The sequence below is a fragment of the Paenibacillus sp. FSL F4-0100 genome (genome assembly GCF_037993005.1).
Taxonomy (GTDB): Bacteria; Bacillota; Bacilli; order Paenibacillales; family Paenibacillaceae; genus Paenibacillus_AQ.
The window spans coordinates 4,778,396-4,893,738 of record NZ_CP150303.1; the positions used below are offsets into that span (position 1 = coordinate 4,778,396).

97 protein-coding genes, 1 pseudogene and 2 riboswitches (2 of these 100 running past the window's edge) are annotated in these 115,343 nt (G+C 48.7%); of the genes and pseudogenes, 19 read left to right on the forward strand and 79 right to left on the reverse strand.

Going from position 1 to position 115,343, the window contains the following annotated elements; genetic code table 11:
• The 3 genes in view from MHH48_RS21460 to fabD are tightly spaced (at most 20 nt apart) and all read right to left on the reverse strand, a layout consistent with a single transcriptional unit that may run on beyond the window.
• Positions 1 to 8,825, reverse strand: partial view of an SDR family NAD(P)-dependent oxidoreductase gene (locus tag MHH48_RS21460; protein ID WP_076321932.1) — the 5' portion only. Its footprint begins 1,507 nt before the window's first position; 8,825 of the gene's 10,332 nt are visible here — the first part of the coding sequence; its start codon is at positions 8,823 to 8,825; its stop codon lies beyond the left edge, outside the window.
• Positions 8,826 to 8,840: 15 nt separating this feature from the next.
• Positions 8,841 to 18,554 carry an SDR family NAD(P)-dependent oxidoreductase gene (locus MHH48_RS21465; protein ID WP_076321933.1) on the reverse strand — a complete coding sequence of 3,238 codons (9,714 nt, stop codon included), beginning with the start codon at positions 18,552 to 18,554 and terminating at the stop codon, positions 8,841 to 8,843.
• 20 nt (positions 18,555 to 18,574) lie between these two features.
• Positions 18,575 to 20,956, reverse strand: coding sequence for an ACP S-malonyltransferase (gene fabD, locus MHH48_RS21470; RefSeq protein ID WP_076321934.1), 2,382 nt, complete (start codon positions 20,954 to 20,956; stop codon positions 18,575 to 18,577).
• Between the two features lie 466 nt (positions 20,957 to 21,422).
• Between fabD and loaP the strand changes: the two genes are divergently transcribed.
• The gene (gene loaP, locus MHH48_RS21475) at positions 21,423 to 21,998 is read left to right on the forward strand and encodes an antiterminator LoaP (RefSeq protein ID WP_076321935.1); all 576 of its coding nucleotides are present in this window, start codon (positions 21,423 to 21,425) and stop codon (positions 21,996 to 21,998) included.
• Positions 21,999 to 22,074: 76 nt separating this feature from the next.
• Here the strand turns inward: loaP and MHH48_RS21480 are convergent, their stop codons facing one another.
• From MHH48_RS21480 to MHH48_RS21490, 3 genes are all read right to left on the reverse strand, one after another.
• Positions 22,075 to 22,977 (reverse strand): DMT family transporter, encoded by a 903-nt coding sequence (locus MHH48_RS21480; protein WP_083659625.1) that lies wholly within the window; start codon positions 22,975 to 22,977, stop codon positions 22,075 to 22,077.
• A gap of 169 nt (positions 22,978 to 23,146) precedes the next feature.
• Positions 23,147 to 24,895 carry a sigma-70 family RNA polymerase sigma factor gene (locus MHH48_RS21485; protein ID WP_076321936.1) on the reverse strand — a complete coding sequence of 583 codons (1,749 nt, stop codon included), beginning with the start codon at positions 24,893 to 24,895 and terminating at the stop codon, positions 23,147 to 23,149.
• Positions 24,896 to 25,066: 171 nt separating this feature from the next.
• Positions 25,067 to 26,113: an NtaA/DmoA family FMN-dependent monooxygenase gene (locus MHH48_RS21490; RefSeq protein ID WP_256720479.1), complete on the reverse strand. Its 1,047-nt coding sequence runs from the start codon at positions 26,111 to 26,113 to the stop codon at positions 25,067 to 25,069.
• A gap of 15 nt (positions 26,114 to 26,128) precedes the next feature.
• Here MHH48_RS21490 and MHH48_RS21495 point away from each other — a divergent pair.
• Positions 26,129 to 26,305, forward strand: a pseudogene (locus MHH48_RS21495) (ABC transporter permease subunit); the annotation flags it as partial.
• On the opposite strand, the gene MHH48_RS21500 reads toward MHH48_RS21495, so the two are convergent.
• The 4 genes from MHH48_RS21500 to MHH48_RS21515 all read right to left on the reverse strand — a co-directional run bounded on the left by MHH48_RS21500 (position 26,252) and on the right by MHH48_RS21515 (position 29,353).
• The gene (locus MHH48_RS21500; protein ID WP_076321937.1) at positions 26,252 to 26,593 is read right to left on the reverse strand and encodes a hypothetical protein; all 342 of its coding nucleotides are present in this window, start codon (positions 26,591 to 26,593) and stop codon (positions 26,252 to 26,254) included. The pseudogene MHH48_RS21495 and the gene MHH48_RS21500 sit on opposite strands and share 54 nt — an antisense overlap.
• The gene (locus MHH48_RS21505) at positions 26,590 to 27,450 is read right to left on the reverse strand and encodes an ABC transporter permease (protein ID WP_076321938.1); all 861 of its coding nucleotides are present in this window, start codon (positions 27,448 to 27,450) and stop codon (positions 26,590 to 26,592) included. Before MHH48_RS21505 ends, MHH48_RS21500 begins: the two co-directional genes overlap by 4 nt.
• Before the next feature lie 37 nt (positions 27,451 to 27,487).
• Complete coding sequence (locus MHH48_RS21510; protein WP_076322188.1) at positions 27,488 to 28,507, reverse strand: aliphatic sulfonate ABC transporter substrate-binding protein; 1,020 nt, start codon at positions 28,505 to 28,507, stop codon at positions 27,488 to 27,490.
• Between the two features lie 69 nt (positions 28,508 to 28,576).
• On the reverse strand, positions 28,577 to 29,353 hold the full coding sequence (locus MHH48_RS21515; RefSeq protein ID WP_076321939.1) for an ABC transporter ATP-binding protein: 777 nt from the start codon (positions 29,351 to 29,353) through the stop codon (positions 28,577 to 28,579).
• Positions 29,354 to 29,844: 491 nt separating this feature from the next.
• Between MHH48_RS21515 and MHH48_RS21520 the strand changes: the two genes are divergently transcribed.
• Positions 29,845 to 30,417 (forward strand): thymidine kinase, encoded by a 573-nt coding sequence (locus tag MHH48_RS21520; protein WP_076321940.1) that lies wholly within the window; start codon positions 29,845 to 29,847, stop codon positions 30,415 to 30,417.
• A gap of 50 nt (positions 30,418 to 30,467) precedes the next feature.
• Positions 30,468 to 30,680: a hypothetical protein gene (locus MHH48_RS21525; RefSeq protein WP_071220380.1), complete on the forward strand. Its 213-nt coding sequence runs from the start codon at positions 30,468 to 30,470 to the stop codon at positions 30,678 to 30,680.
• 199 nt (positions 30,681 to 30,879) lie between these two features.
• On the opposite strand, the gene MHH48_RS21530 is transcribed toward MHH48_RS21525, so the two are convergent.
• Together MHH48_RS21530 and MHH48_RS21535 are read right to left on the reverse strand one after the other, a co-directional pair.
• Complete coding sequence (locus tag MHH48_RS21530; RefSeq protein ID WP_076321941.1) at positions 30,880 to 31,746, reverse strand: YitT family protein; 867 nt, start codon at positions 31,744 to 31,746, stop codon at positions 30,880 to 30,882.
• A gap of 108 nt (positions 31,747 to 31,854) precedes the next feature.
• The gene (locus tag MHH48_RS21535) at positions 31,855 to 32,463 is read right to left on the reverse strand and encodes a TetR/AcrR family transcriptional regulator (protein ID WP_076322189.1); all 609 of its coding nucleotides are present in this window, start codon (positions 32,461 to 32,463) and stop codon (positions 31,855 to 31,857) included.
• A gap of 192 nt (positions 32,464 to 32,655) precedes the next feature.
• On the opposite strand from MHH48_RS21535, the gene MHH48_RS21540 reads away from it, so the two are divergent.
• The 3 genes from MHH48_RS21540 (at position 32,656) to MHH48_RS21550 (ending at position 34,335) form a co-directional block, all read left to right on the forward strand.
• On the forward strand, positions 32,656 to 32,982 hold the full coding sequence (locus tag MHH48_RS21540; RefSeq protein ID WP_340386984.1) for a hypothetical protein: 327 nt from the start codon (positions 32,656 to 32,658) through the stop codon (positions 32,980 to 32,982).
• Positions 32,966 to 33,493 (forward strand): CPBP family intramembrane glutamic endopeptidase, encoded by a 528-nt coding sequence (locus MHH48_RS21545; protein WP_076321943.1) that lies wholly within the window; start codon positions 32,966 to 32,968, stop codon positions 33,491 to 33,493. Before MHH48_RS21540 ends, MHH48_RS21545 begins: the two co-directional genes overlap by 17 nt.
• 188 nt (positions 33,494 to 33,681) lie before the next feature.
• Positions 33,682 to 34,335 carry a TVP38/TMEM64 family protein gene (locus tag MHH48_RS21550; protein ID WP_076321944.1) on the forward strand — a complete coding sequence of 218 codons (654 nt, stop codon included), beginning with the start codon at positions 33,682 to 33,684 and terminating at the stop codon, positions 34,333 to 34,335.
• A gap of 87 nt (positions 34,336 to 34,422) precedes the next feature.
• On the opposite strand, the gene MHH48_RS21555 is transcribed toward MHH48_RS21550, so the two are convergent.
• The 7 genes from MHH48_RS21555 to MHH48_RS21585 all read right to left on the reverse strand — a co-directional run bounded on the left by MHH48_RS21555 (position 34,423) and on the right by MHH48_RS21585 (position 41,333).
• Positions 34,423 to 35,304 carry a GNAT family N-acetyltransferase gene (locus tag MHH48_RS21555; protein WP_076321945.1) on the reverse strand — a complete coding sequence of 294 codons (882 nt, stop codon included), beginning with the start codon at positions 35,302 to 35,304 and terminating at the stop codon, positions 34,423 to 34,425.
• A gap of 201 nt (positions 35,305 to 35,505) precedes the next feature.
• Positions 35,506 to 35,901, reverse strand: a complete 396-nt coding sequence (gene mnhG, locus MHH48_RS21560; protein WP_076321946.1) for a monovalent cation/H(+) antiporter subunit G — start codon at positions 35,899 to 35,901, stop codon at positions 35,506 to 35,508.
• Positions 35,885 to 36,178 carry a Na(+)/H(+) antiporter subunit F1 gene (locus MHH48_RS21565; protein ID WP_076321947.1) on the reverse strand — a complete coding sequence of 98 codons (294 nt, stop codon included), beginning with the start codon at positions 36,176 to 36,178 and terminating at the stop codon, positions 35,885 to 35,887. Before MHH48_RS21565 ends, mnhG begins: the two co-directional genes overlap by 17 nt.
• Positions 36,175 to 36,654, reverse strand: coding sequence for a Na+/H+ antiporter subunit E (locus MHH48_RS21570; protein WP_076321948.1), 480 nt, complete (start codon positions 36,652 to 36,654; stop codon positions 36,175 to 36,177). Before MHH48_RS21570 ends, MHH48_RS21565 begins: the two co-directional genes overlap by 4 nt.
• A 5-nt stretch (positions 36,655 to 36,659) precedes the next feature.
• Entirely contained in the window at positions 36,660 to 38,141 is a 1,482-nt protein-coding gene (locus MHH48_RS21575) for a Na+/H+ antiporter subunit D (protein WP_076321949.1), read from the reverse strand.
• The gene (locus MHH48_RS21580; protein WP_071220369.1) at positions 38,134 to 38,472 is read right to left on the reverse strand and encodes a Na(+)/H(+) antiporter subunit C; all 339 of its coding nucleotides are present in this window, start codon (positions 38,470 to 38,472) and stop codon (positions 38,134 to 38,136) included. Before MHH48_RS21580 ends, MHH48_RS21575 begins: the two co-directional genes overlap by 8 nt.
• 2 nt (positions 38,473 to 38,474) lie before the next feature.
• Positions 38,475 to 41,333, reverse strand: a complete 2,859-nt coding sequence (locus MHH48_RS21585) for a Na+/H+ antiporter subunit A (RefSeq protein WP_076321950.1) — start codon at positions 41,331 to 41,333, stop codon at positions 38,475 to 38,477.
• A gap of 242 nt (positions 41,334 to 41,575) precedes the next feature.
• On the opposite strand from MHH48_RS21585, the gene MHH48_RS21590 reads away from it, so the two are divergent.
• Positions 41,576 to 41,785 (forward strand): hypothetical protein, encoded by a 210-nt coding sequence (locus MHH48_RS21590; RefSeq protein WP_076321951.1) that lies wholly within the window; start codon positions 41,576 to 41,578, stop codon positions 41,783 to 41,785.
• Positions 41,786 to 41,803: 18 nt separating this feature from the next.
• Here MHH48_RS21590 and MHH48_RS21595 read toward each other — a convergent pair whose 3' ends face one another.
• From MHH48_RS21595 to MHH48_RS21605, 3 genes are all read right to left on the reverse strand, one after another.
• Positions 41,804 to 42,430, reverse strand: a complete 627-nt coding sequence (locus MHH48_RS21595) for a DedA family protein (protein WP_076321952.1) — start codon at positions 42,428 to 42,430, stop codon at positions 41,804 to 41,806.
• 121 nt (positions 42,431 to 42,551) lie between these two features.
• A complete protein-coding gene (locus tag MHH48_RS21600) occupies positions 42,552 to 42,827 on the reverse strand; it encodes a hypothetical protein (protein WP_076321953.1) in 276 nt (91 codons plus the stop codon).
• Between the two features lie 28 nt (positions 42,828 to 42,855).
• Positions 42,856 to 43,059: a hypothetical protein gene (locus tag MHH48_RS21605; protein WP_076321954.1), complete on the reverse strand. Its 204-nt coding sequence runs from the start codon at positions 43,057 to 43,059 to the stop codon at positions 42,856 to 42,858.
• Between the two features lie 223 nt (positions 43,060 to 43,282).
• On the opposite strand from MHH48_RS21605, the gene MHH48_RS21610 reads away from it, so the two are divergent.
• Complete coding sequence (locus MHH48_RS21610) at positions 43,283 to 44,326, forward strand: hypothetical protein (protein WP_076321955.1); 1,044 nt, start codon at positions 43,283 to 43,285, stop codon at positions 44,324 to 44,326.
• Between the two features lie 100 nt (positions 44,327 to 44,426).
• On the opposite strand, the gene MHH48_RS21615 is transcribed toward MHH48_RS21610, so the two are convergent.
• The 15 genes from MHH48_RS21615 to MHH48_RS21685 all read right to left on the reverse strand — a co-directional run bounded on the left by MHH48_RS21615 (position 44,427) and on the right by MHH48_RS21685 (position 58,610).
• A complete protein-coding gene (locus MHH48_RS21615; protein WP_076321956.1) occupies positions 44,427 to 45,284 on the reverse strand; it encodes a M23 family metallopeptidase in 858 nt (285 codons plus the stop codon).
• A 247-nt stretch (positions 45,285 to 45,531) separates the two neighbouring features.
• On the reverse strand, positions 45,532 to 46,011 hold the full coding sequence (locus MHH48_RS21620; protein WP_256720480.1) for a hypothetical protein: 480 nt from the start codon (positions 46,009 to 46,011) through the stop codon (positions 45,532 to 45,534).
• Positions 46,012 to 46,231: 220 nt separating this feature from the next.
• Positions 46,232 to 47,248, reverse strand: a complete 1,017-nt coding sequence (locus MHH48_RS21625) for a hypothetical protein (RefSeq protein WP_076321958.1) — start codon at positions 47,246 to 47,248, stop codon at positions 46,232 to 46,234.
• Complete coding sequence (locus MHH48_RS21630) at positions 47,235 to 47,597, reverse strand: PadR family transcriptional regulator (protein ID WP_076321959.1); 363 nt, start codon at positions 47,595 to 47,597, stop codon at positions 47,235 to 47,237. Before MHH48_RS21630 ends, MHH48_RS21625 begins: the two co-directional genes overlap by 14 nt.
• Positions 47,598 to 47,896: 299 nt before the next feature.
• Positions 47,897 to 48,934, reverse strand: coding sequence for an NADH:flavin oxidoreductase/NADH oxidase (locus tag MHH48_RS21635; protein WP_076321960.1), 1,038 nt, complete (start codon positions 48,932 to 48,934; stop codon positions 47,897 to 47,899).
• Between the two features lie 105 nt (positions 48,935 to 49,039).
• Positions 49,040 to 49,474 carry a MarR family transcriptional regulator gene (locus MHH48_RS21640; protein ID WP_076321961.1) on the reverse strand — a complete coding sequence of 145 codons (435 nt, stop codon included), beginning with the start codon at positions 49,472 to 49,474 and terminating at the stop codon, positions 49,040 to 49,042.
• Between the two features lie 208 nt (positions 49,475 to 49,682).
• Positions 49,683 to 50,483, reverse strand: a complete 801-nt coding sequence (locus MHH48_RS21645) for a Cof-type HAD-IIB family hydrolase (RefSeq protein WP_076321962.1) — start codon at positions 50,481 to 50,483, stop codon at positions 49,683 to 49,685.
• A gap of 174 nt (positions 50,484 to 50,657) precedes the next feature.
• Entirely contained in the window at positions 50,658 to 52,079 is a 1,422-nt protein-coding gene (locus tag MHH48_RS21650; RefSeq protein ID WP_076321963.1) for a sucrose-specific PTS transporter subunit IIBC, read from the reverse strand.
• Positions 52,076 to 53,581, reverse strand: coding sequence for a sucrose-6-phosphate hydrolase (locus tag MHH48_RS21655; RefSeq protein WP_076321964.1), 1,506 nt, complete (start codon positions 53,579 to 53,581; stop codon positions 52,076 to 52,078). Before MHH48_RS21655 ends, MHH48_RS21650 begins: the two co-directional genes overlap by 4 nt.
• Positions 53,582 to 53,759: 178 nt before the next feature.
• The gene (locus MHH48_RS21660) at positions 53,760 to 54,752 is read right to left on the reverse strand and encodes a LacI family DNA-binding transcriptional regulator (RefSeq protein WP_076321965.1); all 993 of its coding nucleotides are present in this window, start codon (positions 54,750 to 54,752) and stop codon (positions 53,760 to 53,762) included.
• Positions 54,753 to 55,048: 296 nt separating this feature from the next.
• Entirely contained in the window at positions 55,049 to 55,897 is an 849-nt protein-coding gene (locus MHH48_RS21665; RefSeq protein WP_076321966.1) for a tetrahydrofolate dehydrogenase/cyclohydrolase catalytic domain-containing protein, read from the reverse strand.
• A gap of 66 nt (positions 55,898 to 55,963) precedes the next feature.
• Positions 55,964 to 56,043, reverse strand: a riboswitch (ZMP/ZTP riboswitch).
• Between the two features lie 108 nt (positions 56,044 to 56,151).
• Positions 56,152 to 56,403: a YolD-like family protein gene (locus MHH48_RS21670; protein ID WP_076321967.1), complete on the reverse strand. Its 252-nt coding sequence runs from the start codon at positions 56,401 to 56,403 to the stop codon at positions 56,152 to 56,154.
• A complete protein-coding gene (locus MHH48_RS21675; protein WP_144023435.1) occupies positions 56,369 to 56,728 on the reverse strand; it encodes a hypothetical protein in 360 nt (119 codons plus the stop codon). The genes MHH48_RS21670 and MHH48_RS21675 overlap by 35 nt, the downstream gene beginning before the upstream one ends.
• A 149-nt stretch (positions 56,729 to 56,877) precedes the next feature.
• Positions 56,878 to 58,086 carry a GTP-binding protein gene (locus MHH48_RS21680; RefSeq protein WP_076321968.1) on the reverse strand — a complete coding sequence of 403 codons (1,209 nt, stop codon included), beginning with the start codon at positions 58,084 to 58,086 and terminating at the stop codon, positions 56,878 to 56,880.
• Between the two features lie 233 nt (positions 58,087 to 58,319).
• Complete coding sequence (locus MHH48_RS21685; protein ID WP_144023436.1) at positions 58,320 to 58,610, reverse strand: hypothetical protein; 291 nt, start codon at positions 58,608 to 58,610, stop codon at positions 58,320 to 58,322.
• A 247-nt stretch (positions 58,611 to 58,857) separates the two neighbouring features.
• On the opposite strand from MHH48_RS21685, the gene MHH48_RS21690 reads away from it, so the two are divergent.
• Genes MHH48_RS21690 through MHH48_RS21700 form a run of 3 tightly spaced genes read left to right on the forward strand, consistent with a single transcriptional unit; the run spans position 58,858 to position 60,077 of the window.
• On the forward strand, positions 58,858 to 59,196 hold the full coding sequence (locus MHH48_RS21690; protein ID WP_076321970.1) for a DUF1801 domain-containing protein: 339 nt from the start codon (positions 58,858 to 58,860) through the stop codon (positions 59,194 to 59,196).
• 23 nt (positions 59,197 to 59,219) lie between these two features.
• Positions 59,220 to 59,537, forward strand: coding sequence for a metalloregulator ArsR/SmtB family transcription factor (locus tag MHH48_RS21695; protein WP_076321971.1), 318 nt, complete (start codon positions 59,220 to 59,222; stop codon positions 59,535 to 59,537).
• Between the two features lie 33 nt (positions 59,538 to 59,570).
• Positions 59,571 to 60,077, forward strand: coding sequence for an SRPBCC domain-containing protein (locus MHH48_RS21700; RefSeq protein ID WP_076321972.1), 507 nt, complete (start codon positions 59,571 to 59,573; stop codon positions 60,075 to 60,077).
• Positions 60,078 to 60,372: 295 nt separating this feature from the next.
• Here MHH48_RS21700 and MHH48_RS21705 read toward each other — a convergent pair whose 3' ends face one another.
• The 3 genes from MHH48_RS21705 to hxlA form a co-directional block, all read right to left on the reverse strand.
• Positions 60,373 to 60,792, reverse strand: a complete 420-nt coding sequence (locus MHH48_RS21705) for a helix-turn-helix domain-containing protein (protein WP_076321973.1) — start codon at positions 60,790 to 60,792, stop codon at positions 60,373 to 60,375.
• Positions 60,793 to 60,872: 80 nt separating this feature from the next.
• Positions 60,873 to 61,436, reverse strand: coding sequence for a 6-phospho-3-hexuloisomerase (hxlB, locus tag MHH48_RS21710; RefSeq protein ID WP_076321974.1), 564 nt, complete (start codon positions 61,434 to 61,436; stop codon positions 60,873 to 60,875).
• 6 nt (positions 61,437 to 61,442) lie between these two features.
• Complete coding sequence (gene hxlA, locus MHH48_RS21715) at positions 61,443 to 62,075, reverse strand: 3-hexulose-6-phosphate synthase (RefSeq protein ID WP_076321975.1); 633 nt, start codon at positions 62,073 to 62,075, stop codon at positions 61,443 to 61,445.
• Positions 62,076 to 62,469: 394 nt separating this feature from the next.
• Here hxlA and MHH48_RS21720 point away from each other — a divergent pair, with 394 nt between their 5' ends.
• Positions 62,470 to 63,015 (forward strand): AAA family ATPase, encoded by a 546-nt coding sequence (locus MHH48_RS21720; RefSeq protein ID WP_076321976.1) that lies wholly within the window; start codon positions 62,470 to 62,472, stop codon positions 63,013 to 63,015.
• Positions 63,016 to 63,238: 223 nt separating this feature from the next.
• Here the strand turns inward: MHH48_RS21720 and MHH48_RS21725 are convergent, their stop codons facing one another.
• The 11 genes from MHH48_RS21725 to MHH48_RS21775 form a co-directional block, all read right to left on the reverse strand.
• Entirely contained in the window at positions 63,239 to 64,267 is a 1,029-nt protein-coding gene (locus MHH48_RS21725) for an ABC transporter substrate-binding protein (protein ID WP_076322190.1), read from the reverse strand.
• Between the two features lie 108 nt (positions 64,268 to 64,375).
• Positions 64,376 to 65,344, reverse strand: coding sequence for an ABC transporter permease (locus tag MHH48_RS21730; RefSeq protein WP_076321977.1), 969 nt, complete (start codon positions 65,342 to 65,344; stop codon positions 64,376 to 64,378).
• A gap of 34 nt (positions 65,345 to 65,378) precedes the next feature.
• Positions 65,379 to 66,878, reverse strand: a complete 1,500-nt coding sequence (locus MHH48_RS21735) for a sugar ABC transporter ATP-binding protein (protein WP_076321978.1) — start codon at positions 66,876 to 66,878, stop codon at positions 65,379 to 65,381.
• 133 nt (positions 66,879 to 67,011) lie between these two features.
• Positions 67,012 to 67,992: a substrate-binding domain-containing protein gene (locus MHH48_RS21740; RefSeq protein ID WP_076321979.1), complete on the reverse strand. Its 981-nt coding sequence runs from the start codon at positions 67,990 to 67,992 to the stop codon at positions 67,012 to 67,014.
• On the reverse strand, positions 67,989 to 69,785 hold the full coding sequence (locus MHH48_RS21745) for a sensor histidine kinase (RefSeq protein ID WP_076321980.1): 1,797 nt from the start codon (positions 69,783 to 69,785) through the stop codon (positions 67,989 to 67,991). Before MHH48_RS21745 ends, MHH48_RS21740 begins: the two co-directional genes overlap by 4 nt.
• Positions 69,782 to 71,401 (reverse strand): response regulator transcription factor, encoded by a 1,620-nt coding sequence (locus tag MHH48_RS21750; protein ID WP_076321981.1) that lies wholly within the window; start codon positions 71,399 to 71,401, stop codon positions 69,782 to 69,784. Before MHH48_RS21750 ends, MHH48_RS21745 begins: the two co-directional genes overlap by 4 nt.
• Before the next feature lie 119 nt (positions 71,402 to 71,520).
• Entirely contained in the window at positions 71,521 to 72,063 is a 543-nt protein-coding gene (locus tag MHH48_RS21755; protein ID WP_076321982.1) for an NAD(P)H-dependent oxidoreductase, read from the reverse strand.
• Between the two features lie 103 nt (positions 72,064 to 72,166).
• Positions 72,167 to 73,879, reverse strand: coding sequence for a hypothetical protein (locus MHH48_RS21760; RefSeq protein WP_076321983.1), 1,713 nt, complete (start codon positions 73,877 to 73,879; stop codon positions 72,167 to 72,169).
• Positions 73,876 to 74,436 (reverse strand): NADPH-dependent FMN reductase, encoded by a 561-nt coding sequence (locus tag MHH48_RS21765; RefSeq protein WP_076321984.1) that lies wholly within the window; start codon positions 74,434 to 74,436, stop codon positions 73,876 to 73,878. The genes MHH48_RS21760 and MHH48_RS21765 overlap by 4 nt, the downstream gene beginning before the upstream one ends.
• A 179-nt stretch (positions 74,437 to 74,615) precedes the next feature.
• Positions 74,616 to 75,281, reverse strand: a complete 666-nt coding sequence (locus MHH48_RS21770; RefSeq protein WP_076321985.1) for a response regulator transcription factor — start codon at positions 75,279 to 75,281, stop codon at positions 74,616 to 74,618.
• Positions 75,278 to 76,975: a GAF domain-containing sensor histidine kinase gene (locus tag MHH48_RS21775; protein ID WP_076321986.1), complete on the reverse strand. Its 1,698-nt coding sequence runs from the start codon at positions 76,973 to 76,975 to the stop codon at positions 75,278 to 75,280. The genes MHH48_RS21770 and MHH48_RS21775 overlap by 4 nt, the downstream gene beginning before the upstream one ends.
• A gap of 439 nt (positions 76,976 to 77,414) precedes the next feature.
• Here MHH48_RS21775 and MHH48_RS21780 point away from each other — a divergent pair, with 439 nt between their 5' ends.
• Complete coding sequence (locus tag MHH48_RS21780; RefSeq protein WP_006211013.1) at positions 77,415 to 77,696, forward strand: CD3324 family protein; 282 nt, start codon at positions 77,415 to 77,417, stop codon at positions 77,694 to 77,696.
• Between the two features lie 143 nt (positions 77,697 to 77,839).
• Here MHH48_RS21780 and MHH48_RS21785 read toward each other — a convergent pair whose 3' ends face one another.
• The 10 genes from MHH48_RS21785 to MHH48_RS21830 all read right to left on the reverse strand — a co-directional run bounded on the left by MHH48_RS21785 (position 77,840) and on the right by MHH48_RS21830 (position 88,708).
• Positions 77,840 to 78,376, reverse strand: a complete 537-nt coding sequence (locus MHH48_RS21785) for a hypothetical protein (protein ID WP_076321987.1) — start codon at positions 78,374 to 78,376, stop codon at positions 77,840 to 77,842.
• A gap of 20 nt (positions 78,377 to 78,396) precedes the next feature.
• Positions 78,397 to 79,893: an amidase family protein gene (locus MHH48_RS21790; protein ID WP_076321988.1), complete on the reverse strand. Its 1,497-nt coding sequence runs from the start codon at positions 79,891 to 79,893 to the stop codon at positions 78,397 to 78,399.
• Positions 79,894 to 80,173: 280 nt separating this feature from the next.
• Complete coding sequence (locus tag MHH48_RS21795) at positions 80,174 to 81,952, reverse strand: ABC transporter ATP-binding protein (RefSeq protein ID WP_076322191.1); 1,779 nt, start codon at positions 81,950 to 81,952, stop codon at positions 80,174 to 80,176.
• A gap of 28 nt (positions 81,953 to 81,980) precedes the next feature.
• Entirely contained in the window at positions 81,981 to 82,571 is a 591-nt protein-coding gene (locus MHH48_RS21800) for a hypothetical protein (RefSeq protein ID WP_076321989.1), read from the reverse strand.
• Positions 82,572 to 82,576: 5 nt separating this feature from the next.
• Positions 82,577 to 83,098, reverse strand: coding sequence for a MauE/DoxX family redox-associated membrane protein (locus MHH48_RS21805; protein ID WP_256720502.1), 522 nt, complete (start codon positions 83,096 to 83,098; stop codon positions 82,577 to 82,579).
• Between the two features lie 692 nt (positions 83,099 to 83,790).
• Positions 83,791 to 84,084 carry a hypothetical protein gene (locus MHH48_RS21810; RefSeq protein ID WP_218641273.1) on the reverse strand — a complete coding sequence of 98 codons (294 nt, stop codon included), beginning with the start codon at positions 84,082 to 84,084 and terminating at the stop codon, positions 83,791 to 83,793.
• A gap of 49 nt (positions 84,085 to 84,133) precedes the next feature.
• Complete coding sequence (gene fucU / locus MHH48_RS21815) at positions 84,134 to 84,562, reverse strand: L-fucose mutarotase (RefSeq protein ID WP_076321992.1); 429 nt, start codon at positions 84,560 to 84,562, stop codon at positions 84,134 to 84,136.
• 81 nt (positions 84,563 to 84,643) lie between these two features.
• A complete protein-coding gene (locus tag MHH48_RS21820) occupies positions 84,644 to 86,155 on the reverse strand; it encodes a rhamnulokinase family protein (RefSeq protein ID WP_076321993.1) in 1,512 nt (503 codons plus the stop codon).
• A gap of 74 nt (positions 86,156 to 86,229) precedes the next feature.
• Positions 86,230 to 86,889 carry a class II aldolase/adducin family protein gene (locus tag MHH48_RS21825; protein ID WP_076321994.1) on the reverse strand — a complete coding sequence of 220 codons (660 nt, stop codon included), beginning with the start codon at positions 86,887 to 86,889 and terminating at the stop codon, positions 86,230 to 86,232.
• A gap of 25 nt (positions 86,890 to 86,914) precedes the next feature.
• A complete protein-coding gene (locus MHH48_RS21830; protein ID WP_076321995.1) occupies positions 86,915 to 88,708 on the reverse strand; it encodes an L-fucose isomerase in 1,794 nt (597 codons plus the stop codon).
• 203 nt (positions 88,709 to 88,911) lie between these two features.
• On the opposite strand from MHH48_RS21830, the gene MHH48_RS21835 reads away from it, so the two are divergent.
• Positions 88,912 to 89,769, forward strand: a complete 858-nt coding sequence (locus MHH48_RS21835) for an AraC family transcriptional regulator (RefSeq protein WP_076321996.1) — start codon at positions 88,912 to 88,914, stop codon at positions 89,767 to 89,769.
• Between the two features lie 222 nt (positions 89,770 to 89,991).
• Here MHH48_RS21835 and MHH48_RS21840 read toward each other — a convergent pair whose 3' ends face one another.
• The 3 genes from MHH48_RS21840 to MHH48_RS21850 form a co-directional block, all read right to left on the reverse strand.
• Positions 89,992 to 90,483 (reverse strand): hypothetical protein, encoded by a 492-nt coding sequence (locus MHH48_RS21840; protein ID WP_076321997.1) that lies wholly within the window; start codon positions 90,481 to 90,483, stop codon positions 89,992 to 89,994.
• 4 nt (positions 90,484 to 90,487) lie between these two features.
• A complete protein-coding gene (locus MHH48_RS21845; protein WP_256720481.1) occupies positions 90,488 to 92,830 on the reverse strand; it encodes a PrsW family glutamic-type intramembrane protease in 2,343 nt (780 codons plus the stop codon).
• Positions 92,831 to 93,258: 428 nt separating this feature from the next.
• Positions 93,259 to 93,645: a 2Fe-2S iron-sulfur cluster-binding protein gene (locus MHH48_RS21850; RefSeq protein WP_083659610.1), complete on the reverse strand. Its 387-nt coding sequence runs from the start codon at positions 93,643 to 93,645 to the stop codon at positions 93,259 to 93,261.
• 227 nt (positions 93,646 to 93,872) lie between these two features.
• Here MHH48_RS21850 and MHH48_RS21855 point away from each other — a divergent pair, with 227 nt between their 5' ends.
• Complete coding sequence (locus MHH48_RS21855; protein ID WP_076321998.1) at positions 93,873 to 95,147, forward strand: stalk domain-containing protein; 1,275 nt, start codon at positions 93,873 to 93,875, stop codon at positions 95,145 to 95,147.
• Positions 95,148 to 95,374: 227 nt separating this feature from the next.
• On the opposite strand, the gene MHH48_RS21860 is transcribed toward MHH48_RS21855, so the two are convergent.
• Positions 95,375 to 95,851 carry a C40 family peptidase gene (locus MHH48_RS21860; protein WP_076321999.1) on the reverse strand — a complete coding sequence of 159 codons (477 nt, stop codon included), beginning with the start codon at positions 95,849 to 95,851 and terminating at the stop codon, positions 95,375 to 95,377.
• A gap of 3 nt (positions 95,852 to 95,854) precedes the next feature.
• Positions 95,855 to 95,984, reverse strand: a riboswitch (cyclic di-AMP (ydaO/yuaA leader).
• A 260-nt stretch (positions 95,985 to 96,244) separates the two neighbouring features.
• Here MHH48_RS21860 and MHH48_RS21865 point away from each other — a divergent pair.
• Entirely contained in the window at positions 96,245 to 96,772 is a 528-nt protein-coding gene (locus MHH48_RS21865; RefSeq protein ID WP_076322000.1) for a hypothetical protein, read from the forward strand.
• 392 nt (positions 96,773 to 97,164) lie between these two features.
• Here MHH48_RS21865 and MHH48_RS21870 read toward each other — a convergent pair whose 3' ends face one another.
• The 11 genes from MHH48_RS21870 to MHH48_RS21920 form a co-directional block, all read right to left on the reverse strand.
• Positions 97,165 to 98,118, reverse strand: coding sequence for an ROK family protein (locus MHH48_RS21870; RefSeq protein WP_076322001.1), 954 nt, complete (start codon positions 98,116 to 98,118; stop codon positions 97,165 to 97,167).
• A gap of 35 nt (positions 98,119 to 98,153) precedes the next feature.
• Positions 98,154 to 98,840, reverse strand: coding sequence for a copper homeostasis protein CutC (locus tag MHH48_RS21875; protein WP_076322002.1), 687 nt, complete (start codon positions 98,838 to 98,840; stop codon positions 98,154 to 98,156).
• Between the two features lie 29 nt (positions 98,841 to 98,869).
• Positions 98,870 to 100,330, reverse strand: coding sequence for a leucyl aminopeptidase family protein (locus MHH48_RS21880; RefSeq protein WP_076322003.1), 1,461 nt, complete (start codon positions 100,328 to 100,330; stop codon positions 98,870 to 98,872).
• A 38-nt stretch (positions 100,331 to 100,368) separates the two neighbouring features.
• Positions 100,369 to 101,358, reverse strand: a complete 990-nt coding sequence (locus MHH48_RS21885; RefSeq protein WP_076322004.1) for a dipeptide ABC transporter ATP-binding protein — start codon at positions 101,356 to 101,358, stop codon at positions 100,369 to 100,371.
• Positions 101,355 to 102,359: an ABC transporter ATP-binding protein gene (locus MHH48_RS21890; RefSeq protein ID WP_076322005.1), complete on the reverse strand. Its 1,005-nt coding sequence runs from the start codon at positions 102,357 to 102,359 to the stop codon at positions 101,355 to 101,357. Before MHH48_RS21890 ends, MHH48_RS21885 begins: the two co-directional genes overlap by 4 nt.
• Before the next feature lie 15 nt (positions 102,360 to 102,374).
• A complete protein-coding gene (locus tag MHH48_RS21895; RefSeq protein WP_076322006.1) occupies positions 102,375 to 103,283 on the reverse strand; it encodes an ABC transporter permease subunit in 909 nt (302 codons plus the stop codon).
• Between the two features lie 12 nt (positions 103,284 to 103,295).
• On the reverse strand, positions 103,296 to 104,222 hold the full coding sequence (locus tag MHH48_RS21900; protein ID WP_076322007.1) for an ABC transporter permease subunit: 927 nt from the start codon (positions 104,220 to 104,222) through the stop codon (positions 103,296 to 103,298).
• Between the two features lie 114 nt (positions 104,223 to 104,336).
• Complete coding sequence (locus tag MHH48_RS21905; protein ID WP_076322008.1) at positions 104,337 to 105,926, reverse strand: glutathione ABC transporter substrate-binding protein; 1,590 nt, start codon at positions 105,924 to 105,926, stop codon at positions 104,337 to 104,339.
• 94 nt (positions 105,927 to 106,020) lie between these two features.
• Positions 106,021 to 107,025 (reverse strand): asparaginase, encoded by a 1,005-nt coding sequence (locus MHH48_RS21910; protein ID WP_076322009.1) that lies wholly within the window; start codon positions 107,023 to 107,025, stop codon positions 106,021 to 106,023.
• A 28-nt stretch (positions 107,026 to 107,053) separates the two neighbouring features.
• Positions 107,054 to 108,214, reverse strand: a complete 1,161-nt coding sequence (locus MHH48_RS21915) for an ROK family transcriptional regulator (protein ID WP_076322010.1) — start codon at positions 108,212 to 108,214, stop codon at positions 107,054 to 107,056.
• Positions 108,215 to 109,241: 1,027 nt separating this feature from the next.
• The gene (locus MHH48_RS21920; protein ID WP_015736133.1) at positions 109,242 to 109,478 is read right to left on the reverse strand and encodes a 4Fe-4S binding protein; all 237 of its coding nucleotides are present in this window, start codon (positions 109,476 to 109,478) and stop codon (positions 109,242 to 109,244) included.
• Between the two features lie 287 nt (positions 109,479 to 109,765).
• Here MHH48_RS21920 and MHH48_RS21925 point away from each other — a divergent pair, with 287 nt between their 5' ends.
• Positions 109,766 to 110,413 (forward strand): metalloregulator ArsR/SmtB family transcription factor, encoded by a 648-nt coding sequence (locus MHH48_RS21925; RefSeq protein WP_076322011.1) that lies wholly within the window; start codon positions 109,766 to 109,768, stop codon positions 110,411 to 110,413.
• A gap of 109 nt (positions 110,414 to 110,522) precedes the next feature.
• Here the strand turns inward: MHH48_RS21925 and MHH48_RS21930 are convergent, their stop codons facing one another.
• Together MHH48_RS21930 and MHH48_RS21935 are read right to left on the reverse strand one after the other, a co-directional pair.
• Entirely contained in the window at positions 110,523 to 111,599 is a 1,077-nt protein-coding gene (locus MHH48_RS21930; RefSeq protein ID WP_076322193.1) for a PQQ-dependent sugar dehydrogenase, read from the reverse strand.
• Positions 111,600 to 111,631: 32 nt separating this feature from the next.
• A complete protein-coding gene (locus MHH48_RS21935; RefSeq protein ID WP_076322012.1) occupies positions 111,632 to 113,140 on the reverse strand; it encodes a UDP-N-acetylmuramoyl-L-alanyl-D-glutamate--2,6-diaminopimelate ligase in 1,509 nt (502 codons plus the stop codon).
• A 1,057-nt stretch (positions 113,141 to 114,197) separates the two neighbouring features.
• Here MHH48_RS21935 and MHH48_RS21940 point away from each other — a divergent pair.
• Complete coding sequence (locus MHH48_RS21940; protein WP_076322014.1) at positions 114,198 to 115,052, forward strand: SDR family oxidoreductase; 855 nt, start codon at positions 114,198 to 114,200, stop codon at positions 115,050 to 115,052.
• A gap of 194 nt (positions 115,053 to 115,246) precedes the next feature.
• Here the strand turns inward: MHH48_RS21940 and MHH48_RS21945 are convergent, their stop codons facing one another.
• Positions 115,247 to 115,343 carry the 3' end of a lactate utilization protein gene (locus tag MHH48_RS21945; RefSeq protein WP_076322015.1) on the reverse strand. The gene runs 644 nt beyond the window's last position, so 97 of the gene's 741 nt are visible here — the last part of the coding sequence; its start codon lies beyond the right edge, outside the window; its stop codon occupies positions 115,247 to 115,249.

Consider the following 115,343-nt stretch of genomic DNA (forward strand, 5'->3'; position numbering starts at 1 on the left):
TTTGTTCCGCTGAATCCGAAGGAGCTCACGGCTGCTCGTCTTTTACCACTCCTTCCTTTCTCCCAATCCCTGAGGCTCGTATTTACATAAAAGGGGCTGTCCTTAAACTGAATATTCGAATTCCCCGTTTCAAAATTTAGCGTAGGCGGAATTTGCTTATGCTTCAAAGACAGCAAAACCTTAATGATTCCCGCGACGCCAGCCGCATGGGCCGCATGCCCGATGTTGGTCTTGATCGAGCCGATCGCGCAGTACTCTTTGTTGTCGGTATAATTTCTAAAAGCCTTCGTTAGTGCCTGATACTCAATCGGGTCTCCCAGCTTCGTGCCCGTTCCATGAGCTTCTACAACCTGTATGTCGCCGGGATCAATTTGGAAGGCATCATATACGTTTCGTTCCAGGCGTTCCTGAGAGACGGCGCTTGGCGCCGTTATGCCGTTCGTCGTTCCGTCCTGGTTCATTCCCGATCCGCGAATGACTCCATAAATATGATCTCCGTCATGTATCGCTTCCTGAAGACGCTTCAGTACTAGAACGCCCGCCCCTTCACCAGGGATAAATCCGTCAGCACGCTCGTCAAAAGTATAGCTGTGGCCCGTTGTCGAAAGCATCCCCGCTTTGTTGGTGCTCAAGTAGTACCATGGCGTAGACTGGATAAACACGCCTCCAGCCAATGCCATTTCCGTCTCGCCTGACCATAACCCCTGACATGCCATATGGACGGCGACTAATGAGCTGGAACAGGCCGTATCAATGGCGATGGCCGGTCCCTTGAGATCAAGATAATACGCAATCCGTGCCGGAATGACCGACCCGGCTATGCCCCAGAATGCTTGCGCCGGCGCATCATCTCCGAAGAGCTGTTGGTAATCGCCCGCACCTCCAAGGCAGCCGACATAAACGCCGCAATGGCGTCCCTGAATCCTGGATCCGGCATAACCTGAGTCCTCCAGTGCCTTCCAGCATTCCTCCATAAATATCCTTTGCTGAGGATCCATATAGCTGGCTTCCAGACCATTAATATTAAAAAAGAATGGGTCAAACTGATCTATATTCTCTACAAAACCTCCGCGATCGCAATACTGGGCCTCTTTCGGATAATGTGCCGAGAGATCCCAACGCGGAGACTCTCCAATAAGTTCTGCTCCGTTGGACAAGTGCGTCCATAGTTCGTTCACGTTAGCTGATTTAGCATACTTTCCGCTCATTCCAATAATGGCAATCGGTTCTTTATTCATGGGTGTCATAGGAGCGACCTCATGCTTAACGAGATCAGGTGCTTGCTTGCCTGATAAAGAAGCCTTGTCGATAAACCGGCTGGAATAAGATGGCGATGCTGCTTCAACTAGTTCAGGTATATCCAGCCGATTGTCATCAGAGACGACTGGTTTGTTTAAATTCTGCCCAAGCAGGCCAGCGACTGCATCCCTGTGATCCGATAAAATATAAGCTGTAAGCTGCTTAACTGAACTGTAATCAAACAGGCTCGTGGTATCGAGTTCGATGCGTAAGGCTTGATTAAGGACTTGTACCAGATGAACCCCGATAATGGAATCCAGACCATAGTCGGCGAAGGACTCCTCCAATTCGATTTCGTTCCTATTTACTTTTAATGCCTCGGAAAGCTTCTCAATGATGGTCTCCTTCACATGATCTTCCAGCATCTGTTCGGTCATGACCGTGCTGGCCTGTTTAGCGGCAACAATCTTAACTCGAGGCTGCTCTTCCACTGTGGCAATCGTTTCTAACCTGTCCCTCGTATCAAATGGTTTGGCATTAAACGTGCGTTTGACCTCCGCATCGGCTCTGTCTGAATGGGGCACTTGTTTCACTCGGACCACCCCGTTACTACTTGCCGCAATGATCTGCTGTCCCCATTCATGAGACTCTTTTGCCGGAAAAAAAACCGCTTCGTAGCCTTCGGACTCCAACACGTCCTTCCAGGTTTCGGGATACAGACCCGGACTACCAGGAATGCGTAAAGGTGCATCTTCATAAAGCCACCAACCTTCCAGGAGTCCAAAGGTTAAGTGCGTAAATAATCGGTTATCGCTCAGCTCATTGATTAGAATCAAACCGTTCTTTTTCAGGACGGATTTGGTATTGCCTAAAGTTTGGCGGGTATTTCGGGTCGCGTGAAGCACATTTGTTGCAATAGCTATATCGAATTCACCCAAAGGGGTGTCCGAGCCGGCAACGGGCGCATCAACATTCAATATTTTATAAGTCAAAAAGGGATTGTGCGGACCGTACTCCTTCTCAGCAAATAATAAAAACGCTTTGGAAATATCGGTGTAGCAATACTCCTCGATATAATCATTGTAAGGCTTTAATTTTTGGAAAAGCCTGCTGCTCGTTCCTCCCGTGCCGGCACCAATTTCAATGATCCGGATTTTAACGGCAGGAGATTCGTTGATCCGCTCCTCCATATAGGCCAATAAGGTATCGGCAAGAACTTCATTGAAATGATCGGCGACGGGATTATTTTTATAGATGCCCTCCACTAGGTTCATGGAGGAATTCGGAAACATAATATCGGTGGCCAGGCGTTTACCTGTCAGAATTTCAGGCAATGCAAGCATGACCTCTTCAGCTAGTGTCATCCATGCCTTTAAACTCGGATCTTCCAGCCATTCGACTTTTTTCAGTTCCCATTCCTTCCATAACAAGGCCTTATCAACGGATAACGGATCCGTTACTTTGTACATTTCACCATCCTGATAGAGGTAATGATGCTGCACAAGGACGCGCAAGCTTTCCTCAAACCACTTTTGGTACATTGGGATTATTCCAATATGGGCATTGCTCTCGGCTGACTTCGTATCCTTTTCCAATAATCCCATTGAGGATATCTCACTTAGCAGCATTCTTGATAGAAGGCTGATCATTTCCTTATTTAAACTTTGGGCCTCATTCATGTTCTGGAGCCGATCTGCTGTTCCCGAATTATAGTCCCTAATTTTGTTGATCACTGACGGTATGCTATCCGATCGGATATCGATGCGCTCTTTAGGATTCATGCCTTCCACGATAAGAGGTTTGGTCGTTGTAATCATCGCCATTTGATGAATCGGATTGGAAACCAATCGTTCCAAAGCTTTCATGCCAGCCTCAGGCTCAATGAGCCCCATCCCGATCCGGGACAGCTGCTGTACATCCTCTGAAGCAGAAGCGTCATCGCTGCTCCAATATCCCCAATTCATCACCTTCACCTTGCACGGCCATTCATGCGAAAGCCGATGTGCGAACGCATCCTTGAACGAACAGCCCGACGCGTAGTGGCTCTGTTTTGGATTTTTAATGAAAGCGATCAAGGAAGAGAAGAACATAACAAAATCCAATGGTTCCTTACGGAATACCTGGGCCATCCGTACGGTCACGTCAATCTTGGCCGATAGTCCTGATCTGAATTGATCCTCTTCCATGTCCAGGAGACTTCGATTCGACAGCACCATCGCCGAATGCACAACGCCGTTAATTCTTGAATATGTCTGCTTTATTTTTTCATAAGCTGCTCTGAGTTCTTCATAATCGGTTGCATCTGCTGAGATATAGACGGGTCTGGGTCCAAAACGAGCAATTCTATCCAAATCCGCCCGTATATGTTCATCCATCTGTCTGCGGCCGATCCACACCACATGGGCTCCATAAGCACGAACCATATACTCGCTCCATGCCTTGCCGATACCGCCAGCCCCTCCAATTACGACATATACGCCACCCTGCCTAAAGCTTGATTCCGCCGTTGCAGGATTATTCAATGGTATGAGCTGCTGTCGGTACCACTGCTGTTTCCGGTACACCCAAGGGTGTCCGCGCCGATCAGCAGGGAGAGTGAATATATCGGATACAGGCCACGGACTGCCGGCCTCCAAATCGATAATTCGGATATTCCAGCTCGGATATTCTTTTGCCATTGAACCTACCAGACCGTGAATGCCGGCATGCGAAGGATCGACCTTGCGAGATTCGTTAACCCTCTGCGTATCAAATGTGATCACTGTCCATCCCAAGGCGCGGGCAGAATAACCCAATCCAATGAACGCCTTAATCAAGCGGAACAATGGGATAACGCCATGCTCCTGTCGTTCAATCAGTTTTTCATCTTCCAGGGAAGTTGACGGACCTGCAGGAGCAACCCACACGATATGATCAACTATGCCGAAAGCTTCTAGTTTTGCAGCAATTTCTGATATCGTATCTGCTGGATTCAAATCAAAAAAATGCACCCGCGGGTACATCTGTTGAATCATGCTCCTATTCTCTTCCCCACCAACATATATCACGTGATCGGAATCATGCGCCTGCCATGTGCCATTCTCTGCCGGAACGGCCTCCCATGCTGGCACAAGATGTATATTTCCGACAGGCGTTTGTACCATTGCCTCCTGTGGAGCCGCATTAGACCGACTGCTGGCCTCAAGCTCCCCTTCCAGCACCCTTGTTGAGAATCCTTTGATACGAACACAAATATTGCCCTGATCATCACATATATCGATATCCAGCTTTGGAGTTAAACCTGTCTTTGCAGCCTTATCGTTGTTTCGTATCCATGCCCACATATTCGGCGTGCACTCCCCCCGAATATCCAGTTCCTGGAGGGCAAAAGGCATCACCGGGTTCACCGAAACCGGGGGCATGCCGCCAGAATTCATAGAATAAGCGATCGTCGCCTGTAAAGCTGAGTCCATTAGGCTTGGGTGGAGAACATACTCCTTCAAGGTATTAGAAACGGATGACGGCAAGGATAACTTAGCCAATATTTGTCCCGCACCTACATACGCTTTCTCTATTCCCCTGTGGGCCGGGCCATACTCCATCCCCGTCTCATGAAAGACCTCGTAGAATTGGGAGGATAAGAAGCACTGTTCGCCGCAATGCCTCTTCAAATCTTCAATATTCAAGACATCCTTCGTTCCAGCTGGTAGCAGCTCCGCACTGCCTTTGCTGTGTACAACAGGCTCTGCCCTTGTGCTCTCCTGAACTTGACTATATATTTCGTAAACGATCCCTCCATGCTCAGCGGGAAGCAGTCGGATATTCACTTCAGCATATTCCTCCCCAACGGAGACAGGCCGAATCCAAACCACATTTTTCAGACGGATTTCCGTATGATGCTCCGCTCGGCTGCCAAGGGATTCCATGACTGCCATACGCGCCATCTCCAGATAGGCAACACCCGGTAATATCTTCTGCTTCCCCACGACATGATCGGATAAGAAAAATTCATTTCCCCTAAAAGTGCTGCTAAATCGCTGCTCGGTAAAGTCGGACGTGTTTTTGTGCAGCAAAGGGTGTATCCCTGCTTCAGCAGTCGCAGCAACGATTGGTTTTCCGGCAGCTGGTACCCAATAACGCTCCCGTGCAAACGGGTAGGTCGGTAAACTGATCCGGGAAGGCCTGGTGCTCTCGCCGTATAATAAATTCCAATCTAACTCCATGCCCAAAGCCCACCCTTCAGCCAATTCATTCCAATTCTCCTCATCGATCCATTGGCTGACGGACTGCTTATTCCTATCACCTGCAGAGGAGGATGCAGCTGTATCCTTCATTAACTTGGCCTTGCCTCTAAAGCCGTGTTTAAGTTCTTTATTCTCCAGAAAAGCTTGAAGCCCCTGAATCAATTCGAGGATATCCTGAGCGACAAACACCACTCGTTCTTCCATGGCTTCGCGTCCGACTTGCAGTGTATAAGCCACATCTTCGATGGAGATTATCGAGCGGTTCTGTCCCCGCTTGTCCTGATCATCGGATCCGCCATCATGATCAGTTCCAACGTTAGGAGCCCCCATCACTTCTGGGTGCTCATTCAGAAGATGAGCGGTTACGGAAGCAATCGTGCTTCTCTGCCCCCATTCCTGATCATCGATCTCAACGAGGAATTCATCCTGAATTTTTCCCTTTAATAATCGAATATGAACAGGCTCGACTCCATATTCACTCCACGGAACATCTAGTTCAATGAGTTCTTCATGAACATGCATGATATCAGCTAATAATTCCTTCAGTTTACCTTGTAGACCGACTGTAAATCCCGGCTCTTTATCCTGCTGTACCGGCTCGCTCTCAGGCAATCCTAACAGATAATCGAGCATCTCTTTTGCGTAGGTTTTGAGCCTTTCTTCATTTTTAGCCGAAACAGGAACAATCACAGGTCGCTCTTGTCCATGGTTCGCCTGCGTTGTATCGCTTACTTTCGCACCTATGTATTCTTCTAGAATCATATGGGCATTTGAACCAGTGGCTCCAAAAGAACTTAACGCAGCTCTCCGCGGATAGCTAATCTTGCGCATGCCGTCCATGGTCACAGGTTGTTTCCATTCCTCCTTGGTGTGCTGCACATAGAATGGAGATTGTTCAAAATCAATATAGGGATTCAATTGCTCGGAATGCAGGGAAGGAACCAGTGTTTTGTGATAGATTTGGAGAGCTGCCTTCTGGAGGCCGATAACTCCCGCGGCCGACTCCGCATGGCCTATATTGGACTTTACTGAACCAATCGAGCAATACTGCCGCTCTCGGGTATACAACTCGAAGGCTTTCATTAACCCTTCGATCTCAATAGGATCCCCCAGCGAGGTGCCTGTACCGTGAGCTTCGACATAACCGATCATTCGCGGGTTTATGCCTGATTGTTCGAGACAATCGGCGATCACTTCCCCCTGAGCCACTGGGCCAGGCACCATAATGCCGCTCACAGTCCCTACATGGTTGATCGCGCTGCCTTTTATAACCGCATAGATTCGGTCATTGTCTTGGACTGCTTTATTTAATGGTTTTAAGAGGACCGCCGCAACGCCTTCGGCTGAAACGTAGCCGTCGCCTCCTTCGCCGAAGGTATGGCAATAACCATCACTTGAATGCATACCCCACAGCCCGTATGTCATATACTTCGACGGGTGCAGAGATAAATTCACCCCACCGGCCAATGCAACTTCGCTTTCTCCACGTTTCAAACTCTCCATCGCCAGATGAACGGCGGTGAGGGAAGATGAACATAGCGTATCCACGGTCATGCTGGGGCCATGGAAATTGCAAAAATATGAAACCCGATTGGCAATAGGGCCTGCATTCAGCGAAAGTGGAAATGCTTCCCCTTGGGAAGCAGCCTCTGCGCCCACCAGGGAATAATCCTTATGCATCACACCCGCGAAGACGCCTACCTTCCGCCTATTATTTTTACCTCGGGGCGGGACTAATGATTTAGGGGTATATCCAGCATCCTCAATGGCTTCCCAGCAAGTTTCCAGGAACAACCTTTCCTGGGGATCCATCGTTTCTGCTTCACGAGGGGATATTCTAAAAAATTTCGGATCAAAACAATCCGGATCGTCTATGAATCCTCCCCATTTGGACATCGCTTTCCCGCCAGCTGATTTAATACCATCCAACTTTTTCCATTCCCAGCGGGATTTTGGAATTTCGCTTATACAGTCCTTTCCCTCCTGCAAATTCCTCCAAAATTCGTGAAGGTTCCTAGCTTGGGGATATCGGCCGGACATACCGATAATGGCGACGTCTCCTTCCGTTGCCGGATTATTAGAAAGATTGGAACCGGAAGGCGAGCGCTTAAATGAACTCTGAAATTCCGGATCTGAAGCGGTATCAGGTACGGATATTACCGATGCAGCCTCGGATTGCTTAAATTTTGAAGCATAGTTTTCTTCGAGATAAGAAGCAAGCTCGGCAATTGTTGTGTACTCAAACAACAAAGTCGGTGGTAACGAGATATTAATGCTGGTCTCAATCGCCCTCACAATCTCTAACAATCCGGGGGAATCCAGTCCCATCTCATAGTATCCGGATTCAGGATGGATATCTTCCACCTTACAGTTAAGTGTGTCCGCCATGAGTTGCCGCAGGAACTGTTCGATCGAAATAACGGGTGCCGTTTCGTCGGCACCCGTTATTTGAACCTGCTTATTGGAGCTGACCCGAGGCGGCTTGCGCCGCTCCGTGATCTGAGATGATGAAAGGGACCCTTTCCGCTCCGGATGGATCAACCCGGCATCGCGAACCAGTTTCGTAGATAAGTTTTTCAGTTCCCCGACTTTTTTTCCATCCCCGTTAAAAAACTCCATCGTCCAAAACATCAGCTCATTCTTATGAAGAACAGACGACCTCTGCACCCTTGTAATACACCGTTCCTGGAGCGGTTCCGAAGCATTAAAAACGGCATAACTCAGAGGCAAGAACAAGCGCTGTTCCTCTTGGGCAGAAGGAGCATATATTCTTCCGCCCCCTACGCCACTGCCGTCGATCAGAGCAGGATGAAATAAGAACTCTTGCGAGCTGGCCATCGCCTCCCGACTAATAGAAAGATCCAGAATTGCTGCTGTATCCATCTCATAAATCTGGCCTTCCGCCTTCATAAATCCGGTATGCACCAAATCCTGGCTTCGGTACTCTTCATAAATGTCATGGATAGTGAGCACACGGTTTGCTGCCCCCTTCACGAAGCCTAAATCCAGCGTTTCCGAGTATGACACCTGATCTCTTGCATGCATCTCGGCTGTGGCATAAAGTGTTTGCTCTGGTTCTTCCATACCGTTACGACGATTCTGTCCCTCCAACCGAATCCTCCATCTACCAGGAGAAGCCTCATCACATTGAATGCCGAGTCTTACAGTAACATCCCGGCCGACTATGAGCGGTTTATATATACTTAAATGACGAAGCTCAAGTTTGTCGAATGCATAGTGATGTTTCTTATAAACCTGGTAGATAAGATCAATATAGGCCAGTCCAGGCAATAATTGTTGCCCGTATACCTTATGATTGCTAATAATCGGGTTCTTGGCGGACAGGTTAAACTGTTCGTACATCACGTTTGCTCCCTCCTAGTCGAAATTTTCCCAAAAAATACCCTGCGGAACGTTTGCTGCTGTTTTTCTGCCGCTTGATAAGGTTTTGGAATGAGATTGAGTCTCCCATAACTGCCGCCTATTTAATTCCGGAACCGATAAAGGCAGCCTTTTAACACGTTGAAGAGGCACCCCTGCGCCATCCTCCAGGATCACATGAGCGTTGGTTCCTCCGTCCGCAAAACAGTTAATTGCCGCCACTCTGGATGTATGCGCCCACTCGGTTTTTTCTCTACTAAAATAGAACGGAGATGATTCCATATCATAGTGAACCATCGCTTCTCCGCCTGATAAAAAAGGAACGAATTGCCCGTTATGCAGCATCAACACCACTTTAATAAAACTGGCAATGCCTTCTGCACAAAGTGGATGTCCGATATTAGGTTTCATCGATCCCAGCCCCAGTGGAACCGTGCTCGATTCCCGATAAATCGACTGAATCGCTTTAAGCTCCAGCAAATCGGTCACCGTGGTACCCGAACCATTCGTTTCAATATAACTGATCTCCTCGGGATGCCTTCCACTCTTGCGCAAGGCAGTCTGTAATACATCCCTTTGCGCTTGAATATTCGGAGTTGACGGTCCTGCCGTTCGCCCGTCGTTATTAACCGCCAAGCCCTTAATGACTGCATAGATCCGATCGCCATCGGCAATAGCTTGCTCCACCGTTTTTAACAGAACCATACCTGCGCCTTCTCCCAGCACGATACCTTCAGCCCGTTTGTCAAACATATGGAAGTCCTGTACCGGACTTAAGATCCCGCGTTGTTCAAAAATTTTGTGTGCACGGTCAGTGGTTAGCAGACTCGCGCCTCCGACAATCGCCGAATCGATATCGCCTGCTCGCAGAGCTTGTACCGCCATGTTCATCGCTACCAGCGCCGAAGAGCATGCTGTATCCACTACAACGCTTGGACCACGAAGGTCAAGGAAATGTGAAATATTGGCAGACAAATAGTTCTGCCCAATCGCCACAATAGGATTACGCGCTTGGTATAAGTAGGATTCCTCAGGTTGATGCTGCGTTCGGGCTCCAATATAGACTCCCATCGGCTTGCCCTTTAATTCTTGCCACGAATATCCAGCATGACATATCAGCTTCAGACTTTCTTCCAGCACCAACAGTGCCTGCGGATCCATGACTCTGGCATCTTCTTGCGGGATCAGGAAAAAGGACGGATCAAAGCTTGAAATTTCCTCAAGCATTCCAGCGTAATATGAGGTGGAGTGCCCCCACCGTTCATACGGAACCTGCCGAATGGCCGATATCCCTTCGGACAAAATCCTCCAATAGTCCTCAAGTGAACCGGCACCAGGGAATCGGCATGACAATCCTACCACCGCTATACCCGTGGCAGGTTTGCCTTGAAGTCCTTTTCTTGACGCTCCGCTTTCTAACGAAGCCATCGGCGCCTGAGATGACGATGGCTTCACATCAGATATAAATTCACCCATATCCATAGTCTCCAGCATTTGCGATACCTCAGTAGAATGAGCATTGACCATCCAACCGGCCAATGATTCTATGGTTGGATATTCGAATAGCAGGGTAGGCTCCAAATCTAACCCGACCAGCTGATTGATTCGGCGAAGCAATTGAGCAATCATGATTGAATCTACTCCATAATCTTGGAAAGCTGTATCGGGCTCCAATTTCGAAACAGGAATTTTCAATTCTTCGGCCAGCAGCTCCGTAAGCCATGCTTGCGTCTGATTCAACAAGCTGGGACTCCTGTTCGAATTGGATTCCGGCTTTTGCCCGCTTTGCCTCATCCTGCCTTGCAGGCTCCCCTTCTCGGCAATCTGCATAAGCATGCCGGGATCCCATAATTCAGGATTGACCACAGCCGGCAACACCACTGATTGTATTCTGTTTGAAAGAATCTGATCCAACAGCTGTAAGCCCTCTTCATCGGTTATGCTTAGCAAACCCGTCTGCTCATAAGCCCTGCTTCTCACTTCGCCCATTCCCGCCTCCTTCCAACTCGGCCATTGGATGCTGGTAATGGGCACTGTATGTTTCGCTTTCTCCGCAAAATAATCCATATAGGCATTCGCCATTCCATAATCACTCTGTCCGGAAGCTAAAGCAGGAATCGTGGACGAAACCGAAGAGAAGAGCAGAAAGAACGATAAAGATTCATTTCGGAAGCACTCGCAGAGTACACGAAGGCCTGACACTTTCGGTTCGAAGACCTGCTCGATTCCTTCAACGGATTTTCTAATAAACGCTGGATTATGGGTGTCAATCCGCCCCGCACAATGAATAACGCCTCCGATGGGCCCCATTGTCCTTTTGACCGACTCCATGCTCTGCCGAACAGCCTGCTCATCCGATAATGAGACCGACAAGATTTTCACGTCTGCTTGAAGTTCTTCCAACGCCTGAATCGCCTGAATTTTTTGTGCTACCGGCGTTTTTTGTCCCTTAAAGAGACTCCATTCTTCACGTGAAGGCAAAACCTCCCGACCGGTCAGGACCAGCTTCTTAACGCCATATTTCTGTACAAAATGCCTGGCGCATAGGTAACCGATCCCCCTTGTTCCTCCTGTAATCCAAAGCACATGGCCCTCGGGGAAAGCGAACGTTTCTTGACCTGGATGTATCTCCTGCAATTCTTCCAGCGTAGCTCGATATCGCTTACCGCTCCGGTAACAGATTTCCGTGTCCCGACTCTCGGCAGCATATTCGTTAACGATCTGTTCAGCAATGAAATGAACATCCGGCTCAGCATCCACATCTACATGACGCGAGTTCAGGCGGCTATATTCACTCTGCAGCATTCTGTACAGTCCGGCTCGTTCAGCACCTGACAAGTTAACTTCAGCATTCCGGAAAGACTCCAGGCATTTCGTTACCCCAAGAAGTGTCAGGCCGTCTGCGTCAGCATGCTCGATCCATTTCTGGAGCCAGGGAATCCATCCGGTCAGCCCCGTTGTATTCAAGCCGCAACCCACAACGTCGATACAGCCGCCATATTGCTTCCAATCCTGTTCAGTCTGATGAAATTCGCGTACCATATCCTGAATATCAATGATCCGGCATTTCTCGAAATACCTGGATACATAAATAGCTAATTCCATCGTTTCCTGCGTAGTCAATATCGCAATGGTTTGCGTTGCGGACTTGTTTCGGTCAACTGAATCATCTACGGCAGCAAGTTCCCACCTTTTATTCAAATAGCTCACTTTTCGCTCAACAGGACTTATTTGCCGATTAGGGACGACCAGTTCTCGCTTTGACTCCGGATTGCTCAACGTCTGAACGTTACTCGGTCCGGGAACCCAGTAGCGGTCTTCGGAAAACGGATAGGTGGGCAAGCTGATTCGGCGTGGCTTCATATCCCCGTAAAGCCGGTTCCACTCCACATCCAGTCCTTTAACCCAGAGACTCGCGAGCTTGTCATATTTTCTACGCTGAATCCATTTAGCAATGGCTTCCTGCAGTTCTTCGTCTCTTGTAAATACAGATAACGCTTCTTTGTTCCGTCTTACCTGACCATAATAGATACCTTCCGCATGATCGCGGCCTTCGATATATTCCTTTAGTTTGTCGGTCAGCTCTTTCATCGTGGATACAATTACAGCCAATCGTTCCTCCATGGCTTCCCGTCCTACTTGTAGAGTGTAAGCCATGTCAATAAGTCTGTATTCTTCATGCGGTTGGTCGCTGAGATCCGCGAGCAGACGCTGCGCCTGTAACCTCAGCTGTTCTTCGCTTTTGCCTGATAGCACAATGATGACCGGATTGAGACCTTCCATGATGATTGGTGAAGACTCCTCGACTCCGGGGATATACTCCTCAATGACGAGGTGGGCATTGGACCCTCCCGCACCAAAGGACGATATTCCTGCAATTCTTGGGTACTCCTTCATTACTCCATTCAACTCGAGGACAGGTCTTTTCCACTCCGCAAGCTCTTGCTGCACAACAAATGGAGTCTGGCTAAAGTCGATGTTGGGGTTCAAAACCCGCGAATGCAATGAAGGCACCAGCTGCTTGTATTTAAGCTGAAGCAGAACTTTGGTCAAGCCTGCGATTCCAGCCGCACTCTCACAATGTCCAATATTCGATTTTGCAGAACCGAGCGCACAAAACTGCTTATCCCCCGTGTATTCCTGAAAAATGTTGTGTAATCCTGTTATTTCAATCGGATCCCCAAGCGAGGTTCCCGTTCCGTGCGCCTCCATATAACTGATCGTGCGCGGCTCAATCCCCGCCTTCTTGAAAGCTCGTCCAATTACGCTGGATTGGGCTTTGGGATTCGGTACCGTGTATCCGTTGGTTTTCCCCCCGTGATTAATAGCAGTAGCCTTAATAATTCCATAAATCTGGTCCCGATCCGCAATGGCTTTGGACAGCGGTTTAAGAAGAACCGCCCCCACTCCCTCACCAGGCACGTATCCTTCTCCTCCCTCGCCAAAGCTCTCACATCTTCCTCTGCCGGAGATAAACTTCCCCTGTGACAGATACAGATATTTATTGGGATGAATCGAAACATTCACCCCGCCCGCGATCGATACCTTGCATTCTCCGCTCAGCAAGCTTTGACAAGCCAGATGAATGGCCGTCAAGGATGAAGAACACATCGTATCTATGGTCATGCTTGGGCCATGGAAGTTGAAGAAGTAAGACACGCGATTGGCAATGGATGCCGGCAGTCCGGGAAGCGCAAGAGGATTCCCCTTTGCTTGCTCCTGGGCACCGTAGAGCTGATACTCCTGATACATGGCACCGACATAGACGCCTACGCTACCTTCCAAGCCATAATCGCTGTATAAGCCCAGGGCTTCCCGGGTATATCCCGCATCTTCAAGGGTTTCATAAACACATTGCAGAAACAGGCGTTCTTGCGGATCCATCATCTCCGCTTCCCGAGGGGATATATTAAAAAACAAGGGATCAAATCGATCGACCCCTGTGATAAATCCTCCCCATTTACTGTTGGCTGTTCCTGGTTTGTTGCGATCCTCGTCATAATACAGATTGTAATCCCAGCGATCGTTCGGTATTTCCGTAATGCAATCCTTGCCATTCTTCAACACCTCCCAGAACTGCCGAACATTCTCGGCACCAGGATAACGCCCGGACATCCCGATAATGGCAATATCCATCGCCTTGGTTGCATGTTCATCCTGTTGCTTAATAGTTGGCTGCTCAAACCGTGAACGTCTAAGACTTGCAGGATGAGGTACATCCGGCCATTTCGTTGGATCAGAAGGTGCAGCGTGCTGAATTAGAGGTTCTGCAGACAGGCCCTCTCCCAGCACGCTCACCAACTTATCACGGTATGATTTGATGAAATACCCGGTCAATTCCCGGATATTCTGGTATTCGAAAAACAACGTTTTGGACAGCGAGCCAAACGTCTTCTCCAATTCGTTCGTCAATTGGGTGGTCATGATGGAATCAATGCCGTAATGCTCCATGGGGGCATCCGTTTCAATTCGCTGTACGGGCAGCTTCAAGACGGTTGAAATCTGCTTTTTCACGAAACGAATTGCTCTTTCCGTAAAATCGTCCTCGCTCATATCCGAGAGGGATTCATTATCTTCATGTCCTACCGCTTGAATCGGCTCGATTTGCTTAGGTTCCACAGTCTGTTTTTCTGTGAGTTGTGTATAAAAATGCTCCAAATCACCTGCCATGACCAGAACCTGGTCTTTACGGGAAGCCCATGCTTGATAGAAAGCAAGAACTGCCGAGCCTGTATCGATAGCCGCCATGCCTAACTGCTGCATCATCATCTGTTCGGTCTTCTCATCGACGTGCATCCCGCCGTCTTTCCATAAAGGCCAATTCATGGACAAGGTGTGACCGCTTCGCTCCTTCGAACGCACAAGCTCGTTTCGGTACGTGACATAAGCATCCATAAAGGCATTGGCCGAGCAATAGTCAGCCTGCCCCGGGTTGCCCACGACTCCGAATACCGATGAAAAAACAACAAATAGATCAAGCTTCAAACCCTTGCTCGCCTGATCCAAATTTACGATACCTTTCACTTTCGGTGCCAATACGGCCTGCAGGTCTTCTACAGTTTTATTAAGAATAAGACTGTCTTTAATCACTCCGGCACTATGTATGATTCCATTGAGACCACCAAACTCAGTTGTAACACGCTGGATTAAGTCATCTGCTTCCTTGCTATTGGTCACATCGGCCCGCCTGTATTCCACTCGTGCCCCGCGTATTCTTATTGCCTCCAGTTGAGTCGCCATTTCGTTGCTGAGCGCAGAACGGCCGGTTAGAATCAACGTCGAACCCTTCGTGCGTTTGGCAATCTCATTGGCAAAGATGAAACCGAGACCGCCCATCCCACCCGTGATCAAGTACGTCCCTGTGTCTTTCCACGGATTGCTATCTTCTGCCTGCAAAGCTTCAAACGCATTCCAGCCTTTGACCAATCGCTTCCCTGCCTCATACCGAATATGGAAATCCCGGGTGTGAAGATTGTTTTTCAGCTTGGATACAAGCTCCTCTGGTGTTTCTTCCGAATCAACCTCAATCATCTGGACCCCAAGGTTGGGATTCTCCAGTCTGGCCGTCTTAAGAAGCCCCGCCAAACCGGACATTAGCTGTTGGTGTCCTTGCCTGGAGAATACGACTTGAATAAACGCTTTCGTCCTCGTTCCGACTTTAAGAATGCTTTGAAGTTCATATAACAACTTTACCGAGTAGTCTTGAAACCGCTCCTTCATCCCGTTCCGGTTGGATTGGAAGGACAGAATGCGAGCCCCTTCAACATCGGTTTCCATGCGCTTCTTCATCGCATCGTCCATTTCGCATAGCACGATACAATAGTCTTGATCGTTCGTGTAAGTCATATCCCTGGAAATAACCTGTTCTTTCCAAATGGGGTGCATCATGAGCGTGTCCGAATCGGTCCGTGATTGGAATAAGGTCTCCTCTTCACTTTGTTCTCTCCAGGATAATTCCCTCATCCTCACGCATAAGGTTCCTTGTTCATCATAAAGGTCAATATCAACTTTCTTCGACTGTCCTCCAGTGGCATCTTGATCACTGTATTGAACATGTGCCCACATGACTGAAGCGCATCTCTGTAAGACATCGAGTTGTTCAAGTGCAAACGGGAGAAAAAGCCGTGATGATCCTTTGCCGTCGGAAGTGCCTCGCTTCTCCGAACCAAGCATCAGAATCATTGCGGCTTGTAAAGCCGAATCCAACAGGCTGGGATGCAGAATATATCGAGCTGCTGTACTCTCGATCAAAGAAGGTAACAACAGCTTGACCAGTACACGGCCGCCTCCGTTGTATACCTCTTCCATCCCTCGGTGGGCTGGACCATAATGGATTCCCGAGCGGTGAAAAGTCTCATAAAAATCCTTGACCGTATCGTTTGCTCTCGTTAATTGCCCTTTCAATCGATCGATACTCACGCTGGTCGTTTCGCCATCCAAATCTATGTTTATCCGAGCATTGCCCTGACTGTGTATAATAGATTCCCCGCGACCCTTTTCTGTTTGGCTGTAAACTTCGTAGGTAACGTCACCGTTTTCACCTGGAAAAAGCGTAATATGAACTTGAACCGGATGTTTCCCAACGATGACCGGCTTGGCCCAAACCACATGTCGAAGCCGAATCGGCGAATTAGCACGAGTTGATAAACCAGATGCCTTTTCAACCGCTTCCCGTGCCATTTCAAGGTACGCGACGCCAGGTAGAACATGGCGCCCTTTCACAATGTGGTCCTTCAAGAAAAACTCTTCTCCCGTAAAGATAGAACTGTAGCGCTGTTCTGAAAAATCGGATGTATTCTGATGCAGCAGCGGATGAACATAGGAGGATTCAGTCCTCGCTACTGCTGCTGTAGCGGCATGATCCGAGGCGCCTTCCACTGGGATCCAATACCGCTCCCGCGCAAAAGGATAGGTAGGCAAATGCACATGCTGTATCTTTCCCTTCGGAAATAAATCCTTCCAATCCACCTCGTGCCCTTTTACGTATAATTCTGCTAATGCCTTCAATTTGCTGCGGTATTCCTGTACATCGCTCCTCTTGAGGGACAACAGTTCTGTTACCAACACCTTACCCAGATGTTCAAGCAGCGGTTCTTGTTTCTTACCGATTAACGGAATTTGATCTTTACAGTATCCATCCGGTTTACTATTCTCGAGCACCTGCTTTAATTTCTCCCGCAGTTCCTGCACATCCTTAACCACATAGGCGGACCTAATTCCGAAATGCTCCCGCTGGAGCAAAAGAGTTGCGCTTACATCCGTCAGGCTGATTCCAGATCCGTTCCTATCGATCCACCGTGCTAGATCCAGCTCCCTCTGCCGCAAAGATTCTTCCGTTTTAGCAGATAAACAGATGAGATAGTGGGGGAGCTTCTTGGCGGTTTTTTTCTTCACCGCGGGTGCTTCTTCGAGGACGATATGCGAATTCGTTCCTCCGAACCCGAAAGAACTAATGCCTGCGCGTCTCGGAAAGCTTTGTCCATCCGCTCCCTCCAGAAGTTTCCACTCCTGCAGCTTGTCTACCATGTAGAATGGGCTTCCTTTAATTGAAATACGATGATTCAATGTTTTGAAATTTTGCAGTCCAGGCAGCTGTTTATGCTTCATGGACATCAGAACCTTGATCAGTCCGGCAATTCCGGCGGCAGATTCCAAATGCCCGATATTTGTTTTCACCGAACCCAGGCCGCAATAATTCTTGGAAAGTATTTGATCCTGATTCGATCGTAATTGAAAAGCTTTGAGCAGTCCTTGAAACTCCATCGGATCTCCCTTTGGAGTTCCCGTTCCATGAGCTTCAATATAACTTATGCTTTCCACGGGGATATCCGCTTTCTTATGGGCCTCAGCTATGACATCTGCCTGGGCTTCAGGGTTGGGATATGTAAGTGTATGGGTTCTGCCATTATGGTTTACGGCAGTTCCCTTTAATACGCCATAGATGGAGTTCCCATCTTCAAGGGCTTGTTCTAAGGGTTTTAGCAACACGACTCCGGCCCCTTCACTGCGCACATACCCATCTGCACTGTCGTCGAACGTTTTGCATGAGCCGGTCGGGGACAGCATCCCAGCTTTGGAAAAGGAGATATGACGCGAGGGGGTAAGAATAAGGCTAATCCCTCCAGCCAGAGCCATATTGCTCTCTCCGAGAAGTATGGACTGGGCCGCCGAATGAATGGCGTTAAAGGAACTTGAACATGCTGTGTCTATCGGAAAACTCGGTCCTTTAAAGTTAAAGAAATGGGAGATTCGGTTCGCTATGACGGCAGATGCCGTTCCTATGGAATGATAGGTTTCGATAATCTGGTTCGTCTGCTCCTGCAGTCCTTTATAATCAAAATTAAAAACTCCCATGTAAACGCCGATTTTGTCCCCTGATATCTCGGAAGGAAGGATCCCGGCGTCTTCCAAACAGGACCATGATAATTCCAGCATGATCCGCTGCTGGGGATCGGTCGCTTCTACTTCCCTTGCCGAAAGTCCAAAAAAGCCCGGATCAAAAGCGTCTGCATCTTGTATAAAGCCGCCCCACTTGCTGTTGCTCTTGTTGTCAGCCTGCGGATCGCCCCAATACTCCTTCCAATCCCAGCGCTCCTTGGGGATTTCTTGAATGCTTGAACGACCTTCTTTCAGATTGTCCCAGAATTCTTCATAATTCTGTGCTCCCGGAAACCGGCAAGCTATACCAATAATCGCGATTTCATTGTTCATTTATATGGTACACCTCACTTTTAATAAACCTCTTGAGCGCTTCGAATGTCCTGAAATTCTGCCATACCAGGTTCCTCCGAAGACATGCGAAAGCTGTTAAATCTCCGGTTCAACAATGCAGCCGTTTCCGTCATCAGTTTCTCGGCAATCTCATCTACATGCCGGTTCCGCCAATCCTCGAGCTTCGTTCCCTTTACCCATTGATTGAATGCGCCTAAGGCTGGCCCGCAATGAATTTGATAATCTACTTTATTCTCCTGATCCCCTTGCAGAGCCAATCTCGTGCTGTAACTGAAATACCACCTGAAGATCAAAGCCATTTTATATTTTGGATTCCGTTCTGCCTTCTCGACGACTTGAGGGTAGCGCGTTCGGACCGTTTCGTACACACTCTCAAAGCTGCGCTTGAAATATTTTTCTTGGATTTGCGCCTTTGTCTTGTCGTCAATTTCATCAATGGAATTGTACTGGCGGTACAAATCGTACAGTTTATTGGATCGTGCCGGGAAGAAAAGTCCTTTCTTCAGCACCTGCACCCGAGCCCCCATCTCAAACATATCCCCGGCAGGCGCGTATTCCGTATCCTGCACATTCATTTGCTGGAGCAAGTCCTTTACTTCGTCGCTAGTTCCAGCCTCGACAGTGCATTGGTTAATTGAACCTGTCACAATGAAATCCGCACCTAATGTAAATGCCGCCGATATTGCATCCGGGGTGCCAATCCCCCCTGCAGCACCTATTCGAATTCTTGTAGGGTATGAATACCTTTGCATGATCTCATCCCGTAATTTAATCATGGCCGGCATTAATGCATAAGCCACTGCACCGTCCGTATGACCACCGGAATCTGCCTCGGCACAAATATCATCGGCAACAGGGACTTCCCTGAGCATAAGAGCTTCTTCCGGCGTAATCTTGTTTTCTCCCCGCAGTTTTGCAACGATTCGCTCGGGTGCTGGACTAAGAAACGCTTCGGCGACTTCCGGCCGCGATACCTTGGCAATCAATTTATTTATCGAAATCACCCTTCCATCGGCATCGCGGGTTAATCCTTTTGCTCGGAATTTGACCAGAGCTGCAGTGATATTCATGAAAGCAGCCGCTTCCATAACCTTCACGCCGCTCTGAAGGAAAACGTCCACCGTTTGCTCTTCGATTTCAGGCTCAGTAGGATTGTGCACCAAGTTCATGCCGTAAGCCTGACCTTCAGAAAGCTCTTGCTGTATGTATTGAATCGCCTCCACAATTTGGGGTAATTTTAAACCTCCAGCTCCGAAAAAACCCATCATTCCGGCCTTTCCCATTCTTACAACCATTTCTTTGGAAGCAATTCCCCGGTACATAGCGCCAGTCATATAGGCGTATTTAAGATTGTAATCCCTCCTGAAAGCTGCGCTCCCCAGCGAACTTGGTTTAATTTCGGATGATTGAAGTTGTTCGACAGCTATCGTTTCAGATTTATGGGACATCTCGAGATGGCACTCGTTCAGCTCCTCATGCAGGTTTTCAATTACGGCTTCATCAACGAATGCAGGTTCATCGACAATTAGAGGTTCTGCCTCGTTCTTGATTCTCCCTATTAAATCGGTTAATACCCTTCCCGGACCGATCTCCTCAAAATGGATAACACCAAGCCCCATCAAGTATCGAATACTTTCCGTCCATCTAACGGAGCTAGTCATTTGCTGAACCAGATTTCGTTTGATACAGGATGACTGATATCGCCTGGCATGCACATTGGAGATCACCGGAATACGCAATTCATGGAACGTGAAGTTCTGGAGAAAAGCTTCATATTCTCTGCCTGCCTCTTCCATATGACGAGAATGAAAGGCACCGCTCGTTCGCAGGGGGATAAACATCATGACATCCTTAAGTGATTCAAAGACCTGTTTGGCGAGATCCATGTCTTCCCTCGCTCCTGAGATTACGATCTGATGAGGACTGTTCAGATTGGCAATATCGATGGTTTCAAGCTTATGTTCCTGCAGCACCTCTGCTATTTGTTCCTCGGTTAGCCCGATGACGGCGGCCATGCCGCCCCCCGCAGCCCGGCTCATTAACTGCCCTCGCTTTTGCACAAGCCTTAGACCTGTAGCAAAATCAAAGGCTCCGGCGGCCAGCAGGGCGTTATATTCCCCCAGACTGTGTCCGGCAACAAAATCTTCCCTTCTTCCCGAATGCATCTTGCTGAAATAGCTTAAAGCATTTACGGTATATAATGCCGGTTGGGTATATTGTGTCTTATTCAGATTAAAATCAGGATCTTCCAAGCATAATTGTTTGATCGAATATCCTAGAATATCATCCGCTTGTGCAGTCAATTCTTTAAACTCGTCGAAAAGCTCCTCGCCCATTCCTTTTTTCTGGGCACCTTGGCCGGGGAATACATAGGCTAACATATGCTTGTACCATCCTCCCAAATCGATAATTATTGGTGCTTTTAACCCCCGCTTATTCCCTGTTTGATGGTTTCAACTCATAATTTAAAGCACGCCTTATGTGCCTTATACCAGCTGTCGTTGCTCAGTCACAAGCCATCTAGTTTGAGCTGTTTGAAATTGAACATAAAAATGCCTACGAGGTCCCCCAGCTAACTGGAGGCTTCGTAAGCATTCACACGAAAATACGCGTATCATTATGACCCTTAAATGTGCTTAACGCGCCGAAACGTCGATTAAGTCAGTTTAAGTTGTTGTTAAATTAAGTCATTCATTACCAATATATTATTATATAAATATTTTTTTGTAAACTATTACTCTTATAAGATTAGTTGATTATTTTTTGTTCGAATTCCGAGTTTCGACATTAATTTCATGAATTGTTTGGTATTATTTTCTTCATCAAAAGGAAGTGAGGGAGCAATATATGTCATGGTATGCTTTATTTGTTAAAACCGGATATGAGTCATCAATTAAAAAATGGCTTGATGCCAGATTCGATGATAGCTTGCTAACCAGCGTGATTCCTAGAAGGAAAGTACCGGAGAAGAAAGACCGCCAGGAATACCATGCGATAAAAACACTTTTCCCCGGCTACGTGTTTGTTGAGACAAAAATGAATTTTTCCATATATTATACATTAAAAGAGAATCCCTTCATTTACAACTCGCTAAACTATCTCAATAACAAGGATAAAGGGCTCCTCCCACCGGATGCGCAGCAATTCCGCCTTTCATCTCAAAAACCGGACGAGTCTTATTTTTTCAAAGAGATCCCCACAGATGAAATGCTGATCGTTCTCAAACTAATCAGTGAAAGTGAAGTTATCGAATATTCCCAAGTCACGTTCCAAGAGTCCAATGTCATCGTTAAATCGGGTCCGTTAAAAGGAATGGAAAGTCTTATTAAAAAAGTCGATAAGCATAAAAAGCGCGCTAAAGTGCTCATGAACATCATGGGAAGAGAACAGCTGGTCGATTTTGGAATTGAGATCATTAGATAATTGATACATGGACCTGTTCCCCACACAAAAAAGGAGCTGCAAGCAGCCCATCAGCGTTATTATCTTCTTCTGAATCTCATCTTTGTACCGCTGGCACCCTGCCCCGCTTCTGCGCCGCCATCTGCGGATACGCAATGCCCAGCAGGATCACGATAACTCCGATCCATTGCAAAGCAGTCACCTGCTCGCTCAGCACCAGCACCGAAGCGATAACAGCAACGGGCAGCTCTCCGGCACCAAGGATGGTTGCCAGTCCTGTGCTGATTTTGGGTGCACCCAGTGCGAATAGCAGTACGGGCAAAACAACGCCGAATACGCCTAGGATTAAGCCGAACATCCATAACCCGTTGTCAAACAGGGATATCTCCGTGTACACTTTCGGCGTAAATAGGATCGTCAACAGAATCAGACCACCCGTTGAGGTATAGAAGCTCCGGGTAATCGGTGACATCTGCGTCTCGACCCGGCCGCTGAAGAAGACAAACAAAGCCATCATCAAGGCCGCAGTCAGCCCCAGTAAAGTCCCTTTCCAATTCAATTGAAGCTCGCCTGCACCCAAAATCCCCCCAGCCATAATCGTTCCTACAAACAGGATGATAACGGAGATGATGGTGGATTTATCCGGCCATTGCCGTTTCACAATGGCTTCGATAATGACGCCGATCCAGGTGAATTGAAATAGAAGAACGACGGCAATCGATGCCGGAATGCTCTGAAGGGCAAGGTAATACGTGACTCCTGTAAGACATGTACATAACCCAACTCCAGCTAGCCTTAGGAATTGCTTGCCCGTAACCTTTTGACGTCCAAAAAACAGCATTAGCATCAGCAGAATGAGCCAACCTGTCCCGAATTGGCTGATCATAACCTCCTGAAATAGGAACCCTTCCTGGTATGCAAGCTTTACCACCGTTGACAGAATACCAAAACAGCAAGCTCCCAAAAATACGTAGAATGAATTTTTTAATACATGTAACAATTCCAACTCTCCCTCCACAACAAAAAAACCCCGCTTTTCACTGTTTTGGAGACCAGAAAACAGTAAAAAGTGGGGTTGACTCTGTTAGATATTGAATTATGGTCTTATCTTAAGACAAAACCTCAACATTGTAAATACCAAATGGGGTAAGTTTGTATCCAACCACCATTTATGATGACAACTTTGCAAAGATCTCTCTCAATTTAGCAACAGCTTCGATCTCCAGAGCTTTAATATCCTCTACCAGTGATATCGCCTTCGTTGCTTGCTCCCCCGAATTAGGCTCTCCACCTACCGGGAATGGGAACATCTGATGCAGGACACTGAACTTCTCACACATTCCTGTATATAACACGCTGGCTTCTTTAAACTGCTGCGTGAGCTCCGATCCTTCCTTATTCGCATCCGGCCAAGCTGCAATCAGTTCCTTGAAGAACTCAGCAGCGTAATACCGGGCATCTCTTAATACCTCGATGTTGTAAGCATGACCGTTCGGTTCTATCTTCCGCCCCTGCAGCGATTTAACCCAAGCATCATATGCCGCAATCCCCTTCACTGCCGTCGGTACCACGCTTTCTTTCCCCTCATATTGCTCGATGGCGGTTTCAAGCGCAAGTCGAAGCTGCTGCTGAAGCGTTAAATCAACGGAGCCCTCAATAGCCAGAACAAATAGATCTTCCATCACGCTTCTGCCGAGATTTTCGTAGGGCAGCGTATCCACTCTGCCGCATACTTCCCCATAGAGAGTTCTCGTTTCATCGTCGTAACCATACAGTGTACCAAATTCCGGAAAGAATATATCCCAAGCCAGCACAGGGTATCCCCGGTCTAGTGAAGCATGAATCAGATCAAGGGCCCTTGGCAGCTCCTGATGAATGCTGCGCTTGCTCATGGCACTCTTCTCCAAAGCGGTTGGATCCAGCAGATTGGCATTGGTGCCGATGCCGTCCGACATACCATCTACAAACTTGGAATGGAAGCCGATATTATGAAGGCCCCGAGATAATACTTCACCAAAAAAATACGACGTTGGACCTGCAATGTGAACTTCATCCGGAATGATGTTGATCCGGAATGCATGACCTGTAAGCCCCATGACCATCGGCAGGGATAACTTCCGATCTGTAAATTGAAGCATTTTATACGTGGCATCCGCAGCGGTTGTCCAAGTTTTGATTTCTTTCAACGATCCTTCATAAGGCAGAATCTTCTTTTTCATAATTCCCAAGTCCCTTCTCGTCTTAATATAAGAGTCAACGGTGACACGGATTTTTTCTTGGATCACTTTCTTCCGTGATCTCGAAATAATCTGATACACATTGGCCGAAGAGAGCTGAAACAAGTTGGCAATTTCTTGCGGAGACAGCTGATCGAAAAAATGGGATTCGAAAATAAGCCGTTCGCGTGGCTTGAGACATTGAATGATGTCCGTTAAAAAGCGCAGCGTCTCTTGCTGGACGATCCGTTCCTCCGGAACGTGGAATCCAGCGGCTGCTTCGGCTGCAGAATGATGGAGCCTGCCCAGAATGCTGTCCAGATTGTTCCACTGATCTGAACTCCCGGCACCATCAGCTCTTCCCCTGCCTTCAAGCTCGGTGAATGTCTGCTCTTTCATCGCAGGGCTTCCCTTAAGGCGGGTATAGGCCTGATTCCGGACGATTCGCTGCACCCACGGCAAGAACCGCCGGGCATCGACCAGTTTCCCCAGATGCATGAACGCACGGATAAGTGCATCCTGTACAACGTCCTCTGCCAGGTAGGACTCCCGGGTTATAGCTCTGGCATAGCCATAAACCTTGGACCGATGACGCCGAACAAGCTCCCCGAATGCTTCCCGCTCCCCTGCCTGCGCATATTTCACCAACTCCTGATCCTCCATCTCATCCCACTGGACCCTGCTGTCTGCTGTCGTTTCCAATTGCTCAAACCCTCTTTCGTATCGTTGACTACTTATATGACCAGAGAAGTTCGTTTTTTCTGACAAAGTAATTGAGAAATATTATCTGACTTTTATAATACATAAAAAACGTTCCAAGATGACCCCTAAACCTCGGTCACTCGAAACGTTTTTTTAACAACATGGCTAAGCTTAGATTACATCCGCGGCTGCTTGGTGAACTTCCCGGTGAAAATGCCCGGGTTCAGGACGTGTTAGGCCCAGGTGCTCCCGCAGCGTCGTTCCGCTGTATTCGGTACGGAACAAGCCTCGTTCTTGCAGCACCGGTATAACCGTATTCACGAAATCGTCCAGATCACCGGGTAGAACCGGCGGCATGATATTAAATCCATCGCAGGCATAACCTTCAAACCAATCCTGCATCATGTCGGCTAATTGTTCGGGCGTCCCAACAAACTGCATATGTCCCCTTGAGGTCAGTATCTTTCTGCCTAACTCCAGGATTGACAGATTTCCTTGGTAAGCCATATCCATGTATAACTGGACCCGACTCTTCATGCCGTTGGAAGCTGCCACAGGGTCCGGGATGTTTCTTGGCAGCGGCTGGTCCAGCGGATAACCGCTCAGGTCGTAATTCAGGAACCCGGATAGAACGGTGATTGCCGACGCTGGCGGAATCAATTCCAGCAGCTCCTGCGCCTTGCGCCGTGCCTCCTCCTCCGTAGAACCGATGACAGGCGATAGGCCCGGCATGATTTTCAGGCTTTTGCTTCCTCTCCCATAATGAGACAGCTTCGAATGGACGCTTGCATAAAACTCCTGCGCTGCCTGCTTGGACTGCTGTGCCGTGAAGATAACCTCACCATATTGCGCGGCGAAGTCCTGTCCCGGACTGGAAGAACCAGCTTGTATCAGCACGGGGTAGCCTTGCGGCGGTCTTGGTACGTTCAATGGGCCTTTCGTGGAATACCATTGCCCGCTATAATCCACAGGCCGTACCTTCGCTCCATCCGCAAATCTACCAGACTCCCGGTCAAGCACAAGCGCATCGTCTTCCCAGCTGTCCCATAAACGGGTAACCACTTCAACAAACTCGCGTGCCATTTCATAACGCAGGCCATGCTCCGGATGCTTCGCCCCGCCATAATTGTGGGCTTCGATATCCAGCTGGGACGTGACGATATTCCAGCCCGCTCTTCCTCCGCTGATCCAATCCAGAGAAGCAAACTTCCTTGCCACGTTGTAGGGCTCATTGTATTCACGGGTCTGGGCAAAATGGCGGAGCGAACGCTGGATCCCTCATTGCAAATGCTGCGCACTGTGCCGCTCTTATCGCTGATTCCGCTGTTTATTCTCTGGTTTGGCATCGGGGAATTCTCAAAGATTCTGATGATTTCCCTGGGGGCTTTCTTCCCGATGTATGTGAACACCGACCCCCAAGGCTAGACCAGTCAAACCACCCAGTAAAAAGCCCGAGAGCGCTCGAAGGATGCTGATCCGAAAATGCTCCCACAGCTCACCGCTGGCCCCCAAATTCCCGAATTGCTTGGCAATCGTTAGCGGCGTAGGCAGCAGGGTTGCTGAAATCCATCCGAAACCACCCGCTGCCTGCCATAAAGCCACAATCGCGATAGGCACAAGCCAGGCATGAAAAGGCCTTGGTATGACCTTCAGCCAATCCTTCTCCGTAAGTTCATGGGTGGCAATTGAACTTTTCATGACTTGTTATCCCCCTTGTAGCTGTTCTGCCAACGCAGCAGTCTGCCTTCGAGCCATTTAACCAGCGTATCCGAGAGCTTTCCGACGAGTGCAAAGACCATAATTCCGACAAAGACAACGGTGGTCCACGAGAAGGATCGAGCGTCATTGATGATATATCCGATGCCGGAGCTTGCACCCATCAGCTCAGCCACAACGAGACCAAGCCATGCAACGCCGATCGAGAGGCGGATGCCGAGGAAAATATGGGGTAGCGCGGCGGGAACGACCAGCTTGCGAATCTGGTCCCAGCGGCTGAACTGTAAAACACGTGCTACGTCAAACAGCCTGTTGTCTACGGATCGGATGCCGAGAAACGTGTTCACGTAAAGTGGAAAGAACGAGCCTTTGGCGATAAGAAGTATTTTCGAGGTTTCCCCAAAACCGAACCAAAGGATGAATAGCGGGGCGATCGCCAGATGGGGAAGCGTCCGCAGCATTTGCAAGGAAGGATCGACAAGCCGCTCGGCTTTGTACGAAAATCCTACCCATATGCCCGCGGCCAAACCCAGGCTGCCGCCAAGCAGGAATCCGAGCAGTGCTCGCCAGGATGATATGCCAAGATGCCTGATCAGCTCGCCTGTGCTTGTTAGATGAACGAACTCATTCCAGATGCTGAGCGGAGTCGGAAGCAGAATCGGGTTGAGCCAGCCCAGAACCCCCGCGGTCTGCCAAGCGATGATAATAAAGAGTGGAACAAGCCAGCCGATCAGTGCGTTTGTAAGCTTTAGCCGGAACCTGCGGTCTAGCCGCTTTTGACGGCGAATGGACTCGGCGGGCACAACCACGGACCCTTTGCTGATCCCTTCTTGGAGCATATACGGTTACCCCCTTTCCGATTCAGATGTTTTGTTCTTATTTAGACGCAGCCTCAATGTACTGATTATCAAACACGTCTTTAACCTGGATTTTTTTGCGGATCGTTTTTTGCTCAAATTGGAAATCGGCCGTTTTCTGCTGTTCGGCAATAATGGCATCCGTCACCGGAATGTTGATCGACCTTGAACGGTCAAAGGTGCCTTGAATGACTTCCTGTGGAATGCCGCGCTCATCGGCATACCGCTTTAGGGCCTCGGCCTCGTTCTCTTTCTCCCAAGCGAGCATTTTGTTCAGCACTGTAAGATAGAGCGTGACCAAATCCGGATATTGATCGGCAAAATCCTTCCGCACGATATTGAAAGACGGCGACAGAACGCCAAGCTGCTCGCCGTCCGCCAGCACTTTGCCTTTGCCTGTCAACGTGTTCAAGGTGATATACGGGTCCCAGGTTGCCCATGCATCGACGCTGCCCGATTCGAATGCGGGCTGGGCTTCGTCGGGCTGAAGCTGGATGATTTCAATATCGGACACCTTGACTCCTTGATCCGCCAAACCCCGGTACAGGAAGTTAAAGGCGTTGCTCCCTTTGGTCACCGCTACCTTCTTGCCCTTCAAATCACTCAAGGTCTGCGCGGAACTGCCCGGCGGCACGATGATAGCTACATTCTTCTGGCCGTGCAGACTCTGGGAAATAACCTTAAACTGAATATCTGCCGCCTGGGCAGCGATAATCGGCATATTGCCGAGCCCCGCGAAATCCAGGCGCTTCGAAGCCATCGCTTCGGTCATCGGAGGGCCGCTCTGAAACTCCGACCACTCTACCTTGACGCCCAACTTGCCAAACTCCTCCTCAAACCACTTCTCTTCGCGGGCCTTGCCAAACAAACCGCCGCTGCCCTGTACCCCGAGTCTTACGGTCAAATCTTTGTATTTGCCATCCGCTCCTTTCCTTACAGCGCTGACCTTGGGCTGGCTGTTTGCGCCCGCGCAGCCGGATGCCAAGACAGACATGATGAGGAATACCATAATGACTACACTCTTTTTCTTCAGTTTCATGATCAAACTCTCCCCCCTGTTTTCTATCGTTCATCTATCCTGTTAGAAGTTCAGCATCATCCTGCGTGTTTAAATGCCTGCACCGGTATCAAACTCCGGTTCTTCCACTTTCTCAAATTCGCGCAGCACTTTGGTCCGCAACTCCTGAAAGGAGGATCCGGTCCGTTTGCGAGGAAACGGCAGATCAATCGGCAGAATGGAACGGATGTGGCCCGGTCTCGGGTTCATAATGACAACACGCTCGCCAAGAAACACGGCTTCATCCAGATCGTGGGTAACAAAGAGCATGGTCGTGCGGTTATTTTGCCATATATCGAGCAGCACCTCTTGCATATGGGAACGTGTAAATGCATCCAGCGCGCCAAACGGCTCATCCAGCAGCAGCACGTCCGGATTCCGCAGCAGCGCCCGGGCGATTGCCACCCGCTGAGCCATCCCCCCTGACAGCTCCCTCGGATATGCTTTCTCGAAGCCTTTGAGCCGTACCAGCTCGATGAACTCATCCACCTTCTTGCGGATGTCCTTCTGCTTCAGCGACAAATTGCCTGCGATATTCTTCTCCACGGTCAGCCACGGAAACAAGCGCGGCTCTTGAAAGATGAACCCTTTCTCGATGCTTGGACCGGATATCGGCTTGTCATTCAACAAGACACTCCCTTCGTACGATGTGTCCAGACCGGCAACGATTTTGAGCAGGGTGCTCTTGCCGCATCCACTCGGTCCGATTAACGTAATGAACTCTCCCTTTCGAACCCGCAAATCAATGTCTTTCAGCGCGGTAACATTCCCCGTCGGGGCTTGAAAAATTTTATTTACCTGTTGAATAATCAAGGTTTCCGCTGACATTCGTTTCACCATCCCATATCACAATTATTCTTACCTGTTTACTTGGTTAAAAAGCAAACAAAAAGGTCTATCGAGCTCTTTCCCAGAAGACAGACCCCATATAGGGGAAATTCTTTCTTACAAGATAAGGATGATTAAACCCCTGAAGTTTATGCTTTCTTATCTCATAAAAAAAGGAGATATAGCGCTTGTCTAAGTACGTCCAACCATCATCGTACTTTTTCATATGCGCGATATCTCCAGTTATCCGGTCGATTATATCGGTATTCATTTGGTATGCCGTTATATTACAACCGCTGGTAAAGGTTGTCAAACCTTTTTTTCATTCCGCGCCCAAGTCATATATGTCAGAATATAGTCCTTACAGGCAATGGACAAAAGCTGCCCAATAATGCGACAATATAATCTGCATGTCATATCTTATATTGTAAGAATTTTGCACAACTAAACGCGAAGAAGCAACATTGCATTTATAGGAAGGGAACGAAAGCATGGCTCAATTATTTTTTAAATACGGCTCCATGAACAGTGGTAAATCCATCGAAATTTTGAAAGTCGCCCATAACTACGAAGAACAGAACAAACCGGTGCTCCTCTTTACGTCCGCTCTTGATGACCGGGATGCCGTTGGGTATGTATCCTCACGAATCGGCCTTCGCCGAGAAGCGATACCTGTAACCGATACGACCGACATCTATGGGATTGTGAAGGATCATCAGCCTAAACCATACTGCGTTCTTGTTGATGAATGCCAGTTCCTGTCCAAGGACAGCATCCTGCAGCTCGTTCGGATTGTAGATGAGCTTAACGTGCCTGTCATGGGCTTCGGGTTGAAGAATGATTTCCGGAACGAGCTGTTTGAAGGCAGCCGCTGGATGCTGATTTACGCTGATAAAATCGAGGAAATGAAGACGATCTGCTGGTTCTGTGAGCGCAAAGCGATCATGAACCTTCGCGTCATTGACGGTAAGCCCGTGTATGCCGGTGAGCAGATCCTGATTGGTGGGAATGATACCTACTTCCCTGTTTGTCGCAAATGTCATACCAATCCCCCTTTATCATAGGACGTTTTCACAAGCAATCTACCATTCAAACGTAAGGAGTAGGATGACCCATGCCGATAGTCAGACCGCTATTAACCGACCAAGACTTTCAGGAAGTGATGGAGCAGCAGATCCGTATACGCATCTTCAAGGATAATCATCTGATTGATTCCGGCAGTCTCGTCATCCGCTTCACTGACGAAACCGTCATTACACAATCCAGCGTCAGCTCGCTCGGCTATCATAAGCGGGATGAATGCGAATTTTTTGAAGTACGGAAATAAGAAATGATAGATGGATTGCCTGAGTGATTCATGATAGACCTCTTCTACGAAGATCTATCAGGGCCTAAGGCAATCCTTCTTTATCTCAGGGAGAGAGCCGCATATAGCGGCCACAAAAAACAGCGGCCTTCTGCAGAACGATCTGCAAAAAACCGCTGTTCGTTAATCAACCTATTACACTAAGAGCGTCGCTTGTACCCTAGTGAATATCAGACTTCGCCATGCTTCCACCCAGCACATCCGCGACATTTTGAATCGAAATAAATGCGTTCTTATCAATTTCCTGCACGACCGTCTTCAGCTTCGCAATCTCCAGCCGGGTGATGACGCAATAAATCATCTGCGTATCCTCTTTGGAATACCCGCCCTTGGCATAGATCATGGTCGTGCTGCGGCCCAGACGCTGCATGATGGCATTTGAAATTTCTTCGTATTCATTGGATATAATCGTAACGGATTTGGACTCGTCCAAGCCCTCTACCACTATATCCATCACTTTTGCCGCTATGTAGTATGAGAAGATCGAATACATGGCCGAATCTGCACCAAATACAAACCCTGCCGTAATAAAAATAAACACGTTGATAATCATGATGATTTGTCCGACCGGCATCCGCAGCTTTTTGGACAGCAGGATAGCAACGATCTCCGTACCGTCGAGCGCTCCGCCATAACGGATGACAAGACCTACCCCCAGCCCCAGAACCAAACCACCGAACAGCACCGCTAAAATTTTCTCGTTCGTAAACGGGTCTACATGATGCAGGAAGGTTGTCGCCACTGACAATACCACAATCCCGTATAATGTGGAAAATGCGAACGTTTTACCGATCTGCTTGTAACCGATGAACAGAAACGGTAAGTTGATAATAAATAGGAACACACCCAGATTGATGGGCGTAATCGATGATAATACGATGGAAATACCGGTAATACCACCGTCGATAATTTCGTTGGGCACCAGGAATATTTCAAGCGCCACAGCCATCAGAATTGCACCGATGGTGATAAAGATGAAACGTTTCAGAATTTCGCCGACTGTCAGATTTTTGTGTTTTTTGACCATGCCATTCTCCTTTTGTATCTTTTTTCACACGAAGTGCCTGTCGAAGAACCATTGTATTAAAAAAAGGAATGACATGTCAATGTTGACACGCAAAGTGACATGGGTCTTTTAGGCCATTGCCTTGTCATCCAGACATAAAGAACGCAGATGCTGATCGATAATCCTCTCGATCTTTTCTGTGGGGAGCTGCTGCGGCCTCATGATATGGTGTATCGCTAACCCATCCACCAATGCGTATATTCGTTCCTTCTCATATTCAAGATCCAACTCCGGTTTAGCCAGCTTATGGGCAACCAGCGTATCCACCACATAATGGCACGCCTTGGTTAAACCATCGTACATATGATCAGTCATTATTCTTAACTCGGGATAGACTAGCGCTTTGGCAACAAACGACATCCACACCTCCATTTCCATCGTCCTATCCTCATCCATCGGCAGAAATTGCATCAACACTTGCTTTACATCCTCAAACACGGGTCCGTTCAAGGATAGTGAAGAAAAACGTTCTTCAATCCGTTCGATAATAAGCTTCATACAGAAAGTCAACAGCTCAGCCTGGCTGGTAAAATAGTGCCTCAGCGAACCTACGGATAAACCCGCCTCTTCCGCGATATTGCGCACCGTCGCTTTTTCGAGTCCACCCCTCTGAATCACCCGCAGGGCAGCCTCAGCGACCCATTGTCTTTGTTTATCATGATCTACGATTTTCGGCATAATCCCATTATACACTTTCGGTTTTTTTTTAAACAACGTACTATAAACAACATTTCAGTATCCTAGGTTTGCTTCTACAATGCCTACCCTCGTAAAAATAGGTTCTCTCTATGGAACACCTTGGTAGAACCAATCCTATATATATTAATGTCAAAAAGAATAGTGAACACGCGCAGCGTCGGACTAGCGGTTGTGATAGCCACGACAGCGAGTTCCTACGAGATCCCCACGCACGGACTGCAAATCCTCCTTGCAGTCGTAACGACAAGTGTATCCGTACCGCTGATTTATCTGCTTAGGCGTTATGTCGACCAGCGTCCCTGGAGCGGACTTGGTCTTAGCTCCCCTTCTTCCGGGTTTCGTTATTTCATTCTCGGCATTGCTCTCCTTGCCTTGGTCACAGCAGCAACCTTGCTGATTGGCAGTGCCGCCGGGTGGCTCCGAATCGTGGCATTCCACTTCCCTGTCGCTACGATGCTCGTTATCCTCATCAACGTTCCCATTGCTTTTTTTCTATGAAGCCTTTCCTGAAGAATTAACCTTCCGCGGTTATGTGTTTCGGAACCTGAACACCCGTTTTCCACGCTGGCTTGCGCTAATCCTTCAGGTCGTGTTATTCGTACTTGCACCTATCGCCGTAACGGGATTCATGGTAGCCACAGGAATAGGTACATGGGATCTGATTACGGTGGAGTATATCATCAATTTAATTGCTTTTGGTACGGTTTTGCAGCTGTGCCGCATCGTATCCAACAATCTATGGATGAATATTGGCTTTCACCTGGCCTGGCTGGAGATGATCCGGTATGTCGTGGTGCCTTCGAATTATGCATTCATCGAGATTGAATACCTTTCTATATGGGGCAATTATATGGTCACAATCGGTTCGGTCATCATCGGAATTATTCTCTTGGTCGTGTGGTCACTGCGGAGCAAGAATCGAATCGATTGGAATGGGGTCGAGCCGGATCTTCCTCCGAATTCATATCCGGAAACCAAGAAAGCTGCGCTGCCCACCCATTCTGGGTAGCAACCGTTAACGGTTAAAGCTCAAACTCACCGCTGCTTACGGGGAGTTTGAGCTTTATTTGTGTTCATCCATCCGGTCCAATACCTGCAATTTATAATATTGGTTTCCGTTATGCTATAATATATTCCATCCGAGATCGACCAGAAAATACATAATTTTACCCTAGGCAGGGAGAGGACTTACTCATCATGTTGGAATGGCTTCAGAATTTATGGACCCATATAAAGGAAATTGACATGGATCAAGTACAGGGATGGCTTGAGCAGTATTCTCAGCTAGGTCCCATTCCGGGTATTTTGCTTCCATTTATAGAGGCGTTTCTGCCCATACTGCCCCTTATCGTCCTTGTAATGGGGAACTCCGCAGCCTACGGTTTATGGTGGGGATTCTTACTGTCCTGGATCGGTGTTTGCCTTGGATCCATTACCGTGTTTTGGATCGTTCGCAAGCTGGGCGGCAAGCTGGGATTGCTTATTCAAAAAAGAATGCCGGGATCCCAGCGTTTTTTCCATTGGATCGAAGAAAAAGGCTTTACGCCGATCTTCATCCTGTACTGCTTCCCCTTCACACCTTCCTCGCTGATCAATATTGCATCCGGCATCAGTACGGTATCAGCAACGACATTTACGATAGCGGTTATGGCGGGTAAATCCGTAATGATCTTCATGGTCGCATTTATCGGACATGACTGGCAAGCGTTTATAACACAGCCCTGGCGTATTCTAATCGCAGTCGTTGTCCTATGGCTGCTGTGGTTAACCGGCAAAAAGATGGAAAAACGTTACCATCATGAAGATCAGCCGGGAAGTATCGTGATAAGCAACAAAAAGACAAAGCGTTAAACTCATAACAAGACCCGCCCATCCGTTGCAACCGGAACTGGCGGGTTTTGTTGTAGTAGACGTGCTTAGATGTGGGACAAACCCATCTTACTCCAATACGTAAGCCGCCAGTTTATGTATCGCGTCGAACCCCGCACGTTGATACAGCTGGATCGCGCCTTCATTTCTCTGGTCTACGCATAACGAGATGTCCTCCAGCTGTACGATATGGAACAGATAATGAAGTGCTTGGTCAAGAAGTGCCCGGCCATAACCCTTCCCCCGGAAATTTTCGGATACTGCGATGTATTCAATGCTGCCTTCCTTGAATTCGGGTTCACCTTCCACATAAACATAGCCAGCGAGCTCTCCTTGTTCCGTAAACATAAAGAGTCGGTGATCATCATCCAGCTGCTGCATAATATCCTGAGCGCTGAGGTAGGTATTAGGGAAATTCGTACCATGCAGCTTCGCAAATTCATCCGTATACTCGGGTGTGAAATCCTGGAGTCCCGAAAGGCCATCCGTTAATAGAGCAGATTTTCGGAGTCGTAGAACATGATGCTCTCCTGACTTTCTCCCCCCTTTGTCTTCCATAAAGCGTACAGCGGATTGATGATCCACGTTATAAAAACCGTAATAACGATTTACGCAGCCTTCCAGCTTCGAAGTCCCTGCATCCCATAGCTGCTCCGCCAATCGATTCCATTGCTCACCTTCCGCGTCGATAAAAGGTCCCCATAATTCAGCGGACCGTTCTTCTTCATCTACATCGAACCCCAATGCCCCCACAATCTGATCTTGATCATATATGACGGTGAATTTTTGACTGCTCAGTTCGCCATTCTCCGTGAATTCCGTCTGAAGCGTGCTGTAAATCTCGCCTTCCTGTTCACCGCAATATCCGACATGATGATGACGAATCCCATTTAATCTTGCAAGAAAGGAAGATAACTCTCTAAGTTTCATATCAGCTTGCTCTAAAATCATCTGTAAATGTGCTCCTTGTTCATATTCTGCTGGAAGTGTTACAGCTAACGTTCATTGCCAAGCATTTCGAATATGTTTTGGTCAATTCTACCATATGGTGATGCCCACTGACCAAGTTTTAACAAAAAAATGGGCCTCCCAAGTTCATGGAAAGCCCATCTTGTCATTCGTCAATATGTCAGTGTGAGACTCCCTGTTCGGTCATCCCTTCTCGGAGCGTTCCCTTTCCTGGGAAGTGCGCATCCGTTCACGTTCGCGCTTGAGTTCAGGCTTGAGGTCATCGTGGACGCTGTTCTCCCACATGGACACGCCTGACCGATACGCCGCCCTCCCATTCAAGTGACCCGCTACCGGCCCCGTAATAAATACGAATACAATTCCCAGCAGCAGTTTTGCACTGACATGCTCCAGGTAGAAGGTGAAATACAGAAATGCACCTGCAAGAATCAAGAGGACGCCAAGCGTAGCACTTTTCGTTGCTGCATGAGACCTCATATAAACATCCGGCAGACGAATAAGGCCAAATGCACTCAAGGCACCAAGTAAAGCTCCAAGTAGCACCATTAGAGCGATCAGAAACTCACCGATCTGACTCATCGTTTGTGCGTTCAATGACATCACCCCTCTCGATATATCTGGCAAGCGCAGTTGTTCCGATAAACGTCAGTATCCCGATCAGCAGAATGATATCGAAATAGACAGTTGTCCGGAATAGCATGCACAGAACAGCGATCATGGACAACAGTATAATTCCAATCGTATCCAGCGACATGATCCGGTCGTTCATGGAAGGTCCCTTGATTAATCGGTACAAGCAGCCCAGTATAGCCAGCGACAAAATCACCAGAGAGGCAATCAGGATGCTATGAATCATGTGCGGGTCACCTCCTTGATCGCGCGTTCGAAAGTATCGCGGATCTGATTCGACAGCTCTTCGACATCTTCAATATCCATCGCATGAATATATAGCGTCTGACCATCGCGAGACACTTCCAGGGTAAGCGTTCCTGGCGTCAAGCAGATCAGGCACGATAACACCGTAATCTCCCAGTCGGATTTCAGCTCGGTTGAGTAGGCGAAGATGCCTGGACGAACATTCAGCTTCGGTCTTAGGATCTGTCCAATTACCGTGATGCTCGATTTTAACAGCTCCCTCAGGAACAAGAGCAGCAGCAGCATGATGGACCACAGCTTGCGCAAATAGAAATCGTTCGGCCAGAAGCGTCGCAACAGATAAATCAGCAAGATTCCGATCAGATAGCCGATGATCAATTGCTGGGGGGACCAATTATTGTTCAGGAACATCCAGACAACGGCAATGATGATATTTAACAGAATTTGATGGCCCATATCCACTACTCCTTTAATACAGCATTAATATATAGTGATGGATCGGATAATACGGCGCCTGCTTGAGAGGTGTAGGAGTATATCCACTCCGAACCCACCCCAAGGACAATCACCATAACCGTTAGCCCAATAGCTGCTGCATAAGCTGTCTTGTGAATTCTGACCGGTTTTGATTCTTGGAGTCGAGGTGATTCGCCCCAGAATGCCCCCATAAACACTTTGATCAAGGAATACAATACCGCCAAACTTGATGCCAATGCCAGTCCCGTAAGCACATAATGGCCTCCGCTCAATCCGCCGCGAACGATGAGGACTTTGCCGAGAAAGCCGCTAAGGGGCGGGATGCCGACCAGAGCCAGTGCAACGATAAAGAACATCCACCCCACCAAAGGATGGCGCTTCATCAGCCCGCCCATATCGCTCAGCTTGTTCGCGCCTGCACTGGCGATGATGATACCGCCCAGAATAAAGAGCAGCGCCTTTGCTATCATGTCATGCATCAAGTAGAATACGGCTCCGTTCAAGGAGTCAGAAGATGCCGTCGCTATGCCGAAGGCGATAAAGCCAACGCTAATAATAATGTTATAGTTCAGGATTCGTCCAAGATCCTTATACGCAACCGCGCCCAAACTGCCCAGAATCATCGTTGCCGCAGCCATCCAGCCGATGACGGCATGGATGCCGCCGGTATCGTGATAGAAGATCAACGTAAAGGTACGGATAATCGCATATAACCCAACCTTCGTGAGCAGCGCGCCGAACAAAGCCGTAACTGCCGCCGGAGGTGCGCTGTAGGAACCGGGCAGCCAGAAGAACAGGAACAAACCCGCCTTCAAGGCAAATACAATCAGGAACAGAAGGCCGATGACCGACAAGATTCCATCCTGCTGAACTTCGGCCACGCGCAGAGACAAATGCGCCATATTCAGCGTTCCGACTGTGCCATATAAATAAGCGACAGCTGCAACAAACAAGGTGGATGAAATAATATTAATCAGCATGTACTTTAAGGTTTCCCTCAGCTGGCGCTTGGTGCCGCCCAGCACGATCAAGGCGTAGGAAGCGATCAGCATAACCTCAAAACAGACAAACAGGTTAAACAAATCCCCTGTTAGGAACGATCCGATCACGCCAGCCAACAAAAATTGAAAAAAAGCATAGAAGTAATGCTTCTCTCTCTCTTCCCCGATGCTCCGGAAAGAATAGAACAGACAGGCAGCCGCGACAATCAACGTCGTAAGCACCAGCAGTGCCGCAAGCATGTCGGCTACAAATACGATTCCATACGGCGGCTGCCATCCACCCATGTGAAGCGTCTGGATGCCCTCATTGTTTACCTGGCTTACAATGAACAACGCCACAAGCAGGTTTACTGCGATACTAACCGCACTGATCCAACGCTGAACACGAACATATTTGGAGCAGAAAATAAGAATAACAGCTGTAACCAGCGGAATAAGGAGAGGAAGAACAATTACATTATTCATCATCCATCCCCCTTAGCTCCTCCATGTTGTCCGTACCCAATCGTTGATAAGCTTTATACGCCAGTACGAAGAAGAACGATGTGACGCCAAAGCTAATGACAATGGATGTCAGAATCAACGCTTGCGGAACAGGGTCAACGTAGGATGAAGCCTTCTCGCCAAGCAGCGGAGCAGCACCGGTCTTCAGCCGCGACATGGTGAGCAGCAGCAGATGAACGCCATGGGTCAACAGTGAAGTACCGAGAATAATCCGCAGCAAGCTTTTGGATAAGATCTGGTATATCCCAACCGCAAAAATAATCCCGATGGCAAGCGACATATAAAGTTCCATGGTCAGTTATCCCTCCCAATCGAATTGATGATGGTCATCGTCACGCCAACGACGGCTAAATAGACGCCGAGGTCGAAGAGAACCGCAGTAGCCAGCTCGGTTTCCCCGAGCAACGGCAGGTTGAAATAACCGAATGAATGACTTAAGAACGGTGCGTCAAAAGCAAAGGAGCCGATCCCTGTAAGGAGTGCAATGGCAAGTCCAGTGGCCGTAACCTTTCGGAATTCGAACGGCACGATCTTCCGGGTCATATCCATGCCGAAAGCCATCGATAACAGAACCAGTGCGGCTGAAGTCATCAGCCCCCCGATAAATCCTCCGCCCGGTTCATGGTGTCCCGAGTTGAACAGGAACCATGAGAAGGTTACGACGATAAAGATAACCACCTTGGACATGGTGCGCAGGATGACATCATTGCTGTTAGGCAGGTATGCCCCTTCATAACGATCCCGTTCACCCAAAATGCCTTCACCCAAATCGATTTTAATCAAGGCATAAATCCCTAGGGATGCTATGCCGAGAACCGTAATTTCAAGCAGGGTATCAAATCCACGGAAGTCCACCAGAATGACGTTGACGATATTTTTACCGCCGGCCAAATGGTAGCTCTCTTTAATGAAGTAATCCGCAATGGAGTCAAAGGTTCTGCCACTGCTCGCAGCCAATGCGATCAAGGTCACGACAGCACCGACGCCTACCGAAATGAGCAAATTTCTCCACTTCAGGCTCATCGGTACCTTCTCCCGCTTCAGCTTCGGAAGATGATAGAAACAGAGCAGGAACAGCATGACGGAAACCGTCTCGACAACCATCTGGGTCAGCGCCAAATCCGGAGCCCGGAACAGAACGAAGAACAAGGTCACCATATAGCCGGCAGCACCCGTCAATATTATTGCCATCAGTCGTGTCCGTACGAACGGGAGCACAATGACCGGGATAACCAGACCAAGGATGGCAACGGCCTCATAGAAGGACATCGGTGCGTAGTTCGTCATATCAAATCCAATATGATCGACCAACAGAAGCCCCCCGCCAAGAACGGCTATGAAAAATACAAAGATATAGATCACATAGTGACGGAGTGAACCTGTCATATAAGTGGAGGTCAGCGATTTGCCGCCTCTTTCGAGGACTCGCAATCCCCCGTCATACAGATTGTTCAATGTGAATCGCTTGAAAAGCGTTGTATTCAAGATACGCGCTCTGCCGTGAAGCTTATACAGAACGGTACCGAGAACAATGATTCCGATGGTCATGAAAATTTCCGTTGTCCACCCATGCCACATCTCGATATGCACGTGGAAACGATCCTCTGCCACGAGCAGCCCCGGATGAATGGCGGCCATCGCCGGTTCAATGAGTGCATGAGACAGCAGGTTCGGAAACAGACCGAACACGATGGCCAGCGATGCCAGAATAACCGGGGGAATCAGCATCCCGAGCGGTGCTTCATGCGGCTTCTTCTCCAGTTTTTCAGGCTGGAAGCGTCCGGTGAAGGTTTTGAAGACCAGGATCATGCTGTACAGGAACGTAAACACGCTGGCGATCCAGGCAACGACCGGTATCAGCACGCCCCAGGTCTCGGCATTCCAGAAATTCATGTGAGGCGCTTGAAGGACCGCCGTAAAGAACATTTCTTTACTCAGGAACCCGTTAAACGGAGGCATACCGGCCATGGAAAATGCACCAATGACGGCCACGGTGAACGTGATTGGCATGAGCGACATCAGACCTCCGAGTTTCCGCAGATCGCGGGTGCCCGTCTCATGATCGACGATACCGACAACCATAAACAAAGCGCCCTTAAATATCGCATGGTTCATCAAATGAAAGATGGCGGCTGTCGTTGCTTTCGTATAGAGCAGCGTGTCCACGCCGCCTCCATAATAAGCTGCGGCAGAGCCCAGACCGAGCAAGCTCATGATCAGCCCCAATTGGCTGATGGTGGAGAATGCCAGCAGTGCTTTTAGGTCCGTCTGCTTGATCGCACGGATCGAAGCGTATATCAGCGTGGTCAAGCCCGTAATCGCTATGATCCAGAACCAGGAAGCTTGCCCGGCAAACACCGGGCTAAAACGGGCCACCAGATAGATTCCGGCCTTGACCATCGTAGCGGAGTGCAGATAAGCACTAACTGGAGTCGGTGCTTCCATCGCATCCGGCAGCCAGATATGGAACGGGAACTGCGCGGATTTGGTGAATGCTCCCAGCAGGATCAGAATCATGGCCGGAATAAACAGCGCGTCTCCCGTAATGCTACCCACATTCGCTACAATCTCCCGCACGCTAAAGGTGCCTGTCATGATAAAAAGAAGAATAAACCCTGCAAACATGGCAAGTCCGCCGAACACGGTAATCAGCATGGATTTTAAAGCTCCGTATCTGGAGCGGTCGCGATGATGCCAGAATGCAATCAGCAGAAATGACGAGATACTTGTCAGTTCCCAGAAGCCATACAGCACCATCAGGTTATCGGAGAGCACAACACCAAGCATGGCGCCCATAAACAGAAGCAGATAGATGTAAAATCTATGAACGGCTTCCTTGTTCTTGTCCATGTAGAAGATGGAGTACAGTACAACGAGTGAACCAATACCAGATATTAATAGTGCAAAAATTAAACTTAATCCATCCAAATAAACGGTAAAGTTTATTCCCACGCTTGGAATCCATTCCAGGACAGCTTGAAGCTGTTCACCTCCCTGAATGGTTGGGATAAGTCCCAAGAAATAGGCGAACAGGACAACCGGTACCGGCAAAATCACCCATCCGGTGTGAACACGGCCGATGAGCTTGTAAGTCAACATAACCACAAGCGCTACGATAAAAGGTGCCATAACGGCGATGTGCAGCAAAGACAAAGTCTACTCCTCCTATAGTCCGATTTTTCCTTCATTAATAGTATTTCCCCATTATTTAGGCATAAGTCCAAAAAAACACAAAAAGAGCCCGCTGTTGGCAGGCTCCTCCAGGTAAAACCATATGGTATTTTTTCGAATCACACTGAAAAACAGTATATCTTGAGATCAAAACTTTGTCAAAGGGTATGTTGGAATGAAAAAGGGACAATCAGGAAATCACTGTATATAAAGGAGTGGTTCCCATGTTGATCAAAAAAGCGGTTGTTTGCGCTTTCATCTTTCTCGCTATTTTAGCAGCCGCCATCGCAACAAATACTCGTACACATCCCAGTTATCAGCAGGAAAACACGTCAACCAGGGTTTATCAAACTCAAGAAACCCCATGGTTCTTACCCCGAGAATACGTAAAAATCATTCGAACATCACCCGAGCCCCTGCCGGATGAGCCCTAATTCACAGACATGCGGCATTTATCCGTGAAACTGAATTTCATTATTCTCCTTACTTCGTTTATTTCTTCGAATCACCCACGAAATGATCAGAATGATGGCCAGCACCACGACGATTCCTGCTGCATAATAACCGTACCGGTTAATTAGGGCTCCAATATGATCGACGACCTGATCTCCGACAAACATGCCTAAAGAGAAATAACCGATGGTCCATACAAAGGACGCGGAATACGAATACATCGCAAATCTGCGATACGGCATCCCTTTCATTCCTACCGCATAGGGCGTCACATTGCGCAAGATGGGCAAAAAAGCGCTAATGCATATGGCGTAATTGCCGTATTGGCGGGTCAACCGTTCGGATACATCAAGAAACTGGCGGATTTTCGACTTTTCCTGGGCGCGGTTTAACAGCTTGCTCGCGGTAAAGCGACTAAGCATGTAACCTACCGTCGATCCCGAGCACACACCAAGAAACGTCATGATAAAAGACGGAAACGGCGTTAAAATCTCGGATGCCGCTAACGCTCCGCCCGTCATTGCCACGACTTCATTAGGCACAGGAAGACCGACCAATCCAAGGCACAATACGACGAATAATGCGTAGTGCCCGATCTGTTCTATAAAATTGAATAGCGTATCCACCCCTGCCCCCCTAATCCGTCCCTAGAATAGTATCAGCTTATATGACAACGTAGTTTTCGCAAACGTGCTGCAGGCGAGGATTTGAACTGGACCTGAGACCAGTTTTATTATGAATCTGCCATTAGAGATTTTTAAATGCCGATATGAAAGAACCCGGATCATCCCTCACCGTGTACGAATACACTCCTTGCTGGGTGTGCAAGTATAAGAAACCACCGCCGTCTCCCATCGGCCGATACGACAGGTCAAAGACCTGCTTGATTGGGAACTCCCGGTATTTCGTTACGATGCGATCCTCGTACAGGAACATCTCCCGCCCCTGCTCTTCCGTTCGTTGTTCGATACCATCCACGACTCGGTTGATTTTGTAGTACGGCTGTACGGCTACCCAATTCACAAGCTCCCTCCTTGCTGTCTTTACATTTTTATTTGGAAGATTGCGCTTCCCCCTTCTTCTTTCTTCGGCTCCTGATTCGTTCCAGCAGCTCCAATGCCCCGATAAATAGTACGAATACAACGAAGAGCGCAATCGCCCGGCCAGGCTCGATCAGACCGGTAATAGACGCAACGATGCCGGTAATGCCTACAATAATAATACCTATTACGGATAGTTTCCAACCTGTTAACATATGTATGCTCCTAAAGTAAACGTAATTGCCACCCATCAAGATCACGGCTGCATGATCAAAAAACGTTAGACACACACGGAATGTATCATAAAGAAGCCCTTATATTCAAGTTATAATCGATTTTCAATTTCAATTGCCAACCCTCGTTACATTTGCAATAATTTACTCAGGAGAGAATGAATAAGCCCACCTCCAAACACAAAAAAGACAGGAGGAACACGGTATGAATTCAACAACCTGGATACTGATTATTCTATTCGTTGCGGTGGATGTATGGATTATTTCTTTTTTCGTGAAACGCTCGTTGCGCAAACACAGCAGCCAGTCACTCCCTAATGGCAATAAGCTTCGACGCGGGAAAATACCTGAACTGCCGCCGATCGTCAAGGCAGGAAGCCCGGCGAGTGAGCTTGTCGGCAAATTGGAGGCTGCACTGCCCTACACCTATCAGAGCATGCTGAAGCAACGAGTAATGAGTGAGCATCCGAATCTGTCCGAACAGGAGTATGAATGGAGATGGCAGGAGCTTAAACGGTTCTTCATTATGTGCGCCGTGCTGGATCGTGTCCCCATGTTCAGCAAAGACGTGGATGAAGTATGGCATGAAATGTTGATGTATACATACGAGTACCAACAATTCTCGGAACGCTTTCTTGGCAAAATGCTTCACCACGCTCCAAATACCGGAAGCGAGCATATGCCTATTCCGAATGAACGCGCGTGGTTTGATACGGTATATGTACAATTATTCTCTTGGCATGAATACAGCGCCAAGCTATGGGGAGCTTTCTTTCGCGTCCCGCTGCCGCGCGAAGAGCTGGAGATCTACACTTCTCGCCATTTCACCGTGAATCATGGCCAGAAGCGCTTTAATGCCTGGACCTACGAGAAGATCCCTGCAGCGCGTACGGCCATCGATGCAATCATTCTGGATCTGCAAGATCGGGTTCGAACCGCCCAAGAGGAGCCGGCGCGTCATGAGAAGCTGGTCAATTTCCGGAATAGCGATGTGCTCCTGGCTGCGGCCGTCTATTTTGCCTGGAACGCACCGGAACAATTTGGTGACCACATGATCCCTGATGAACGTGAGCTTCACAAAAACAGCAGCAGCTCCTCCTGCACGTACGCATCGGCATGCGGGTCTGGCGGATCGGATTCGGGCGATGGGTCATCAGGCGATGGATCAGGATCCTCTTGCAGCAGCGGTTCATCCTGCAGCAGCGGGTCCTCTTGCGGGAGTGGCTGTGGCGGCGGCTGCAGCAGCTAAGTAGCAAACTTAACATGAACATGAGCGCCTGCTTATTAATGAATAGAACAAAAAGCATGGGCTGAGATTTCAGGCCCATGCTTTTTGTTTGATCTAATGTTCAACCCCCGCCATATACCATTTGGCCTCGTTTTACCTTGATATCGCCAAACCAGTTGATGTTAAGAGACTTCGTATTGACCCTAAACAGATCCGGATGATCCGACACTTGAAAATGCAAATGAGCTTCGGTTGAATTGCCGGAATTGCCGCATCGACCTATCAGATCGCCTGCTTCGACCTCAGCGCCTTCCTTCACGCATACCGACCCCTTCTTTAAATGTGCATATAGACTATATTCTGAAGTTCCATGATCGATGATGACATAGTTACCGACGGGTTCAGTTTCGTTTGTTATACCCACTGGCTCATTGTCCATGATGTTATTCTCGGTACCCAGCACCTTCCCACGGGCACCAGCAAGAATCTCTTCCCCAAACGCAAAGTAACTCTCATTCTTGTCGGGATCTCCTTTATAAGACATCGCGTTCTCAGTCTTTATGACGTCTATGGCGTACCGCTGGCTTTCCTCTACGTAATGGTAATTATCCACAACATTCTCGCCGCCCCAGAACACATACCATTTTCCGTTAAAAGGAAGTCGGAAAACTGAGTCTGTTTGCTTGGCATCCGATTCAGGAAATCTCTCAATAGGCGATAACATAAGCCCTCCAATCGTCCCCTTTTCATCGATCATCGCTTGAATGCCTTTTTGCCCGCTATCATCCAGCCAGTTTATCATTCGGATCCTGTTGAGCGTGTCGTCCATCGTGATATGGAACGCGTTTACGCCTGTTGTGTATTCCTCTGCCATCGCTTCAAATTGTTCGACCGTTACGAGTAAACGTAAATCCTCTCCAAACAGCTCGTACAGCTTGCGGTATTCCCCATTTAACAAGAATCTCGAAACATCTACCATATTCAAACCTCCTCATGTATGTCAACCCAATATTATCCATAGTATATCTTACGAAATTAACCTGCATCGAAACAAAAACTTAACATTGGTTAAACTTTCAGCTCCCTTAGGTGCATAGGGTCCATGACGAATACGCCGGGATAACAAAACAAACGATCATTGCATACATCTCTAACCAAAACAAAAAAGCGCCTGAACCCATTCATCGATGGTTCAGGCGCTTCTATTCATGATATAAATTGGCATATTAATTGTTAGATGAGAGAACCAAACCGGAACGGGTTTGCGGTCCAACCTTACGCACGGAAACCTGGTTCCGCTCGGCCCAACGCGTAAGACTCCGAATCCCTTCACAATTCTTCTCTTCAAATTTAAAGCAGCAATACATCGGATTCATGTTCTTGTCCTTGAGGTTGATTTGGAATGCGGTTTTATGGCATCCGGAAACCTTAATCTCACGAATCTGGTCGGCATGAATTTCTACGCCATTGATGGTAATCGTATCTGAATTCTCCTCAATATTCACTTCCCGTTTCACCAATCGGGCATACCCTTCAATCGCTAGTGCCGCAACAACAACGACGTTCACCGCCATCTGCATATAGAATAGGACAGGATAAGAATATTCGGTCAAGGTAGCTACTTGAAACAGAATAATGCTAATAACAAAGGAAAACAAAATAACGTCTTTCATTCTCGTAGAGTAATGGATTGCGTATTTCATCATAATCAGCTCCGTTCATTCTGTAAGGGTTTTCATTTAACTCTTACCCTATTATAACACCATTGTACATAATTTTGACACATATCATTCACATTTTTGTCAAAAAAATTATTTGCGTCGTTCCATATCCTATGCTTATCCGATGGGTCGCGTGTCGTTCATGGTCTAACTGAACAGAAAAAGGAGCTATCCATCATATTGGATAACTCCTTGTTGCATAGTCTTACTTAGTTAAAGTGGCATTGCCTTCCTTACGCCGAAACCATTTCATTAGAACGGATACAGTATCTATAAGGGTAATAATCACAATGACGTAAATAAGGCTATCCCTGGATCGATCCCAAATTGATTTAACAATGTCATATGCTTCATCTCCCGGTGTTATGAGACCCGCTTGAACGAGCTGATCCATGAATGTCGGATTCCAGATCGTTATATCGGAGAACAGGATCACCGCAACGATAACAGAAGAGACGTTAAATATCACATGCATGACGGCAAGCTGCGGCGTCCACTTTCTTGTAATTAACTTGATGCTATCTTTGAGTATGCTGAAGGCTGTCAGAAACCATATCAACGGGAGATATTTGGCAAATGCAGCTTGTTCAAATACAGGAATAGCAACCAAGGTTTCATTTAATCGATAAACACCGATCAGATCAATAGAAAACGTGAATAATACGAAGAACAGTATGGAAAATATGATGCCGAGCACAGGCTCAATCGGTTTAATCTGCGAGGTAGGATCCGGTATTACGGGTAAATCGGCCGGTTTCCATGCATCTTTGGGGACTTGGCGAGTACCACGGTATTCGATATAGGCAAAAATCACGGTGACCCAAACGAACGCTTGGGTTGCTACACTCAGCAATGAGACGAAGTACTCCAGAAGCTGCTCGGCGGTGGGATCCGAGCGTGTAAAGAAATCCACCATATACGCGATGCCAAGAGCGACGGCGACCGAGTACACTACAATCCGCAAGACAGACCAATAACTGTCAATCAAACCGGGACCAATAAGATAACGCTCTCTCCCTCTATATCTTGCTGCCATTTCCCCGGGTGGCCCGAGCTCCAGCAGCACCTGTTCTACAGCTTCAGTGCTTGCGATCTCACCACCAGCGCCCCTGTCTTCCAGCATATCTTCGATGAGTCCATGAAGTTCCTTTTCAATATCGGCCCTTTGCGATTCGGGCAGTTTCTGCGTCACTGCATAAATATACCTGTTAATCAGATCCATTACCTGAGTCCCCCTTGTCATCAACAAGTCCCTCCAGACTTGTCATCATAACCTTCCATTCATGATATAGCTGCCGATATATATCCTTACCTGTCTGACTTATGATGTAATATTTTCTCGGACGAGCCTCATTCGTATCCCACTCGCTATCCAGCAAGCCTTGTTTCTCCAACCGCCGCAGCAAGGGATACAGGGTACCCGCTTCCACGCTGATCCCCTTCTCCTGCAGTATGGTCACCAATGAATATCCATACTGAGGTTCCGACAATTGGCTGAGAACACCAAGAATGATGGTTCCTCGGCGAAGCTCCTGCACCAAACTGTGCAGAATGTCTTGATCCTCTGACATATCATCAACTCCTGAAAATTATTATACTGTATGCCACACACTAATGTAAATAAACCAATAATGTTTTTTTAACAATATTTTCGAGTACTGCATGTACAAAGACTACCAACTTAACAGCATGCCATTGTCGTGGGCCTCCCCATGTAAGCAAAAAAGGTTATCCTACGGTCCGAACTGACCATAAGATAACCCTTCTATACGCTCCTCTAAATTACATGTTTACAGTGATGTTTCCTGCTGCAATCGAATCCCAATGTGCAAGCCATCGTTTCGTTTAGCATATTACATGATAATCTGCCTTATCTTGATTTTCTGGGAAAACCGTTCTGGTATTGGGTGGGAATCTCAACCTCTTTTTGAAGAACTGTCGCGGCCTCCAATGCCCAGTACGGGTTGCGCAGCATCCCTCTTCCCACAGCGACGAGATCCGCGTCTTCGTTGCCGATCACCGCATTCGCCAGAGCAGGCTCATCCAAGCGGCCAACGGCAATGACCGGTATTTGCAGCGCTTCTTTAATTTGTCTGGCAAGCGGAACTTGATAGGCTACATGAGTGCCCGGTCTTCCTTCCGCCGCAATTGGTCCTTCACCGCCTGCGCTGATATGGAACATGTCAACGCCCGCAGCTTGATATTCCTTGGAGAACGCGATGCTCTCTTCGATACCATAACCGCCGGCTACATATTCTCGTGCAGAGATCCGCAAGATTAATGGCATGTCCGCAGGCAGTTCGCTTTTTGCAGCTTGAATCACTTCTTTACCGAACTTGGTTAAATCCTGACCATACTCGTCCGTTCTATGGTTGGTCAATGGGGAATGGAACTGATGGATCAGATATCCGTGGGCACCATGCAATTCAATCGCATCAAAACCGGCCTTCACCGCACGTCGTACAGCCAAGCGGAATTTCTCCACCATATGCTTGACTTCTTCCGTTGTAAGAGCCCTTGGCGTTTTGGAATTCTCGTCAAAAGGAATAGCCGACGGAGCCACTGGCGTTTCAGCGTCCTCCGCTTTCCGGCCGGCATGCGCAATCTGGATAGCTGCCTTTGCACCATGCTGGTGTATCGAATCCACGAGGCGAGCCAGGGGCGGAATTTGATCGTCCGACCATAATCCAAGATCATAATCGGTAATGCGGCCATCAGCCTCAACGTCCGTCATTTCTACTATAATGAGTCCCGTTCCGCCGATCGCTCGGCTTGTATAATGCAAATAATGCCAATCGGTAGCGATACCGTCTTTGTTCGTTACGGAGTACTGGCACATGGGAGGCATAACCACCCGGTTTTTCAATTCTAAAGATTTCAATTTGTATGGACTGAATAAATGTTCCATCGAAGCACGCTCCCTAATAAAATTTATATCTTATAAATGCATGCGCATGCATTTAAATTATCAAAATAAAAGCCATTCGTCAAGAATGGTTGTTTGAAAATACGTCTAACCTTTGATCTGCTTTAAAACTTCCTGAAGCCCATGCTTCAATTTAGGCGTTGCGAACTGCTGCTCCAACACGTGTTGAACCGTGCTCTTGGCTTTGCGCAGCTTCTCTTCTCCAATGGGGGTCAGCGAGGTATAAATTCCTCTTCTGTCATTCTCGCATATGGCCCTTTGCATCGCCCCGCAGCCTTTGGCTTCAAAACGGCTGACCAGCCTCGACATCGCGCTTTGGCTCAGCCCCACCATTGTTTGCAGCTGCTGAAGCCGCAATTTTTGCTCGGGGGCCTCAGACAGAAATAACAGCACGTAAAATTCATTCAACGATAAATCGTGTTTCTGTTGAAGTGTTTGTTCCAGTTCGTTGGTGATCAACGCCTGAATCTGCGTCAAAGATAGCCAACTAGTTATAAGATGTTGCGTTTGATCGGCTGACATAAGGTCTCCACCTGTTCCGGTATTTTTCCGCCAGATGGTTATTCACCATAAAGCGGGTCACTACTAGTTATTAATAATAACAAGCCCCTGTTTCCTTCGTCAAACCTGCCGCTTCAAAAAGATGCTTCAAAGCTAAAAACATGCCAGTCCTTAACGCCCGGCGAGGAGCGAAGACTGACACGCTGCATAACTTTTTATCACAATCAAACTATACGATCTCCTGCGCTTCCTTGCCCAGTAGACCCAACATACGAAGGCCGTACTGTATACCATCTTGATCAACATCCCGGGTTATATATCTGGCCGCCTGCTTAACGATCTCCGGCGCATTGCCCATAGCCACACCGTGGCCTACATGTGACAGCATCTCCAGATCATTCAGATAGTCACCAAAAGCGATAGTATCCTCGAGATCGATGTGCAGCAGCTGAATTAATTGTTTGATCCCTTCCGCTTTGGATCCGCCCGACGGTAACACATCGATTCCATAAGGACCCCATCGAACGAAATCGAACCGACCTTCGAATCTGTTCACGTAACCCGCTTCCTCTTCCTCCGTGCAGAATACAATAGCCTGATAAATGTCTCTGCCCAAGTAATATTCGGGATCATATTCCGGGATCGTAAGTTTCAGCTCGCCCCAGCTGGAATCGATATGGACATGCTCGGTTACGTTCATCTTCATGGCTTCACTGCCGGCATAGATGATCGGATGATCAAGCTCCACGGCCTGCTCCGTCAGCTGCTGCAAGGCATCTATCGCCAATGGATTTCCATAGATCGGTTGGCCTTCGTGAACCACATACTGTCCGTTCAAACAAACATAGGAATTGATACCGAGCTCCTCCCGCAGTTCTTCAAAATGATAAGGAGCGCGCCCTGTCGCTATGGCGACGATGTGCCCGGCATCCTTTAACTCTTGTATGGACTCCTTCGTTGTAGCCGGAACCTTTTTTTCATGATCCAGCAGCGTCCCGTCAATATCAAAAAATATGATTTTCCTATTCAATGAAACTCGCCTCTCTTCCGTATATTCTAGCCAGTAACCCTATTGTAAATGATGAAAAGCATTTCAGAGCAAACCATTATTTCTGCAAGGTCGATCGGACGCTTCCCGATCATGCATAAAAACCGCGCCGGAGCGCGGTTTTTATGATATCAAAAATCGAATAAATATAAATAATTATTTCGCTTCCGAGCGAACCTCATCGAGCATTTTATCATTGAATCCGAACAACCAAGTCAACACAAAAGTTAGAGCCATCGCTGTTAAGTTGCACAAAATGTAAAGTGGAAGCTGACTGTTCAAGTATAAGAGCGTACCGGGAATAACGGTAATCGCCATACCCGTAGCCTCAAGCTGGAAGATGGAAGCCATGAAACCGCCCACGCCACCGCCGATCAGGGCGATAACGAACGGTCTGACGTAACGGAGGTTGACCCCGAAGATCGCCGGTTCCGAAATTCCCAGCATGGCCGAGAATGCGGATGGCAGCGATAATGCCTTTAGTTTTTTGTTTCTCGTCTTGAGTCCGACAGCCAGACAAGCTGCGCCTTGAGCTGCCATGGCGCTTGTCACGATCGCATTAAACGGATTGCTTCCTGTCTTTTCGAGAAGCTGAATTTCAAGGAAATTAAAAATATGATGCACGCCGGTGACCACAATAATCTGGTTGAAGAAACCGATCACAAGACCCGCAATGCCAAACGGCAGCTCCAGCAAGAAGGTGGTCACGTTCATGACTACCTCTTCCAGAGAGTGGAACACGGGTCCGATTGCGAACAGACCGAGGATGATCATAACGAGCAGGGTTAAAAATGGCGTAACGATCAAATCAATCGCTTCAGGAATACGCTTTCTCAAAAATCTCTCGAATTTCGCGCCCAGCAGTCCGATGAAGAAGGCTGGCAGGACCGAACCCTGATATCCGACAACCGGAATGAAATCGAAGAGCATGAGCGCTTCGGCCGAACCGTTCGCCACGCTATATGCGTTGGGAAGAGCCGGGTTAACCAGCATCAAACCCAGCACGATACCAAGCACGGGGCTGCCTCCGAACACCCGGAATGCGGACCATGCCACCAATGCTGGCAAGAAAGCAAAAGCCGTATCCGTCAGTACCTGGGTGAAAAGCAGAAAATTAGGCGAAATATCGTCAGGCGTCGCTCCAAACCAGGCGAGGACGGTTTCTTGCGTCAATAATCCCCGTAATCCCATGAACAAACCTGTGGCGACTAATATCGGGATAATCGGCACAAAGACGTCACCGAACGTGCGAATCGCCCGCTGAAACGGATTTCCTGATTTTTTCGCCTCGGATTTCAACTCATCCTTGCTTGTGCTCTCAAGCCCAAGCGATTCTACCGCTTCAAAAATCTGATTAACGGTTCCTGTTCCGAAAATGATTTGATATTGGCCGGAGTTAAAAAAAGCGCCTTTAACCTTATCGATATTCTCGACCTTCTTCTGGTCTATCTTCTTCTGATCGTGAACCATAATTCGGAGTCTCGTAGCACAGTGAGCAAAGGATGCAATGTTCTCCCTGCCACCGATGGCTTCCACTACCTGCCTTGCAATTTTCCGATGATCCGCTGCCATGTTCATTCATCCCCTTCTATATCTTTTACGGCTTGGGCAAGATCCCACTTCGCGACCTTCAAGCCGGTGCTGCCGTTTTTTGCGAAAAATCGAATATGACGGCTGTCCTGCTTGGGAAATATCCGACTCGTAAACACCTCTTCGCCATCATTGACGAACACTTCTGCCGAAGAAATATCCACAAAGAGATGGAATTTGATCGAGTCTGCTTTTTTATGCAGCATACAGGTTCGTGTCGTTCCGTAATCACTCACAATCGTTGCACCCGATGATGAGCGATCTAGCGTAACCTTTTGCCTGACGGCGTCATACCAGATGACGGTCCGCTCCGTTTCGCCAGCTCGAAATTCAATGCCAACAACGTCCGCTTCGATCCCATGAAACTCGCATGTCATCTCGAATACGGTTCCCTCAACCCCTGCATAACTCTTCACTTCGCTGTAAAGCGTATCCGCTGCTTCCATAGCTGTCGTCTCACGAAGAAGTTCCAACTCGGGGACAGGCAGCTGAATCAGCTTACCCTCACGGAACGAGAGCGTACGTGGAAGCGTCAAACAATGCGCCCAGCCATGCGAGTCGGTTGGATAGACGACCTCCGGCAAGCCCATCCAGCCTACCATGATGCGCCGGTCTTTCTCATCCACCATGGTCTGTGGTGCGTAGAAATCAAAACCTCTGTCCAGTTCGTAAAAGGAGCCGTGTTCAAACTCCAGCGTCCCCCGATCCAGCGGCTTGCCCGCGATGTAGCCGGATTGGTAAACGTTCCGGAATTTGTCGCCTTGCGGACTCAGCCCCTGCGGCGAAAACAGCAGCACGCCCTGTCCTTCCAGTTCAAAATAATCGGGGCATTCCCACATATAGCCGAAATGTTCAAGACGGGTCTGGATTTCCCCTTTGCATGACCAATCCAGCAAATCCGGTGATTCATACACGACAGCCGTTCCTGTTTGATCGTCCCTTTGGGCGCCGATGACGAACCGGAACAGGTCTTCGTCTTTCCATACCTTCGGATCCCGGAAATGCTCGGTATATCCGTCCGGCACACGATCAATCAGCGGCTTATCGAGCTTCGTGATGGTGCCAACACGGTCCATCACGGCCATGCATTGATAAGAATGCCTGTTCCATTCCTCATCCCGGGTATTCCCGGTATACATCAGATACAGTTTGTCGTCTTTCACGATCCCGCTTCCCGAATAGGCGCCATATGCATCATGCGAGTACCCGGGCTCAATGGCGATGCCTTTGTTTTGCCAGTGCACCAAGTCCGTGGAGGAGGTATGGTACCAGTATTTCAGGCCGTGAAACGTGCCCAGAGGAAACCATTGATAAAACAAGTGGTATTTCCCGTTATAATAAGAAAATCCGTTGGGGTCATTCAACAAGCCCATGATGGGCTGTACGTGAAACCTCTGCCTCCATTCGCTTCGTTTTGCTTGCTCCTTCAAGGAGGCAATCTCTTCAGGAGAGGCCTGATCCAGGCGTCGGTATTTCCGTTCTCTGTCCATGTCTCTTCTCCTTGTATATAGGCTTTCTCAAAAAAAAACTGATCATGCTATGCGTGAACATCAGCCTAACCCATTTATAACGGAACCGGTTCCAATTAGGGTTAAAAATAATGAACTCAGCTCCAATACCAAGCAAAAACAGTATTGGAACCGGTTCCGTTTTTTCAGTATAAAATACCTAATTTAGATTGTCAACGCTTTCCCGATGAATCATATCGCAATTCATGACCGTCAGGAAATCCACAGGCTCGTCGTTGACCAGCTTTATGATATGCTGAGCGGCGAGGTGGCCCGCTTGGGAATATCCATATTTAACCGTTGTCAATCCGGGATGAATTACCTCGGTAACGTCGTATCCGCCAAATCCGGTAACGGAGAGTTCGTTGGGGATCTGGATGCCCTTCATATGAGCCGCTTTCATAACGCCTAACGCGATGTTGTCGGTAGCGCAGACCATTGCAGTTGGCAGCGTTCGGTTCAACTCAAAAATGGACAATGCGGTCTTTACACCATCCGACATCTTAAACCCACTCTCATAGAGAACCGCCTCCACCTCGTCATACTCGCTTAACGCCTTCAGAAACCCTTCCTTCCGCTGAACTCCGACAGCAACGTCTTTTTCCGTCACGCCGATATAAGATATATGACGGTGTCCCATGGACAGCACATATCGGCCCATGTCATAACCTGCGGCATAGTCGTTATATATCATGCTGTGGACATCCTTATGCTGTTGTCCGAGCAGGATGACGGGGATGCCGATCTCTTTAATCGCTGCAAGATGCGTTTCCGTCACCTGAGTGGCGAATAAAATAATGCCAGATATTTTTTGTCTGGCGAGATCATACAGCGCTTCAATCTCCCTGGATAAGTCCTGGCTTGCATTAATAATGAGAAGCTGATAACCGTGTTTTCTTAAATCTTCATCCATGCCGGCAACGGTCTGTGATGCTGAGAATGAATCCAGACGCGGCACAATGGTACCGATCATGCTGGTTTTTTTCGCTTTCAAGCTCTGTGCAAACGAATTCGGAATATAACCGGTTTCCTGAATGACCAGCTCTATCTTACGGCGTGTTGCATTACTGACAGAACCTCCGTTTAAGAAACGGGAGACCGTGCTTTTGGCAACTCCGGCTTTTTTGGCAATATCTGCAATCGTGTTCTTCATTCGGTGCTCCCGGGAGCCGCTTGCGGCGCTGCAACGAACAGATTATCCTCCACAGCTCCTTGCTCCGCAGCACAACTGGAAATGAGTTGTTTGTGCATGAATCTCTCCCCTTCGATTTTGCTTTTTCCTAACTATACCATGACGTCCAGGGATCCGTGAAATGCAGACTCCAAGCCTATCATTACTCGAGCCATATCTCTTCCATGTCCCAGACTCTTACATGAAACGAAGTGATTCGAAGGGGATTATTCATGGGCGCCCTCTTAATTCATATGCAAATAGTCTGTGGCTGTCCCTTAACCTTGCACGGTTCGCTCAGCCGATTCGACGGTATGCTTCAGCAATGTAGCAATCGTAACGGGGCCAACACCGGCAGGTACTGGTGTAATTGCGGATGCCAACTTCGCGCAGGCATCGTAATCGCAGTCGCCGATATTGCCTGGATTATAGCCGGCATCCAATACGACGGCTCCCGGCTTGATCCAGTCCCCTTGAATGAAATTAGGCTTGCCTACGGCCGCAACCACGATATCTCCCTGGGACACAATCTCCCCAAGGTTCTTCGTTCTCGAGTGGCAGATCGTAACGGTAGCATTGCGATTAAGCAGCATCATCGATACCGGCTTACCCAGAATCGGACTGCGTCCGACCACCACGGCATGCTTCCCTTCGATCGGCAGATCATAATAATCCATAATCGCAATAATCGCGGCAGGCGTACAAGACGGATAATCGGCAAAACCAAACGCATTCTGCGAGAAACCGAGCGTGGTTACTCCATCCACGTCTTTTTTAATGTCAATGGCATCAAAAGCCGCCCGTTCATCGATATGATGCGGTACCGGATGCTGCAGCAGAATGCCGTGGACATTCGGATCTTCGTTCAGCTCTTGGATCGCGGCAATCAGCTCCTCGGTCGTTGTCGATGTCTCCAGTACCACTTTTTTGGATATGATGCCAAGCCGCTCGCAAGCATTTCCCTTCATCCGCACATAGGTCGCCGAAGCAGGATCATCACCAACCAGAACCGTTGCCAGACAAGGCGTTACCCCCTGCAACTTCAATTCCTGTACCTTTACAGCCAGCTTCGCCTTGATATCGTCGGATACCTTTTTTCCATCTAAAATTACGGGTTCCTTACTCATACTAATCCGCTCCTTCGCCATTGTATTAAAAAACATAAAGAGGCAAGGCGACTTCATCGTCTCCTTACCTCTTGCCCAGGCGTACGGCATATGATCCTATGTGCTCCCTCTTGGTACCCCAAGCTACGCCAGTAACACATAGATAACTTTTTTTAATATACCACGACTTTGGACATCGCGCTACCGGGTATGAAGCCGACCGCTTTAAATCACAATCTCTTTGATTCATTTGCGGGAAGCACACATGATTCTGATTAGTCTCTCGGATAATTCACTTCCATAATGTCCATAAAAGGAACCTTCGTAATAACGCCATTCTGTTTCATATGTACCTTCCCTGTTCGGGAGTCCATTTGATCGATTTGCCCGCGGACCGCCTCTTCCCTTCCCCAGACCGTCAGTACGATAACCGATTCCTCCTGGTAAGCTTCAGTAAGCTGATTTCCGAGTTCTTCCAGTACAAACTCATCTCTAGTGGGTCTCTTTGGAACCTTTGCTTTTGCCATTACCTTGTCCTCCTGATTGATGTTGCTCATGCGTCAGCATTACATTCTGAAATACGTTAAAGCTATCATCGAAACATGAATTGGGAATCTTCTTCCTATTCTTCCTATTATACAACAAATACAAAGCAGGTGCTCTGGACTTGATAGGTATAAGTTCTGGACAGATAAATAGATTGACCACATCATTAAGTGATTTTTTAAAACCCGGTCCTTCTGAAGGGCGCTTTCTAAACAGGGTAATAACTTTTCCTGCAATTGAGTTTTTAAATGATGAATTTCTGCATATTCCCCTGCTTCTTTCGTATTCTTCTTTTGAAATTTCCATGACAAAAATCCCCTTAAGTAAACTGTAGCGCTCTTCTTCAGCACTGTCTACGCAAAGGGGATTATATTCTAGAAAACCTGTAAAGCCCTCAAGTGGCTCCTTATCTATCCGTAATTATTACGATTAATTTTAATCAAAAAAATATAACCTTACAGTGATAGCTCTTCAATGGCCATCCATGGCAGCGGATTGTTAAACGTCGACCAATCCAGCTGCATTTCCTGATCGGTCAACAGACAATCGTCCAGCTCCTGCTCGATTAGTGACTGTTCCATCCCAATCCCGATCATCACGAGCTCGGTCATCCGATCCCCCCAGACGGCATCCCATTTTCGCTGCACATCCGGCTCACTCTGAATCAGCTCCTGCTGTTCCTGCTCGGTTAAAGCAGCCACCCAATATCCAGCTGGCCCGAACTGAATCGAAGGACCCGCTTGACTTAGACTTGCCGCAACATCCTCAAGCACTGCCAGCCAAGCGATCCCTTTCGCGCGTACGACCTCTTCCGGCCAATAACTCATGAATGCTGCCAGCCGCTCCGGATGAAACGGTCTTCTTCTCCGATAAACAAAAGAGCTGATGCCGTATTCATCCGTTTCTGGCACATGCTCTTCCTTCTGAAGCTCCTGAATCCAGCCGGGGGCCTGACTGGCTTTCTCAAAATCGAATAAACCGGTATTCAGAATTTCCGCAGGTGCGACTTGTCCTTTCACGGTACGTATGATTTTGGCGCTTGGCTGAAGCTTATGAAGTATGCCTTCCACCTTGGCCAATTCGTCATCGCTTACCAGATCACATTTGTTCAACAGCAGCACATCACACGTCTCAACCTGGTCGATCAACAGATCCACGACTTCCCGTGTATCCTCTTCGCCAAGCGCTTCCTTCCGATCGAGCAGGCTTTGGCCCGAAGAGAAGTCTTTCCAGAATCGGTTCGCGTCTACAACCGTCACCATGCAATCCAGCCGGGCTAGGTCGGACAGCTGTACACCGGATACCTCATCTGGATAAACAAAGGTCTGCGCAACGGGCACGGGCTCACTAATACCCGTCGATTCAATCAGGATATAGTCAAAACGGTTTTCTTGTGCCAGCTTCTGAACTTCCTGCACCAAGTCTTCCCGGAGGGTGCAGCAGATGCAGCCATTGGACATTTCGACCAGCTTCTCATCCGTTCGGGACAGGCTCCCTTCCCCTCGAACCAAATCCGCGTCAATATTCACTTCGCTCATGTCGTTCACAATGACCGCAACCTTCAATCCATCACGATTATGAAGCACATGATTCAGCACGGTCGTTTTGCCTGATCCGAGGTAACCGCTGAGTACTGTAACCGGAATCTTATTGTTGTTATTCATCTACTGAACTTCCTCCATTCCTTAATCGTAATAATTACGATTTATACGGTATGATATTATATCTCCTTCAGCGAATTGTCAATCCTTCCGTGCAGAAAATGATCCGGCCAGCAAAATAAACCTCCGGCACTTAGGTACCGGAGGTTTATTTCCTCACCATTTAACTTATCTTGGTAGCCCATTTTCTTATGGTCAAGTGTCACTAATCGTTTGTATACATAATATGAATTATCTCAAGACGAAAAGGAGAAATTCGATGAATCAACAAAACTATAACCTTCAAGAAACTCAACAAAGAGAACCTCAGCCTTATCATCATGGTCATGGTCATGGTCACGGTCATGAGCATCACCCCCATTTTCATCCATATAGTTCTCCATCTGGCCATCATATGATCCATCATCATCACCATCACCACTATCACCATCACTACCAAATGAGGAGAGAAGAAGAGCAGTATTAAAAATTAATAACGAAAAACGTAAGGCGAGAAGATCTACGCCACGGTTGCATGTCGCGTTCATGCAGCCGTGCGTGTCATTCTCGCCTTTTCTATGCTTACATCGTATCACGGTAAAACTGTCATGTGGTGCTCATCATACGGTTAAACTACTCTCGAATTGTGCTCACTTTATTGTCAAATTACGTTCAGCTACTAACCCTTTGAGGAAAGGCAAGATTCATTTCCAAATATTCCTTTACAAGAATATTCTCATCATGGTATATTGTAACCAATCGTTGGTTAATATTCACAAGTAAGGAGGGCAAGATATGAGCCAAGAAGTAATTTCGTTCATCGAAAACCTTAATTTGCCTTGGCAAGTAGACGTCAGCAAAAAGCTTCGGCACATGGTCCAAGAAGCAATTCCGGAAGTAGAAGAACGGATTCAGTACAAAAAGCCACATTTTCTAAAGAACGGACAGTATGCAGCTGTAATTTCACCATCAAAAGATGCAATTGCCTTTATGATCATGAACACAACAAATCTAGAAGTCCCCAAAAATTTCGATGGTCCACCCGAACGAAAATGGCTTAAAATTCGAGAAGATGATACTCCAGACTATGAGCTACTAGCAGAACTTTTAGTTCAAGCATCGAGTTCGTTGTAATAACAAGATAGGGGTAAGGTCATATGAAACAGACAACTTTGAACGCACTAGCCGAACCTAACCGATTGCAGATAGTCGAACTATTACGAGACGGTCCCTTAACTGTCGGTCAGGTTGCTGATCGCCTTAAAATCCGGCAGCCGCAGACTTCCAAACATTTAAAGATATTGCATGAAGCAGGATTGGTAGAAGTTCAGGCAGAGGCTAATCGACGGATATATAGACTACGACCTGAACCGCTACAAGAGATGGACGAATGGTTGGAATCGTTCCGCGGTATTTGGGAACAGCGCTTAGATCAACTTGAGGATTATTTAGACAAATTACAAAAGAAAGGGTAGCAGCCGCAACCTTTCATATTAGGAGGAATTCAAATGACCGAGCAAAGCAAAAGTGGCTTACTTCTAACCCGTGTTTTCAATGCCCCTCGAGAACTGGTTTTTAAAGTTTGGACAGATCCAGAACACTTCGGTAAATGGTGGGGTCATCAAGGGTTTTCACTAGATGTTATTAGAATGGATGTACGTCCAGGTGGTATGTTCTTAGGTTGTCAGAAGTCGCCAGATGGTACCCAGGCCATGTGGGGAAAATTTGTATATCAAGAAGTCATAGTTCCTGAAAAACTGGTATTCATCCAATCATTCTCAGATGAGGAAGGTAACACGATACGTGCACCTTTTAACGCACACTGGCCGCTTGAAATTATGAATATCATCACACTTGAAGAAACCGATGGAAAAACTACTCTGACTATGCAGGGTGGCCCTGTCAACGCAACTGCAGAAGAACAAGCAGCTTTTGATGAAATGGCTCCAATGGTGAAACAGGGATTTGGCGGTACATTTGACCAACTCGCTGAATACCTTGAAAGCCAGCAATAAATACATTGATCAAGGAAGCGCAAACCAGCGGCGGCGAACCTATTTGTTCGCCGCTTTTTAATTCTTCAGAACTCAGCGTCATCTTGCTCGAAAACCCCCTTAAGTTTAAGGGGGTTTTCCATACTATCAGCGCCTTAATTATTTTACAACGAATCGTTCTGTCACCAGATCCTGCCAAAAAAACAACAAGTTTCCTTGTAAAAGTAACCCGGGCAAATGTATGAATCCGCTGATTACAGCACGATGCATTTGTGACGACCGCGTTGCCCATGCATTCGTATACATTTTCGTGAAATTACAGCTTCTGGGCAACTGCTTGTTCCGTTGCCTGTTCATCGTCTTTATCCTCAGGCTTCTCATCGTCTTTCCAGATGACCTGTTCGCCGTAATCTTTTCCCCAATCGTACATCAATTTCAAGATCGGCATAAGACTCTCCCCGTAGGGCGTGAGCGAATATTCGACCCGAGGCGGAACCTCGGGGTAAACAACACGATGGACCAGTTGATCTTCCTCCAATTCGCGGAGCTGATTGGTCAGCATTTTTTGCGTGATATGAGGAATCATTCGATTTAGCTCACCGAAGCGTTTAACGCCCTCTAAACCAAGATGCCATAGGATGATCAGCTTCCATTTGCCGCCGATGACCGCCAGGGTTAACTCTTTATGGCAGTTTATTTCCTTTAGATTGATTCGCTGTTTGACTTCACTTGCCATAATGCATCCCCCCTTCTTCCCTACAGTATACAACGGTCGCGGTTATATCAACAAAGTGGAAAATATCACGTGACAGCACCCTACTCCAAATTGGCGTGCAGGCCAAACATTTGGTCCGAGTGGAGCTCACTCTTCTCCATCAATCTCAGGATGACCGCATCCAGCACGATCAGCATCGTCTGTTCAAATAAAGAGGCCATCGGTTGAACAGTGACGAGTGTATCTTGATTCTGATCCTTGGTGCTTCCGGGGAGCTGAACGATCGCATCGGAAAGCTCTCCGATACGTGATTCGGGCTTCACCGTTACGACTGCTATGGCTGATCCGATATCCTTGGCTTTTCGGGCCATAGACACCAAGCTTTGCGTTTCGCCTGAACCTGAACCGATAACAAGCAAGTCACGAGCTCCGATCGCCGGCGTTACCGTTTCACCGACGATATGAACCTTATATCCCATCTGCATTAACCTCATGGCAAAAGCCCGGATCATCAGACCGGATCTGCCGCCCCCTGCCAAGAAGATGGCGTCGGATTGCGCGATCCGTTCAATCAATCCCTCGACCTGGGCAGCATCGACCTGCTGTACGGATTCCGATATCTCCTTGGCAATGACTGCTGCATGTTGAAATATGTTATTGCTCATTGTGACTTAAGCCTGCTTCACAAGTTGGTTCATTTGAGCTGCTGCGGCCTTCTTGTCGGTTTGGCTTGTAATTCCGCCGCCGACGATCACGAGATCGGGATTCGCTTGGATCACCTCAGAGAGCGTCTCCATTTTGATGCCCCCCGCAACGGCGGTCTTCGCATGTTTAACGACACGTTTGATCGCCGCCAATTCCTCGAATGAGTTTTTACCTTCCGCCTGGTGGTCATAGCCGGAATGAACGCAAATGTAATCCACGCCAAAAGCGTCAATCTCCCGTGCTCTTCCTTCAATGTCCTTTACGTTGATCATATCCACCATGACCTGCTTGCCTTGCTTGAAGGCCTCCGCCACCGCGCCTTTGATCGTGGAATCGTCGGATACGCCCAGCACCGTAATAATATCCGCACCGGCTTCGGATGCCTTCATCACTTCATAACCGCCCGCATCCATAATTTTAAGGTCGGCCAGCACACGCAAATGCGGGAACTCCTCTTTAATCGCTTTTACGGCATGAAGCCCTTCATTAATGACAACGGGCGTTCCGATCTCCACGATATCGATAAACTCGGCTACTTCAGCCACCACTTGTTTTGCTTCTGGAATATTCACCAAATCCAATGCTAATTGAAGTTCCATATTGTTAATCTCTCCTTATGAATGTATTGTTTAATGACTACACGATCATTGTAGAGCGACAGTTTACATTACGGAAGTACGTACTTATAAGTGAGATACTTACGTGGAAGTAAGTAATATGGAGGGACAAAGGGTTAGTTGCTTCATTTTTTTCTGTTAAGCATGCTGTCTCAATGCGGCTGGTAAAAAACAATTAAGCTAGTTTGTTCACTTTCGACTGACATCCGGCTGTGGTTTAATATAATTGTCAGGCCGGACAAAATGATCGGAAAGGAGGCTGAACGAATTGATTCAGAATATGGAGGTGGCATCCGCATAAGCGGGTGTCACGTTTAGGGGAGCCCCATATAGGGCTCCCCTTCATTTGCAATCCTATAAAATTGGAGGAAACGCGATGTCATATTTACGTCAACCAGCCGTTATCGTCGTCACTGGCGTCATGGCCTCTGGTAAGTCGACGATAGCCCAGCTGCTAGCGGAGAAGTTTGAACGCGGGGTCCATTTGCGAGGGGACTCGTTTCGGAAAATGATAGTCAGGGGCAGAGAAGAAATGCTTCCGGATGCTTCGCTTGAGGCGGAGAGGCAGCTCGCATTACGGTATCAGCTATCCGCCTCCGCTGCCAGAACCTATGCTGAAGCCGGTTTTCATGTCGTTCTGCAGGACGTCATTCTCGGCCCGGCGCTGCACCAAATAACCGAAATGCTAAACGGCCTTCCTGTTTTCGTCGTTGTGTTAAACCCATCCGAGAATGCCATTAGCGCACGAGAGCAGATACGTGACAAAAAAGGCTACGGGGTATGGACCATCCACGAGCTGAACCGGCGGTTGACTATCGAAACGCCAAGGATCGGCCTGTGGCTGGATACCTCCGATTTTTCTCCTGAGGAGACCGCCCAAGAGATTTGGAAACGGATTTGGGATGAGGGGAAAATCCGTTAACATATACTCGGTAGCATTCATGACGAGACTTCCTGGTAAAAAACAATTAAGCCTGTTTGTTCACTTTCGACTGACATCCGGCTGTGGTTAAATATAGTTGTCAGGCCGGACAAAATGATCGGAAGGGAGGCTGAACGAATTGATTCAGAATATGGAGGTGGCATCTGCGTAAGCGGATGTCACGTTTAGGGGAGCCCCATATAGGGCTCCCCTTCATTTCATCTTACTCGTAAATCACGGCTTTGATCTCGTCGCTATCGATATTGTTTTTGTCGTACCAGTAGAATCCCGTATCGATCTGTGGTTCAACTTTCTCCCCTTTGATGGCCGCCACAGCGGCTTTTACCGTCTCGTATCCGATGCCGACCGGATTTTGCGTGATGGCTCCCGCCATTGTCCCGTTCTTGATTGCGTCAATCTGTGCTTTTCCGGAATCGAATCCGACCACGATGATCTGACCTTCCTTTTTCATCTCCGTTACTGCGTTAATGACGCCAACCGCAGAACCTTCATTCGCCCCGAATATCCCTTTCAAATCCGGATGCGCCTGCATCATCGCCTTGGCCAGGTCTGTCGATTTCAGGTGATCCCCGCCTCCATACTGGATGTCAACGATTTCGATATTCGGGTACTTCTCTTCGATCTGCTTCTTAAAGCCGTCGCGGCGGCTAACCCCCGTTACGCTGGTCTGGTCATGGACCACCATCGCGATTTTGCCTTCATTTCCGATGAGCTCCGCCATTTTGTCTGCCGCAAGCGCGGATGCAGCCATATTGTCCGTCGATGCCGTCGTGACCGGAATGTCGCTTTCCACGCCCGAATCGAAGGCGATGACAGGGATGTTGTTTTCCTGGGCTTTTTTCAGATAAGGTATGGAGGCCTGGCTATCCAATGCGGCAAAGCCGATCGCGCTTGGTTTCTTATCAAGTGCAGCCTGCAGCATTTCGATCTGCTTATCCACCTGGGATTCCGTCTCCGGTCCTTCAAAGGTAATCTTTACGCCAAGCTCTTCCCCAGCTTGCTCAGCACCGGCTTTTACCGCCTGCCAGAATTGGTGCTGAAAGCCTTTGGAAATGATCGGGATGTAGATTTCTCCTTCGGCTGCAGAACTGGAACCTGAACCCGATCCGCCCTCGCTTGGACTGTCGGTTCCTCCGGCAGCGTTATTGCTCGATGAACCGCAAGCCGCCAGCATACTTGCAGTCAGCATGAGAATCAGAGCCAATACGGATAGCTTTTTCATAATCTTCATCTCCCCTTGTTTATCAAAATAGTACATCTATAGAACTTCCATCCAAGGAAGCTTCTAACCCGTTAACATTCGGCTAACTTAGCGCGGAACGCAGCTCTAACAGAGGGCTTACGCTTTGCGTCTGCGCAAAATATCCGCATACACCGCGAGTATGATAACGAACCCTACGACAACGGTTTGCCACTCCTGCGGCACGGACAGAATGCGTAATCCATTCGTCAGCACACTCATGATCAAAGCTCCGATCACGGTACCGATGATGGTCCCCTTCCCCCCGCTGAGCGAAGTTCCCCCGATCACGACCGCCGCAATGGCTTCCAGCTCATACCCGGCACCCAGGGCCGGATTGGCCGAGTTCAGCCTCGATGCCATCATGACACCGGCCAGGCCGGTAAAAGCGCCGGTTAGGGTGTAAATGACGATTTTCCAGAAGCCCACATGGACGCCGGACAATCGGGTCGCCTCCTCGTTGCTGCCCAGTGCAAAGTTATACCGGCCGATAATGGTCTTCGATAAGATGAGGTAACCCACAACCGCCGCAATGAAGAAAATAACGACCGCATTCGGAATATCAAGGCCCGGTATCAACCAGCCCAGCACACTGCCTTGGGACACCTCGGCAAAGCTTTCCGCGTCGTTGAAATAGACCGGCTTGGCTCCGGAGATAATCAGTGCCAGTCCTTTGGCAATCATCATCATCGCCAGCGTTGCGATAAAAGGCGGGATCTTCATCTTCGCCACCGCCGTTCCGGACAGAAGCCCGCACAGCGCCCCCGTTAAGATGCCGCCAAGGATGCCGACAGGTACCGGTAATCCCCAGAAGGTGATGCATACGCCGGTCATAACACCGCTCAGCGTCATGACCGTCCCGACGGACAGATCAATGCCGCCGGTAATGATGACAAAGGTGGATCCCAAGGCCAGCACGCCAATTACCGCGGTCGAGAGAAGGATGCCCACGATATTGGAGAACTGGAAGAAATTGCTGGATGAGAACGTAAAGAATAGAATGAGAACGACCAAGCTGGCTAGAGCCAGCACTTGCTGCAGCGCACCCGATTTGATTTGAATGTTCATCTGCTTATTCCTCCTGACGTGTATGGATAACGGCTTACATTCTCACTGTAGCCAGATGCATAATGCTTTCTTGGGTCGCCTCTTCATGTTCCAGCTCGCCTGTAATCCGGCCTTCACACATCACGAGAATCCGATGACTCATTCGAAGGATTTCAGGCAGCTCCGACGAGATCATGATGATCGATTTGCCCTGTGCCGTAAGATCGTTCAGCAAACGGTAGATTTCGCTCTTGGCCCCTACATCGATCCCGCGCGTCGGTTCGTCGAAGATCAGAATGTCGCAATCGCGGGTCAGCCATTTGCCGATGACGACTTTCTGCTGATTGCCGCCAGAGAGGTACTTTACTTCCTGGTCCACATGTGGTGTTTTGACCTTCAATCGCGATACTATTTCCTCTGCCTGCTCGCGAATCCTGGCCGTACTCATCCAGCCCCCGGGACGCACGAAGTTACCGTATGACGCAATAGCCACATTGCTCTTCACATCCAGATCGACGACGCATCCATAGCGCTTACGATCCTCGGATAGATAGCCGATCCCTTGCCGCACCGCATCGTGGGGGCCCTTGATCGTTATCTTGCGGCCATGAACGTGGATCTCGCCGGATTGAATGCGGTCGGCACCGAAGATCGCCCGGGCAAGCTCGGTCCGCCCCGCGCCAACCAGCCCTGCAATGCCAAGGATTTCTCCCTTTTTCAGAGTGAAGTTAATGTCCTTCAAAGTTCGACCTTGATTCAGTCCTTTAACCTCCAATACCGTCTCACGTTCACCTGCGCTCCTCTCCGGCTTCGAGGTCTCGTAGATTTGCCGGCCAACCATCTTGGAAATAATGTCCTGAGTGGTAACTTCAGCTGTGGATACCGTATCGATGTACTGTCCGTCACGCATGACCGTAATGCGATCCGTAATTCGCTTGATCTCATCCATCCGGTGGGAAATGTAAACGATTCCAACTCCGCCTTCGCGAAGCTGGCGAATGATGCGGAATAAATCCTCAATCTCGGTTTCGCTTAAAGCCGCAGTAGGCTCATCCATGACCAGCACGTCGGCGCTATAAGACAATGCCTTGGCAATCTCCACCATCTGCTGCTTGGCAACCGTTAGTTCCGAAACCTTGATGGATGGGTCCATGTCCAGTCCCATCCGCTCGAACAGTTCCTTCACTTGTCGGTTTAGCGCATGCTCATCCAGAAACAATCGGAGCTTTCGCCGCGGCTCCCGCCCGATGAATATATTCTGAGCAACTGTCAGATCGGGCGCCAAGTTCAATTCCTGATGGATCATGCTGATCCCCACGTCTTGTGCCGCTTTCGGATTCGTTAACTCCACGGGCTGCCCCTTGTACGTGATCGTTCCTGCATCCTTCTGGTATACGCCGGTCAAGATTTTCATCATGGTTGATTTGCCAGCACCGTTCTCACCCATAAGCGCATGAACCTCACCGCGCAGCAGTTCAAATCGGCAGTTATTTAATGCAAGCACGCCCGGAAATCCCTTCGTGATTCCTTCCATCTGTATCAATACTTCGCTCAAAACCCCTCACCTCTCAAGCTGGCACCTTTTATGAATCATTGTACAAAGCGTTCCCCTTGCGGAGGAATGGAATATTCTCTGATCGATGTTGAATAATCTATGATCTGTTAACAGGACCCCATAAAGGAAGAAGCTACTCTTCCACAAAGGGAAAGAGCAGCTTCTGGTTCTCCTCGGTATACATATTGTCTTTGTTGATGACTACGGAATCGGTGTACACGTTGCGTGACACCTTGTCTCCTTCGATGATGGATACGGCTGTTTTGATGCCTAAATAGCCGATGTTGAAGGGTTTCTGAACGATCGTGGCTTGCAGGACTCCCTCTTCGAGCAGCTTGACTTCCTTCACCGAGCTATCGAATCCGACCAGCTTGACCTTGCCCCCCAGCCCCAGTTCTCGAATCGCTCTGCCTGCCCCCACCGTAGAAGGCTCATTCAGTCCCACGATTCCATTCAGGTCAGGCCTCTCCAGCAGCAGCTTCTTCGTGATTTCATAGGCTCTCTCCTCCTTGCCTTCGCTATAGTAAGTGCCCACAATTTCCGTGCCGCTGCGCGACTCCAAAATACTTCGGACCCCTTGTTCCCTCTCGATCTGCGTCGAGGTCCCCTGTACGAAACTGACGATAGCAACCTTGGCATCTGCCGGGAGTAATGAAGAGAGATCTCTGCCTGCCTTCTGTCCAGCATTCACATTGTCGGTCGCGATCAAGCTCTGCGCATAATCACCGTTAACGGCGGAATCAATCATAATTAGCGGGATGTCAGCCTTACGAATGGACTCTGCTACGGGAACAAGGCGGTTATAATCTCCGGCGGCCATGACAATCGCATCCGGCTTCTGTTTGATGGCTTCCTCCAGCAATTGGATCTGCAAGTCCACTTCGATTTCCTGGGTGGGTCCTACCACCGAGACATCCACACCGAATTCACGAGAAGCCGTGTTCACCCCTTCAATCAGTACCCGCCAGAATTCAATTTCATCCAGTGCTTTAACACCCACGATGATCTTCTTGGCACCAGGCTCTGCCTTGGACCATTGAAAGGCGACATAACCCAGGATTAGCACCGAAATCAGCAGCAGTAAAATATATCGCAGTCTCATGTACGACTTCATGGCACATCCCCCTCCAAGCTCCGCCATTCCTCCGGATGAACAGCTGGAATGAGCACCTTTACGCATGTCCCCGATCCGGGCTCGCTCGTATAGCTAAGGCCATATTCCGCTCCAAAATATAACTGAATCCGCTGGTGGACGTTCGCAATCCCAACGCTGTTTCTCGATGGGTTGCCTTCTTTGGACGTTAGCAGAGTCTCAACCTTGGACTGATCCATGCCGATGCCGTCATCCCTGACTTGAAACTCGATCCGGTTATGTTGAAACTTCCCTGTAATCGTGATCGTTCCCGGACCTTCCTTGTTCTTGATGCCATGATAAATGGCATTCTCCACCAGCGGCTGCAGCAGCACCTTCAATGTCAGATACGGGTAAAGTTCGCGATCGATATCCAGGGCAAAACGGATTTTGTCCTGGTATCGCATTTGTTGTATTTTTAAATAATTCGTTATATGTTCCACCTCGGTAGCAATCGGTATCATCTCCCTCCCTTTGCTGAGCGAAGCTCGAAACAACCTTGCTAAAGCCGATGTCATCAGAATCACCTCATCATGCTTCTTGCTCTCGGCCATCCATATGATGGAATCCAGCGTATTATAGAGAAAATGGGGATTGATTTGGGCTTGCAGGGCATTCAGCTCGCTTTTCCTCTTAATTTCCTGCTCTACCACGATCTGATCCATCAATTCCTTAACCTTCAGCACCATCACGTTGAAGCTGCGGGCCAGGCCGGAGATTTCCCTGGAATGCCCCACGGGAACCCGGATATCGAAATTCCCCTTCTCCACTTCCATCATTTTCTCTTGGAGTTTCTTGATGGGACGCGTCAGGTTCCGGGAGATGACAACGGAGAACAGCACGCCCACGCCAAGACATAACAACCCCGCTATGGCAAAAGAAAGCTGCATTTGCTTCTTATTGTCCACCAGCTCATTCTCATAAAAAACGCCAACGATTTTCCAGCCGAAATCCGTATCCTTGATGCTGTATATCCGGCTTGCCCCGCCCTCCTTCACGACAAATCCCCCTTGCTTGTCCGAAATGACCTGCTCTAATCTCTCCGTCTTCAAATTGCTGTAGAGCAGCTGCTGCTGCGGGTGATACACAATCCGGCCTTGACGGTCAATCACAAACACGTAACCCCGGTTCCCCAGATCCAGCTTGCTGAGCATATCGTTAATCACCTTGAAGTTGAGATCGATCAACAGAATGCCCAGCCCATTCGAAGGATTCACGCCTCTGAGCTCGCGGCTCAGTGATACGACCCAGCGGTACTCTCCCTTGATGACCGGCTGTACATGGGACGAGGAGATCACTGTCTGTCCCTTGTTTTCCTTCGCCTGCCGATACCAGGGCTGCTCCGATAACGCAATATAGGGATTCAGTTCGGCGTCCGCCCGATCGGAGATAAAGGTGTCGCCGGCTCCAAAAATATTAATCGACGCAATATCTTTGCGCGAAACCCGAATCGAGTGGAAATATTCCGATATCTTCGCTTTCAATATAGCCAGTTCCGCAGGCTGCAGTTCATCGGCCGAGGCCAGATATTCTCTGACGTTCGGATTGTTCATCGCTGCGAGCGAGATGTCCTTCATGCCCGTAATGTAGGTTTGGATATTTGCATTCACTTGATTGATCAGCTCGGAGGTATAACTCTCCGCCGTTTCGCGAACAGCCGATTCGGACAGCCGATAGGAGATGAAGATCAGCAGCAGCGCCGTAAACAGCACTAACATCACGAAGGAGCTGGCAATGCGGGACTGAATGGTTTTGATTCGCTGCGGTGCCTTCATGGCCTTACCTCGTCTGACACCATTTTATTTCGGTACTCGGTCGGGGTATCTCCGGTATGTTTCTTAAATAGCACGCTAAAATATTGTGGATCCTGATAACCGGTCTTTGCCGCAATTTCATAGGTTTTCATCGAGGAATGCTTCAGCAGTTCCTTTGCTTTTTCCATACGGACTTCCGTTACGTATTCAACGAAGGTTCTCCCGGTATGCGTTTTGAACAGAGCGCTGAAGTAACTCGTGCTTATGAAGATCCGGCTGCACACGGTCTTAATCGATAACTCCGGATCCTCGTAATGTCGTTGGATGAAATCGACCGCCTCCAGCATCTGGGAGCGGGTCAAGTCCTTTCTCGTCTTGGCAACGTCCCTTAGCGCCTGCTCGCACACCTCGTTTAACCAATGCTCAATCTCATCCAAGGACCGAAAAGAATGTAGATCGGATAGCAGACTTTTCTCTTTGCCGATCAACTCGTTCTCATTGCAGCCGATTTCCATCAAAGTTTGAAGAACCGCAAGCATCACTCGTACGATCCGCACATAACAGAGCTCGATCGAAATTGAAGCGCTTCCAAGTTCGCTGATCAACCGCCGGATGCACGTCTTCACTTCGGAGTCCGTACCGGCCCGGATCGCGGAGATTAGCGCTGACTCGGTTTCGATCCCATCCAGGAGAGGAGCGTCCCCCCGCTTTTCAAGATCCGTGATATGGACCACCTGATCGCGGCCGATCAGGAGCCGGTATTCCAATGCAGCCTCCGAAGCCCTGCAGGAATATCGGATGTCCTGAAGCTCACGGCAAATCGTTCCGATGCCCAGCGTGACCGTGAATTTCATGAACTGTTTCGTAGATCCGCGAATTCCCTCCGCCAGCTCCTGCGCCCGAGCGTGCAGCTCCTCCTCGCCAAAGCCCGACAGAATGGCCATAACCTTGTTCTCCTTGTACCGAAAAACGGCTGCACCGGGCTCACCCGCCAATAATTCCTGCATGATATTGTATAAGGCAAAAGCATACAGCTCATTATCGACGTGCTGTTCATCCGAACGAAGCTCATCCCTATCCACTGCTATTGCGATATAAAGCGGCCCCGGAAGCGGAATATCAAAGTAAATCAGCTTGCTCTCGATCTCGGATCGCTTCATCGGCGATGACGCCAGTCGTTCGAGAAATCGTTCCTTAAGCAAGACCAAGCTCTCATTCAACTGATATTTGAGCCTCTTCAAGTGCTCCGTACGTCCGTGTTCCTCATCCATCTCCAGCTTAAGTTTATCAAGCATCTCCCTTAATTCCGCCGAGGTAACCGGTTTCATAATAAAATCCGTGACCTGCAGCTTCACCGCCTGCTGGGCATATTCGAAATCGTCAAACCCGGTCAGAATGATGATCTTCGTCTTAGGAAAACGTTCCGTAATATGGCGGGACAATTCCAGGCCATCCATGTACGGCATGTTGATGTCCGTTAACACCACATCAGGTGGTTGGCGGGTGACAGCCTCCAATGCATCCCTGCCGTTCTCACAACCTCCGATGCATTCAAAGCCATGGTCCGCCCACTGAATCTGGTTTCGAATCCCTTCCCTTACAATCGGTTCGTCATCCACAATAAGAATCGTATACAATCAAAGCCTCCCCCGTTCATAAGCAAATCCCATTTGCTTAGGTTCTATCGTGTTACGAGGTGAATATACAGGAAAAGCCCTTTGGCAAGCAACTGCCAAAGGGCTCCATGACTTCATATTTATTTGCGGGTGTTCATCCATGTAATGAAATTGTTCACCACAATATCGAGGAAACCGATGGTTGGCTCATGGATTAACTTGCCAGCCTCATCCATCTTCTCGTGTACCGCGCCGATGTATACTTCATTGTTCGGAAGCAGCGGCGAAGTAATGCCGACAGAAAACAGAATATCCCGGAGATGCTCTTGAGCGCGAACCGTTCCAAGCTGTCCCATCGACGCCCCCATAATCCATGAAGGCTTCCCGTTCATGACCTTATCAACGCGCGATAACCAATCGAGCGCGTTCTTGAGCACGCCCGGTATGGAGTAATTATACTCCGGCGTAATCCACAATACCGCATCAGCGGCTGCTATCCGCTCCTTGAAATCCTTGACGACCGCAGGCGGATCCAATTCAATGTCTTGATCGTAAAACGGAAGATCGCGAAGCCCCAAGATTTCAAACGTGATCTGATCCGAGTACCGCTGCTTCAAATATTCCGCCAGTTTCATATTGTACGACTCTTTTCTAATGCTTCCTACAACGATTGCTACTTTCATGATACCCTCCAGTTCTATGCCTTCTTAGCACATTACATTCTATTATTGACAACTAATTTTTAGCCTATCACCATATTTTACCACTGTCAAAATGTCCTTTGTCCTACTTCATCAACGAGAGCAGCTTACACACATCGCGCTCCATATATTCTCTTTGTTCAGGCGGCGCATATTGGAGCAGAGTCAGTGCGGCATAAGGCACTTTGATGGCATGGGGATCTTCATACCGTTTACTCCAATAGGCCGAATCCGTAATCGAAGCTTCATCTGCAGCCTCAACTCTCTGATTCGATAGCGCTTGTGGCTTTAAACGGTTGAGTTTTATTTGCAGCCGGTGATTGTTTTGACCAAGCTTAGCAAGCTGGGCATAACCGAGCCGTTCCAGCTCAATCAATGCGTGGGCGTGGGTAATGCCATGCTCAAGCTCACCTGCAAAAAAGTAGTACTTCCCTTCAACGTGTTGATCCGGCAGCACATGATCCAACTCGGATAAAGCACGAATGGCCAGATCGGATGCATTCCGGTACGGCGGTATTTCCGAGAGTGAGATCTCCGATCGATCCAGTTTCGTATAATCATCAATTCCGTAATACCTGGCAAGCTTGTGTTCAACTGCTGCATCTTCCATCAGCTTAAGTAAACCTCGCACGATAGACGGCGTCAGTAAGTCCGGACGCTCACGCAATGCTTTCAGTCCCAAGACGGCCAGGGTTACCCCGTGTCCGGAGGTACTCAGATTCGTCAGGTTAGGCAGCAGTCCTTCAATAAATCGATTCATTAATTCAGGCTGCGCAGGTTCGGGAGGATAGGGTTCGAACCAATCTTCATGCTGACTGCGCAAGTGCCAGCAATTGGAAGCCAACCCCTGCAGTACATCTTGCGGCAGATCAAACTCCTTCTGCATGTAATAAGCCGCCAAATACGCTCCGCCAACATGTCCTTCAAACCAGCCAATCTCGCCGCCGCGGCTCAAGGCTGTAAGACCATCCTCCAAATACCGGTCACTAATGGCCGAATTCACCTCCTTCCCTTCAATTGCACTTGGCAGATTCAGCCTGGCTGCAATGTCTTTAGGAAAGCTTGTGATCTTTAGTCGGATGCTGTAACCATACATTCTAAAATGCAAACCATCCTCGGTATCCGAAACCATCATCCGCCGATCCAGAGTGGATCGAACCCGGTCCAGGAACCGTTCGTCGGTTACTCCATAAGTTATCTCCAGGGATGGTGCCAGCGCATACATCGAAATCGGAATCCATTTGCGCTTTGTTGATACAACAACGGCATGGGCTGTTCCTCCAATGACAAAAGCGAATTGCTCCGACTCCTTGGCGATCGTTAAACCGAGCGTCTTCTGCATCCATAATCTTGCGGCAATCGGATCCTCCACAGGTAATCCCACCTCCCGCAAATACAGGACGCCATAGGTGCCGTTCGGCGCCAGTACCCCTTCCTTCAGATCATCGTGCGCGATAAACTCAAGCAAGTTTCCATCGCCATCCTTGAAGTACACATTCACGCCGGAATCAAACCGCTCAACCACTTCACCATCAGGCCATTTCAATAAAGGCATCTGCACTGCGAGCTTCTGGATCATGGATTCAAACTGGGAATAAGGCACTTCAAACGCGATATGGGCAGGAGCTATAGATTCATACGCTTCTTCAAAAGCGAGTGTGAAATCCGGTGTAGGCTGGAATACGATCTCAACCTCGCTTTCGCTTGCAATCGGGAAATGAAGCAGTCCGTTGTAAAATTGTTTCACACCCTGAATGGAGACCGTTTTTAATTTCAATCCGGCAAAATGAGTGATCATGAGGTTTCAACCTCCTCTTTACCGCTGACCTTCTTTACCAGCTCCATAAAGATGGATAGCGCCTCTTTAGCCCGATAATCCAGCACAATCGTGCCTTCTGCCGCTTCGGATTCGTAAATGGTCCGCTGAGAACCGCCAATGGAGATCCATTCCGGACTATTAATTCCGTGCAAATTGCGTATGGTAGCTTGCATTTGCTGCAGTGAACTCACACCGACCGCCCCTCCCGCCGAGCTTACCGATAACACCGGTTTACCTGAGAAATGCATCTGTCCCAAATGATCCAAGGCGTTCTTCAAAACTCCACTCATTCCTCCGTGGTACTCCGGTGTCGTCAATATAATTCCATCCGCTTCCATTAACAGACGCTGCAGTTCGCGCACGCCAGCATGGCGGTTGAATATGTCGTCTGGTGAATAGAACGGGAGCTGTGTCTCATACAAGTTAAACAGCTTCACCTCCACAAACAACGTATTCATTTGGGCTTCCAAGGCTTTAGCCAGAACGGTGCTTGTTGCTTCCTTACTATTGCTGCCAGCTATAATCACAATCTTCATGGTACTGCCTCCCTTATGGATATCGAATGTTTTGTTAAGTCCATTGTAGAGGAGGCAAGCCATGGAAATCGTCAACATTTAGAGTGATTTTACGAGCAAAAGCTCTCATGCCTTCGGCTGAGAGCTTCTACAACTATAGTCTTAGATATGATCGTTATGTACGCTAAATACAGCAATCCTTATACGATTCCATGCTTGAGTGCATAAATGGCCGCCTGTGTCCGGTCGGCAACCCCCAGCTTATCGAGCAGATGGCTGACATGGGTTTTAACCGTCTTCTCGGTGATGTAAAGCGCTTCGCTGATTTCCCTGTTGTTCATGCCCGATGCAATCAGCTGCAGTACCTCCTGCTCCCGGCGGGTTAGTTTATCCAACTGTGCTGCCTGTTCCTGATGGCCGGACCCGCTGGTCTCATCTGCTCCCGCCGGCGATGTAACATGCGTCATGAGCAGCCCTGCCGCATCCGGATGCAGTTCAACTTGGCCTTCATACACGCGCCTGATGGCAGCCACCAGATCCTCAGGCTCAATATCCTTAAGAAGATAGCCGCGTGCGCCTGCCCGAATGGCTGGCAGAACATGGTCATAATCGATAAACGAGGTCAGCACGATGACTTTAATATGAGGCTGTTCCTTTTTTAACCGTGCGGTCGTATCAATTCCATTGAGGATTGGCATATTCAGATCCATTAATACGACATCGGGATTTAGATGTTTGGCCGTTTCCAACGTCTCCTCGCCATTCACGGCTTCACCAACCATCTCGATATCCGGCTGCGTAGCCAGAAAAACCTGCAATCCCCGGCGTACCATGGCATGATCGTCAGCGATCAACAATCGTATCATCCGTTATCCCCCTTCTCTGTTGATCTCACCCTTAAGGGCAGCGAAACCTCAATGATAGTTCCCTCTCTGTACACACTGAATAGACGGAATTGTCCTCCGAGCGATTCGGCTCGTTCCCGCATGCTCGACAACCCAATCGAATGCCGTGTCAGCTCGTTCAATCGTTGCTTGGTAATCCCGCGGCCATGATCTTCGATCCGAAGTTCAACTTCATTTTCCTGTAGAGTTAATGCGACCGTTACTTCCTTCGTATCTGCATGCTTGCTTACATTGTTCAGCGCCTCTTGACCGATCCTCCACAAGGCTTCTTCCACGATCCGGGGCAGGTCCTGTATTCCGCTGGTATGTGAACTTACATGAAGCTTCAATCGTTCGCCGTATTGTTTAAGGCCTGTCATAAGCCCTTCTTCAAGTCCGGGTGGGCGAAGCTGCATGATCAGTTCCCGCATTTCCTTAAGCGCGCTTTGTGATAAGAACTGTATATCATGGATGGTGTCCTGCAGCATGCTTTTCCGCTCATGCTGCTCCGCGGCAAGCATTCCCCCCACCCCCTTGGACATCATGACTAACGAGAACAGGGTTTGACTTACCGAGTCGTGCAGGTCTCGGGCTAGACGATTTCTTTCATCCATTCTTGCGAGCTCCCGTCGGTTCTCCTCCAGACGGATGCGCTGAAGGGTCATGCCGATATGTTCAGCCAGTGCCTCGAGCACCTCCATATCCGCCCGATACGCACCCCCATAATGATCGTAGCCTATCAAAAGCAGTCCAAAAGAGGTATCTTCCGCAGCCGCCAGCGGAACCGCAACCGCTCGGGTGATGGAGGCTATCCATCCCTGTTCAACCAATAAATCCGCAAGCCGCTGTGCGTCTTCGGTACTGACCGGATCCGCAGAGACCTTTCCCTTGCCAGAACGGGTTCGTGCGGTTTCAGGAAGTGGAAATTGAGCATGGGGCAGCGTTGTCTGACCTCCGCTATATAGGGCACGCAGTGTCATATCGTTACCGATAGGCTCCAGTAATGCGGCGACCGGCCAGTCAAAGTAACGTCCCATTAAACTCATGACTTGCTTCGTTAATTCGGCCCGGTTAACCGCCTGGGAAGCATAAGCACCGAGAGCACTGCTATATTCCCCAAGCCGGGCAAACAAATCCGCGCGGCGCTGCTCAGCTGCGTACAGCCGCATGCGCTCAATGGCGCTGCCGATTTGGTAGGCTACCGATTCCAGCAGTGCCAGTTCCTCTTTGGTAAAATGCAGCTTCCCGGGTGCAGCCACATTCAGTACGCCGAACCTGCGGCTGCCGGATCGAAGTGGAACGGTTGCATGGTGGGTTATGCCCTCTGTATCCCCCCATTGATACCGAACGGCGTTATCCAGTCGTTTGCAATTCAAAATGTTCACTGCATTTTTCAGACGTCCGTCATCGTAACGCTCCAGGCACCAGCAGCTGCCGCATCTCATGGGTTCGTTATCATCCCGGCTCAGGGCAGGCGGCAAATTCCGGCTGGCTACGAATTCATGCGTTCCCCGATCTTCCACCAGGAACAGCCAGCCGGTCGTAAGTCCCGTTAGCTCCAGCAGCTTGGCAATAACAACGTCCAACATGGGAGCAAGCTCATTGGACTCGTTCAACGTTTCTGCGATCGTTTTCAGCGTAATTAACTCCTGAATATGCGGATCGTGATTGGACATACACGAAAGCTCCTTCTTTTTTTTTGCATTCTGAAGTAACTATATTATATAATCCTGTCACACACCATCAAAATCCCCTATGAGCCCTTCGGCTTTTCACAGATCATTCACCCCATGAATTTTGGTAAAAAACAATTAATATTGTTTTATCTCTTGCAAATTTCCACCTACATATGGCTTAATATAGAAGTCGGGGCCGACGAAATGAGCTGAAAGGAGGCTGATTGCAATGATTCAGATCCGTGAGGTGGTATTCGCGTAAAGCGAATATCCGTTAAATGGGAGCCCGCTGCGGGCTCCCTATATCTATTTTTAAATCCAAAAATCTAAAAACCCAAAAAAACCAATATCACGAAAGGAGGAGGGCAAGCATGATCAATGCAATTGTTTTGAAACTCAACGATAGCTTAAATATGTATACAGAAAGAGGAGGGCATCGATGGGCCATTACAAGAACGGAAGAGAAGTGCTTCCCCCCGAGCTGCTGCAGCAAATTCAACAGTATATAGATGGAGAATTACTCTACATACCGAAACAGAGCGAGCAAAGAGCCGGCTGGGGAGAGTTAAGCGGTTCCAAACAACGCATCGAAAGTCGAAATAAAGAAATGTATCGCGCTTACTGCAAAGGACGGTCCATTGAGGAATTGGAACGGACCTACTTCCTGTCTGGAGAAAGCGTGCGCAAGATCATTAGTAAACTTACCCGCGTAGGGACCTGAATCGATGAGATTTAATGGTCTGCATACGGATTAACATAGGACTGTTCCCCTGGGGCGCAGTCCTTTTCATTTTATATGAATGTTACTACACAATAAAAAATGCCCGACTGTAGGCGAATCTACAGCCGGGCATTTTTTATACCCTAGTGATCTTCCCGCTTCTCCCCCGCGATATCCCAACGATGGCGAAATTTCTCCAATCGCGGATGAAGCTGCGGCGGCTCGGACAAGAGGATGAGCCTCAGCTTCACAATCCATTCCTCGAATGAAGAAAAAGATGCAAACACATTGGCCATCTCAGGTGTCAGTATAAGAAAATGGGGACTTCCGAATTTCTCTACCAGATGACGAAGCGCGGTATCGATCGGCGTGTATTTTTTCCGTTTCGACTCGAAGGGTTCAATCACAACCGATGATCCTTCATGCTCCTCTATCCATTCCTGAAGCTGTTTCTCCCGCTTGTAATAAGGGCTAACCGGCTCCTTGAACATCCGCCTGGCCGTCTCTTCATGCAGCGGATACAGCACCAATTTTACAAATGACCGTTCTTCTAAAATGGCAGCAGCCTGCTCCAAATCCTTCTGGATCTGCTCGAAGAGATCGTAGAATATTAAGGTCCCTTTGGTTGTCGGCTTCGGGGGCTCGTAACCGTAAGGAACATACTCCAAATTACGCGGCATGATGGAACTTCACCTCTCTTTTACTCTGATGACTGGGATGAAAGCTTTGGTGGAACCCGATGCTGGGTAGCCTGCTCAAAGCCGTAAGCTAATTGGATCAGTACGGGCTCGCTATATGCCGTCCCGATGAACGTAATGCCCTGTGGTCCCTTCGTAATATAGCCTCCAGGTGCAATGACGCCATTCTCGGCATAACCGCCGGGAACGGTAACCGATGGATACCCTGCCCGGGCAGCCAAATCTGGTCCATATTCATTACCCAGAAACAGCAGGGCGTCCAGCTGATATGTCTGCAGAACATGGTCAATCCCTCTCGTTCCCGCCATTTCTTTATTCTTCTGCTTGCTCTCAAGATACTCTGCTTCGGTTAGCGTACCGCTCGTCTCCTCGGCCCAAATCAATGTCCCCTGTCCATATTTCAAGGCAGCATCGGCGTGTGCCTCATTATAAGCGATAACTTCAGCCAACGAATGAACCGGCAGAGACGCGTCTAGGTTCGCCAAATAATCATTGACATATTTCTTGAACTCATAGCGAAGGACATTGGCATCCCACTTGGTATCCTGGCAAGGCAGCTCCACCGGATCAATAATAGTGGCTCCTTGATCCCGCAGCACTTCAATGGCGGACTCTACAATATTTAGTCTATCCCGATCCAGGTGCTTATAGTAGTATCGGGGAATCCCGATTCGAGCTTTCTTCAAATAACTCGAATCCAGAAACTTCGTGTAGTCCTCCACCCTTTTTTGGGGATCGATCATGGTCACTTCGTCCAAATCATCGGTTCCCGCGATCGCGCTAAGCAGAATTGCGGCATCTTCCACCGTTCTGGTCATCGGACCGGCCGTATCCTGCGTATGGGTGATGGGTATAATACCTGACCGGCTTACCAGTCCGATCGTCGGCTTAATGCCAACCAGACTGTTCTGGCTGGAAGGGCTGATAATCGATCCGGATGTTTCCGTCCCGATGGCCGCTGCAGCCAAATTCGCCGCCACCGCAGCACCGGAGCCTGAGCTTGAACCTCCAATGAACATTTCGCCAGGGCCGTATGGATTTAACGTAAGTCCATGTCTTGATGAGTATCCGGCCCACATCGTCGATGACATGAAATTCGCCCACTCGGTCATATTGCTCTTACCCAAAATAACAGCACCCGCCTTACGCAGCTTAGCTGCAATAAAAGAGTCTTTCGTGGCAAACAAATCCGCAAGGGCGATGGAGCCGGCGCTCGTATGCAGCCGATCCCCGGTATCGATATTGTCTTTGAGCAGGATGGGAATCCCGTGCAGCAATCCTCTTGCTCCCTGGTCTTTGCGCTCCCGATCCAACTCCCCGGCAATTTGCAGCGCTTCAGGGTTCACTTCAAGAACCGAACGGAGAATTCCATCGTATAACCCGATCCGCTCCAGATACAATTGAACCAGCTGTACAGAAGTCATCCAACCCTTTGCCATCGCCTGCTGCATATCCGAAATGCTTGCTTCCACAATCCATGTTTTTTTATCCATGATCATATATAGTCCCCCTGACTTATCTTACTGACCTTACGGTAGGTGATGGGGATTAATGTTTCATATTTTTGCCTCCAGTCGAGTCGGTTATATCCTTATTTAATTCGGAATTCAGGAACAAAATTCCTCTTATTATGCATAATCCAAGCGGTACCTGTATGTTCCGTCTCCCCTGTTCTCTGCTTGTTATCTCTTCATCTCGAACGAAACACAAAACGCGGACCAAGAATAGTTCTTGATCCGCTCCTGTCCCCATTCGAAATCTTCAACTTAAGGTACGATTCTACCGATACCATTGAGCCTGCTTGTTGAACATCTCGGCATAGTGGGCACCCTGCTCAATTAACTCCTCATGTCTTCCCTCTTCGACGATTCTCCCATCCTTGAGAACGAGAATGCGGTCCGCATGTCTGCAGCTCCCCAATCGGTGGGATATGAATATGGCAGTTTTGCCATCGGTCATGGACATCAGATTCTCGAAGATGGCGGATTCCGTCAACGGGTCTACAGCTGCTGTCGGCTCGTCCAGATAAATCACTTCGAAATCCCGATAGAACGCCCGGGCGATCGCTACCTTCTGCCATTGGCCCTGAGACAGTTCACGCCCTCCCGAGAAACGCGTTCCAAGCTGGGTTGTAACACCATCCTGCAGCGAATCCGCAAGTGAGGTCATCGATGCCTTTTCCATGGCATCGTTCAATTGACGATGCGCTTGACGATCATCCGGATCAATCTCCTGCAGCGCTATGTTGGCCTCAAGGGTCAATTCATATCGGTAAAAATCTTGAAAGACCGCCGTTACTCTACTGCGAAAGCTCGCAGGATCATAATCCTGTATCGGGACGCCGTCATAACGCACGACGCCATGCGTCGGTTCATACAGTCCCAGCATAACTTTAACGAGGGTGCTCTTCCCCGCACCGTTCTCGCCGACAATCGCGACCTTCTCTCCGGGCTTGATGCGAATCGTCAAATCCTCAAGAACAGGTTGTTCCTGATTCGGATATCGAAACGTTACGCCTTCCACATCGATTCCTTCCCGTAAAGGCGTGTCCATCGGCAGGGCTTGATCCGTTTGCGGAACCGGCGTATCCAGAAATTCAAACAGTTCGTGGATGAACAAGCCATCATGATAGATTTGCCCGATGTTCTGACTGATGTTTTGTATGGAATAACGTGTGTCCTGTACCGCTTGATAGAGCGCGACATAGCTGCCAATGGTTAGTTTGACGCGGGAACCGATCCATATGAATACAGCTAAAATACTAAAAGAAAAAATCGTGACGGCCGATTCCACGATCAGGCGATTCTTCATATTTTTCCGTTCGACGCCCAGCATTTCATACGTATTCTTGAAATAGATGCCCCGCCATTTGTTCAATAAGTAGTCTTTAGCATGAAACAGCCGGATTTCCTTGGCCGCTTCCTTCGTCTGCAGCAGCTGGTTCATATACGCCGCCATCCTGGATGAAGCGGTCTGCTGATGGATCACCACGAATCGGGAAGTGCCCTCTTTCTTCTGGATGATCAGCAGTGGTATGATCAGAAGCAGCATGACAATAGGCAATATGTAATGAAAGCTAAACAATAGAATGAGCAAACCGACCAGCGTAATGACGCTCTGTGCAATCGAGAACATGTAGAACACCATGTTAATACCGCATATATTCAGATTGCGCAGAGCCCGCTGCAGCTTGTCATAGCTTTCTGGAGATTCAAAGAATACGAACGGAAGCTTGCTTAACTTCTCAGATACCTGAAGGTTAAACCAGAAGGAGACATAAGCATTCATCTTTCGCTCGGTATACTTTTGAAGGGAAGCCAGCACAATGCCAATCAGCATAGCCATCAGTTGAAGAACCAGCCAATATAATGCGTTGATTGGAGCTTCGCCCCGGGTCAGAACGCCGGTAATGGTGTTTATGACTTGAGCTGTAACGTAAATCTGTGCTACAGGTAGAAAAGCTTGGAGTAAATATATCATCGTAGATCTAGTAAACATGCGTGGTGAGACATGGTACACCTGCTTCATAACCTCAAACATCAGGTTTGCATATTTCATGTTGTACAACCTTGAGCCTCCTTCGTCATTAAGCCGATTTGTTAAGGGCTGAAGGTTTTGCCTGCGGCAGCTGCTTGATCATTTGTTCAAAATGATGCAAGTAATTGGTTACGCTTTTGTTGATCACGATCTGCTCCTCAGATAAATAGAACGCCAACGGAAACCGGTTCACCTTAAACGAATCGATCAAAGCCCGATCAGCCCAGACCACCTGCAAATCCGTTAATCCGTTGGCACTGGCCATTTCAGCAGCCTCCTCGGCATCCTGGGCGTACAGAAACAACGTAATCGGAAGTTCCGGATGCGATGTCATGAACGTTTTGATGGCTCCGTATGTTTCCTTGCATGCATTGCAATGATTCATCGTGAACAGGAGGATTTTGGACTTATCGTCATACAGATTAAGGGGGTCCCCGTTCATGCTCACATAGGTTGTTCGGGGAATCTGCATGCCGAGCTCTAGTCCCTCCTTCGGAACGGTCGGTTCCTCATCACCGCTTACGGCTGCCTGCGGCCTCAACTTCAACTCTCGAACATGCCGATGCAGCTTCATGACGAAGAAGGCCAAACTGAATATCAAGCCATATTGAATCACGAGTACAGTTGTAATCAAATCCATAGATTTTATTCTCCCCTCGCCTGTATGGAATCAAGAGTATAAACATTCAATGCGATTAACGAAATAGCGGCAATCCCGACGGAGGACAGCAAGGTGAGAACCGCCTCTTGGACCGGCATACTGAGTGGATTCACGGGTTCTGAAAAAAGCCAAATTAGCGCATTTAATAAACCTAAGCATGCAACTTTAACAACCGTATTCCTGCCGAGGGTCTCATTAGACCATGAGCCGAAGCAACTGCACGTTATCTCCTGTTTCTGCACGACCCTGGCTTGGTAAACAGCGTAGCCGAACCCCGCCAGCAAAATAAAAATCGCGATTTGCGCAAGTATTCTGCTCCAGGAAAACAATAAACCTGCCCCAGCTGCGATCTCAACGGCGCAAATGAGAACAGGTACAATCGGTAAGCGACCTGCAGGCAGCTGCAATCGTTCGATTGTCGTCCTGAAATCCGCTAACGACAACAGTTTCGACACTCCCGAAAACACAAAAATCAAGCTCAGATACAATAGGCACAGCGCACTCATGGACACCGTTCATTCTCCTTCCCGACAACCAGGGAGACCAAGCCCCCATTCGATGACACTGATATCTTGCTAACACTGCTCCTTGCTGTTCTTCTTTGCTGTTCACTGTCTCTCTTTCATATTGCAATTGCAATGGACCCGTCATCATAATTGATACCTCACTCTTCAACGGTGATAAGAAACCAGAGGACCGGCGCGAAATATAAACAGCGGAACAAGGAGTTCCGCTGTTTATGCATGCGCTTTCATAAAAAGTTAGCAGCCGCAAGTATATCTCTCTTCGGAACCATTGCCGCAGTCCCATACCTCAAGACGAACGCCAAATTTATCACGTCCGCATTGCTCCGTTGTGTTACAGGAAGTATGACGAAGAATACACATAAATGTTCACCTCCTTTCAAGTCATGAAATTCATTCATATATATGAAAGGTGTTGCCGTGCTGAAGGATCGAGGTGTATTAAACGCTGGATGTAGGAGCTTTCATGTCATAAGCCGAAAACACTGTAAGCGGGTTCAATTCAGAAGTAGCGTAAGAGGAGCTTGTCCTAACTAACTAGCTTTCAAGATATTACAAATATACTATATTTGTAATTTATTACAAGGATAATATCTTACAGTAAAATAATAGGATATTACCCCTGAATAGAAAAAGGAGTCGACCGTGCAAATCCAGATCCGATCATTCAACCATCATCCCATCTGTATGGTCGGAAACAGAACGGGGAAGGAGTTCAGAGGGATTACCCGGATTGCCTGGATTACCTGGTCAGACAGGTCATCCAGGGCTGCAAGGTGATCCTGGCATTCAAGGACCTCCCGGTGCGCCTGGTCTTCCGGGCTCCACCGGAGCATCTGGCATTCCTGGTCAAATTGGTCCCCAAGGGCTGCCGGGTATTCAAGGCATTCCCGGGGTGCAAGGCATCCCAGGCCCTCCAGGTCCTCCGGGTCTTCATATACCTCACCGTTCAGGTGGTGGCTTAACACACACAAAGACCCCCCACTCCATTTAGGCAGTGAGGGGTCTTTAGCGTAATTAAATGACAACGCCTTTTTTGAGGATCACATTTGCATACAGCGCCTTTTCACCTGTCGACACGATGGCATAAGCATTTTTCGCCCGTTCATAGAACGAGAATCGCTCTACCTCATCAAATTCTATGGGAACGCTGTGAAACTGCTGAACGATCTCACGGTATTCACCCCAGATCGGAGTTTCCACGGTATCCCCAGGCGTCACAGCCATCAGCGCTACCGGGGACTCAACATACGTATCCAGCGGGAATAACGGCAATATCGCGTTTAATAACGCAGGAATCCCGTGTCCGTCTACCCGGACCAACCGCTGGGCATGACTGGCTGCCGGAAAATTGGCATCACCGAGCACAATTTCATCCGCGTGACCCATCTCCATCAGGATCTTCAGCAGCTCAGGCGAGAGCAAATGAGATATGCCTTTTAGCATGGTATGACATCCTTTTTCATCAGATTAAGATGCAAAGATTGAATCTACGCCAGGAACGTCAGTCCCAGGAGTCGATGAACCTCACTGTTGTACCTGCTGCTGTTCGACAATGGTCTTGTAATGTTGGAATGCTGCCTCCCAATCCTCGTTGGACTCAGGCTCGTACCAGGCAAACGGAAAAGACCGCTTGACGAGTTCTACTCCCTCTTCCCGAGTGCGCAATGTACCATTCGCCACAAATTGAACCAGCATATTCCCGATGGCACTTGCTTCAATCGGTCCGGCCCACACCGTACGGCCCATGGCATTGGCCGTATACCGGCATAACAGCTCGTTTTGAATGCCGCCGCCAACCATATGAAGCCCATCGTAATACTGTCCTGTAAGAACCTCCATCCGCTCAAGCACTTCACGGTATCTTAGGGCCAGGCTCTGCAGTATGCACTGGACATACTCTCCGGTGCTATGCGGAATAGGTTGCCCTGTCTCCCGGCAGTAATCCCGAATTTCAGCCGTCATATCCGCCGGATTCATGAAGCGCAGGTCATCCGGGTTTATGAAGCTGCGGAACGATTCCGCAGCCTGCGCGAGTTCAACCAGCTCTGCAAAAGAATACGTTAATCCTTGATTCTCCCATTGCCGCTTGCACTCCTGAAGAATCCAAAGGCCCATGATATTCTTCAGCAATTGAAAGGTTTGATAAGCTCCACCCTCATTGGAGAAGTCTTCTTCCAGCACGTCTGTATGGACAAGCGGCTCCGGAAGCTCGGTTCCAAGAAGCGACCAAGTTCCACATACAAGATAGGCAAAACGGGATGTGTTTGCCGGAACGGCTACCACAGCGGATTCCGTATCATGCGAAGCTACAGCAATCGCTTTAATCGCCGGAACGCCCAGCTCTTGCGCCACGGTATCCTGCAGCCTTCCAATCACGGTTCCCGGCTGCACAGGATCAATGAACAGGGATGCGGGAAGCCCCAGCTCCTCCATTAACGGTTCATTCCACTTGCCTTCAGTAACATGGTATAGCTGAGTAGTGGTTGCCATAGTAAACTCGCACGCCTGGACCCCCGTCAGAAAATAGTTCAGAAGATCCGGAGTGAGCAGAAACTTATCCGCAATTTCCAGCATCGGGGATTTTGACTTCAGCATCGCATTTAACTGGAAGATCGTGTTAAACGGCATGAATTGCAGACCGGTTTCTTGAAACAGACGTTCTCTGCCGACCTGCTCGCAGGTTTCCTCCACCATGCCTTCCGTCCGCAGATCCCGGTAATGATAAGGAACTCCGATGAGCTCTCCATTACGGTCAATCAGTCCATAATCGACGCCCCATGAATCGATGCCATAACTGACCGGTTGATAGCCGGCCTGGAACGCTTTGCGGATGCCATGCTTAACCTCCTGCAGCAGCATCGGGAAATTCCAGTGCAAATGCTTTCCCATCTGGACGGGTATATTGGCAAAGCGGTGAATCTCGGTAATCTTTAGCGTGCCGGGTGATTCATGATCAGAAGAGGTGATCTCGCCCAGCAGCGCCCGGCCGCTGCTGGCCCCCAAGTCAAACGCAAGCACCGCAGATGATTTGCTCATAAGCCGCATCCTTTCTCACCTTTAGTACTATACCGATCCGAGTTTTGAACAACCGGATCTGTTCCACAATCTTTCTATTTCATCTTCTGCAGAAGCTGAATACGATAATCTTCGCTCTCCAGCGCAGCAATATCATCCACTTCCTGGTCTGTCAGCGGCACCGGTGTGCCGGCTGCCTTGGCGCTCAGATAAATTTTGGCGCTCTCTTCAACTACCTGAGTTCGGTAATACGCTTCACGCAGATTCCGGCCAGTTGTGACCAGTCCGTGGTTCCCCAGCAGGATTGAACTGGCTGCAGTTACTTTCTCCGCGACGGCATCTGCCAGCAAATCCGTCGTAGGAATGATGTAAGGGATATAGGCCGTACGTCCAACCAATGCCGCCTGGTCGGGAAACATCACCGGTAGTTCCCTCTCAACCAACGTGAAGGCAATGCAATGGGATGGATGTGTATGTACCATCGCCCCGATATCGGGGTTGCTGCGGTATCCATACAGATGCATCAGAACTTCGGAAGATGGTCGTAGACCTATATCGGTAATATCCCCGGTCGGGATATCCACTTCAATCCATTGCTCCAGTTCAATCTCCTCCAGCGCAAAACCGCTCGGGGACAAATACATTTTGTCCCCGGCTCTGGCGCTGATGTTTCCTCCCGGTCCTACAACGAGTCCGTTGTCAACGATTTTTTTGGCATACTTGCAGAGCTCGTTTCTCGTGTCCATATTCAGCATGATATCCTACTCCTCTCGATTGACCTTATTTATATAGAGGACCGAAGTTCTGACAAGCGCGGAAATCGGCGCTCTCTGGATCGGTCGTTCCGAACATCCCCCATGCTCGTGGGCGGAACACCTCTTCGGCAGGCACATTATGCATGTTGACTGGAATACGCAGAACTGAAGCCAGGGTGATCAGATCCGCTCCGATATGTCCGTAACTGATCACACCATGGTTAGCACCCCACTGATTCATGACCTCATAAACGCTTGAGAACGCACCCTGTCCCGTAAGGTTCGGTACAAACCAGGTCGTTGGCCATGTTGGGTCGGTACGCTTGTCGAGCGTGTCGTGCACCTCCGCCGGCAGGTCCACGGAATAGCCTTCGGCGATTTGCAGGACGGGACCAAGCCCTTTTACCAAGTTTAGACGGAACATCGTCATCGGCATGCCGCCGCGCGTCAAGTAGTCGGTTGAGTAACCGCCGCCTCGGAAATACTCCAGGTTAGCCGGTCTCCATTGCGTGGCCTTCAGCGTGCGATCAACCTCTTCATCCGTGATCTCCCAGAACGGTTTCATAGCCGGTTTGCCGTCAATCTCCTGCTCGCCCGTTCCATCCAGTGCAGCCGAGCCGGAATTGATCAAATGCAGGATGCCGTTCTCCGCTTTGCCTTCAAGCTTATAGCCGGTCACCCGTTCCACCGAAGCCGGACTCCAGTACGTCCGTACATCCGCAAAAATCTGTGCCGTATTGTTTAACAGGTATCCGAACAGCATGCCGACTCCATTGAGGCTGTCATTCTCCGTTGCCACGATATAAGGCGAACGTCTGCCGTTCCAATCGAATGAGGAATTGAGGATGGTCTCCAGGAAGTCACCGTTAGGGGAATGATCCGTCCACTGGCGCTGACCTTGGAATCCGGAAGCGATTGCGCTGTGGCCCTGAGCTTCCTCTTCGAAGCCAAGCTCCTTCAGACGCGGATTGCCGATCATCAAATCACGGGTGATCAGCGTCATTTTAACGACGGTTTCCCACTCCAGATCCTTGCGCTCCCGGCTGTTCTGGAGATGATCCGGATTGTTATCCGGTCCTTCCGCACAGTTCTCCTTCACCCAAGCAAGCGCCTGCTCATACTCTTCAGGATCATAGATGCCTTCTTCCAAACGGCGCGTAAACTCGCTCATGTCGACATATTCATTCCGCATGCCCAGATACTCCTGGAAGAAGCTGTCGTCCACGATCGAGCCGGCAATACCCATCGACACCGAGCCCATGGACAAATACGATTGCCCACGCATATAAGCTGCAGCCAAGCCGCTCCGTGCAAAACGCAGAAGCTTCTCATGAACGTCATCCGGAATACGGGTATCCCCTTCATCCTGAACGTCTTCGCCATAAATGCCGAATGCAGGAAGCCCCTTCTGGGCATGGGCCGACAGTACAGCGGCCAGGTAAACCGCGCCTGGACGTCCTGTTCCGTTAAAGCCCCATACGGCCTTCGGACGCGAAGGATCCGCATCCATCGTTTCGGTGCCGTAACACCAGCACGGCGTAACAGTTATGGTTAGGCCAACCTCGGCATTCTTGAATTTTTTGGCAGCTGCAGTCGCTTCGGCCACTCCGCCAATGCACGTATCCGCAATGACGCATTCAACCGGCTCGCCGTTCGGATATTTGAGCTCCTTCGTCAACATCTCGGCGACAGCCTTAGCCAGATTCATGGTCTGTTCCTCGAGAGATTCCCGTACCCCTCTCCGTCTTCCATCTATCGTAGGGCGAATGCCGATTTTCGGAAATCCGTCCCGCCATCTGTAATCGTTTTCAATTGTCATGTGTGTCACGCCTCCCTATAAGGATTATGACATCATTGTAAGATTATTCGGTGCAAGAGATAACCCACTATTTTGTTATATCGAATCATAATTTCAGCAAGACAGTGAACCATTCCGAATAGCAGATGTAAACGATATCCGCATCGAAGGGCGTTTTGCATTATAATAGGTAGAGGATGTTGCTTTCCAGGAGGGACAAGACCGTGCCAAAGATCGAAATCTCACATAGCAAAAGCGATCACTTCCGCTTCATCAAAAATCCGCAGCTGCTCTTTGCCGGGCAGGTTGTGGACGAGGACTTCTTTTATGGACCGCCGCAAATTCATGATTTCTGCGAGATCATCTATGTTGTAGAAGGACGCGGAGAATTCACTATTGCAGGAAAAATATACGAACTCCACAAAGGCGATGTCGCGATTTATAACCCCGGCATTCCTCACGAGGAGAGATCTATCACGGACGGGCCTTTTAAGGTGATCTACTGCGGCGTGGATTCGCTTCACATTGAAGGGGTTCCCCAGGGGATGCTGCTCCCGGCCTATGTGGAGCCGGTCATATCCTGTGAGAAATACGCCTATAAAGTGGAGAGCTATCTTTCCGAGATCCTCCGTGAATGCGATTCTCAGGTGCTGGGGTATGAAACACTGAGCACCAACCTGCTGATGTCATTGATTACCGTGATCTATCGCATTGTGGACGTGAAGCACCAATTCCAGTCCTTGAAGGGCAAGAACGAAATTGCGCTGAGGACCAAACACTTTATCGACACCAACTATACCCAGAGCATCAGTCTCAAGGACATTGCCGATACAATGTATGTCAGTCAGCATTATTTGTCCCATCTGTTCAAAAAAGAAGTCGGCGATTCCCCCTTCAATTACTTGATATCCCGCCGGATTGAAGAGGCCAAGCGCCTGCTGGCAGATTCCGAAATGCCGATACATGAGGTTGCTTCTCAAGTGGGTTACGGCAACGATAAGTACTTCTCGATGTTATTCAAAAAAATTACCGGCCAAACGCCGAGTTCGTTCCGGGAACAAAGCAAAATGGCCATGGAGTAAAGGGATTCATATGTGTAGACAGTTTAACGTGAATCCACCTTTAAGCAGCCTAGTTCGGTACTCAACCGCACTATGGTTGTTTAATTTTTCATGAAAAATGGTTTTCCCTTGCGACATACTCGCTTTCTACGCTTCAAAAAGGCATGCAAAAAAGGCTCATTTCTCCTTATCCAAGTTGAAATGAGCCTTTGAAAGTTTATCAAGTGTTGGTTACTTAAATGATTATCCAAAACTTTCTCTAGGATTTTTATAACACCAATCTGAGTCAAATGGTAGTGATTTTAATTGTTGCATGTCTTCCCAACTGTAAACCCAATCATAATCTGCTACCCAAAAATAGTCATCAGGATTTATTTTGAGATATTGATATATAAATCGAAATACCAACTCTTCGACGCCAAAAATATCTTCAATTGCTCCTACTTGATATAGTTTATGATTGGAATCCAAACCCACATCCTCATAGTAAAAAAAATCAAGTTGTGGATTATCCAATGCATCTACATAAAGTATAAACGATTCATTATTTTCTTGTACTTTCTTATCATTAATATTCAACGTCGTAGAAAGCAATTGTCCATTGCTGGCATAGTTTTTACTGTTATGAAAGTTCAGCATTACATCCGCATGGAAAGCAGAAATGATGGAATCAGCTAAAAGACGCTCCGGTGTATACTTTTTTTGATTCATTAAGATAAAAGCAGAAGTCCCCATCCTATTATAAAACCCCCTTCAGTTTCTCTAGTGAGTTAACGATCGTAACACCTTTAGATTTTATGGTTTCCAGCATAGCTTGTTGTTCGGGTCTTAAATTACTCAAAGGTTTATCAATATACAAAATAACCTTTTTGTTCTCTGGATTAAAGAATAAATCATGGGTTGGATCCGTAAATTTATTAAATTGATCTACTTTTACTGCTTTAATGGATGCTTTGACTTCAATAATCGCATCTTTTGTTACAACATCTAAATCACCGGCAGCTTGACCATCACTCCTCATCACTTTTTGCGCATACGCTTTTACCTCTGTTTCATTTCTTACAAAGTCCGCAACCTTAGCCTCAGTTGCTTTACCAACGTCTTTACTATTTAAGAATTGGTCAATATCTCGATTAATATTTTTCGGAGATTGATCAACCCAAGTAAGTTCATTTCCAGTTGGATTCGTATATTTCGTTCTATTTCCTTCCTTAACTACGTCTCCAATGGTCTCATCTTGTTCCGTCCCCTCATCGGCTTTATCCTTATTCGGTGGCGAATCGTCATCAGACTCCTTTGGATCATCATCCGACTCCTTGGGATCGTCATCCGACTCCTTGGGATCGTCATCCGGCTTCTTGGGATCGTCATCTGGCTTCTTGGGATCTTCATCTGGCTTCTTGGGACCGTCATCTGGCTTCTTGGGATCGTCCTGATGCTTACCCGGGCCGTCATTCTTCGGAGGTTTCGGTTTAACCGGGACGTCGATATCCGGCTTCCGGGAACCGAGCTTATCCAGAAGCTTGCGCACATAGCGGCGTCCTTTCTTTCCCGCCCAGCTTAGCGCTTTGCCGAATGGAATTCGGTTTAGTACAATGCCTATAGCGACAGAAAGCGCTCTTTCGGGAGTAAACAGCTTCTTCGGATCGCGGATATAACCGGCAATCTCATGACCGCTCCCGGCGATTCCCATCCCCGTCATTGCGATGCCAAAAGCCGGCCAGAATCCGACGAACAGCAGTGACAAGGCAAGGGCTCCTAGCAGGATCACTCCCTGTTCATACCAATCCAGCCGATCCCACCAATCTTGCAGCGAGTCGAACATGCAGGCGAAACAAGCCGGTTCCCCTCCGCCCGTGTGTGCCCCGATGCCTGCGAACAGACCGGCCGCGAGAAGAATTATAGCGAGTCCGGTTAACGCCTGGCAAAGAGCTTTTACCCGAGCATCGATAGACTCCTGTCTGCCGGCCGCTTCGTCATTTCCATAAAGCGTATGAAATCCAAGCTCCCTGCGCTCCCGGTAAAATCCGAGCCAATAGATGAATTTTCCCCGGTCCAGACAAAAAGAGCGGGTCATATTCCACAGCTCGGTAAACGGATTAAGCAGCGGCTCGTTCGGCAGCGACGGCAGACGGTTTCGTATTTTGTTCAGCGACCAGTAGTCGGCAAAAATCGATGCGGCCAGCATCAACAGGAAGGCCGGTTGAGTTTTATAACCGCTGCCGGTCCAATCATGAAACCGGAACACCCAACCCGGCAGCTGGTGCTGACCATTATAAGCCGCGTGATCAAGGATGGCCCACAGCAACATGATTGCCGGGAACAGAAAAACCCATTTCGTCAGTTTTGTCCGCAGCCGATAGGCTATTCCGCACGCAAGCGCGATCATGGCGGTATGCACAGGATGACCGACGGTCATCAGCGTCGGAAACACACTTTCTTCGAAACGCCCAGGAAACAACGAGAACAAATCCCAATGAATCGTTTCGCCGCCCAGCCATGTAAAGCTGTAGCCGAACTTTTCCTCAAGTGGGCCGGAACTTAGCCATCTTCGGGAGAGCTCTTCCATCAGTTGGAAGCCAACGCCAGTCGCCGCGCCGATGAGCGTGTAATCGCTTAAACTCAAAGCGGAAGCTCGACGCGAGAACAACAGAAATATGCCTAGCGGAAGGAGCTTCCACAATTCTTCGAAAATTGGCGTGATCACGGCAATGGACCAGGTGTCAGATGTGCTTCCGCCGAAAAGCACGTGGAGAGCATTGACCGTAAGCGTCGTAAAAGGTACGACAAGAAAAACGCCCGCCAGAACAAACAGCACAATCTGCTTCCACGGAATCGTTTTGCTTCGGCATAGAAACCAAAATTGCAGGAGTACATAAAACGACCATAAATATTGAACCATCATGGTACGCGATTCTTTAACGAAAAACAAGCTTAAAACAAACAGGATTAGCGACAACCAGGAAAATATCGTATACGCCGTTTTAATAAATGGATATTTCTCAATCCAGGACCGGCCAGTTCGATAGATAGACTCCAGGAAATCCCGAATTCCGGTTCGGATGGACCAGATCGAATTCATAACGGTCGCCTCCTTTGAAAGCGGCTTCGTGCGAGCAGGACGTCTCCCTTGATGTCGGTCCGGCCACGAGTAATGATAAGAACTCACAAAACCATGGTCACCGATCGATCGCAGCGGAGGTTTTTTTGAGTTTCTCCGCAAATTATCTATAGTCTGTTTTTTACAAGATATTAGTAGTATAGTCATTCTAGTAAAATGTGGCAAAAGGCGCTGGTCTCATATCTGATGGATATTTTCAACAATATCCCGGGAAACGAAGTTTGATTATCAAGGGTGGCTTACTTCTGTTCCCCATGAAATTCCCCATGAAAAATCCCCTCCAAGTAAACGGATGTGCTCTTTCTACGCACTGTCTACTTGAAGGGGATTATGTCCATTGTACGGCTGCCTGATTTTTTAAATATGGACGGCATCCGTCTTCTATGTCGTCAAAAGTATGGGGAATGCTTGATTTTGATGGGACCGACCGCTTCGATCTTGCTCTGGCATCCCAGACGATATCCTTCTTCGATCTCCTCAGGATCCAGGCGTTGTTCTTCGGCCAGATTGGGCTCGGACAAATACTCGATTCCCTCCGCCACCATGCAGCGGCAGCGCGCACAAGTTCCTCTTTTGCAAAAAGAGTTCCAGTCCACGTCATTCCGTTCGGCCAGATCAAGCACCGTCATGCCAAGAACAGGCGCCACACTGCGGCGAACCTCGCGACCTGATAGTTCAATGATCCGATCCGGTACGGCTTCGATCATCTCTTCCGGGATGGGCGAGTTGTTGTCTTCGCTATTCCTACCCTTTTTGTTTTTCCAGAATTTAAACACGCGTGTTATCCCCCTATGCATGTAATCATCAGGTTATGTATAAAATCCTTCATTTATTATACCGGAAAGTTTAAAAAATCAACATGCTTACTCTTATCTATTCTATGACATTGACATCATGGAATTGGAACTCTATGAAAATTTTGCTATACTAGCGTTTGCTAGACCCAATTCCATATTCTATGAAATCATTCTATTATTTAATGGATCGGAGGAAATACCAAAGCATGCTGCATAAACAAATAGGAAAAACAGCTGTCGCTGCCGTTCTTGCCTTATCCTTGGTCGGCACCGCACCCCATGTTAGTCAGGTATACGCTGAGCCTGCCATATCGGTAAAGCTGGATGATGTTACGCTAACCTTCGATGCGGCTCCTCGGGTAGACAAAGGGGTCACCTACGTTCCATTCCGGACGGTCGGTGAAGCGCTGGGCATTCAAATCACCTGGAATAGCAAGACGCAAACCGTAAAGGCCATCGGCAGTTTGAAAGGCCGATCGACTGAAGTGTTACTTCAGGTGGGAAGCACGACAGCAACGGTCAATGGAAAACAAGTGAAGCTTGCGGCCCCGCCGGTTCAACGGGAAGGCCGTGTACTGATCCCGCTTAGCTCGTTCAGCAGCCAATTCGGTGTCGATGTGGGCTGGAATCAGGCAACTCGCACGGTCTCCCTTGTATCGCCGCAGCGCGAGATGCATTTGAGAGCCTTCTATGCATTGCAATCTTTCCAAGAACGGGATCTTGTTGCATCTATGAATTCAGTCGCCTTTGGATGGAGCCGCATCGATCGTGAGGGTCAGTTCACGCTTCAAGGCGACGAGTACCGCCTGCCCGCTGCGGCCGGTGACGTTACGCCGCAATCGATGGTAGCAGATGCTGCGGACCAGAAGATTAAACCATACCTCATGGTCTACGCCTTGGATGGAAACGGCGAATTAACCAAAGTACTGAGCGATAGCAGCCTGCGCCAAAAGTCCATTGAAGGCATCACAGCCGCGGTAACGGAGAACGGCTTCGGCGGCGTTGTACTTGATTTTGAAGGGCTCGGTTTTAAACTGGATGTCGTAAACCAGCAGAAGCTGCTCAATGATTATGTCAAGCAATTAAAGGCAGCATTGCCGCATGACATTGCTCTGTCCTTAGCGGTGCCGCCATTGAACAGCGCCTATAAAGGCTATGATTACAAGACGCTTGCTTCCATCGCCGATGATCTCATCGTTATGGCTTATCAGTACAATCCGGTCGGAACCAAATCTCAGGTTCCCGAACCAAACAGTCTGGTGGACCAAGCGATCCAGTTGGCACTCCAAGCAGGTGTCCCGAAGCAGAAGCTTTTGCTCGGCATCAGCTTAAGCAGCGAAACAGCCACTTCCGTGGACGATAAGCTCGGTTTGGCCAAACGCTATGATCTGAAAGGCGCTGCTTTCTGGCGTCTTGGCTTGTTCCGTCTCTATAATAACGGGATGGAAGCAGCTGTGAATGCCTCTGTTGTTAAGGAGTAACCGAACAACCCCTGTGGGATTGACAGACTTATAGTAAGAAAACCTTCTATCGACGTACTTTCACAGATGACAGACCGCAGTTAGTAGAAGTTTTTCTTGCGATATCAGGAAGTCACAAGCTTCGAAGTTTATACTTTCTGATATCTAAAAAAAGAAAGCCTGACAAGGACACCCCTTTGTCAGGCTTTCTGGTTATGTATTGAACCCTAAACTGCAATGTAATCCAATTAGCTTGCGCTTCCTACCAGTCTCGCATAATTTTCTTGACTCAACACACGACGTGCCGTGACATAACGTGGCTCATAATATGAATCGCTAAGCTTGCTGATTCTGACTCCCTTGCTGCTGGAAGCATGCGCAAATTGTCCGTCACCAATGTAAACGCCTGCATGAGAAATTCCGCTGCCGCTTGTATTGAAGAATACCAAATCTCCAACCCGCAGATCTTCGCGATCCACATGTTCACCGGCTTGAGCCTGGCTTTGGGAAGTACGTGGAAGATCCATATCGAAATTTCTAAACATGTACAGAATAAATCCGGAGCAATCAAACCCGCTAGTGGTCGTTCCGCCCCATTTGTATGGAGTTCCTACCAATTGCTTCACTTGATACTGAAAATTCGGTTGTTGATCAGCAAATGCTGATACGGCACCAGAAGAAAAAATAATTGCAGACCCTAGCAAAGTGATGACAAACTTCTTCAAAATATGTTCTCTCCTTCGATGCCTACGGAGTTAGCTAAGGGTTCGGTTGAAGGTTCCCTATACTCTCTATACAAGAGTAATTCACCCAAGACGGTTCCCCCGTTTTCCAAACGAAATTCGGCAAAATTCATTAACGTTTTGTAACCTTCTCTTAATATAGTATACAAGCAAGGATGCTGTCAATCATATCCTAAAAATCTATCGTTTTATGTTTGGAGCTGTCGTAAAGATGGTTAATTTCGGCCGACTATTTTTTAACCATCTCACACAGTCATGACAATTATGTAACTCTGCTTTCCTTCTCGAACTGCTTTTTTTAATAATCTAGCAACTTTTTACAGATCTATGCGTTTACATAATCAGTAATGAAATTAAAGAGGTGATCGATCACTTATGAGTCAAATCACGATGGCTGAAGCTTTGGCAGTCCGGGCAGCAATCAACCGTCTCATGAATCAATTGATGTCGGAACGCTTGAACAACAGCAGCACAATCATTGAAAAAGGGGAAACGGCGGAATATCCTGCACGCAGTGTGGATGCCATTACGGAAGAAATCGAAGCCGCCGCCGCGGATTACAGAAAGCTGGATTTGCTAATGGCAATCTCCAATACAACGCAAACCATTAGCTGGAACGGCTCCGACATGACCATCATGGAAGCGATCGAGCTGGCCAAACAGATACGCAGCGATATCGGACAACTTGCTCATCTCGGCTCCCGCAAGAAGCTGGAGCGGCAGAGCAGCCGTGGCAGCGGAGATGGTGCCGTAACGCTGTTCAACGTCGCTTTATATGATCCGGAAGCTTATCAGGCGCAAGCGCGCAAGAAGGAACGCGAAGTAACCAAGCTCTCTTCACTGATTGAACATGCCAATCATACGTCCATGATTACATTTGACGCATCCAAGTACATGGAATAGCGGCAGCCGCCGGCTCCAAGCCTGCAGGTCATCCCACGTGCGGGTTTGGAGCCGGCGGTTTCCGCCGGCATCGCGGGAAAGTGTGAGCAACCGCTTATTGTTTGTCGGATACAAACAAACCTAACCAGGAAACCAAAAACTCGCCTCCAGTGAAAACGGATGACGGCTTACGGTTCACGCCTATCACTTGTCACATGTTACGGACTTATAACGAAAAAAATGATCGCTCCGTTTCCCGCTCTCTATGAATAATTGGAAAGCCGCCCCCTGAAGGGCGGCTTTTGTCTAATTCGCTTAAGCTCGGTTAACATGAAACTACGTTGCCGATCCGAACGCTTTTTATCTAACCGCTATTACTCCTTTATATCCGTAACGTTCTCTTTACACCTATGCTACTGGAACAAGGCCGCAGCTCCAACCAGACCAACATCGTCCCGAAGTCCTGCAGGAACGATTTCGTACGTGCCTAAATAGGATGGCATGACCAGCTTATCTGTCATTTCCCGCAGCTGCGGAAATAAAAGATCGCCCGCTCTGCTTACTCCCCCTCCAATCACGATGCGATCGGGGTTGAAGCTGTGAATGACGTTAACCAGTCCAAGCGCCATATAATAGATGGCACGATCGATGACCTCTACTGCGACGGGGTCATGAAGTCGTTTTGCCTCAAACACATGCTTGGCGTTCACTCCCGCCTCAGATGCGGCCAGTTCAGAAATTACGCTGGGCTGGGTGAGCATCCGCTGGGATGCTGCCTGGCCGATGGCCGTTCCTGAAGCAAATACCTCCCAGCAGCCGTGGCTGCCGCAATTACACTGCGGACCGCTGGGATCAATGATATGATGCCCAAGCTCCCCTGCAAAAGAACTGCTGCCCAGGAACAGCTTCCCATCCAGCACGATGCCTGAACCGATGCCTGTGCTTAGCGTCACGTATATCATGTTTGTCGACCCTCGGCCCGCTCCTCTTACATATTCTCCCCATGCGGCTGCATTGGCATCATTCAGCACCTGTACTTCCGTATGCAGATCACGTTCCATCCAGGCTTTGAGGGGGACATTCGTCCATTCCGGCAGATTCGTACCATGAATGACAATCCCCTCCCTACTGTTAACTGTTCCGGGTGAAGCCATCCCTACGCCTCGAAGAGGGTGGCCGCCCGACACGCTGCGGATCATGTTCGTAATTCTCGCGACCACTTCTTCAGCCGTACGCGCACCCGCTGTCTCCATTTGCTCCCGGTTCAGCAGCTGTCCTTCGGAATCAAAGAGCGCTGCCGCGATCTTCGTACCCCCAAGGTCAACGCCAACCACAAATTCTTGCTGTTTATTCCATACGGTTTGCAATTTTTGTTCACCTGTTTCCGATAGGTTTGCTACTTCTATTGATGTATGCTCTCAGCCAGCGATCGCAGCTCGACCGGATCGATGGGCTTCAGCCCTGATCGACCGTACCGAACAGCTGAGCCGAAATGGACCTCGCTCACACCGGTCCGGTCGATAAAATCGTGTATGATTTCCCACTTCAGACCATTGCCGGCCAATATTTTAAGTTCACTGCCTGCCGTTTGTTCTACAAGCTCCCGAATTCTCGGGATGGCCTGCGGTGCAGGCTGCGGTCCTCCTGACGTTAGGACACGGGTAACCGACGGGTATTTCTGCAATGTACGCAGTCCTTCGAACTGATCCTCCAGTTCATCAAAAGCCCGGTGGAACGTGACTTGCATATCTCCTGTCCATTCCAGCATTTTGACCAAGGAGTCCTCGTCAATCTTCCCTCCCGGAGTCAGCATGCCAAGCACAACGCCAGCTGCACCTGCCTTGCGGATCGCCTTAACCTCCGCCATCATGGTAGCTATATCATGTTCGTTGTACACAAAGGATCTGCTATGAGGTCTGACCATGACATGTACAGGAATCTGAACGGCTTTCACAACCTCTTCAACAAGCCCGATTCCCGGCGTAAGCCCGCCTTCGGTTATCGCTGTGATCAATTCCAGACGGTCCGCGCCATTCTTCTCTGCTGTGATGGCATCATCCACGCATGTTGCGATTATTTCAAGCAGCATCGTCGTCACTCCTTACTGAAGTTGATTCTTTATGCATGGAGAATCTGCTTCTCCACATAATCGGCGAGCAATCTTGCACCATAGCCGGTAGCCCCCGCTGCGGAGTGGGGGAATTCCCTTTTATACTGGACCGTGCCCGCCATATCGATGTGCACCCATTTTATAGAATCCGCCACAAAATGACGGATAAACAGCGCAGCCGTTATAGCACCTGCCAAAGTTGACGTACCCACATTTTTCAGATCGGCATAATCGCTTCTGAGATCCGATTCGTACTCGTCCATCAGCGGCATAGGCCATAGGCGCTCTCCGTTACGCTCACCGATCTCAACCAAATCGGCCGTAATCTGTTGATCACCCCAGATGCCCGCAATCTCCAAGCCCAGTGCGGCTCCGACATTACCGGTAAGGGTTGCGATATCAATCACCTTATCTGCGCCAAGCTTCGCTGCATGCAGCAGCGCATCCGCAATGATCAATCTCCCCTCCCCATCCGTATTCGCTACCTGAACGCTTAAACCATTCGGATAATGAACAACGGAAGAAGGAAGCATTGCATCCGGTCCCGATAAATTATCCGCAACGGCTATAAGCGCCGTTACGCGTACCGGAGCTTTTTGCGATACCAGAATATCCATGGCACCCACGACGGCTGCAGCGCCTCCCATATCCATACGTGCATCGCTGATGTCTCGGCCGATTTTGACGTTCATCCCGCCCATATCAAAGGTTACGCCTTTGCCGATGAGCACAATATGAGGACTTTCCTTCTCGGAATCCACCCCACTATAGGAAATCTCAATCATGGCAGGCTCGTATTTGCTGCCGGCACCCACAGCGATCAGACCGTTCATCTGCCGATCATGGAGCTCTTGTCCGCGATACACATGAAGCTGAACGGGTGCCTTCTTAAAACGATCCTCGACAACCGCAACAAACGCTTCCGGATTTAGCGTTTCCGGTGATTCATTCACCAGGTCTCGGGTGAGCTGCGTCCCTTCGATTCGGATTTCTGCCGTCCGTATGATAGCTTCCATCTCTTCACAGGAAAGACCTTGCCAATCTTCCTGTCGAAGATTTAGGGACAGAGCCTGCAGATTGGCCGTAACCCCACGATGCTTATTGAATTGATACAATCCATACATCCAGCCTTCAACCCACGCCTGGAGTTCTTCCTCCACCGAAATCCGGGAAGAAGCCCGGTCTTCGCAGATTGAGGTGCGTATCAGTACTGCGCTTGATTTGTATTCCTTGAGCAGTGCTCTCGCAGCTGATGCGCCTGTTCTGCGCACTTGCTCCAACGTCAGGTTCGAGCGCTGCCCCATTCCGACAACGAGATCGTCCGCTTCTTGATCAGAGCGGCCATAGAACCAAGTCAGCTTCATGCTATGCTTTCGAGATTCCGTTAAACGGAAATGAGACTCCTCGCCCTCATAAACCACATAAATCGAAGTATCTGCCAATGAAGCTTCATCTATTGTGATATTCATATCGAGACATTCCCTCCTGTATAAGAGAATCAACGCTGTTAAGCATTTTTCATGATTTCTTCGTCATATAAATGACATGCCACCTGATGGCCCGGCTCCACCTCACGATAAACCGGCGTAATCTGTTTGCACACTTCCATGCAGGATGGACAGCGTGTATGGAAGCGGCAGCCTGTCGGCGGATTCACCGGACTCGGCAGATCTCCCTTCAGAATGATCCGTTCCTTCTTCTGCTTCGGATCCGGAACAGGTACCGAGGACAGAAGGGCTTGAGTATAAGGGTGCAGTGGGCGGTCGTAAAGCGTATCTTTGTCGGCCGTCTCCACGAGCGCGCCCAGATACATGACACCAATCCGATCGCTGATATGCTCAACCACGCTGAGATCATGGGAGATGAACAGATAAGTCAGGCCGTATTCCTCCTGAAGATCCTGCAGCAAGTTCAACACCTGCGATTGGATGGAAACATCCAGTGCAGATACTGGTTCGTCGGCTACGATCAGATTCGGACGCACGGACAGTGCTCTGGCAATGCCGATCCGCTGCCGCTGACCGCCGCTGAACTCATGGGCAAAGCGTTCGGCGTGGAAGCTGTTCAATCCGACCGTTTCCAGCAGCTCGCAAGCCAGTTTGTCCCGCTCTTTGGTGCTCAGCTTGGTATGAATGAGCAAGGGCTCCGCGACCAGTTCTTTGACCTTCATTCTTGGATTTAGGGAAGCGTATGGATCCTGGAAGACCATCTGCATGTCTTTGCGCAGAGGGCGCATCTGATTCTCATTGTATCCGCTAATATCCGTTCCGTTAAACAGGACCTCGCCGCTATTAGGCGCCAACAGACGGGTCACCAAGCGGCCAGTCGTCGATTTGCCGCAGCCGCTTTCGCCAACCAAACTGAAGGTCTCACCCTTATGGATCGCGAAGGAGATTCCATCCACGGCACGAAGCTGCTTGGACGTACCGAAGAATCCTTTTTTCACCGTGAATGATTTCTGCAAATTCTTTACTTCTAATAGAGGTGTTTCTTTCATGCGGTTTCTCCTCCCTTCGAGTGACCTTCCTGTGTCAGCCAGCAGCGGCTCTTGCGATGTTCTTCATGTGCGACAGGGAGAAGCTCCGGCTCCTGGGAGAGGCACTGCTCCATCACGAACGGACACCGCGGGGCAAACTTGCAGCCTTTCGGCATGTTCCGCAGATCCGGCACATTCCCTGGAATGGATTCCAAACGGCGCACCTTTTGTCTAAGCTTGGGCACTGAATGAATGAGTCCTTTGGTGTACGGATGCTGAGGATTCTCGAACAGCTCTTCAACCGTCGCCTCTTCCACGACTCTGCCTGCGTACATGACAACCACCCGGTCGCACATTTCGGCCACGACGCCAAGATCATGGGTAATAAGCAGCATGCCCATTTCCTGCTCGGTCTTCAGTCGATTCATCAGATCCAGGATCTGAGCCTGAATCGTGACGTCAAGGGCGGTGGTCGGCTCGTCGGCAATCAGCAGCTTCGGATTGCAGGACATCGCCATCGCAATCATGACCCGCTGTCGCATGCCGCCGGACAATTGGTGCGGATAGTCATCCACAACTTCATCGGCCCGCGGAATACCCACGAGTTTGAGCGAGTCGATGGCATGCTGCCGCGCTTTCTTGCGGCTATAGCCCAAGTGCAGCATGATGGATTCCTCCAGCTGTTTCCCGATACGAAGGACGGGATTCAGCGATGTCATCGGCTCTTGGAAGATCATGGCCAGCTCATTTCCGCGATAGCGGCGCATTTCTTTTTCCGACATTTGTACGAGATCCTTACCCTCAAAGCTTACCGAGCCCCCGGATATTCTGCCGGGCGTATCTTTAAGGAGCCTCATGATGGACAGGGAGGTCACGCTTTTGCCGCATCCGGATTCACCCACGAGTCCGAGCACTTCGCCTTTATTGATGTGAAAATCGACCCCTGCTACGGCAAGCACCGATGAGCCATCGCGTTTGAACTCGGTTTTGAGGCCTTTTACTTCAAGCAATGTTTGCGTCACGATCTATCCCCCCTATTAGTTTTTCGTTTTCGGATCAAGGGCATCATTCAGTCCGTCACCGATCAGGTTAAATGCAAGCACGGTCAGGAATATGAGAAGTCCCGGGTAATACACGATATGAGGTGCAATACTCAAATAATCGCGCCCCATGCTAAGCATGGCGCCCCAGTCCGGTTCCGTCGGCTTGGCACCGAGTCCGAGGAAGCTTAACGAAGAAGCAGCCAGAATGGCGCCGCCGATTCTCATCGACACGTTGACAATGATGCTGGGAACCGTCTCAGGAAAAATATGCTTCCATATAATCCGGTTATGCTTGGCGCCCATGGATCTTGCCGCCTCTACATATAAAGACTCCTTGGCGGAGAGTGTTACGCTTCGGATGATTCTGGCAAACGACGGCGTCCCGAAGACAGCCACAGCGATCACCACATTCGATAAGCCCGGTCCCAGAATCGCTACGATTCCGATTGCAAGCAGCAGATCTGGGAAGGAGAACATGACGTCACTGCCCCGCATGATAAGACGGTCGATCCAGCCGCCATAGTAGCCGCTGATCAGGCCGAGAATCGTACCGAGAACCGCGGATATAAATACAGCGCTTAAACTGACCGCCATGGTCAACCTTGTTCCGTCAATCAAGCGGCTCAGAATATCACGACCGTACTCATCCGTACCTGCCCAATGGGCAGCCGACGGGCCTTGCATCATCGCATCATAGTTCGGCTCATTCGGAGGATACGGAACGATTTGCGGACCGATCACCGCCAGCACTAGTAGTAACAAGATAAATCCGCTTGATATAACAGCAAGCTTTTGTTTCATGAATTTAGACGTGAACGCTTTAAATTTGCCAGTTGCCTGACTCTTCGCAAGCGTATCCTCCGGTACGGAGGAATTGACCGTCACTGTTGAATTGTCGCTCATGGGTTCCCCCTCCTATTTCGATGCATACCGGATTTTTGGATTCAGTACACCGTACAATAAATCGACAATCAGGTTAATCAGAATAAATTCGGCTGCAAACAGCAGTAATAGCGCTTGAATGACGGTATAATCACGGAACGCGATCGAGTCTACCAAGAGTCGCCCCATGCCGGGAATACTGAATACCGTCTCAACCATAACTGAGCCGCCCAGCAAAAATCCGAACTGCAGTCCCGCTACGGTCACGACCTGAATCAGGGAGTTGCGCAGTGCGTGTCTTCCGACTACAACGAATTCCCGCAGACCCTTCGCGCGTCCCGTCCGGACATAATCCTCACGCATCGTCTCCAGCATCGATGTACGGGAGTACCTTGCCAGCATGGACATAATTCCGGCCCCCAGCGTAAAGGAAGGTAGAATGTAGGACTGCCAGCTGTCGACACCGCCTGTCGGGAACCAGCCCAGCTCGACAGAGAAAATTTGAATAAGTACAAGACCAAGCCAGAAGCCTGGCAGGGAAATACCGGATATCGCCGTCAACATCCCGATATAGTCCGGCCATTTTCCGCGATTAACGGCAGATACGATACCAATGATCAGACCAATGACCAGTGCCCAGCCAAGGCTGGTAAAGGTCAGGACAATCGTCGGAAAAAAGCGACTTTCCAACATGTCCGTCACCGGCAAACCGGAAGTAACGGATACACCCAAGTCACCCTTCAACAGATCACCCATGTAGTTCACATACTGCTGCCATAGCGGCAAGTTTAAGCCTAGCTGCTCTCGAATCCCGTTGATCTCCTCAAGGGTGGCATCCTTACCTGCAACAAGTCGTGCCGGATCTCCAGGAATAAGGTGAATGAACATAAATACAAGAATAGATACAACGAACAACAGCGGGATAACACCCAGCAGCCTCTGAATTGCATATCTTCCCAAAGGATGTGCCTCCTTTCAACATGCCAGCTTTTAAAATACGATGGGCCGCTTCCTTATTGATTCAAGAGGCGGCCCACCACAAGGTATACGTTTAGCAAGCTCTTCGCTGCCTGATTATTTGACTTCTGCGTTGATCACGCTGATCGATCCGTCCGGAAGAGCTTTAACGCCTTCAAGATAAGCTCTCTTGCCGGTGATGACCTGATCGACCCCGAGGAATGCCCAAGGAGCGTCTTCCCAGATTTGTTTTTGGATGTTTGCATAGATTTCTTTTGCATCTTCAGCTTTTACGGAGGCGTTAGCATCCTTGATCCATTGATCTACATTGTCGTTCTTGTAGTATGCTGTATTGGAACCAGCTGGCGGGAAGAATTCACTGCTGAACAGACCCTTTGTTGCACCGTCAGCATCACCTGACGAAGGGGACCAGCTTACATACCACATTTGAATTTTTGCGTTTTCTGGTGTAGCCGAGTTAATCTGATCGGACAGGGTAGCACCCTCCATCGGTTTCGGATCCACTTTGATTCCGACCAGAGCCAGCTGCTGCTGAATGAACTGCATGCCTTTTACCGTTTCGGAATCGTTCTCTCCCCAAATCTCAGCTTCGAATCCGTCCGGATATCCTGCTTCCGCCAAGAGAGCTTTAGCTTTCTCCGGATCATACTCATAACCGGATTGCTCGGAGTAGTGCTGTGTCATAGAGGACATGGAAGAGTTCAGCTTCGAGCCCAGTCCGGATTTAACTACTTTAATGTAAGCATCTTTATCGATAGCATAGTTGATGGCTTGACGAACCTTCAGATCGTCATAAGGTTTCTTCATGGTGTTAAGCGTAATATAACGAACGATGGTGGAATCGGTCTTATCAATGACGATATTGGAATCGCCTTCTACTTCAGAGACTTGCTCGGTAGGCATTGGATAGATGAAATCCGCTTCGCCCGTCTTCAGCATCGCGATCCGGGAACCGTTCTCCGGTACCGGTTTGAACGTAATGCTGTCTACCTTCGGAAGACCTTCTTGCCAGTAATCTTCATTCTTTACAACGACAAGGCGGTCACCTTGAATCCATTCCTTGAACTTGTATGCCGCCGTACCAACAGGATTCTTCGTGATGTCAGCACTTTCCTTGAGCGCTTTCGGGCTGATCATCAGCGCCATCGCGGTTTTGTTCAAGAAAGCGTTGTACGGTTGGCTAAGGGTGATGACAACCGTGTGGTCATCCGGAGTTTGAACATCGGCAACGGTAGAGAAGCTTTTGCGCATTCTAAGGTTGTTCTTTTCATCCATGATGCGATCCAGGTTGACTTTTACAGCCTCTGCGTTGAAATCTGTTCCATCATGGAACTTCACGTTCTGGCGCAGATTGAATGTGTAGGTCAAACCGTCTTCACTGATCTTGTAGTCTTCAGCCAGCACAGGAACAAGTTCCATCTTCTCGTTAAAGCCCATCAAACCTTCGTACATCGTGCGTGCACCGGAAATGGAGTGCGTGTCTCCGGCATTGTGAGGGTCAAGCGTAATGAAGTTGGCGTTAATCGCAATGACAACATCTTTGTTATCTTTTGTCACCGGCTTACTCTCGCCGCCGCCTTCACTTGCCCCTTTGCCGCTTCCGCTGTTTCCGCCGCAGCCTGCCGCAACAATCGTAAATGCGAGCAGCAGCATGAGCAGTGACCATGTTCTACCTTTGAATCTCATTGTTTTACTCCCCCTTTGATGTAGTGAATATCTATAGATTCACTCGCCGCGACTGCATATAACATCCTGCCGATCGCCTTGAGTTCCTCACAGCTTAAACATTCCATTCATACACCGCGCGTCGCTTCCCAACCAGCGTACCGCCATCATTGAAAATCTCATTCGGAACAAGCGCATACAATCTATCGATCGTAGCTTGATCGCTGTAACCGAGGCGCTCCAGAATGGAAGCGATAATGCATGGCCATACTTGCTCGGAGCCATCGGATACTTTAAGCGAGATCGCCAAGCGTTCTTTCCGAAGTCCGATGCCATACACACCCTTGGCACCGCCCTTAGCTGCCAGGTTGTGGTCCCGGAGCAAGGCGGAGCACACAAACTTCGTGTCTGCAATGATATCCGGATACTCATTCATCAGCTTTGCCATTCTGGCAGCTGCATCCGCCGTCTCTGCGTCCTTGATCAAATCCGGGCAGGCCAGCTTAAGGAAAGCGTATCCGATACGGTCCAGCGGAAGCGCGAAAATGGGAAGCCCACAGCCATCAATGCCTTGCGGAATCGAGGAAACCGGAACTTCGGCAAAATAAGCCAGCGTCTCGATGATCTCTTGCTGAACCGGATGCTCCGGCTTGTAATACGTGCTCTCGTCCCAGCCCATATGCTTGCATAGGGCAATCAAGCCGCTGTGCTTACCCGAGCAGTTATGGAAGATCCGCCGCTTGTCCTCATGATCTCGATGGCGCTGCGCCTTGGCATCCTCATTCAATGGATAAGTTGCGCAGCAGTGTAGCGTTTCTTCCTGAATCCCGGTTTTCTTCAAAATAGATTCCAATGCATCAATGTGGAAGCGTTCGCCCCGATGGGAAGCGGCAAACAAGGCCGTTTCTTCCCCCGTAAGTCCGTACACCTCGTCAATCCGGCGTTTCATTACCGGTATTGCTTGGAACGGTTTAGCCGCCGATCTCAGAAAGGTCATATGATGCGGATCACCCGCTGCATAAACCACCTTTCCGTTCTCGTTTACAACGCTGATCGCTCCGTAGTGAATGTTCTCCAGTACGTTTCCGCGATATTCCTCTACCAATGGCACAAATCCCATGATTTTGCTCCCCCGATCTCCAGTTGTATTAATTCAATCGAAAATAACGATCCTGTGCGACAAGTCCCGACCCTATGATGACCCCATGTTCGTGAAGCTCGGAGCGGACAATCGTGAAGGAATCCTGAAGCGGTTCCCAGATATACTGTGAGTAGCACAGGTCGGTGATCTCTTCATATACTTCAGGAAACTTGTCCAGAATCTCACCACTCAATATGACGCTGTCCGGATTGTACATGCTGACGACGTTATTAATCGTAATCGCCATATACGCGAGTGCCCTATCGATTAAATAGGTCGCCCATCGTGTTCCAGCCCGTCTTTCCGCGAACAGTTCCTCAATCGTACGAACAGGCTTAATCTTGCTGGCTTCCGACAACAAGGACGGTATATTGATATAAGTTTGGAGGCAACCGGCTTTTCCGCAGTCACACATCATACCTTCAGGATCAACGGTCGTGTGTCCGATTTCCCCCGCGCTATTGGTCACCCCGCGGTAAATCTCCCCTTCCAGGATCAGCGCTGAGCCTACGCCATTACCGAACCCAAGGAGAACCGTCCGGTTGGAGCCGTATGCCGAGCCTTTAAGCTGCTCTGCCAACGCCTTTACCTTAAGCTCATTGTCTACCACCGCTTGAAGTCCGGTTAATTCCTTGAGCCTCTCGGCAAGCCTCACATTCTTCCAACCAAGCTGTACCGAGAAATTAACCACTCCGGCATCAACATCGATGATGCCCGGCAGTCCCACGCCAATGCCCACCACGCGCCTGCGATCGATATCGCATTCCGCGATGAGTTCCTCAATGGTGTATGCAATTTGGGCCACCGTGGCTTCGGCTGTATCCTCCGATGCTCTCGGAAAACTTCCGCTGCACAATACATTTCCCTGAACATCGATGAAGCCAATATGGGCTTGATGGCGATCGAGCTCAACGCCAATCGAGATGACCGCCGTATCCAGCAGTCTTATTAAGGAAGACTTTCTTCCGCGTCCCGCCGAGGCTTGTTCTTCCGTTTCGTGAACGTACCCTTCTTCCGTCAGCTCCGATACGATCCGGCTGACCGTTGTCGGACTCATTCCCGTCTGTTTGGCAATAGCTGCTCTTGAAATCGGCTGTTCGTTCTTGATGATTTGGAATACTGTGAGTCTGTTCTGCCGCTTCATAAAGTCTTGATCATGCTTTTTCATGAAGACATCCCCTATTTAATTTCACCAGTAGATTAATTAGATCATTTTTCCAAATAAAACGATCCGAAATCATCAAAAAACCGTGATTATTATCAAATTTATTATTTTTATTCTCCAGTGATATTAATAATAAAACGTGTTTTGTAAATGTGTCAATATATATGACACATTTAAATTAATATTTTTTTGCTTCTGGAAATGTAAGTGTTTCAATCTTTTGCGAAAGAAATTCAATCTCGTACATACATACAGATGACCGCGCTTCGCGCACAACATGACATCAACTTAACACGAAGTCTCCTAAAATGTAGATAACAACGTCATTCCACCTCATAAATAAAGCCATCTGAGGAAAGAATGATTGGGGCATTCTTCATCTCGGATGGCTTCAAAAGGAGGAAATCTATGATATTTCCGGTATTGTCCCAGGTCTTTAGTTGCTTCCCTGCATGATCCGCCTAAAACGAATTAAACCACCCAAGAAATAAATTCGAGGTGACCCTCAAATGATCCCGGATGGCTTATGTATATAGAAACTTTATATTCATATTGTTCTGATTCTTGATAGAATGCGCTGAACCTACATGATAGTAAATGTTTGATCCTGAATTTTTGAATGCTCTGGCTTTGACGTTTATTGAATCCCGTTTACTATAGCTGACTCTCTTTTGGATCTCTTAACAAATGGTTATTTCTTTTAATCATTAGTCTTCTATCATTCTTATATCATTACTTAATCTTATAATTGTTACTCTCTTACTCTGTTCTCTTAAACTGTTAATCTTTTATCTTTTGAACTTGGGGGTTTTACCCACCCAGCGAAGGTTTGAGGATAGTCGATCCTTTGGAAGTCCGTTTCTACCTTGCCTATTCCATTCCGGAAACGGACGGACAACAGAGCGGATAGACTCAAACCGGAGCGCTCTGATCCTTTGGGAGTCCGTTTCTACCTTACCATTTCATTCTGGAAACGGACGGACAACAGAGCGGATAGCCTCAAACCGGAGCGAACCAAACCGGAGCGCCCCTACTTGTTTTTGTAATATTCAACCGCTTTATCAAAATAATGCTTCTGGTCTTCCGGCAGATCCTCAAAATAGAAAATGGCCGCAACCGGACAAGCCGCTTCGCAAGCCCCGCAGGAGATACAAATATCGGTATCGATATAGAACTGGTCATCTCCTTCTTCTATGCAATCCACAGGGCAAACGTCAACGCATTCTCCCGCTTTCTCTTCAATACAAGCTGAGCCAATAACGTACATCCGTATTCCACCTTCCCGAGTGTAATAATCTTTCAAACATTCGACTGGCTATCATTGCAAAAAGCTCAAACTTCATCAATTCCTTATTTTTCTATACTTTTTATACTAAAATATATCATAATTATGTGGTTAATCATGCCAATTGTCAATAAACCGCGTGATGATAGCCTCAAGACAGCCATTCCGGTTGACTTATAGAAAGTAAAGACATAAGATGAGACATATTGCTTTTTAACCTTTTTTGTTAAAAAAGAAAGCATTCATCGAGAAACAAGGCGGTGATTATAGTGGATCAAGAAGTCGCATACAGTACTCGCGAGTATATCATGCAAATGTTAAAAATAAATGGTGAACTCAGCACAAAATCCATTACCGAGGCACTGGGCATAACAGGGATGGCCGTTCGGCGCCATCTGGAGAGCTTGAAGAGCGAGGGTTACATCACCTATCGAACCGTGAAACAACCGATGGGAAGACCCGTCTCCTTATATAGTCTTACGGAATCCGCCGAAGATTTTTTCCCTAAGAACTATCATGCGCTTGCACTCGATCTGCTGAACGAGCTGCAGGACGAGGCCGGTGATGAAATGATTTCACGGCTGTTCGACAAGCGTAAGGATACATTGCTGAACAAGTACACGCCTACGGTGAAAGCCGATGCGCTCGAAGATCGGGTTGCAGCCCTGGCCCAGGTTCAGAATGACAACGGATATATGGTGGATTACAAAAAAGTCAACGAAGAAGAATATCTCCTCGAAGAACTGAACTGCCCCATATCCCAAGTAGCCAACCGGTACCAACACGCATGCCGCTGTGAGCTTGACCTGTTTCAATCCTTGCTGGAGGCAGATGTGGAACGTACTGAGTGCCTTGCCAAGGGCGACAAAAAATGCGTCTACCGTATTCGAAAACAAACCGAAGCCAAACAAACATAATATCTGTTATTGCCACTTCAGACTCCTTCCATACAGGAAGGGGCCTTTTTTGTATTGTACTTGTCCTATCTTATTCTCTCAAATTGCAAGACATGTACAATTCTTTGAATTATTTCAGCACCAGCAGTCGATCATCCTGATCGGAGGGCACCCCCCGACCATCGGTATTGTTGGTAATGACATAGGTTTTGCCGTCATGGACTTTGACGTCTCTTAATCGACCCTCACCCTCCAATACCAACTCAAGCAAGGCATTCTCCGGCTGGAATCGGTACAGCTTCTGGCCGCGAAGGGTGGCCACGTACATGTGATCCTCCTCATCAAAAGCGATGCCTGAAGGAGCAATAGCCGTTTCACTGGTGTGGTAGAGCGGGGATTTCATGCCCTCTTGCTGTTCATCCCCGATAATCTCGGGCCAGCCGTAATTGCTGCCAGCCGTGATCTCATTAATCTCATCATGTCCGCCGGGTGTGCCGGACGGTCCATGCTCTGAGCTGTAGAATTCACCTTCGGAATTCCAAGCCAAGCCCTGCGAATTTCGATGCCCTAACGTATATACATAAGAGCCTGCGGTCGGATTATCCGTCGGGACCTTGCCATCCAGCGTCAATCGCAATATTTTGCCTGCAAGGCTCTCCTGGTTTTGCGCAAGCTCTCCTTCACCCGAATCTCCCGTCGTTACGTAGAGCATCCCATCAGGTCCGATCGCAATTCTGCCGCCGTTATGTACGTTGGAGCCGGGAATGCGCTCAAGAAAGACATGCGACTCTGTCCATTGATTCCCCTCCTGCTTTAGAAGGACCAACCGGTTCATGACTTTTCCATCCTGATTATAGGTGTGGTAGGCGAAGGCCTTGCCGGAATTTTGAAAATCAGGAGCTAACGCAAAGCCCAGGAATCCGCCTTCTCCTTGATGGGCGACTGGCTTCTCGGTATGTACCGACTGTCTGGTAAAAGTGCCGTCCTTGATCTGAACGATATTTCCTTCCCGCTCGCTAATATAAATCGTATCGCCGTCAAAATCGATAGACCAAGGTGTCCTCAACTGCTCTGCAAGCACTTGATAAGCGGAATCATTTTTTTCCTCCCGATGATCTTCCTGCCTCCCTTCTTCTTTAGAAGGAGAAGACTGTGTACAGGCAGTAATAAGCAGCAAAGCAGCAATTAATGTTGCCCCAACCACCATTCGTTTCAAAATCCAGCACCTCCCGGGTAATTTTATAGCTCCGGTGTCATCATCTGGATGCCTTGCTCCATGTCCAGCAAGGAACGCAACACAATATCCTCATCGCTAAACGATTCGATCTGGCTGCCTGCTACATAACGGGTCTCATGTCCTCGTCCGGTAATAATGATCCTGTCCTCGTCACCTGCCAATTCCACAGCTCGTTGAATGGCTTCTTTACGATTCAGGATCACCTCCCAATTCCCCGCTTCATGCGAGGTTAAGCCACCCAGCATCTCAGCCATAATCTGCTCCGGATCCTCCGAGAACGAATTGTCTGTCGTGAACAATACATAATCCGAATACGAAGCTGCAATGTCCGCCATGAGCGGACGTTTCAAGCGATCTCTTTCGCCCCGGCAGCCCATCACGCATATCATTTTTCCTGAAGTGATTTCTTTGGCGGATTGCAAAGTTGCCTTAAGTCCACCTGGATTATGCGCATAATCCACAACCACGTGAAATCTTCGTCCTGTTTCTATTTCTTGAAATCGTCCATGAACCCCTGCAAATTGGTGAAGACTTCTACGGATTTCTTCAAGCGTTACCCCTTCCAGCAAACAAGTGGTCATGGCAGCAAGTGCGTTATACACATTGTGAACACCATGCACCTTCAGACTGAAGTCGCCGTGTCCCCATGGCGTTTCTACATGAAATGTGCAACCTTCACGCATGTTTTGAATTTGTGTTGCCCGAACATCAGCCTCGTTACGAATGCCATAAGTTACGATCTGTGCGGATGTACGTTTTGCATAATAGGACGATGCCTCATCATCCGCATTCAGGACTGCCTTCTTCAGCATATCACGGTTACTGTTACCGATCTGGGCGAACAAAAGCTCCTTCGTATTGCGATAGCCCTCCATATTCTGGTGGAAGTCCAGATGATCATGCGTTAAATTCGTAAAGACCACGGTCTGAAAATCGCATCCGCGCACTCTCCCCATATCCAATCCGTGCGAAGACACTTCCAACACGGCATAGGCCCCGCCATGAGTGACCATCGTGTGAAAATAACGCTGCAATTGGATCGTATCCGGCGTGGTATTCAGCGTCTTCTCCATATGATCTCCGATCTTCATGTAAAGTGTGCCAATAATGCCCGTTTTGCGGTGAGCGTCATTAAGTATTTTTTCTACCATATGGGTTGTCGTTGTCTTGCCGTTCGTCCCGGTAATTCCGATCAGTTTCAACCGCTGCGTGGGATCTTCAAAAAAAGTGTTTGCGAGAATCGGCAGAATTCTTCGGGTATCCGGTACCGTTATATGCGTTACGTTTCCTGGAAGCACCGGCAGCTCCCGCTCAGCTACGATGGCAACTGCGCCGTTGCGTATCGCATGCCGGGCATAATCATGGCCGTCCACGTTAAAGCCCGGAACACAGACAAAGAGGCCACCAGGCCGGATCTCTCTTGAATCTGTTTCCAGGTTCGTGATATCCACGGAAGTACTGCCCGTTATGGTCTTAAGTATCAGCTGCTCCGTCAGTGATTTCAGAATCATGTCAGGTTCCTCATCTCGTGATGTAATCAAAATCCCATGGTCAGTGGCAGTGTGATATATAAGATGTAGAATTTACGACGATGTATCGTTTTAACCAGTATTTCTTATTAACCTAACCAAGCAAATGCATTCTGAAACTTAAAAGGGAGGATTCTATTTCCCCCATATACTGGAACCTTCATTTGGCTCCTGCGTATTTAACATCAAGGGGTTGATCGTTTTAATACTCTATGCTCTGATCATAACGGTCAACGTTCTGATCGTTTTGTTCGGCTTGTATGTCTTCAATCATCCAGATAATGATTGGTTACGAATGTTCAATGGAATTCCTGAGGATGTAGAACAAGATGATATTGATTTATTGAAAATTAAATTCAGGGCTGTAATCGCAATAATAGTCGGTCTGATCATGGGTTCGTTTTCGGTATTGCAGGTCATCGTTCCACATATTGGGTAAGGAGGTAAATCATTTGTTTCCAATGCTAGTTGGTGTGATAATGAAATAGACGATCATGACATTTTAAAGGTGCAAGCACTTGGAATTTTAATTCCAACAATTTCATTTGAAATGAGGTAAATATATCATGAGAAAGATTAACTGGCCCGGACGAACCAAGTTAGAAAATTCATCTGATAACGCCTCACTGGTTCTGGATGTTATTCTCTATATCCCTCGTTGGATAATGAGGCTTTTTTAGTGGAGGGTATTCGCTCCATTACCTTGTCCGGTTGCAATCGGGAATCACGTTGCTCCAACCTTCCTAACGAGTTGCTCCCAGCCTCCTATCCGCTCAATCTGCTTTGGGAAACGTTATGAAATTTCGAATAGCTCCGTCTTTTTGCAATTCACACATGGTATACAACCGACTCCCCGCATTCCAAGCTTATACTCCATGTCAACTTAAAGAATGTGATGACTGGAAGCGTTAACCATGTTACGCTGGAAGTAAGCGGTTGCAATACCAATGTTGCCAGATGTTAATGCAGCCTGCCAATAAAGGACACGTACAGAGGATCCGCTACGCTATTCCATATCTGCTTGAAAGGAGAACCATCGATGGGACCGTTCACTGACGATTTGCTTCAAAATAAAGTCGTATTGATCACGGGAGGCGCCACGGGGCTGGGGCGTGCCATGGGGGAGAAATTCGCCCAGCTTGGCGCCAAACTCGCCATCTGCGGACGCCGTGAGGAAGTTCTGCAGCAAACTGCTGAAGAACTAAGACAGCAGGGCTGTGAGGTATGGTACAAGAGCTGCGATGTACGGGACCCTGCACAGATCTCGGCGCTTGTTGAAGCGGCAGAGCAGCATTACGGAGGCATTGATGTGCTTGTCAACAATGCAGCCGGAAATTTTATCAGCCCCACGGAGCGTCTCTCCCCTCGGGCTGTAGATGCCGTGCTGAACATTGTGCTGCACGGCACCTTTTACGCAACCCTTGAAGTCGGCAAACGCTGGATTGAACAGGGCACAAGCGGAACGATGCTCAACATCGTCACAACATATGCCTCGACAGGCTCTGGCTACGTGGTCCCTTCGGCAGCTGCAAAAGCGGGCGTGCTTGCGCTGACACGGTCCCTCGCGGTGGAATGGGCTCCTTACGGCATCCGTCAGGTAGCGATCGCCCCGGGTCCGTTCCCGACCGAAGGCGCCTGGTCAAGATTATCGCCCACGCCGGAACTGGAACAGAAAATGATTGACCGCATTCCTCTTAGGCGCGTTGGCGATGCAGAGGAACTAGCCAATCTCGCCGCGTATCTCATTTCCGATTATGCCGGTTATATTAATGGTGACGTGATCACCATCGATGGCGGCGAATGGCTGAGGGGTGCGGGGCAATTCAACGACTTGGCGGAAGTGACCCATGAGCAATGGGACCGTCTGGCCGAACTGACACGCAAAGGCAAATAACCTCATATGTAAGAAAAACATCTATCGACGTACTTTTACTACAGCAGACAGACTGCCTTTAGAGGTTTATCGAAATTTTCAGCTTCACTGAAAACTTATACATTCCATAATCTTATAATAGCCCCAAGCCGTGAGCATGTCATAACTGCTCCCGCTTGGGGCTATCCGGTATCTTGTGTTTCCTATGTTATTCGTTAACTCTCATAGGTATCGACCAGCAGGGCATACACGATACCTGGCCCGTGAACGCCAATCGTAAGATCATTCTCGATATCGGCGGAACGGCTCGGA

Excerpts from the sequence above, each read along its gene's own strand:
- MHH48_RS21465 (WP_076321933.1), bottom strand. The coding sequence starts at position 18,554 with ATGAACAATGAAATCGCGATTATTGGTATAGCTTGCCGGTTTCCGGGA.
- fabD (WP_076321934.1), bottom strand. The coding sequence starts at position 20,956 with ATGTTAGCCTATGTATTCCCCGGCCAAGGTGCCCAGAAAAAAGGAATG.
- loaP (WP_076321935.1), top strand. The coding sequence starts at position 21,423 with ATGTCATGGTATGCTTTATTTGTTAAAACCGGATATGAGTCATCAATT.
- MHH48_RS21500 (WP_076321937.1), bottom strand. The coding sequence starts at position 26,593 with ATGAAAAGTTCAATTGCCACCCATGAACTTACGGAGAAGGATTGGCTG.
- MHH48_RS21505 (WP_076321938.1), bottom strand. The coding sequence starts at position 27,450 with ATGCTCCAAGAAGGGATCAGCAAAGGGTCCGTGGTTGTGCCCGCCGAG.
- MHH48_RS21510 (WP_076322188.1), bottom strand. The coding sequence starts at position 28,507 with ATGAAACTGAAGAAAAAGAGTGTAGTCATTATGGTATTCCTCATCATG.
- MHH48_RS21515 (WP_076321939.1), bottom strand. The coding sequence starts at position 29,353 with ATGTCAGCGGAAACCTTGATTATTCAACAGGTAAATAAAATTTTTCAA.
- MHH48_RS21520 (WP_076321940.1), top strand. The coding sequence starts at position 29,845 with ATGGCTCAATTATTTTTTAAATACGGCTCCATGAACAGTGGTAAATCC.
- MHH48_RS21525 (WP_071220380.1), top strand. The coding sequence starts at position 30,468 with ATGCCGATAGTCAGACCGCTATTAACCGACCAAGACTTTCAGGAAGTG.
- MHH48_RS21530 (WP_076321941.1), bottom strand. The coding sequence starts at position 31,746 with ATGGTCAAAAAACACAAAAATCTGACAGTCGGCGAAATTCTGAAACGT.
- MHH48_RS21535 (WP_076322189.1), bottom strand. The coding sequence starts at position 32,463 with ATGCCGAAAATCGTAGATCATGATAAACAAAGACAATGGGTCGCTGAG.
- MHH48_RS21550 (WP_076321944.1), top strand. The coding sequence starts at position 33,682 with ATGTTGGAATGGCTTCAGAATTTATGGACCCATATAAAGGAAATTGAC.
- MHH48_RS21555 (WP_076321945.1), bottom strand. The coding sequence starts at position 35,304 with ATGATTTTAGAGCAAGCTGATATGAAACTTAGAGAGTTATCTTCCTTT.
- mnhG (WP_076321946.1), bottom strand. The coding sequence starts at position 35,901 with ATGAGTCAGATCGGTGAGTTTCTGATCGCTCTAATGGTGCTACTTGGA.
- MHH48_RS21565 (WP_076321947.1), bottom strand. The coding sequence starts at position 36,178 with ATGATTCATAGCATCCTGATTGCCTCTCTGGTGATTTTGTCGCTGGCT.
- MHH48_RS21570 (WP_076321948.1), bottom strand. The coding sequence starts at position 36,654 with ATGGGCCATCAAATTCTGTTAAATATCATCATTGCCGTTGTCTGGATG.
- MHH48_RS21575 (WP_076321949.1), bottom strand. The coding sequence starts at position 38,141 with ATGAATAATGTAATTGTTCTTCCTCTCCTTATTCCGCTGGTTACAGCT.
- MHH48_RS21580 (WP_071220369.1), bottom strand. The coding sequence starts at position 38,472 with ATGGAACTTTATATGTCGCTTGCCATCGGGATTATTTTTGCGGTTGGG.
- MHH48_RS21590 (WP_076321951.1), top strand. The coding sequence starts at position 41,576 with ATGTTGATCAAAAAAGCGGTTGTTTGCGCTTTCATCTTTCTCGCTATT.
- MHH48_RS21605 (WP_076321954.1), bottom strand. The coding sequence starts at position 43,059 with ATGTTAACAGGTTGGAAACTATCCGTAATAGGTATTATTATTGTAGGC.
- MHH48_RS21610 (WP_076321955.1), top strand. The coding sequence starts at position 43,283 with ATGAATTCAACAACCTGGATACTGATTATTCTATTCGTTGCGGTGGAT.
- MHH48_RS21615 (WP_076321956.1), bottom strand. The coding sequence starts at position 45,284 with ATGGTAGATGTTTCGAGATTCTTGTTAAATGGGGAATACCGCAAGCTG.
- MHH48_RS21620 (WP_256720480.1), bottom strand. The coding sequence starts at position 46,011 with ATGATGAAATACGCAATCCATTACTCTACGAGAATGAAAGACGTTATT.
- MHH48_RS21625 (WP_076321958.1), bottom strand. The coding sequence starts at position 47,248 with ATGGATCTGATTAACAGGTATATTTATGCAGTGACGCAGAAACTGCCC.
- MHH48_RS21630 (WP_076321959.1), bottom strand. The coding sequence starts at position 47,597 with ATGTCAGAGGATCAAGACATTCTGCACAGTTTGGTGCAGGAGCTTCGC.
- MHH48_RS21635 (WP_076321960.1), bottom strand. The coding sequence starts at position 48,934 with ATGGAACATTTATTCAGTCCATACAAATTGAAATCTTTAGAATTGAAA.
- MHH48_RS21640 (WP_076321961.1), bottom strand. The coding sequence starts at position 49,474 with ATGTCAGCCGATCAAACGCAACATCTTATAACTAGTTGGCTATCTTTG.
- MHH48_RS21650 (WP_076321963.1), bottom strand. The coding sequence starts at position 52,079 with ATGAACATGGCAGCGGATCATCGGAAAATTGCAAGGCAGGTAGTGGAA.
- MHH48_RS21655 (WP_076321964.1), bottom strand. The coding sequence starts at position 53,581 with ATGGACAGAGAACGGAAATACCGACGCCTGGATCAGGCCTCTCCTGAA.
- MHH48_RS21660 (WP_076321965.1), bottom strand. The coding sequence starts at position 54,752 with ATGAAGAACACGATTGCAGATATTGCCAAAAAAGCCGGAGTTGCCAAA.
- MHH48_RS21665 (WP_076321966.1), bottom strand. The coding sequence starts at position 55,897 with ATGAGTAAGGAACCCGTAATTTTAGATGGAAAAAAGGTATCCGACGAT.
- MHH48_RS21670 (WP_076321967.1), bottom strand. The coding sequence starts at position 56,403 with ATGGCAAAAGCAAAGGTTCCAAAGAGACCCACTAGAGATGAGTTTGTA.
- MHH48_RS21675 (WP_144023435.1), bottom strand. The coding sequence starts at position 56,728 with ATGGAAATTTCAAAAGAAGAATACGAAAGAAGCAGGGGAATATGCAGA.
- MHH48_RS21680 (WP_076321968.1), bottom strand. The coding sequence starts at position 58,086 with ATGAATAACAACAATAAGATTCCGGTTACAGTACTCAGCGGTTACCTC.
- MHH48_RS21685 (WP_144023436.1), bottom strand. The coding sequence starts at position 58,610 with ATGAACGCGACATGCAACCGTGGCGTAGATCTTCTCGCCTTACGTTTT.
- MHH48_RS21690 (WP_076321970.1), top strand. The coding sequence starts at position 58,858 with ATGAGCCAAGAAGTAATTTCGTTCATCGAAAACCTTAATTTGCCTTGG.
- MHH48_RS21695 (WP_076321971.1), top strand. The coding sequence starts at position 59,220 with ATGAAACAGACAACTTTGAACGCACTAGCCGAACCTAACCGATTGCAG.
- MHH48_RS21700 (WP_076321972.1), top strand. The coding sequence starts at position 59,571 with ATGACCGAGCAAAGCAAAAGTGGCTTACTTCTAACCCGTGTTTTCAAT.
- MHH48_RS21705 (WP_076321973.1), bottom strand. The coding sequence starts at position 60,792 with ATGGCAAGTGAAGTCAAACAGCGAATCAATCTAAAGGAAATAAACTGC.
- hxlB (WP_076321974.1), bottom strand. The coding sequence starts at position 61,436 with ATGAGCAATAACATATTTCAACATGCAGCAGTCATTGCCAAGGAGATA.
- hxlA (WP_076321975.1), bottom strand. The coding sequence starts at position 62,075 with ATGGAACTTCAATTAGCATTGGATTTGGTGAATATTCCAGAAGCAAAA.
- MHH48_RS21720 (WP_076321976.1), top strand. The coding sequence starts at position 62,470 with ATGTCATATTTACGTCAACCAGCCGTTATCGTCGTCACTGGCGTCATG.
- MHH48_RS21725 (WP_076322190.1), bottom strand. The coding sequence starts at position 64,267 with ATGAAGATTATGAAAAAGCTATCCGTATTGGCTCTGATTCTCATGCTG.
- MHH48_RS21730 (WP_076321977.1), bottom strand. The coding sequence starts at position 65,344 with ATGAACATTCAAATCAAATCGGGTGCGCTGCAGCAAGTGCTGGCTCTA.
- MHH48_RS21740 (WP_076321979.1), bottom strand. The coding sequence starts at position 67,992 with ATGAAGTCGTACATGAGACTGCGATATATTTTACTGCTGCTGATTTCG.
- MHH48_RS21745 (WP_076321980.1), bottom strand. The coding sequence starts at position 69,785 with ATGAAGGCACCGCAGCGAATCAAAACCATTCAGTCCCGCATTGCCAGC.
- MHH48_RS21755 (WP_076321982.1), bottom strand. The coding sequence starts at position 72,063 with ATGAAAGTAGCAATCGTTGTAGGAAGCATTAGAAAAGAGTCGTACAAT.
- MHH48_RS21760 (WP_076321983.1), bottom strand. The coding sequence starts at position 73,879 with ATGATCACTCATTTTGCCGGATTGAAATTAAAAACGGTCTCCATTCAG.
- MHH48_RS21765 (WP_076321984.1), bottom strand. The coding sequence starts at position 74,436 with ATGAAGATTGTGATTATAGCTGGCAGCAATAGTAAGGAAGCAACAAGC.
- MHH48_RS21770 (WP_076321985.1), bottom strand. The coding sequence starts at position 75,281 with ATGATACGATTGTTGATCGCTGACGATCATGCCATGGTACGCCGGGGA.
- MHH48_RS21775 (WP_076321986.1), bottom strand. The coding sequence starts at position 76,975 with ATGTCCAATCACGATCCGCATATTCAGGAGTTAATTACGCTGAAAACG.
- MHH48_RS21780 (WP_006211013.1), top strand. The coding sequence starts at position 77,415 with ATGGGCCATTACAAGAACGGAAGAGAAGTGCTTCCCCCCGAGCTGCTG.
- MHH48_RS21785 (WP_076321987.1), bottom strand. The coding sequence starts at position 78,376 with ATGCCGCGTAATTTGGAGTATGTTCCTTACGGTTACGAGCCCCCGAAG.
- MHH48_RS21790 (WP_076321988.1), bottom strand. The coding sequence starts at position 79,893 with ATGATCATGGATAAAAAAACATGGATTGTGGAAGCAAGCATTTCGGAT.
- MHH48_RS21795 (WP_076322191.1), bottom strand. The coding sequence starts at position 81,952 with ATGAAATATGCAAACCTGATGTTTGAGGTTATGAAGCAGGTGTACCAT.
- MHH48_RS21800 (WP_076321989.1), bottom strand. The coding sequence starts at position 82,571 with ATGGATTTGATTACAACTGTACTCGTGATTCAATATGGCTTGATATTC.
- MHH48_RS21805 (WP_256720502.1), bottom strand. The coding sequence starts at position 83,098 with ATGAGTGCGCTGTGCCTATTGTATCTGAGCTTGATTTTTGTGTTTTCG.
- fucU (WP_076321992.1), bottom strand. The coding sequence starts at position 84,562 with ATGCTAAAAGGCATATCTCATTTGCTCTCGCCTGAGCTGCTGAAGATC.
- MHH48_RS21820 (WP_076321993.1), bottom strand. The coding sequence starts at position 86,155 with ATGAGCAAATCATCTGCGGTGCTTGCGTTTGACTTGGGGGCCAGCAGC.
- MHH48_RS21825 (WP_076321994.1), bottom strand. The coding sequence starts at position 86,889 with ATGCTGAATATGGACACGAGAAACGAGCTCTGCAAGTATGCCAAAAAA.
- MHH48_RS21830 (WP_076321995.1), bottom strand. The coding sequence starts at position 88,708 with ATGACAATTGAAAACGATTACAGATGGCGGGACGGATTTCCGAAAATC.
- MHH48_RS21840 (WP_076321997.1), bottom strand. The coding sequence starts at position 90,483 with ATGGGGACTTCTGCTTTTATCTTAATGAATCAAAAAAAGTATACACCG.
- MHH48_RS21845 (WP_256720481.1), bottom strand. The coding sequence starts at position 92,830 with ATGAATTCGATCTGGTCCATCCGAACCGGAATTCGGGATTTCCTGGAG.
- MHH48_RS21855 (WP_076321998.1), top strand. The coding sequence starts at position 93,873 with ATGCTGCATAAACAAATAGGAAAAACAGCTGTCGCTGCCGTTCTTGCC.
- MHH48_RS21865 (WP_076322000.1), top strand. The coding sequence starts at position 96,245 with ATGAGTCAAATCACGATGGCTGAAGCTTTGGCAGTCCGGGCAGCAATC.
- MHH48_RS21875 (WP_076322002.1), bottom strand. The coding sequence starts at position 98,840 with ATGCTGCTTGAAATAATCGCAACATGCGTGGATGATGCCATCACAGCA.
- MHH48_RS21880 (WP_076322003.1), bottom strand. The coding sequence starts at position 100,330 with ATGAATATCACAATAGATGAAGCTTCATTGGCAGATACTTCGATTTAT.
- MHH48_RS21885 (WP_076322004.1), bottom strand. The coding sequence starts at position 101,358 with ATGAAAGAAACACCTCTATTAGAAGTAAAGAATTTGCAGAAATCATTC.
- MHH48_RS21895 (WP_076322006.1), bottom strand. The coding sequence starts at position 103,283 with ATGAGCGACAATTCAACAGTGACGGTCAATTCCTCCGTACCGGAGGAT.
- MHH48_RS21905 (WP_076322008.1), bottom strand. The coding sequence starts at position 105,926 with ATGAGATTCAAAGGTAGAACATGGTCACTGCTCATGCTGCTGCTCGCA.
- MHH48_RS21910 (WP_076322009.1), bottom strand. The coding sequence starts at position 107,025 with ATGGGATTTGTGCCATTGGTAGAGGAATATCGCGGAAACGTACTGGAG.
- MHH48_RS21915 (WP_076322010.1), bottom strand. The coding sequence starts at position 108,214 with ATGAAAAAGCATGATCAAGACTTTATGAAGCGGCAGAACAGACTCACA.
- MHH48_RS21920 (WP_015736133.1), bottom strand. The coding sequence starts at position 109,478 with ATGTACGTTATTGGCTCAGCTTGTATTGAAGAGAAAGCGGGAGAATGC.
- MHH48_RS21930 (WP_076322193.1), bottom strand. The coding sequence starts at position 111,599 with ATGGTGGTTGGGGCAACATTAATTGCTGCTTTGCTGCTTATTACTGCC.
- MHH48_RS21935 (WP_076322012.1), bottom strand. The coding sequence starts at position 113,140 with ATGATTCTGAAATCACTGACGGAGCAGCTGATACTTAAGACCATAACG.
- MHH48_RS21940 (WP_076322014.1), top strand. The coding sequence starts at position 114,198 with ATGGGACCGTTCACTGACGATTTGCTTCAAAATAAAGTCGTATTGATC.